Genomic DNA, 115,343 nt, shown 5'->3' with positions numbered 1-115,343 from the left:
CTACGTGAAGTAAAAAAGAAGCTTCTCAGCTATCGCGAAAAGCGAATAAGACCAGGCTTAGATCATAAACAGCTCACGTCGTGGAATGCGCTTTTTTTGAAGGGACTCGTTGACGCATACCGTGTATTTGATAAACAAACGTATCTTGATCTCGCCCTTCAAACTGCAAGTTTCATCAAAAAATATTGTTTTTCTGATAAGGATCGCTTACTCCATCAACCGGCGGACGACAACCGGCAGATATACGGCTTTTTGGATGATTATGCCTTTACCATTGATAGTTTTATAGCGTTATACGAGGCTACATTTGAAGAAAGCTGGCTGGATGAAGCCCGCGGTTTGGTTGAAAACGCTATCAATCTATTTTATCACGAAGAAAATAAGACATTCTTTTATACCGCACACGATGCAGAACAATTGATAGCTCGAAAGAGCGAAATTATGGATAATGTCATCCCTGCATCTTCATCTGCGATTGTACGTGCGCTCTATCGGTTAGGCGAGCTATTGGACAAAGAAAGCTATACGGCTATCGCTGACCAAGTATTTGCTAACGTTTTTCCGCATATCAAACAGTATGGATCGGCCTATTCCAACTGGGCTATCCAACTATTGGAGCACGTATATGGAAACAACGAAATTGCGTTTACAGGTACAGAGGCCCTTGCTTGGCGAAAACAGCTGGATAGGCACTATATTCCGAATAAAATCACCTTAGGGGGAACAAAAAGTAAACTACCGTTGTTAAAAGATAAAGCGGGTATGGAATCAAAATCCTACCTTTGTAAGAATAAAGCATGTAGTTTACCACAAAATTCCGTGGCAGAATTACTGGCATTAATAAATAGTAACAGGGATTCGTCCCCAAAAAATTAACAAAGATGGCAATAGAAAACAACAATGTCGTTGCATTGAATTACAAGCTTCACACGTTAGAAGCAGATGGAGAGAGAGCATTTGTAGAAGAGACCACAACTGAAAACCCCTTGACTTTTTTATATGGAGTGGGCATGATGTTGCCGAAATTTGAAGAAAACATCGCAGAACTGAATATCGGCGATAAGACTTCATTTACGTTAGAACCAAACGACGCCTACGGTGAAAAAGATGACCGCGCTGTTGCACAATTACCGGCTGATATGTTTAAGGAAACGGGGCTACCTCCAGTGGGTGAGGTATTACCTTTACAAGATAACGAAGGCAATCAGTTCCGTGCTGTGGTCGTTGAGGTTACGCCAGAAGCTGTAGTAGCCGACTTGAACCACCCTATGGCCGGCAAAACGTTAAACTTTGACGTAGAAATATTAGCCGTACGTCCCGCTACTGAAGAGGAATTGGCACATGGGCACGCACATGGCATTGACGGCGAGTCGGGTCATTAAAATTCAGGATAAGGATATTCTGAATATCCAAGTTATAAGTAGAGGGTTGATGTATTTCAACCCTTTTTCATTAGGCAGACAGATAGCTATCTTTTAATCATCATCAATTAATCATGATGTTTTAACAGCCCGCAACATCTCCCGTTTACCGGGAGCGCCCGGCACTTTCTCAATAGCAAAACCTAATGCTTTCATCGTGCGTTTTAAATTTCCGGTAATAGCATAAGTCACAAATACTCCTCCCGGCCGCAAAAAAGAACATACATGCGCCAATGTCTCCGCTGTCCACATTTCAGGCTGATGCACAGCCGCAAAAGCATCGAAATAGATAACGTCAAATTTTCGTGTGTCCCCGACTTGGAAATTTAACGCTTTTTCGTGCGCAATAAACAAGCTAACGGAATCCGTAACAGGAACTTCCTGTGTTTGCGCCTTTTGATAGTTGTGCTGAAAATTCGACCAGATTTTCTGCTGGACAAAGCGCTGATATCCCATTTTAAACATAATCTCTTCGCTAAGAGGATATGCCTCAATACCAACGTATTCCAAACTAACTTTGTGAATATCCGCGTAATCTGCTGTCAATAAAAAATTCAGTCCCGTACCAAAACCAACTTCCAATACCGCTGCATGGGAGGTCTTACTCTTATGTAGGAAAAACTCAAGCCCTGAACGTAGGAAAACATGCTGACTTTCTTGCAATGCACCATGTTTGGAATGATAATGTTCTCCGACCTCGGGATGATATAGTGTAGACGACCCGTCAGCTGTTGTTACAAACTGCATAATGACATATTTTTGCAAATTTATTATAAAAAGCGACATCGTTACGCATATGTTGTGTAGATTAATTCTAAATAACTTACAAAGTTTGGCAAATTCCTATCTTGCAAAAGCATTTCGTAATTTTGTATTTTATTTAGAGATAGTGCGATATGAAACTACGATGTAAATACAAAAATAAGACAATGGCTATTTACATCGAACTCTCATCAGCCATTTAAAGAAATAATTAGATGAAAAAAAGCTCAATTATCTTAATTGTTATCATCGCTATAGCGATTGCGATGATTGTTGTTATTTATACGGATTCGAGTACGTATGCCACTTTTAGCGAAGCGAAGGAGAAAAACACGGAACTTTACGTTGTTGGCGTGCTGAATAAAGAAAAAGATTTATATTACGATCCTGTCAAGGACGCCAACCACTTTTCCTTCTACATGTACGATAACGATAGTACAGAATGCGAGGTTGTATTCAGAGGATCTAAGCCTCAAGATATCGAACGGTCTGAGCAGATCGTACTGACCGGTAGAATGCAAGGTGATATATTTCATGCAAGTAAAATATTGATGAAATGCCCGTCTAAATACAACGAAGATGAGGTTGAGGTCATCGAAACAACCGTGGCACGTGCAACGACATTTTTGGATGGGAAATAATGCCATTTGGCTGTAGAACAGGCCGTTTTAAAAGGTCCCTCCATTTGAGAGAGGGACATCTGTAATAATTTTTACTTTAATTAGAATAATGGACGTTAATTACGTTGGAGAACATCTTTTACCGGGAAAAATCGGCCAGCTTTTTGTGATTCTATCCTTTGGCGCTGCTCTTTTTTCACTAATCTGCTATTTCTTCGCAACACGGGAGCCGGAGGTTAAATCTTGGAAAACACTTGCTCGAATTGGGTTTTGGACTAATTTGGTATCGGTTGTGGCGATTGGCACGATTCTATTCTATCTAATCTACAACCATTATTTCGAGTACCATTATGTTTGGGCACATTCGTCAAAGTCACTTCCAACGCATTATATTATTTCTTCTTTTTGGGAAGGACAGGAAGGAAGTTTTTGGCTCTGGATGTTTTGGCAAGTAGTATTAGGCGTCGTTATTATATTCAATGCTAAGAGCTGGGAAGCACCGGTCATGACTTTCGTTATGCTCTGCCAAGTGTTTTTAGGTTCTATGTTGATTGGCGTCGAAATATTTGGTTCTCGCATCGGTAGTTCACCCTTTATTTTATTACGGGACGCTATCCAAGGCCCTATTTTTAGCCGGCCTGACTATTTAAGTATGATTACGGATGGACGCGGATTAAATCCTTTATTGCAGAACTATTGGATGGTAATCCATCCTCCTACTCTATTTCTCGGCTTTGCATCCATGATCGTTCCTTTTAGCTATGCAGCAGCAGGTCTTTGGCTCAAGCGTTACAAGGAATGGATGAAACCTGGATTACCCTGGGCGCTTTTTGCGGTAATGATTTTGGGAGCAGGGATTATCATGGGATCTTTCTGGGCATATGAAGCACTGAATTTCGGGGGGTTTTGGGCTTGGGATCCGGTAGAAAACGTATCAATTATTCCTTGGTTTACACTTATCGCGGCTGTTCATGTAATAATCGCCTATCGCAATTCCGGTCATGGTTTCTTTACCGCCACACTTTTGACGATGGTCAGTTTTGTGCTTGTCATATACGCTTCTTATCTCACCAGAAGCGGGATACTAGGAGAAACCTCTGTCCACTCGTTCACAAGCTTAGGAATGTCGGGGCAACTCATCATCTTCAATATCACTTTCTTTATACTGATGATTGTGATGCTCTTGTGGAGAAATAAAGAAATGCCATCTTCCAAACAGGAAGAGGACGTTTACTCACGTGAATTTTGGATGTTTATTGGTGGTTTGGTTCTTACAGTCGCTTGTATTCAGATGATAGCAACTACATCTATTCCAGTATTTAATGCTTTGTTTGGAACGAAGGTGGCTCCTCCTGTAGACCCAATTCCGCATTACAATAAATGGCAAGGTGCATTCGCCGTGGTTATTATGCTTGTAACGGCTTTCACCCAATTTCTGAAATACAAAAGAACAGACTCCAAAAAATTTTGGATATCCACCCTAGCATCTTTTCTATTCGCCGTTATACTTAGCGCTATAATCGTTTATTTCACGAAGACATACACGAATGTAATGTATGTCTTGCTGACCCTAACTTGTGTATTCTGCCTGTTGGCAAATATGCGTGTTCTAGGAGACGCTTTGAAAGGTAAATGGCGACTAGCAGGATCTGCTGTTGCACATATCGGGTTTGCGCTTTTACTTCTGGGAGCCCTTATTGCAGCAGCTACCAACGAAGTTATTTCCGTTAACGAAAGCCGTTATATCCAAGTTCAAAATTTCGGTCAAGACGGAGACAAATTTTCTGATCCTGGTGAAAACTTATTTCTAACCGAGGGGGAACCCGAACAGATGGGCGACTATAGAATTACCTATATCGGAGATAGCGTCGCTCCACCGAATGTGTATTATAAGATATTATATGAGCGCATTGACGAAGAGACAGGAAATGTAAGGGAATCTTTTGTACTTCGACCGTTTGCACAACATAACCCAGAGATGGGCGGGTTAATCGGAACTCCGGATACAAGGCACTATCTTACACATGATATTTATACGCTGATTACAGCGGCAGCAGCGGAATCGCAAGTACAGGCAGAAAACATTCCTGCTGAGGAACAAACAGGATATGAAGATTACGATGAACCCGCAACTTACCAGGTCAGCATTGGTGATACCCTGCGCTATCGAAATGGATTTTATATCATTGAAGGAATCAATAGGGACGCTACCTTAAATAATATTCCTAAAGCGAAAGATGATATTATTGTCGGACTAAAGATTAAAGTCGTTGCGGCTGATGATAAGGAATATAACGTAGAACCCATTTTCTTGATTAAGGATGGCCATAGCTACGATTTCAATAAGGATGTTAGCGATCAGGGGCTGCGTTTCCGTTTCACTAACATCTTACCGAAGGAGGATAAACTGGAAATCATGCTGTACCAAAAGCCGCTACCTGAGAAAAAATGGATCGTTTTTAAAGCCATTAAGTTCCCTTACATCAATTTCTTTTGGGCTGGTACGATTATTATGACTATTGGTTTTATCATGGCTATCTATCGCCGTTTAAGGGATACAAAAATTGCCAAACGAAAACCTGCGTAATGAATATTGTTATCTTAGGTAGCGGGAATATTGCCTCCCATATGGGGAAAGCACTGCATACACTTGGACATCAAATTTTACAGGTTTACAGCAGAAATTGGGCCAATGCACACGTATTGGCCTCGGTTTTAAACGCCGACGCGGTAGATACAGTCGAAGAGATAACAGACAGAGCCGATTTTTATTTTATTGCTGTCGCCGACCAGGCCATACAACAGGTAGCAGACCAGCTACCACAACCCGTTAACGGGATTGTGGTGCATTGCTCCGGAGCGACAGATATTAATATTTTAGCCCGTTTTCCTTTGCATGGAGTCATCTATCCGGCGCAAAGCCTTCGCAAAGATATTGCCACTTCCTTACGCGACATACCTTTCGGCATAGAAGGTAGTGATCGAGACATTGCAAACAGCCTCCTGCGGTTAATACAGACCATTTCCGTCAAGCCGTTTCTATGTGATACGAAACAACGCTTGGCATTACACTTAGCCGCGGTGTTCGCTAATAATTTCAGTAATGTGCTTTTCCAGATCGCGTATGAAATCCTTAAAGAACAAAATTTAACCTTTGACCTGCTAAAACCTATTATCTTAGAAACTGCACAGAAAGTACAAAAGCAAATCCCGGAAGATGTACAGACGGGTCCTGCTAAGCGAGGGGATACGGAAACTATTCAAAAGCATTTACAGTTTCTTATGAAAAACCCTCATTGGCTTAAAATATATCAAGAACTGACGGGAGAAATCACCAGAAAAGAGCATTAAGCGCCCAAACATTATCAAACAGACAAATCTTTTGTGAAACGGCTTCTTTTTTCGCTTTCATCCAACAACTTCCTAATTTTGCACAAACCATGAAGTCATGGCGCGCAGTTTGCTTGTCATTGGTGGTACGCAACGTAAAAATATATTATATAAAACTATGGCCGTTAGAAAACTAATCCTGTTAGCGATAATTGTTGTCAATATCGTCATCCTCTCATTTGGAGTCGTCTTTACGCCACGTTGGTTCTGGTTACTCATAATCCCGTTCCCGCTGATGATGTTGGCTTTCTATAATAGTTATCAAAGCAAACACGCGATTTTACGTAATTACCCTATTCTAGGCTATTTTAGATTTTTCTTTGAAAGTATCCGCCCCGAAATGCGACAATATTTCTGGGAATCAGACACAGACGGACGCCCGTTTAATCGGAGGCAACGCTCTATTGTTTATCAACGTGCTAAAAATGAACGAGAAACTGTAGCATTCGGGATGCAGTCAGATCCGCAGGCCGTAGGAAACGAATGGGTCGCTCATTCCGTGTTTCCCTGTCATATCGAAAATCACGACCTTCGAACGACCGTTGGTAACGATCTTTGCAAACAACCGTATAGTCTTAGTGTATTTAACATTTCTGCTATGAGTTATGGCGCACTCAGTAAAACAGCTATCACGGCACTCAATAGAGGCGCAGCATTACAGAATTTCGCCCATAATACAGGAGAAGGGGGTATCAGCCCTTATCATATCAATGGGGCGGATTTGATTTGGCAAATCGGTACAGGATACTTTGGTTGCCGCAACGAAATGGGAATGTTTGACCCTGAGCTATTCTCGGAAAAGGCGACACGCCCCTATGTGAAGATGATCGAGTTAAAATTATCACAGGGTGCGAAACCCGGACATGGAGGTATATTGCCGGCAGCTAAAAACACCCCCGAAGTTGCTGCTATTCGTCATGTCGTCCCTGGAACCGATGTGATGTCTCCACCTGCGCATAGCGCTTTCAATTCCCCTGAGGGTATGATACATTTTATCCAGCGGTTACGCGAGCTATCTGGATACAAACCGGTAGGTTTCAAATTGTGTGTAGGAGATAAACAAGAGTTTGTTGATATTTGTCATGCTATGTTGACGACACAGCTGTTTCCTGACTTTATAGCGATTGACGGTTCAGAAGGGGGTACGGGCGCCGCACCCTTGGAATTTACTGACAATTTAGGTATGCCTTTATACGATGCACTATCGTTTGTGACAACGACGCTCATCAAATTCGGTTTAAAGAAGCATATAAAAGTGATCGTTTCCGGCCGAATTGTCACAGGTTTCGATTTATTAAAAGTAATTGCATTGGGTGCAGATGCTTGTTACAGCGCAAGAGGAATGATGTTTGCCTTAGGTTGCATTCAAGCGTTGAAATGTAACGAAGATGTATGTCCCGTTGGCGTTGCTACCCAGCGACCGCACTTATATAAAGCACTGGACGTAGAAGATAAATATATAAGAGTGGCACAGTTTCACCGCAACACCCTGCGCGCTACGGCAGAGATCATGGAAGCCTGTGGATTTAAAACCTTAGACGACGTTTCAGCGGATAAGTTTTTTCGCAAAGTCGACAGTGTAACCACATTGAGTTTTCAGGAAATTTACTTTAGAGATACCGGTAAATTAGTTAATAGCCATAGCGCGTTTGAAACGCAGGAGTTATAGGTCTTGATTCGCCCTATCAATTGTCAAGAAGGTCAATCACGACAAGTTGCTGTACAATACATCTAGTGTATTACGTGCTTTTATCATATCTTCCCTACTAACACCTTCTAATGCTTGATTGATAGTTCGCTTCGCTTGGCGCAAACAGGCTTCTTTCATTTGTCTGCCTTGCTTTGTCAAAAAAATGAGATTTGTGCGCTTATCCTCTTTGTCGGTCACACGGATTACCAACTTAAGCCTTTCTAGATTATTGATTAAACGAGATACGCTCGGTTTATCACGAAAAGTCAAACAAGCAAGTTCTTGTTGGGTTCGCCCTTCTTCGATCCACAAATAATAGAGGACCGACCACTGTTCTGAGGTAATCTTTATTCCCTCTTCTTTTAGATTTCGTTGTAGCCGCCTCCCTAGTGCTGCGTAGGCTTTTCCGGTTAAAAAAGAAAAAAATTCGTCCGTATCTTCAAAATTGTCGTTCATATCGGATAATATTGGGTTAGAATAATTGTATATACAAACAAACCAAAAAACTAAATACTATGCAAGTAAAATTTAATATTTCATCATTTTCTTCTAAATTTTGACTAGATTTACCCTTATGGAGAACTTTCTGCCTGCATTATTGATTATCGGCGCCGTGATTTACAAGATCTATTCTGAATATCAGAAAGAACAAGAGAAAGCACGCCGACGTTTGCCGAAGGTACCGCCGCCGACACCTCCCGTAATATCCGACGCCGAGCAAAAAATGCACCGTAGGGTTACTGAATCTACGAACCCCGCTGCTATTCCAATCCCCGCTAAAAAAACAGAACGCTCGTTGGATATACCAGAAGTCGTCAGAAAGACAAGGGAAGAAAGGTCAGCAGAAGCAAAGCTCCTTAAGAAAATCCCGTCAAAAGTCGTACCCGAAATAGAGGAAAAAGACGAGGTGCTGTCTTTCAACTTACGCGAAGCTATTATACAATCAGCTATATTGAATAGGCCTTATCAATGATTTTTTATTGAAAAATCGTCAGCATCCGCTAGAAATGGAAATTGCTCTCGGGCTTTAACCAAATCAGCAGGATTTAGGGTAAATGTGTACAAATCTTCATCCTCAGGTTTATAATATACAACATCACCTACTGGCGAAATACACATCGACCCACCTGAATAATAAATTTCATTACCATCATATCCTACACGGTTCACACCTATTACATACGCTTGATTTTCAATAGCCCGAGCAGGGATGAGTGCTCGCCAATGTGCGGAACGTTTGTCTGGCCAACAAGCAGTGTAAACTAATAAATCATAAGCGTTTCTTAAATTCCGAGACCAAACAGGGAACCGTAGATCGTAACACACCATAGGACAAACTCGCCAACCTTTGAGATTTAAAACAATACGGGAATTCCCCGGCGTAAAAACTTCATTTTCTCCCGCCATTCCAAATAGATGACGCTTGTCGTAATGTACAAAACTACCATCAGAAGACATCCATATAAATCGGTTATAATAGCGCCCTTCTTCTTCAATGATTAGCGTTCCTGCAATTACACAATTATAAGCTTTGGCGTGTTCATACATCCAATGCATTGTTGCGCCATCCATCTTTTCTGCACATTTTTCGACATTGGTCGTAAAGCCGGTATTAAACATTTCAGGCAATAGAATTAAATCCGTTTTCTCTTTCAATGCGGATAACCGCAACGATAGGTTATTTAAATTTTTTTCTACGTTTTCCCAAAATAAATATGCTTGGAATATCGTTATTTTTACCGGTTCCATATCTGTCATGCGCAATTTTTATTTTTGTTTATGTTGATGTTTTGACAATTTACCAAAAAACTAGCGTTTTATCAATTTTTAACAACAAAACACTATTGTATTCTATGCATCAGTGCATTCGCAAGAGAAAAAAGAGCCTCCTTTTGGTCTGCCTCCACTTGAATTTCCGTTAGTTTTTCGTAAGCAATAGTCGTGAATTTTTCTTTCTGATATATAGCTAACGTCTGAATATCATATTTAGCATACAAGTCCATCATTTTCTCTACTTTTTTTGGTTCGACATCAACAGACTGCATAAGTAAACAATCCAATTCTTCTCGATCTGTCGGAGAAATAAGCTCTTGTAGCTTTACGAAAAGAATCGTCTTTTTATTTGACAGGATATCACCGCCTACCTGCTTACCAAAACTATTCGGATTTCCATATACGTCTAATATATCGTCTTGCAACTGATAAGCGATTCCCAGATTTACACCAAAGTCGTAAAGCAAAGTTTGCGACCGCTCATCTGCTCCAGCAATAATAGCTCCCATTTGCAGGGCGCAACCGAGCAATACCGAAGTTTTCAGCCGTATCATGTCTATATATTCCGTTTCGCTTACTTGTGTCCGCACTTCAAAATCCATATCATACTGTTGTCCTTCGCATACTTCCAACGAAGTAACGTTGAAGAGGTGCAATAAAGACGGAATCTTCTCGCCAGGACATTTCGCTAGTTCTTGATAAGCTTTGATAAGCAGCGCATCACCCGACAATATCGCTACATTGTCATTCCACTTTCGATGCACAGTGGGCTTTCCCCGACGCAAGGGCGCGACATCCATAATATCGTCATGAATTAAAGAGAAATTGTGAAAAAATTCAATTGCCGCACTTGCCGGCAATGCTTGTTCTACAACGGATTTATCAAAAAGCTCCGCACCCATTAATACCAATAGCGGGCGTATTCGTTTACCAGACAAGGATAATATATAACGAATCGGGTCATACAGATATTGAGGGGTCTGCGGGAAATGGGCTTTTTCTAAATAATTCTGAAATGCTTTCGCGTGTACTAACTCTTGGAACATAGCTAAAAAATGATACGCGAAGATAAGGATAAAATGGGAAATACTATCTTTGTAGAAACCCAGTGGCATATGCGCATCCTTGTTATTCATAATTTCTATCAACATGCCGGCGGAGAAGACACCGTGTTCCGGCAAGAAGTCGAGGAATTAAAAAAAAAGCATACTGTTAAAACGATAACCTTTAACAACAAAAAAGGTTGGCGAGGCGCACTACAATTTCTAGCTTACCCTTGTAATATCTACGCAACTCGAAAAGTTAATAAGTTTATCAAGAGGTTTGCACCGGACATTGTCCATATTCATAACCTATACTACGCTGCAGGCCCTGCTGTTATTAGAGCTGTGAAAAAACAGGATATTCCGGTGGTCATAACCTTGCACAACTTTAGACTGCTCTGCCCATCAGCGACGCTATTTTTCCAAGGTAAGCGATACGTAGATAGCATCTCGAAAAGCTTTCCATGGAAAGGAATAAGATTGGGGGTGTTGGACCATTCTCCTGTAAAAACATTTTGGATAGTGCTGACTCATTTTCTACATTGGAGATTAGGCACATGGCAATCTGTAGACCGCTTCATAACGCTTACGGATTTCGCTAAACAACTCTTTCTTTCTGCTGGCAAAAATTTTGCTCCCGAACAGTTTATTGTTAAACCCAATTTTGTTGACCTTTCGATAGATGGTCTACACACAGGTAACTACTACTTATTTGTCGGCAGGTTATCTTCGGAAAAAGGAATCATACCGCTGATTGAATCGTTAAAAGGAAGCGATAAGATACTAAAGATAGTTGGCGAAGGCCCTCTTACAGACAAGGTGCGAACCATGGTCAAAACTTGCGATAACATAGCGCTGTTAGGACCGAAAAACAAACAGGAAACGATGCAGTTATTAGTAAATAGTAAAGCACTTATAGTACCATCGGTATGTTACGAGGGAGCTGTTCCTTTAACAATATTGGAAGGAATGGCTACCCATACGCCCGTTCTAGCAAGTAATGTGGGGGCCATTCCTAGTGCAGTCATACCTGACAAAACCGGTTGGCTATTTGACCCCTATCAGTCAGAAAGCGTACTATTTGCCATTCAGAAATTTGAAAATTCGGATAAAAAAGACGACATTGTTAAAAACGCATATATATTATATAAGGAAAACTTCACAAAGACCGCTGTCATGAACCAACTGACAGATCTTTATGAAAAAACAATAAAAACATGAGCAACATTATTATCATGGACAAGCTAAATCTCGCGACTGAGATACGGCAACAACTAGAAACAGTATATGATCCCGAACTCAAGCCTGCAAATATCATTGATTTAGGGCTGGTATACGAGATTATCACCAAAGAAGATGGCACAGCAAAGATTGTCATGACATTGACTGCTCCGGGGTGTCCTGTTGCAGGTGATATTATGGAAGAGGTACAAAGAAAAGTAGCAGGTGTTCCGGGTATTAAAGAGGCCCTCGTAGAGCTTACCTTCGATCCGCCTTGGACCAAGGACATGATGAGTGAAGAAGCTAAACTGGAGCTGGGGTTTCTATAGATCGAACCTCGCTGCTATTGCTACCTTTAGGTTATATGGATTTAATCGATACCATAAAAGAACGTGTTGAGGCACATTTTAATGAGACTGTGCTTAGAAGACAGGAGCTGCATCAACATCCAGAACTGTCGTTTCAGGAATATCAAACAGCTGCTTACATTAAAACTGTCTTGGATAAACTATCTATCCCGTATTTACCCGTTGCCGAAACAGGTGTAGCGGCGTGGATAACGGGAAAAAAAAGTCTATCCGATGATGTCATCGTTTTGCGGGCAGATATTGACGCCCTACCCATCCAAGAACTAAACGAGATTTCGTATAAATCCAATCACGACGGCGTGATGCATGCCTGTGGGCATGACTTTCACACGAGTAACTTATTGGGGGTCGCGACGGTGTTGCAAGAACTGGAGCATTCGTTTTCAGGCCGGGTATTATTGCTTTTCCAGCCCGCAGAAGAGCGTATTCCCGGAGGAGCCCAGGAAATATTGCGTTCAGGAGTCTTTGATGAATATGAAAGCCGCATAAAGGCTGTCTTGGGATTACATGTGAGTCCTCAGCTTGGTGTCGGGGAAGTGGGGGTTTGCCCTGGAAAATTTATGGCATCGAGCGACGAGTTTTATGTTCGTATCAAAGGCAAGGGCGGACATGCAGCAGAACCGCATCGTGCTATTGATCCGGTGTATATTGGTGCGCAATTGGTTTCCTCTCTGCAACACGTTATCAGCCGGCGTGCAAATCCGGCAATTCCCTCTGTTCTTACATTTGGCCGCTTTATCGGGAATGGTGCGGTCAATGTCATTCCAGACGAAGTATATATGGAAGGTACTTTTCGAACTATGGACGAGCAGTGGCGGAAAGAGGCGCTTGAGCAAATTGAATATTTAATCCGGGAGCTACCGCAATCGTTTGGTGCGGAAGTCGAGTTAACCTTAAAAAATGGCTATCCCTTTTTATATAACGATCCGTCCTTGTCGCAAGATATAAGTACCTATATGGCAGAAATATTATCCAAAGAAAATGTGAAAGATATCGGCATATGGATGGCGGCAGAAGATTTCGCCTATTATTCGCATCGTTTTCCATCCTTGTTTTTTTTAGTGGGTATCCGGAATGCGCAACGTGAACCCCAATACGGATTGCATAATGCAAAATTTAATCTGGACGAGGATTCGTTTAGAACTTCCATGCAGGCAATGGTGTACGCCAGCATCCGCTTACTAACATCTTGAAGCGCCAACAAAGTAGGACGTAAGGTCAACGTGCCACCTGTTCTCTACGACGCCCCAGCTGATTCTTCTAATTGTTCTAACGTTTTTTTGGGCTGTACGGGAGGGGTATCCTTTCCAAACAGCGCAGCCCATAACGTACGTGACTCTTTTGTCAGCAACGGCGATACGATAGATAAGATAAGTACGTATACGACAACAAAAGACTGGAGAATCGGGAGCAAGCCTCCTGCTTTTCCAATATTTGCCATAATTATGGAAAATTCTCCCCTAGCAGAAAGCGTAAACCCAATATCAAACGAAGCTTTGGGTTTTCGACCTGAAAATCTGGCGGCAAAATAGCCCGACGCCACATTACCCATGACAGTAATAAACGCTGCCAAAGCAGCCCATCCTACAGCTCCCCCTAAAGTGTACATATCAATGGATAGTCCGAAACTAAAAAAGAACATGGCTCCGAAGAAATCACGATAGGGCAGCACAACGCCCTCGATTTTTTTAATATAACGAGAGTCCGCAAAGACCAACCCCGCCATCAAAGCTCCGATAGCCTCTGCAACGTGTATCGTCTCTGAAAAGCCTGCTATAATAAAAAGAAGACTGAATATGATTAAAATAAAAAGCTCCGGAGATTTGTCCTGCAAAAGTCGATCTATAGCCGGGACCAGCTTCCTTCCCAATATCAAAAAAGTCAAAATGAAACCCAAGGCGAGCAAGGATGTTCCGAGGACGGACCAGAAGGAAGACCCTCCCGTTAGAATCAAACCCGACAGGAATGAGATATGCATAGCGATAAAGAGATCGTCAAACATAATCATCCCCATAATAATTTCCGTTTCCGGGTTCGCCGTCCGTTTTAGATCGGTTAATACTTTAGCAACAATTGCTGTAGATGAACTTGTCATCACACCGCATAGCACCATCATTTCCTTAAAAGGAAGGTCCATTAGCCAACCTATCAGAATACCCGATATAAAATTGAGAAACACATAGATTGTCCCTCCTGTAATAATTGATTTTCCGGACTGCATTAATCGCCCTACGGAAAATTCCAGTCCTAAATAGAACAACAAAAAAAGGACGCCCAAACGCCCCATGAAATCTATAAAGGGCTTACTCTCCGTAAATGTAAGATCAATATACCCAAATTGAGGAGCATGTTGACCAACTACCATACCAATTATGATGAAAAATGGTATCACCGAAAACCGCAACTTGTTGGCTAGCAAGCCCACAATGGCAACAAGCAATACAGCAATACCAACTTCTAATACCAAGGTATGTGACAACATAGGGTTAAGTTAGGATGTTAGGATTTCTTTTAATAGTTTAATGTTCGCTTTCTTTCCGGCAACGACCAACGTCATTCCAGATGTTATCACGTAATCTGGGCCAGGATTAATAATTGTGTCCTCTTCTTTGATAGCCGCGATAATTGATGCTCCAGTACGTTGTCGCACGCCTAACTCTCCAATAGTCTTATTAACACCATCGCTAGGAGCGTCTACTTTATACCATTCAATCCGTAAATCATCCAATGCCAGCTCCATGGTTTCCAACGCCTTGGGCTTATAAGATAATCCTCCAATAATACCCGCTACCTGTCGCGATTCCTCATCCGAAAGAGTCATAACACAGTGCGTTTCACTATCATCTCCCTCTGAGCGGTAAAGTTCGCGTTTACCGTCATCGTGAATAACGACAACCATATTGTCGCCTGCTTCCGTCTCGATTTGATATTTCTTACCTATTCCGATCAGGTCGCTTTCTCTAACTATTGACATAGCAAAAAAAATTAAATACAACGTTCGTATTCTTCTTAGAACACTTGTCTCAAGCAAAACTAACAAAAAAAACAGGAAGTTAGCAAGCAACAAAATTATCCTCCTAATACCTTAACGCACAACATATTCCCTTTACTCGTATTACAGCGGTTAGGTAAACCCGTTTACAAAATGTATATTTACACGTTAATACAACGGCAACGATATGCAAAAAAGATGGGTGGTTAAGCCAAAAAACGATGTTCGAAAAACCAACAGCTTGTGTGACGAGTTGGGTATAAGCGCTGTAATAGCCGAACTACTTCTCCATCGTGGCATCGAAACCTATCAGCAGGCCAAGCATTTTTTCCGTCCAAGCTTTGACTTGTTGCACGATCCATTTTTGATGAAAGATATGGATAAAGCTATATCCCGAATCGAAAGAGCAATCGGCAACAAAGAGAAGATACTCATATATGGAGATTATGATGTCGACGGGACGACGGCTGTCTCCGTTGTCTATAGCTTTTTTCGTGATTTCCATTCTGGTTTAGCATTTTATATTCCCGACCGATACTTAGAGGGATACGGCATTTCTTTCAAAGGAATTGACTATGCCGCAGAACACGGCTTCACACTGATTATTGCCTTGGATTGTGGTATTAAAGCCATTGAGAAAGTCAATTATGCGAAAGCGAAAGGTATTGATTTCATCATTGGAGATCATCACCTCCCCGGCCATACCATACCAGACGCGGTTGCTGTATTAGACCCGAAGCGTCACGATTGCCCCTATCCGTATAAAGAACTATCGGGATGTGGCATAGGCTTTAAATTAATCCAAGCGTTTGTTCAGAAAAACGATATGGACATGCAACTTGCCTACCAGTATCTTGATTTAGTAGCAGTAAGCATCGCATCAGACATTGTACCGATTACAGGCGAAAATCGGGTGCTCACGCATTTTGGGCTAAAAAAACTAAACACTAACCCAAGTTGCGGGCTGCAAGCACTGATTAATCTTTCTTCCAATAAAACCGGACATTTTTCTGTAGGAGATATTGTTTTTCAGATTGGCCCCCGCATCAATGCTGCTGGACGTATTGAACACGCCAAGGATGCGGTTAACCTATTGACTTCAAAATCATTAGCAGAAGCTAAAGTTTATTCAACTACAGTTGATGATCAAAATACCGTACGCAAGGGTTTTGATCTTAAGATAACCGAGGAAGCATTGGACATCTTGGACAAGGATGAGGTGTTGAAACAACGCAAGTCTACCGTGCTTTTTAAGGCAGATTGGCACAAAGGCGTAATCGGGATTGTCGCTTCGCGTCTAACGGAGAAATACTATCGACCCACTGTTATACTCACACAAACCAATGGACATATTGCCGGTTCGGCACGGTCGGTACTGGGTTTTGATCTTTATGAGGCATTGAGCGAATGTGCCGATTTGCTAGATCAATACGGCGGGCATAAATATGCTGCAGGCCTCACCATGCGCGTGGAGAATGTACCTGCCTTCCAAGAAAAATTTGAGGCAGTAGTGCAGAACAGCATTAAGCCTGAAATGCTTCAGCAGGAAGTGCTCATCGAAACGGAACTGAATCTTAAAGACATCGACAACAAGTTTTGCCGTCTGCTCAAACAGTTTGAACCCTTCGGACCACAGAACGAAGCCCCGATCCTTCTCACGCGTAAAGTACAGGGGTCTGCATATATCGTAGGTACAAATCACATCAAAATATCGTTAAAACAGGAAGATTCGACATCGTTCGATTGTATAGGATTTGGCCTAGCGCAGCACGTAGACCACATTAATGCGGGGCATGAATTTGATATTTGCTATACTATCGAAGAGAATAACTGGCGAGGTAAAAAGAATTTACAATTAAATATCAAAGCAATACGATATTAAAATATATTTGTGTATAAAACGGCTAAGTAGTAGATGATTTTAAAGGCAGAACATTTAATCAAAAAATATAAGCAACGAACAGTTGTTAATGATGTGTCTTTTCATGTCGAACAAGGCGAAATTGTCGGATTGTTGGGCCCAAATGGTGCTGGAAAAACAACTTCGTTTTACATGATTGTGGGGTTGATAAAACCAAACGATGGTCATGTTTTTCTCGACGACCAGGAAATTACACAAGATGCTATGTTTCAGCGTGCGCAAAAAGGAATCGGGTATCTAGCGCAAGAAGCATCAGTATTCCGAAAGCTATCCGTGGAAAATAACATCCTTGCCGTCTTAGAAATACATTATAAGAATAAAGAAGAACGTTTGGAGAAACTGGAAGAGCTATTAACAGAATTTAGTTTACACAGAGTCCGTAAGAACCGGGGTGACCTTCTATCAGGAGGAGAAAGACGCCGGACAGAAATTGCGCGGGCATTAGCAGCGAATCCACATTTTATCCTGTTGGATGAACCTTTTGCCGGTGTAGACCCAATCGCGGTAGAAGAGATCCAAACAATCGTCTCAAAACTCAAACGGAAAAACATTGGTGTACTGATTACCGACCACAATGTACAAGAGACATTATCTATCACCGATAGAGCTTATCTGTTGACCGAGGGAAAAATTATGTTGACGGGTACTCCCGAAGAAATCGCGGATAATGAATTAGCTCGTAAATTTTATTTAGGGCGTCATTTTGAGTTGAGAAGGAAAAAACTATAAACTAGCGAACAGGACCCTTTAAACATGGTATTATTGAATTCTCTCTTCACATGGATTATGAAAAAGCGCATTCATCAGATTGAGCTTTTCATGAAATATCCCCATGACGTACAGGAAGAGTGGTTTCAAAGTCTGATTTCGACGGCGGAAGCTACCGAGTGGGGAAAAAAATACGGTTACAACAGTATTCTAACACCAGAGGAATATAAAGAACGTGTTCCTATCCAAGACTACGATGATATTAAAGGTTACGTGGATCGCATGATCAAAGGAGAGCAAAATCTGGTGTGGCCTTCGGACATCAAATGGTTTGCCAAATCATCGGGTACGACATCGGATCGCTCTAAATTCATACCTGTAAGTATGGAAGCTCTAGAAGACTGCCATTATCAGGGAGGGAAAGACATGCTCTCTATTTATTGCCACAATAAACCAGAAAATAAAGTATTTACAGGTAAATCTGTCGTTATCGGAGGTTCCTCCCAAATCAATAATTTCAGTCCGGATTCTTATTACGGCGATTTGTCTTCCATTCTTATTCGCAATCTCCCATTCTGGGCAGAGTTTAAACGCACACCCAATTTGGAAGTGACCCTAAATCCAAATTTTGAAGAAAAGATCGAACAAATTGCGCAAATCACCATTAAGGAAAATGTCACCAGCCTAGCGGGCGTTCCAACTTGGAATATTGTCATGGCAAAACGAATCTTGGAAATTACTGGAAAAAGCAACCTTTTGGAAGTATGGCCTAACCTAGAATTTTATGGACATGGAGGGGTAAGCTTCAAGCCGTATCGTGATCTATTTAAGCAATTGATTCCATCGGATAGCATGTATTACCTCGAAAACTACAACGCTTCTGAGGGGTATTTCGGATTGCAGGACCAATCAGATTCCGAGGATCTCTTGCTCATGCTAGACTACGGTATCTATTATGAGTTCCTCCCGATGGAACATGTTCTTGAAGAGCACCCTAAAACCCTGCGCTTAGACGAAGTAGAAGTTGGAAAGAATTATGCGTTAATTATATCGACGAATGCAGGTCTATGGCGTTATAAGATTGGAGATACGATCAAATTTACCTCTTTGTCACCCTACCGCTTTCAAATATCCGGACGCACAAAACACTATATTAATACCTTTGGAGAAGAACTTATTGTAGATAATGCGGAACACGCACTGCAAATGGCTTGTCGAGCAACGGATGCTATTATCCGAGACTATACCGCGGGTCCTGTTTATTTCAGCGACGGGGAGGCCGGTGCGCATGAATGGATTATCGAATTTGAGAAACAGCCGGCCGATTTTCAAAAGTTCTGCTATACATTAGATGGTACGCTACGGGAAATCAATTCCGACTACGACGCCAAGCGCTTCAACGATTTAGCATTAGCCTGTCCTATTGTTCACCGCGCGGAAAAAGACACTTTTTATAAATGGATGAAAAGCCGTGGAAAACTTGGTGGCCAAAATAAGGTTCCGCGCCTCGCTAATGAAAGAACCTATCTGGATGCCTTATTGAAAATAATGAATGCTTAATTATATTCATACTTTTTTCCTAAATTGCACGCATTAAAATTTTAATGTGATGAGCGATACGAATACCTATTCCATTCGCGTAGAGCCGACAAAAGAATCAAGACTCTCGCAAGTAGATTTCAGTAATTTGAAGTTTGGTGCTATCATGTCTGACCACATGCTAGTTGCTACGTATGATGACGGAGCGTGGCAAGATGTGGCTGTCGTCCCCTATGGAGACTTTACGGTCAATCCGTCGATGTCGGCCTTGCATTACGGTCAAGCTATTTTTGAAGGAATTAAGGGTTATAAATTTGCCGACGGAACAGTGAGCATATTCCGTCCGGATAAAAATTGGGAACGCTTCAACAAATCTGCAAAACGTCTTCAAATGCCCGAAGTTCCGGAAGAAATTTTTATGGACGGTCTGGAAACGTTATTGGATGTAGATCGTGAGTGGGTACCATCTCTTGAAGGTACATCGCTATATATCCGTCCGTTCATGTTTGCAACGGAAGCGGCATTAGGTGTTCACCCTTCCAAGTCCTATACTTTTGCCGTTATTACCTGTCCAGTGGGCGCCTATTACAGCAAGCCTATTAGTTTAAAGGTCGAAACGCATTATACACGTGCGGCAGAAGGTGGAGTTGGGTTTTCGAAAAATGCGGGAAATTATGCACTCTCCTTGTACCCTACCCAATTGGCAAACGACGAAGGCTATGACCAAATCATGTGGACTGATGCCAATGAGCATAAATACGTGGAAGAAGCTGGTACAGCCAATTTGATTTTTCGTATCGGTAATACAATAATTACGCCACACGGTGATACGATCTTACACGGTGTTACCCGTCGCACGATTATGGAGCTTGCCGAAAAATGGGGCTACAAAGCAGAGCAGCGTAAGGTCTCCGTACAAGAATTAGTTGAGGGCATCAAAGAAGGGAAAGTCTCCGAAGCTTTCGCAGCTGGAACCGCCGCAACAGTCACCCATATTTCCAAAATTGGTTACGAAGGACAAGATTACGAATTACCACCTGTAGAGGGGCGAGAGTTTTCCAATAAAGTATTGGATTATCTAAATCAACTTCGTTACGGTAAAATCGACGATCCGTTTGGATGGAATTTTATTGTATAATTGTCTTTTTTGGCGTAGGGGCTACGCTCCTACGCTAAAAAAGATAAAATTCCTTTCAAGTCTTCCGAATCAAACCACACAGTATCTCCGTATTTTTTGAACCAGGTAATCTGTCTTTTTGCATAACGTCGGGAGTTCTGCTTAATGCGGTGAATCGCTTCTTCCAGTGTAATTTTCCCATCAATAAAATCAAATACCTCCGCGTAGCCAACCGTCAACAACGCTGGCTTGTTCCGATGGGATAATAACGAGCGTACTTCATTCACCAACCCCTTTTCTATCATCATGTCCACACGTAAGTTTATACGGTCGTATAGTTTTTGCCGTTCCATATTTAACCCGATAGTTACAATCTCAAACGGACGCAATGCTACTTCTCGCACACGATAGGATGAAAAGGGTCGACCCGTCGCTTCGTACACTTCCAATGCACGGATAACGCGTTGCGGGTTTTGTATATCCGCATGGTAATAATAATCGGGGTCGACTTCTTTAAGTTTTTGCTGCAATGATTCTAGCCCCTTCCGTTCAAAAAGATCGTTCAAACGTTCACGTATAACAGCGGGGGCTTTGGGTAGATTATCCAAACCTTCACACACCGCACGCACAAAGAGCCCCGATCCGCCTACCATCACGACAACATCATGCTTTTCAAACAAGGAATTCAGTAGGTATAAAGCATCTCGTTCGAAATCACCCGCTGAATATTCTTCCTCAATCGTATGTGAATCAATAAAGTGATGCTTTACTGTAGCGAGCTCAGTTGCATCAGGCTTGGCCGTTCCGATGGACATTTCTTTATAAAACTGTCTGGAATCCGCCGAGACGACCTCCGTTTTGAAATGTTTTGCCAACGCAATGCCCATAGCAGTTTTTCCCACCGCAGTAGGCCCAACCACTACAATTAATCGCTTTTTATTACTTTTCATCTCATAAAAAAAGAATACCCTAAGCGTGCACTTAAGGTATCCAAGCTATCTAAATGTTATAAAACCTAATATCCGTCTTCAACTCCACCAGTCCCTTTTTCTTCTTCTCCTTCTTCTTCACCGTCAAATAAGTCAAAATCTTCATCTTCGTCAACTCCATATTCCGTTTCATCTGCCGGTACGTCCTCTTCCTCGTCGTCCTCGTCTTCTACTCCTGGTACCGGGAAATTCGCAGCGGCAACTTGCTTAGGCACTGTTCCAACTGCTTTGAATATGAGCGGATATTCTTTACCATCCTCCTCTTTTAAAATTTTAATAAGCTCGACATGAAAGTCATAAGGGCGGTCAAAATTATAAATATAATAAAATTTTTGGTGCGGATCATCGATAAACTTACTCAGGCGAATACCTTCCATTGCCAGCACGCCGTTACTTCGCTTTCTTTCCGTAGGAAGAAAAGCAATCTCCGTACCCTTCTTCCATTGGTCATTACTAACATAAAAGGAAGAAGAAACATCTGGATTGTAGCCGGTGGCGTTATGGATAGCATGATGCAATTCTAAAAATGTAGCTTTCGAAGGCATATCTATTTCTCGATATACGTCCTCATAGTCCTCAAAAGTTACCCGAAATCTGTAAATAGCCATTCTTGATCGTATCGTTTAGTTTATCGTTTCTATACAAAGGTTAAAATTACAATAATTTTTAAAAAATTAAAGAACCGTATTCGTTTTGCCTGATAAACCCATCTGCTTTCCTTTTTTTATGATGAAAGCTAATGCTTCCTCACGAGAATTAGGAATTTCCCCTTCCAAGATAGCCTCTCTCATGGCATTTTTGATTGTACCAACGACACGTCCCGGACCAATTCCAAAAAGTGCCATTATATCCTCTCCAGATACAGGAGGTTGCCAATTCCGAATCCTATCTCGCTCTTCTACGTCCTTTAGTTTCTGCTTTACCAGTTCAAAATTATTTCGGTATTTTTTTTTCTTAAACTCGTTCTTCGTTGTCACGTCAGCATGGCACAAAAGCATCAACGCATCAATATCATCCCCTGCTTCATACAGCAGCCGACGCACTGCAGAGTCCGTTACAATATCTTGTGCCAGCACAATGGGCCGCAGGTGTAATTGTACCAGTTTTTGGACGAACTTCATTTTATCATGGAGCGGGAGTTTTAATTCCGCAAAAAGCTTCGGCACCATCCTGGCACCACGATCTTCATGGCCATGAAAGGTCCACCCTATCCTTTTATCATATCGTTTCGTCGCGGGCTTTGCTATATCATGCATAATCGCCGCCCAGCGCAGCCATAAATCGGCTGACATGGCTGCAACATTGTCAAGCACCTCCAATGTGTGGTAAAAGTTGTCTTTATGTCCACGTCCATCTATTATATCGACTCCATATAAATTATACATAGCAGGAAAAATAATCTTCAACAACCCTGTATCGAATAGATATCGGAAACCGACAGACGGTTTAGCTGCCATAACGATTTTATTGAGTTCATCTATAATCCGCTCTTTGGAGATAATTTTAATACGCTCCACATTTTCTGCTATAGCTTGAATTGCTTTCACATCAATTTTAAAATTAAGCTGTGTGGCGAAACGAATAGCGCGCATCATCCGCAAAGGATCATCAGAAAACGTAATGTTTGGATCGAGTGGAGTCCGAATAATACGGTTTTGAATATCTTCGACTCCTCCAAATGGATCTACAAGCTCGCCAAAACGGTCAGCGTTCAAACAATATGCCATAGCATTAATTGTAAAATCCCTGCGGTTCTGATCATCTTCAAGTGTACCGTCCTCCACAACGGGTTTTCTGGAATTGGAACGATAAGATTCTTTACGAGCACCTACGAACTCTAAATTGACACCGTCATGCACCAGCATCGCTGTTCCAAAACTCTTGTAGACCGCAACCTTAGTATGCAAAACGTCACCAAGCTTAGAAGCAAAGTCGATCCCACTTCCGATTACAACCAAATCCACGTCGTTTTTAAAAGATCGTTTCATGATACAATCACGGACATATCCGCCTACCACATAGCATTCGACTTGTTCTGTATCCGCTAAATCTCTGATTATTTGAAAAATAGGATGTTGTAAATTTTCTCGCATAGCTTCTTCTCTAGGCTCAACGCCTACAGACGGCAAAAATACAGATTATTTCGTACAAACTGCCCTTGCTAATCCCTATCTTTTGATAGGCGACGGAACGGCAGCGGATTGGCAGCAAGCTCTTCTTGCTCCCGACGACGTTTCACGATATGGACGGCAGAAAAAATGGCTTCCAAGAATGATTCATGTGACGCCAAGTTTTTTCCGGCGATATCATAGCCTGTTCCATGATCTGGAGATGTTCGGACGATAGGTAATCCTGCCGTATAATTTACGCCTTTACGAGAAGCAATATGTTTAAACGGTATCAAGCCCTGGTCATGATACATGGCTAAAACACCATCATATTTGGTATACGTATCGCTTGCAAAAAAACCGTCAGCAGGATAAGGTCCGAAACAGAAAATACCTTCTTCCTTCGCTTTTTGGATAGTCGGCGCAATAATCTCTTCATCTTCCGTACCGATTAATCCATTATCTCCCGCGTGGGGATTTAGTCCCAATACTGCTATTTTAGGTTTTTCAATCCAAAAGTCCTTCTTAAGGCTTTCGTTCATCATACGTAGTTTCTGTAAGATAGCATCTGCTGTTATTACACCCGCGATCTCCTTGACAGGAATATGTCCGGTGACAACCCCTATACGAAGCTCATCAGCAATCATAAACATTAAGACATCAGATGCCTCTACCTTAGATTGAAGATATTCGGTATGTCCCGGAAAATGAAAGCCATCTTGTTGTATATTGTGTTTATTGATAGGAGCAGTAACCAAAGCGTCCAGTTTACCATTACGGAGATCATCTGCAGCTCTCTCCAAAGAAAGAAAAGCATACCGCCCTCCGATTTCGTTCTGCTCGCCGAGTGTAATCTTTACGTCTTCCTGCCAACAGTTAATCATATTGGCGCGCTTAGGATTTGCCTGATCTGGGTGATGGATTACATTGAAACTGAAATCCTGGATGCCAATCGCTTTTCGGTGAAATGAAGCAACTTTGGTATTCCCGTACACAACCGGTGTAAAGTACTCCAACACCCGATTATCCATCAACGATTTTATAATCACTTCTAATCCGATGCCGTTTACATCACCTATGGTAATACCTATTTTTAGTTTTTCACTCATTGTCCGAAAGCTTTGAATCAAAATTACAAAATTCGGCGTAAATAAAAAGCTTTCTTGCCGTTGTTTTGAGCCACAATGAAAATTGCATAATAATGTTTAGTTTTGCTGTCTAACATCCCACACAACAAATGAATACCGTACGTGCAAAGAAACACTTAGGACAACACTTTCTAAACGACAAGAACGCTGCACAGAAGATTGTGGAAGCCCTTGAACCTGCATTGGGATTTAAGCAAGTGTTGGAAGTCGGGCCCGGTATGGGCGTGCTATCCGATTTTTTACTTCAAAAAGAGGACTACGAAACCTGGCTGATTGATGTAGACGATGAATCCATCACGTTTCTTGCGGACAACTATCCGCAATTAGACAACAGGCTTATTCACGGTGATTTTCTCACACTAGATTTCAGTCAATATTTCGAAAATAAGCTGGCAGTTATTGGTAATTTCCCTTATAATATCTCTTCACAGATTCTATTTAAGATTTTAGAAGAGCGCGGGCGTGTGGTACAAATGGTCGGGATGTTTCAAAAAGAGGTCGCTGAACGTTGCGTGGCAAAACCGGGGAGTAAAGCATACGGCATCCTCAGTGTGTTCCTGCAGGCATATTATGATGTGGAATATCTCTTTACGGTTAAAGCTGGGGCGTTTAATCCGCCTCCCAAAGTACTTTCTGGCGTTATTAAAATAACAAGGAACGCCTGTGATACGCTTGATTGTGACGAAAAATTATTTTGGCGTGTCGTAAAAGCTGCTTTCAACCAGAGGCGCAAAACATTACGAAACGCCTTATCTGCCGTTGTTCCAAAAGACAGGATGAGCGACAATCCCTTGTATGAGCTCCGGGCGGAGCGGTTGTCGGTCGAAGATTTTGTCGTTTTAACAGATGAAATTGCCAATGCGATACACCAAAACGATAAATAGTGAGTTTGCTATCGTCGGCGGTGGTATTGCGGGGCTGGCAATGGCTATAGCTTTTCAACAAATCAACAAAGACTTCGTGCTTTTCGAGCAAGCAAAAGAACTAAAAGGAATAGGCGCAGGATTTGGTCTAGCAGCAAACGCTATGCGTGCTTTAGATTTACTTGGCCTGAGAAATGAAATAGAACAAATAGGTTATTATCTAGACAGCTACAATATTTTAGATGATAAAGGTCGGCTTTTGGTATCTCCCCACACCCATACTATTAGTGAAAGATATAAACAACGAAATTTTGCCATTCATCGTGCGGATTTGCACTTTTTCCTGCTATCTAAGATCAAAAATCAAAAACTACAACTGAGTAAAAAAGCTATCCGATTAGAGCAACATGCAGATGCTGTTACCCTATTTTTTGAAGACGGCACGCAGCATACATCTCGGTTCTTAATTATAGCTGACGGTGTGAAGTCCCCACTTCGCCAACAACTCATACCATCATCCAAGCCTCGTTATTCGGGATATACCTGCTGGCGCGCGACCATTGACAATACCGAGATAATATTAGATAAGGGAACAGAAACGTGGGGGAAATTAGGGAGATTTGGAATGACTCCTTTAACCAATAACCGCATCTATTGGTATGCATGTATAAATACTACGCCTAATAATCCAATCTATAGAGGTTATAAAGTCAACGATTTATTAAGGCGTTTCCAGTCCTACCACGAGCCTATTCCTGCTATTTTAGCACAGACCAAAGATAGTGAACTGATTTGGAATGACATTACGGATATCAAACCACTTAAACATCTGACTTATGATAATATCCTCTTTATTGGCGATGCGGGGCACGCTACTACACCCAATATGGGACAAGGAGCCTGTCAGGCTTTAGAGGACGTTGCTGTCCTATTAGATGAATTAAAACTGGAAAAGAATATAAGGGAAGCTTTCTCTTCGTTTGAAAAAAGGAGATTGTCTCGGACAAAATACATCACGGATACTTCCAAGCGAATTGGTGAAATAGCGCAGTGGGATAGTCCCGTGTTCATCACGATACGTAATGTGCTGATGAAATTTATGCCTGCCAGATTAGCTCAAAAGAACCTGAACAAATTATTATCTGTAGATTTTATGAAATATCCATAGCTCATCGAAGATAATCTGGATATCCCATATGGTCTTTAAAGATCAATTTATTTACATATGAAACATTAGCCAAATGAACATTCTTATTGTAGACGACATACATCACATACTATTAGAGAAACTGGATCGAGCAGGAATCGCATACGATTACCAGCCGAGTTTCGACAAAGCGGACGCCGAAGCTGTCATTGAACAATTTGCTGGACTGATCATTCGTTCCAAATTTCAAGTCGACGAATCTTTTCTTAACCTCGCCGCCAACCTACAGTTTATTGCCCGTCCGGGAGCGGGGATGGACAATATCGACGAAGACTATGCCACCTCTAAAGGTATTTGTCTCTTTTCGGCGAATGAAGGAAATAAGGACGCCCTCGGTGAACACATGATCGGCATGCTGTTAAGCTTAATGAATAACCTACACCGTGGTCACCGGGAGGTATGTACCGGACAGTGGTGCCGAGAAGAAAATCGAGGATATGAACTAAAAGGACGAACCGTAGCATTGATCGGATATGGTCATAATGGACAAGCAATGGCGAAAAAACTTTCGGGTTTCGAGGTTAACATAATTGCCTATGATAAATACAAAACTGGCTTTTCCGATGCCTATGCCATAGAAGTTTCCATGGAAGAAGTTGTGCGCCAAGCGGATGTGTTGAGTTTTCATATTCCACTGACACGTGAAACCAGAGGCATGGTAGACGATGAATACCTTTTTCATTTCCGCAAACCCATCTTTTTTCTGATGGGCGCTAGGGGAGCTATAGCCAACATCCCCTCGGTCTTAAAATACCTGGATAAGGGCAGAATTTTAGGGGCGGCATTTGATGTATTGCCTACCGAAAAATTTCCGGCGCTCAGCGAAACAGATTGGTATGCCGACCTTGCTTCCCGAGACAACGTACTGTTAAGTCCACATGTAGCCGGATGGACATTTGAAAGTTACTATAAACTGTCAGATATTATCGCGGATAAAATTATAGGATTTTATACAAGTAAATAAACAATTAAAAACTGTGCTATTAACGCAAAGTCCAACAAGAAGGCATAATGATAGCGGTTCGCATTTTGAAACACAACCTGTTTGAGGACCACTGCAATTAATAGATTCGTTATCAATATTCCGATTTGTACGTTCAATTGGATAGCTGATAATAGCACAATAATGCTATGGGTAATTAAAAGAGCATAACACAATAGAATGGCCCTATTTGCACCGAGCATATTGGGAATCGTTTTTAAATGGTAATAGGAATCTTGTTGAATATCCCTGATATCAAAAGGTAACGTGCAAACAAGCAAGAAAAGAAACTTCAGCACAAAAAGCCGCTGGAATAGATGCAGATCAACCGTGAGTCCATCGAGATGCATTTCCAAAGCAGGCAAACAGACAGAGCTTAATGTCCAGATCAACGCAATATGAAATATCTTCATCCCGGGTAACTGACGAAACCCTACCCATTCCCCATTATATCGTACTATCGGAACAGAATATGCGACGCTCATACCCCCTATCCCCACCAAGAAGAGTAAACTATATAAATGAATATGACAAGCAGCATATATCAGTATAATCAATCCTATTACGCTATTTAACCATAATAACCATTCATTTCTGAATAGCCAGCGTGTACGTCTATATACTGATTTTTGCGGATTCTGGGGTTTAGACAACAACATACTAAAATTATATAAAAGTAAGGTTGCAGCCCCCTCTATCATCATGATCGGATAATCAAATAGCGCTTCAAAGAACAAATAGGTAAGCGCAGATTGTGCTATTGCCGCACCCGCGATAAGCAGGTTAGTGTAGATCAGGAAATAATATACGCGCTTTAATAGCCTCATCGCACATAAAAATACGAATACTTGGCGGTAAAAAAATTGATATTAATGGCAAAAAAAGCTAAATTAGTGTTTGCATATCCAATACAGACAGTTTTCAATAAATAAATGTCTGCATCGGATAAAAGTTAATCATTAAATTTTGCATCTAAGAATATGAACCTACAAATTAAGAGTTTTGAGGAGTACGAAGAGGCGTATAAACATAGCGTCGAAAACCCGGAAGCATTTTGGGGAGAAATTGCAGAAAACTTCTTTTGGAAGCGGAAATGGACAAATGTATTAAACTGGAACTTTACGGAGCCTAACATAAAATGGTTTGAAGGCGGGAAACTGAACATTACCGAAAACTGCTTAGATCGGCATATTTATAAACTAGGGGACAAACCCGCCATCATATGGGAGCCTAACGATCCGAACGAGGCGCATCGTATCCTGACCTATAAACAACTTTTAGCAAAGGTAGAAACTTTCGCTAACGTACTGAAGAATAACAACGTTGTCAAAGGCGACCGCGTATGCATATACCTGCCGATGGTTCCTGAGCTGGTGATCGCCGTATTAGCCTGTGCTCGCATCGGCGCCATCCATTCGGTTGTATTTGGAGGCTTCTCAGCACGTTCCATCGCAGACCGTATTAACGATGCAGCTTGTAAATTAGTCGTTACTTCAGATGGCGGGTTTCGCGCAGGAAAAGTGCTAGAGTTAAAATCTATTGTAGATGATGCGCTTATGCAATGTGATTCTGTGGAACGGGTCATTGTGTTGACACGCACACGTACGCCGATTTCCATGATAAAAGGTCGTGATGTATGGTGGGAAGACGAAATTAAAAAAGTGGAAACCCAAGGAAACCCTCCATGTCCTGCCGAAGAAATGGATGCGGAAGACCCCCTATTTGTACTCTACACATCGGGCTCGACCGGCAAGCCCAAGGGTGTGGTACATACGACAGGCGGATATATGGTTTATACCGGATATACTTTCTCTAATGTATTTCAATACCAACCAGACGAAGTGTATTTCTGTACAGCCGACATCGGATGGATTACAGGACACAGCTATATTGTATATGGCCCATTAACACAAGGCGCTACGTCGCTAATGTTCGAAGGAACACCGACCTACCCTGACGCCGGTCGTCTTTGGGACATTGTAGATAAGTATAAGGTGAACATTCTATACACCGCCCCTACAGCAATACGTTCGCTAATGGCGTTTGGAGACGAGTACCTGAAGGGTAAAGATTTAAGCAGTATTAAAAAATTGGGATCTGTAGGAGAGCCTATTAACGAAGAAGCATGGCACTGGTTCAATAAAAAAATTGGAAAAGAGAAAGCACCTATTACAGACACTTGGTGGCAAACAGAAAACGGTGGTATCTTGATCGCTCCGATAGCAGGTATATCACCAACTGTTCCGGGATACGCCATGCTACCGCTACCCGGTGTGCAACCTTGTTTGATGGATGAAGATGGTAAAGAGATAGAGGGCAATGACGTATCCGGTAACCTCTGTATTAAGTTTCCTTGGCCAGGCATGCTGCGTACGACTTGGGGCGATCACGAGCGCTGTCGTCAGACCTATTTTTCTACGTACGAAAACAAATATTTCACGGGTGACGGTTGTTACAGAAGTCCTGAAGGGTATTATAAAATTACGGGACGTGTGGATGATGTATTAAACGTTTCTGGACATCGTATCGGCACCGCGGAGGTGGAGAATGCCATTAACATGCACGCTGACGTCGTGGAATCCGCTATTGTTGGTTATCCACATCCGGTTAAAGGACAAGGTATCTATGCGTATGTCATTGTTGCAAACCATCATATCGATGCCGAAAGTACGCGTAAGGATATTTTACAAACCATTACACGTTTGATCGGCGCGATTGCAAAACCGGATATTATTCAGTTTGTAGTGGATCTACCGAAAACACGTTCGGGAAAAATTATGCGCCGTATTTTACGCAAAATTGCGGAAGGCGAAATCGATAATTTGGGCGACACTTCTACCCTTCAAGATCCCACAGTGGTTGAGGCGATCATCAAAGGAGCAGAAGAAATGAAGAAATAGCGTGACAGCAAATAAGTATTATTAATTAAAAAGCCTCTCGAAAGAACGAGGGGCTTTCTTCTTTATCCTGATAATGGATGTTTAGACGCTAATATCAAAAAACAACGCTGCAAATTGCGAATTTTTTGTAATTTTATAACGTTCCAACATTGTTTAAACAAAAGACTGCATGCTATTTACTGTTTTAACAGGGTTAATAACATCGAGCCTTCTCGTTCCTTTCGGCAAGCTTATTAAAACGAAATGGAGTATTGTACTCCCGTTTATACCCGTAATACTCTTTCTATTCTATTTATGGCATGTGCCTGTCATAGCAAATGGGACGAACGTCATCCAGCATCTTACTTGGGTTCCCAGCTTAGGCGTGAACTTCGACTTCCGTTTAGATGGATTATCGTTGCTTTTTGCATTATTGATTACAGGCATTGGAGCGGGCATCTTCTTTTATGCCCGCAGCTACCTAAAAGGGCATATCTACTTCGATCGTTTTTTCGCTTATTTGCTCTTATTCATGAGCGCAATGCTAGGCGTTGTATTATCAGATAATATCCTAACATTATTTGTTTTCTGGGAACTGACCAGTATCAGTTCGTTTTTTCTTATTGGTTTCAATAATGACAGCAAAGCATCCCGAAACAGCGCGTTGATGGCATTGAGTATTACCGGAATGGGGGGGTTCTTCTTGTTAGCGGGTTTGATATTAGTCGGTAACATTGCAGGGACATTCGTTATCAGCGAGTTATTTGCATACCACGATCAACTGGTTAGTCATCCGCTATACCCCCTAATTGTCGGGCTCATATGCATAGGTGCCTTTACTAAGTCGGCGCAATTTCCATTTCATTTTTGGCTACCCGGTGCCATGAAAGCGCCGACGCCGGTATCCGCCTACCTCCATTCGGCAACGATGGTAAAAGCGGGAATTTACTTGCTGGCGCGTTTCACCCCGATACTTGGTGACACCGAATTATGGAAGATCACACTCATGGTCGTTGGAGGTTTTACGATGATTTTCGCTGCTGTCCATTCCCTATTCCGAACGGATCTAAAGGGAATTCTGGCCTATTCCACGGTTTCTGCGTTAGGCATCTTAACTTTTTTGCTAGGTATTGGTACAACGGACGCAATCATTGCCGTCAGCGTCTTTATTTTAGTACATGCACTATACAAAGCCACGCTGTTCATGGTGACGGGGATAATTGATCATGAAACACACACGCGCGATATCACCAAACTGAAAGGGCTGCGTAAGGTGATGATGCCTGTTTTTATAGCGGCCTTATTGGCGGCACTATCCAGCGCGGGAGTACCGTCCACTTTCGGCTTCATTGGAAAGGACTTGATCTACGAAGCAACGTTAAACTTTAGAGAAAGTTGGACTATCTGGTTAACCGCCCTTGCTGTTCTTACGAATATAGGATTGGTAACAGCTGGTTTCCGGGCGGGTATAAAACCCTTTTCTGGAAAATTACCGGAAATGTTTCAGGAAGCCAGCCTTCCGAACCACTCTATGTGGATTCCGCCACTTATCTTGGCGGTTTTGGGCATATTGTTCGGCCTGTTTCCAGGCGTCGTCGGCAATTACGTCACCCACCAAACGGCAGACGCAATTGCTGGTGGAGAAACAGATATGCACCTCCAATTATGGCATGGGTTTAACACCGTTCTTACCTTAAGCGGCGCTACGCTAGCTGCAGGAATTGCTTTATATTTTGCCAACAACCCTACTGAAGAAAAATTACTTGCCCTGGAACGCTTTAATATCATTTCGTCGCAACACCTTTTCCGTCAACTTGGGAAGGGGATCCGACGAGCGTCCAGTTGGTATACGAACAAGATCCACAATGGCTATCTCCGCTCCTATCACTTCAAGATAATCCTTTTTGCGGAACTTTTATTAGGATATAAACTCTGGCTAGGCGGACCTATCCAAATTGACTATGCCAATTTAACCCCCTTGTCCTGGTATGAGTTTGGTATTGTAGCCATCTTAATGGGTGCGTTGTATATTATCGTGACCACGAAATCCCGCTTGACCGCCGTTGTCTCCACGAGCGTTATCGGATATTGCCTCTGTTTAATGTTTGTCTTCTATAGCGCCCCCGACCTCGCGATGACGCAGTTTACGATTGATACGTTAACGACGGTATTGTTCGTACTCGTTTTGTATAAGCTCCCTCCCTTCATCAATTTCATGAACCGGGGCGTGGTTATCCGGGATGCAGTCGTAGCGCTGGGCTTCGGCATCATCATTTCTATGATTGTGCTACGCGTACTTTACGAGCCTGTCACGACCGACATCAGTGATTTTTACGGTGAGAATGCATATATATTGGCGAAGGGTAAAAATGTCGTCAACGTGATATTAGTAGATTTTCGAGGGCTAGACACCATGTTTGAGACCGTTGTGTTAGCGGTCGCGGCATTGGGGGTTTATAGTTTAATCAAGTTACGTTTAAAATCCTCGGAGAAAGAGTAGGAGGCCCCGAGTTAAGAGATTTAATACGGCACTCCGGGTGCTTAGGTTATAAAATAGGAGAAAAAAAATGAAGAGTATAATATTACAAACAGCTACGCGGTATTTACTACCCATCCTATTGTTGTTTTCGTTTTTCTTACTCCTCCGTGGTCATTATTACCCCGGAGGCGGTTTTGTAGGTGGATTAGTCGCATCCATTGCATTTGTCTTGCACAGCTTCGCCAATGGCACAGAGAGTACGATGAAAATCCTTGGATACAAACCACTTTCATTGATCCCAATCGGATTAGCAACCTCGACGGTAAGCGTTACGGTTCCCTTATTGTTTGGCCTTCCGCCTATGACTGGACTATGGTTTGAAGAACCTATACCAGTTATTGGGATGATTGGTTCCGCGCTGTTCTTCGATATCGGGGTATATTTGGTGGTCATAGGCGTCGTATTAACTATTCTGTTTACCATTGCTCTAAACGATTGACATGGAATTATTATTGGTTTTGGTATTAGGTCTACTGTATGCTGCGGGTATATATCTTGTTCTTCGTAGGAGTATGGTGAGGTTATTATTAGGCATTATGTTGTTAAGTAACGGGGCTAATGTTTTAATTTTCGTGATCGGAAATATTACGAAAGGGAGCCCCCCGGTAATCGGTAGTATGGAAAAAGTTTTTCAGGAGGTATACGCCGATCCTATTCCACAAGCATTAATACTCACCGCCATTGTGATTAGTTTTGGTTTAACTTCTTTTGCTATTGTGCTGTTAAAGCGCGTTTACGCATTAGTAGATTCAGACGATCTGGACGATTTAAATACACCTGAAGAAGAAGACATATGATAGACAACCATATTTTAGCACCTATTTTTGTACAGCTGTTTACAGCAATCATTCAGCTCATATGCTGGCGAAAGACGGTCACCCAACGTTACCTCAGCGTGGGAGGAAGTTTGATCGGGCTTATGGTTGCCTTTCGTCTTTTTGGACGCGTGCAGGAAAGTGGCATACTCACCATGAACGCGGCAAACTGGGACGCTCCCTTCGGGATTGTTTTTGTGGCCGATATGCTAAGCGTGACCTTGGTCCTGCTTACATCAATCGCTTGCTTCGCGGTATCCCTTTTTTCGTCGGTTGGGCTTAGCAGACAACGGATGCTTTATGGTTATTTCCCCATTTTTCATTTTCTTATCATGGGACTGCACGGTGCATTTCTGACAGGGGATATCTTCAACTTATATGTATATTTTGAGGTCATTATTATATCTTCCTTTGTGTTAATGACCCTAGGGGGTAGAAAAGCGCAGTTAGAAGGAGCAGTTAAATACATGGCGATGAATATTCTGGCGTCCATGTTCTTTCTAACCGGAATCGGCATGCTGTATGGGATTACCGGGTCGCTCAATATGGCAGATCTGTCTATTAGAATCCAGGAAGTACAAAATAAGGCACTAATAGGCATCACATCCTGCTTTTTCCTAATTGGTTTTGGCATTAAGTCTGCAGTATTTCCATTGTATTATTGGCTTCCCTCCTCCTATCATACTCCCCCCTCTGCTGTTGCTGCAACTTTTGGGGGACTGTTGACAAAAGTGGGAATTTATGCTATGCTGCGTGTATTTAGCCTGATCTTCGTCCCCGACGATTTCATCCGAACATTATTGATGGTCATCGCCGTATTCACTATTTTGACCGGAGCGCTCGGAGCATTGATCAAAACGAATATACGTCGCTTTTTCTCTTATCTTATTGTCTGCCATATAGGCTTTATGATGGGCGGCATCGCTATGTTCAGCAAGGTCGCCTTGATGGGCGCGGTATTCTATCTGATACACGACATAATGGTCAAAACCAATATGTTTTTAGTAGCCGGACTTATTCGTCAGCTTGGAGGCACAATGGATATGAGCAAACTGGGCGGATTATACCGCAACTATCCAAAAATATCACTTCTCATTGCCATCGTCTTATTCTCTTTGGTAGGCATACCGCCATTATCGGGATTCTGGCCAAAAGTATTTCTCTTCCAGGAAGCCTTCGCTCAGCATCAATATTTTTACGTGGCTGCGTTGATCATCGGAAGTTTTATAACGCTGTATGTTATTGCCAACATGTGGGTACAAGTATTTTGGAAAAATATCCCTCCGTCAGCGGAGACGGAGAATCTGTTTGCTCCTATGCCTCCCTACAAAAAAATCCTGATGGTACTGCCTATCGGACTAATGGCTCTTGTAACACTCTATATAGGATTAAATGCGGAAGCTATCGTAAAAATAGCAGATATAATATCGACACAGTTAATAGACCCCTCGGCATATATTGATGCTGTTTTGGGAAATAAAACGGATTAAGATATGATTAAGAATTTTTTAATGAACCTGCTGCTTGCCGGAATATGGATAGCACTTACCGGTTCACTGTTTTACACCAACTTTATATTTGGTTTTATGATCGGGTTCTTTATCCTCTGGGTTATGAACCGCAACGAAACGGATCAGCGGTATTTCTATCGGGTTCCGAAGATTATCGGTTTTGTTTTCTACTTTCTATACGGAATCCTGAAAGCGAACGTCCAAGTTGCATTTGATGTGATTACGCCGAAATATTTCTTCAAGCCGGGCATTGTCAGGTATCCAATGAGTGCCAAGACAGACTTCGAGATCAGCCTGCTCACGACCATGATTTCCCTTACGCCTGGCACACTCATCGTCGATATCAGTGATGACAAAAAGACAATTTATATCCATGTAATGTATCTAACAGACCCAGAAGCATTTGTCAGACAGACACAATCGGGTTTAGAGAGAAGACTATTAGCGATTTTAAGATGATTACACTAGAAGCCTATTTCGATTACGTTATCCTCCCGATATTATCTATCTCTGTCATGCTGGTATTTGTCCGGCTGTTCAGGGGTCCATCTTTGGTCGATCGTGTGATTGCGCTTGACTTGATCATCACAATCGGTATCGGGATTATAACCGTATATAGCATCCGTTCTAACCAGGAGGTTTTTTTGGATGTCGCTATTATTCTTGCCCTGATTGCCTTCTTAGGCACAGTGGCCTTCGCTTACTATATAGAAAAACAAAAAAAATGATTGATATTATATTAGCGTTCATAAGCACTGTTGGTGTACTTTCCATCCTATTCGCATCGATTGGAATAATGCGTATGCCAGACTTCTATTTGCGTCTGTCAGTAACAGTCAAAGCCTCTACTTTAGGAGTAGGCTTGCTGCTCATCTGTGCAGCAATCATGTTCCCCGATATGTCTGTAACGACCAAAGCCATTGCTATTATTTTCTTTCTGATTATTACCGCTCCAATTGGTGCTCACATGATCGGCAGAGCGGCTTATTTTACCGGAACACCACTTTGGAAAGGTACGATCATTGATGAGCTCGCCGGCAAGTACAACAAAGAAACACACGAACTGGAAAGCGATGGGAATGACACCGAAGGTGATAATAAAGATCAAGCACCTAACGTCGCTAAGACCGATGAAGAAACGGAATAGGGGTTAGGCCTTCGTTTCTGTATTAAAAAACAATACAAACGGGCGTTGATACTTCAATCTGTTTGCCTGTGTCCTTTAGCTCTCCAGTTTCTTGACTACGTTCAAAAATCGTAATATTATTTGTTTGCTGATTTGCAACGAGCAAAAAACGCCCATCAGGAGAAATATTGAAGTTCCGAGGTCCCTCCCCCCCTGTTGCATATACTTTTTTCCGTTCCAGCTTGCCCGAATTGTCTATTGCGAATAGCGTAATGGTATTAGCATCACCACGATTAGATGCATAGAGAAACTTTCCGTCAGCTGAACGCTTAATTTCCGCCGCGCCATTATCTCCCTCGAAACCATCTTCATTAATAGAAACGGTATCGACTAACGCCCAGTTTCCGTCAACATTTTCATAATGAGCAATCTTGGCTGCCATTTCCAATAGAACATACATGTTTTGTCCGTTCTCGTCAAATACCAAATGACGCGGTCCTCCTCCTGCCGGGGTTGATAGGTAACTTTCTTCCACCAGCCTATAATCATCATTCGTTTTATCTAACCGATAGATGGTGACCTTATCCGTACCGAGATTTTGTACATATACACGATGCTCATCCGGGCTAAAGAAAGCAGAGTGCACATGTGAGGCTTCTTGCCTTTCTTTGTTCGGCCCGGCTCCTTCTTGTTGGATATGCTGTATCTGCTCAATACCACCATTTTTATCGAGTCGGTATACCGACAAGGAACCTCCACCATAATTCGACACAACAGCAAGAGGGTGGCGCTTACTAACGGCAACGTGACACGGAGAAGCTCCGTCGGTAGGGATAGCGTCAACAAAAGACAAGGCATCCCCGTCAAAGGTAAAAGAGGACAGCGAGGCCGTAGTATCTCCTATCTCGTTAACAGCATATAACATATCTCCCTTTGCTGACCTCGCTAAAAAGGAAGGATGCTCACTAGCCGTCGACGAGTACATCGTTGCATCTCCGGTGTTCATGTCAAACATATACAGATAGATACCTTGACTGCCTGCATGGGTGTATGTACCGATAAACATGGGAATCTCCTGTGCTATCGAACATTGGACTAAACAACTTAACATAAATATCATTGCTGCTCTCATTATTATTGTGTTAATGAAGTATATCGCTAAATTACACATTTTAGCACGTGAAATACCCCCCTTTCATTTTTTAACATTTTTAACAAATTAACGAGCAAAGTTTTAGTACTTTTGACAACAAAGTATTTTACCAAGATTAGCCGAGAAGAAAATCGATACAAACTCGCTATTTATGGTAATTTTGTACTGCACAGAGGCAACGTTTATGATGAAGAAATATATAAGTTTACTGGGTATAGCAATCGCAACCATCTTTGGTTTGCAATCGGTGTATGGTCAAGGGAGATTAGTAGACCGTGTAGTCGCTACTGTGGGTTCCAGCATTATCCTGCAATCCGATGTAGAAATGCAGTATGCGCAAAACCTTGCTCAAGGAATGAAGCCGGATGACGATTTCAAATGCTATATACTCCAACAATTAGTTACACAAAAGCTGTTGTCCCAACAAGCTGCGATCGACTCTATCGAAGTGGCCGAAGCAGAGGTGGACGATAACCTGAACAGACGGATGCAGATGATGGTGAGACAAGCAGGCGGAAAAGAGCGGTTGGAGGAGTTTTTGAATCGTTCACTTCTGCAATATAAGGAAGAGATGCGTCCCAATATTGCCGAACAGCTTAAGGCACAAAGAATGCAACAGACCATCGTTTCTAAAATCGCCGTTACGCCCGCAGAAGTAAAACAATATTTTGAAAGCCTAGATCAGGATAGCCTTCCTTATTTTAACACGGAAGTGGAGATTGGTGAGATTGTTATCAAACCCGAATTAACAAAAGAAGAAAAAGAGCAATTTAGAAATAAAGCCGAGGGGTATAGGCAACAAGTTTTAAACGGCTCGGACTTTGGAACGGTGGCGCGCTTGTATTCGGAAGATGGTTCCGCTCCGTATGGTGGAGAGCTAGGTTTTGCCACTCGTGACAGCTATGTTAAAGAGTTTTCAGCGATGGCTTTCAAACTTAAAGAGGGAGAAGTTTCGCCTGTTTTCGAAACACAATTTGGCTTTCATTTCTTACAGGTCTTACAGCGGCGCGGCGAGGAAGTGAATGTACGTCATGTCCTTATAAAAAAGAAACCTACATCAGCCAGCTTGCAGCGCGCCAAGGCAAAAATCGACAGCATTTACGATAACGTAACCGAAGGGAAACTAACATTTCATTCGGCAGCAGTCCTGCATTCAGACAACAACGAGACTAAATTTTCTGGAGGGATGATTACCAATCAGGAAGACGGTTCTCCCCTAATCCAAATAGATCGACTGGACAAAGAGACATTTACCGCGATTGACCCATTGGGAGTGGGGCAATATTCTAAATCTTTCCTTTCTGCAGACCAGACAGGTGAACAGGTATATAAATTCATCTATCTCAAATCACGTATAGCACCGCATAAAGCAAATTTAGAGCAAGATTTTGCTAAGATACAAGAAGCAGCCAGTCAAGATAAAGTCAACAGAACACTTAGCGAATGGTTCGAACAACGCAAGGTGGGCACCTTTATTGACATCAAAGAAGATTTCCTAACATGTGACGAGCTGAAACTTTGGTTGAATAATACAGACGGCGTTATCGCTCAAACATCATTTCCATTATAACCCGCCACTGATAATCGTCTTTTAATTGCCAAACGCGGATATAGTTAAATTTAACGACTTTTTCTTTAGACCTCACGGTCGCTGTTCCAGAAGTGTAAGCATATTCTCCGCTATAAGCACGGCCAACACCAGATGGATCTGTTGTAATTTCGATTCTCTTTTTCTTTAGAAAAGCAAGTACATTTTTCTTACCTTCTATCTCTGTCGTCCATGGGTAGTAATAACGTACGTCATCTGCTAGAAATTCATTGAAGGCCGTTTCATTATTTGCTTTCAAAATCGTGGAAAACAATTCGTCACTTTGTGTTACTACTTCTTCTCTTTGTTGCAAACGAACCTTCGAGCGATGTTTTAGGTACCAGGAATCGTCAGGTTCGTAGTATACCAAATCCGATTTCGGCCCTTTTCCAAAATTCTCGACTTCCGCTCTTATGTGCACTTTCCAATTCCCCCTCTTATCACGACGCCACACCGTAAGATACTGTCCATATCTTTTAATCGCACCTACCTTTTGAAACTCCATCGGTCCAGATGTAATCCCCCAATCCAAACTTTTCGAAACCGACGCAAAATTTGGCTCCCAGGACATGATATCCGGAATATTCGGCCGATTATTCAAGTAATTTAATGCGTTTACCGGTGATGGAACATACAAGGTAGATTCTTTGTCCACGATAGACATAAACGCTTTGTGCGGATTCTCTCTTTTCGCAATACTAGAGGCCGTCCGGTCAGCCGTAATCAAGCTTCCCACTTTATCAGGTAACTGTGCTTGGCCATCAACGAATGCCATGCTGAATACTAACGTAACTATTAATGAGTAGATTTTTGTCAAGTTCATTTACACAATTTTGCCGTTTTACAATCAAATCTTATTCCAAAGCGTTCCATCCTTACTATCTTTTAGTTGAACGCCAATAGACTGGAGATCTTCACGGATGCGATCTGATGTCGTAAAATCCTTATTTTTCTTTGCTTCATCGCGCAGATTGATGATAATCTGCATCAAACCTTCTGTATCGTCGGTGTCGCCCGCTAGCGCATCATTCCTCAGCCCCAATATATCTACTACGAACACCTGCATAAACGATTTAAGCTCGTCCAGCGTCACTTGATCCATCGCCATCTTACCGTCGTATGCCGCATTGATAAAGCGGACTGCTTCAAACAATTCGGCGATGAGTACCGGTGTATTAAAATCGTCGTCCATCGCCTTATAGCATCGCTTTTTCAATAAGGAGAGATCAAATCCGCCGTTATTTTTATTCGATGGCTTTATCTTTTCTAACAATGTAATCGCACTCATCAAACGCTTATATCCCTTATCTGCAGCATCCAATGCCTCATTGGAAAAATCCAATGTGCTACGGTAATGTGCCTGCATCATGAAAAAACGAACGGACATAGGTGAATATCCTCGATCTAATAGGGGGTGATTGCCTGTAAACAGTTCATGAGGCAAAAAGCCATTTCCGGCAGATTTCGACATCCGTGCACCGTTCACGGTCAGCATGTTCGTATGCATCCAATATTTTGCAGGCTGGACGTGATGGCAGGCTTCCGATTGAGCTATTTCATTGGTGTGGTGTGTAGCGGCGAGATCCATTCCGCCACCGTGGATATCGAACTGAGCACCGAGATACTTGCTGCTCATTGCCGAACATTCGATGTGCCAGCCTGGGAAACCGACACTCCAAGGGGCCGGCCAACGCATAATATGTTCTGGTTTCGCCTTAATCCATAGGGCAAAATCCAAACGTCCGTTCTTTTCGTCCTGTCCACCCAATTCCCGTGTATTGTTTAGAAGGTCTTCCAGCTTCCGGTTAGTTAAAATCGTATAGTCATGTTCTTTTACATATTTCTCTACATCGAAATACACCGTACCGTTGACCTCATAAGCATAACCATTGTCGATAATGCGTTGCACCATCTCAATTTGCTCCAGGATATGTCCGGTTGCCGTCGGCTCGATGCTAGGTGGTAAGGTATTAAAAAGACGTAACACCTCGTGAAAACCTAGCGTATACTTCTGCACAATTTCCATAGGCTCCAACTGTTCCAATTTTGCCTTTTTGGAAAATTTATCATCTCCTTCATCCCTGTCACCTTCTAGATGCCCCGCATCCGTGATATTTCTTACGTATCTTACCTTATATCCTTGGTGTAGCAAGTAACGAAAGATCATGTCAAAAGACACAAATGTGCGGCAATTTCCTAAATGCACATCGCTATACACCGTCGGACCGCAAACATACATGCCTACGAAAGGCGGGTTAAGGGGTTCAAATTTTTCTTTTTTTCGGGTAAGGGTGTTATAAAGAACAAGATTAGGTTCCATAAAAATCTATAATCAGCTTACTTTTGTCTAAAATATATTTGAATAGGTACTCCAGTAAAATCAAAATGTTCGCGCAATTTATTCTCGATAAACCGCTTATACGGCTCTTTGATATATTGCGGTAGGTTACAGAAAAACGCGAACATCGGCGAGCGCCCAGGTAGTTGCGTTATATATTTGACTTTGATATACTTTCCTTTGATAGCTGGCGGCGGGTAGTGCTGAATTATCTCCAACATAACATCATTTAGCTTCGAGGTCGCTATTTTTTTTGTTTTATTGGCGTATACCTCCATAGCTTTTTCAACGACCTTATAAATACGCTGTTTTTCCGTTACCGAAGTAAAAATAATCGGCACGTCGGTAAATGGAGATATTTTCTCCCGAATACGGGTCTCAAATTCTTTTGTAGTCTTGTGATCTTTTTCGATGGTATCCCATTTATTGACCACGATAAGGACACCCTTTTTGTTTTTTTCCGCCAAGTGGAAGATGTTAATATCTTGCGATTCAATGCCATCATTGGCATCCAGCATCAGAATAATAACATCGGAATCCTCCAGTGCTTTAATAGTCCGCATAACGGAGTAGAACTCGATATCTTCATTCACTTTATTCTTTCTCCGGAGCCCAGCCGTATCGATAAGCAAAAACTCGTTACCAAATTGGTTATAATGGATACGGATAGAGTCCCGGGTAGTACCCGCAATATCGGTCACAATATTTCTCTCCTTACCTAACAACGCATTCGTCAACGAAGATTTTCCTACATTCGGACGACCGACAATAGCTAACTTCGGCAAGGCGACATCTTCCTCCTCTTCCTCTTCCGGAAAATGAGACACCACGGCATCCAACAACTCTCCGGTACCCGACCCTGTTATAGAAGATATATTATAAATTTCACCCAACCCGAACGCATAAAATTCTGCTGATTCATGGGTTCTTCTAGCATGATCTACTTTATTGGCGACTACGTAAACTGGCTTCGACGCACGACGGAGTAAATCAGCAATTTCATCGTCTAGATCCGTAATACCGGTGGTCACATCCACCATAAAAAGGACAACGGATGCTTCCTCGATAGCGATATGCACCTGTTCACGAATAGCCTCTTCAAAAACATCGTCCGAGCCCTGAACAAATCCGCCCGTATCAATAACCGTAAATTTCTTCCCTATCCATTCCGCCATTTCATAATGGCGATCACGCGTAACACCGCTGAAATCATCAACGATTGCCTTTCTACTTTCTGTTAAACGGTTAAATAACGTCGATTTCCCCACGTTAGGGCGACCAACAATTGCCACAATATTTGCCATATTTATTTTATACAAGCGGTGCTCAAGATTGATATACTCGCTTAAGCACCGTCACGTTTCTATCTTTTTGTAAGGTTACAAAGTTACATAAAATAGATGGCATTATAATGCTACCCTTAACTAAGGCAAACTATCAAAATCGATATCCGGTGCCTCCTTTGGTGGATTAATCGAAAAACTACTATTTGGAGCAACGACTTCGGAGAAAAAGGCGCCATTTTGCAAATAGAAATGATCATTTTCAACCCCGCCTATCGCGTCTATACGCTGTTGAGCCTTATAGGTCGCGTCGACAGTAAATTTAGCCGATTGGATGGGCAGCCAATTGCCTGCCGCGGTTCTTACCCATCGGTTAGCAAATAAAACACGTCGGCCAAGATGTCCGTTATCGGGATTAAAATTTTCCAGAAAGCTATGAAAACCTGTTAAATATTTTGAAATCTCAGGTCGCTTCCAACTGGCGATTAGGTTCCAACCGCCTCTATCTTCCAAATAAATCCAAGCTGTAAAATCGGTTGAACCGGCATTATCCGGCTGTCCTTTAAGCAAAAATTTATACGGTTCTCCTGCTTTCCAATTATATTTCAGATAGCTCTGGCCGCCCGAACCTTCATTGCCAAACTCACCGGTATAAACCCCATCGCCTTTCTTGTTTAGGCCGATACGTAGATGTGGTGGAATTTCTTCCGGATTATCGGTATTATACGGACTCCAAACAGAAAATAACACTCTCCTTTCGGTGGCAGAGTTAACCTGTATACCGAAGTATCCCTCGCTAAAGCCATTGCTCATAAAATAGGAACCTATGGCATCTTCACCAGTAGGTACAGTCAGTTCACCATAATAATATTCGACAGGATCGGTTGTCGGAATCGTGTAGGCCATGTGACAAGAAGGCCCTCGTCTTGCCCAATAGTAATAGTCTGGGTCATTAGCGTATAAAATAGCGGTGGTCGACTCGCCTCCCACTAATATATGCGATAAGTCAGCAAAATATTCGCCTGTCTTCGTTAATCCCTGCAAATCTACCTTAACATAACCCGAATCTACATCGAAATAGCCTACATGGTAGGTTTCGTAGTCGGCACTGGACAGCGTTACCTTTTTAGAAACGTCGTTAACCGATACACGTACGGTACTGGAATTCTCTGCTGGAGCAACTTTAGCACGCAATTTCATATAGAGGCGACCAGCCTGTCCTACACGAAAATAAACACTGGAGATAGTCTCGGCGTTTGTCCAGTTTGCCAATCCATTCGCTGTTATCATTTCAGTGGCACGCTCAGGCTTATTGGTAAGAAAAGCGTTTCCCGCTAAGGGCACCTCAAACAGCGTTGAGTCAGCTAATTCCACTTTATCATTTATCGCGTCCTCTTTTGTCTTAGAACAAAAAGATAGTAAAACCACACACAAACTCAGTAATGTAAAGGTTTTAATCGTTCTTATTATCTGCATACTATTCTCTTTTACAGTAAACATAATCAGTTTCTTTCAGAAGAAAGCAGCGGCGAGCACATCAAACGTTTGCACAATATGACATCGCATAAAAACAAAAAAGGGAATCTTCACGGATTCCCTTTTTTAACTTGATAATATATCTTATCCATTTGATAACGCTGCTGCACCAGAGACAATCTCTGTCAACTCGGTTGTAATAGCAGCTTGCCTTGCCTGGTTGTAAGACAACTTTAACGCTTTAAGTAACTCACCTGCATTTTCAGTTGCTTTATCCATAGCTGTCATACGCGCGCCGTGTTCAGATGCGTTAGAATCTAAAACCGCTTTATATAGTTGCGTTTTGATGGCTTTGGGGATGAGCTCTTCAATAATTCTTTCTTTGGACGGCTCTATAATATAGTCCGTTTCGGCAGTTACCTCGGTTTCCGGTTTGTCCTGAGGTACTAACGGTAACAGTTGTTCGGTGGTCAGCACCTGAACAGCCGCGTTGCGAAACTCGTTATACACGACTTCTACCCGATCAATGTTTCCAGCTTTGAACTCCTGCATAGCATATTCCGTCACCTGGGACACATTCAAAAAGTTAAGGTCGCTATACAATTCATTATAATTACCAATAACGTTAAACCCGCGCTTTTGAAAAAAATCGTGTCCTCGCTTACCGATGGCTATAATGCTTAGGTTACCTCGGGCATGTTGTTCAGCATATTTACCGAAAATCAGGCTATTAGCTGTTTTGATCGCGTTTGCGTTAAATGCTCCCGCCAAACCCCTATTGGAAGTCAACACAATAACCAATACCTTTGTGGGTATACGATCTTGTGTATAGGGTGAATCATTCCCTTCAACAGAAGCAGAAACTTGTGCCAGAATATCCCTTAATTTGTTGGCATAAGGGCGTAACTGTACGATAGCGTTGGTGGCACGCTTCAATTTCGCCGCAGCCACCATTTTCATGGCTTTGGTAATCTGTTGCGTTGATGTTACCGAACTAATCCGGCTTCTTACTTCTTTTAAATTTGCCATTCTTTTTTTAGTAGTTAGGCGTTAGAAATTAGAAGTTAGATTTCTATATAGTTCCTAACTCCTAATTCCTAGCTCCTAAGAATCTAATACTTTGACGCTAATTCCTTAGCTACTTTTTCCAAAACATCTGTTAACTCATCCGTAAGTTTGCCGGCTTTGAAAGCTGCTAAAACTTCTGGATGACGTTGCTCCAATTGTGTCAAGAACTCTGCTTCAAACTGACGAACTTTATCTACTGGAACAGCACGAAGCAATCCTTTTGTACCGGCATAGATAATGGCGACTTGTTTCTCTACCGAAACAGGCGAATATTGGCCTTGTTTCAAGATTTCAACGTTACGGATACCTTTATCCAATACCGCTTTAGTCGCCGCATCTAAGTCGGAACCGAACTTAGCGAAAGCTTCCAATTCACGGAACTGCGCTTGATCGAGCTTCAACGTTCCAGATACTTTTTTCATTGGTTTAATCTGCGCGTTACCACCTACACGTGAAACGGAGATACCTACGTTAATCGCCGGACGTATACCTGCATTGAACAAGTTCGATTCCAAGAAAATCTGACCATCGGTGATAGAGATAACGTTTGTAGGAATATACGCCGAAACGTCACCGGCCTGTGTTTCAATAATCGGAAGTGCTGTCAATGAACCGCCACCTTTAACCAAGTGTTTGATAGATTCAGGCAAATCGTTCATATTGCGCGCTATATCGTCTGATGCATTGATTTTCGCTGCTCTCTCCAATAGACGGGAGTGCAGATAGAACACGTCACCAGGATAAGCCTCACGACCCGGTGGACGACGCAATAACAATGATACTTCACGGTACGCTACCGCCTGTTTCGACAAATCATCATACACGATCAACGCTGGGCGACCCGTATCGCGGAAAAACTCACCAATTGCAGCACCAGCCATTGGCGCGTAAAACTGCATCGGAGCTGGATCTGCGGCTGAAGCAGCAACGACAACGGTGTAAGCCATCGCTCCGTTTTCCTCCAACACACGTACGATGTTCGCTACCGTTGAATTTTTCTGCCCTACGGCAACATATATACAGAATACAGGTTCACCTGCATCGTAAAACTCCTTTTGATTCAAGATCGTATCGATACAAACCGCTGTTTTACCTGTCTGACGGTCACCGATAACCAACTCACGCTGACCACGACCCACTGGAATCATCGCATCGATCGCCTTGATACCAGTTTGTAACGGTTCAGTCACAGGCTGACGGTAGATAACACCCGGTGCTTTACGCTCAATTGGCATTTCGTACGTCTCGCCTGCTATAGGTCCTTTACCATCCATAGGTTGACCCAATGTATTTACAACACGACCTAACATGCCTTCACCTACTTTAATAGATGCGATCCGTTTGGTCCGTTTAGCGGTATCTCCCTCTTTAATCTCGTCCGAAGAACCCAAAAGAACGACACCCACGTTGTCTTCTTCCAAGTTTAATACAATACCTTCTAATCCATTATCAAATTCAACCAATTCACCGGACTGAACTTTAGTTAAGCCGTATATACGAGCAATACCGTCACCAATGGTAAGTACGGTACCCACTTCCTCTAGTTCGGCTTCTGATTTAAAGCCCGACAATTGCTCTCTAAGAATTGCCGAAACTTCATCTGGTCTTACCTCTATCATTGTTATTATTATAAGGGGTTTTTGATTCTATTTCAATTTAATACCAAGGATTATACACCTTGTGCTGCAAAATGCTTTTCTAATTTACTCAGCTTACCAGCAATACTTGAATCGACTTGCCTGTCTCCTACACGTACTGTAAAGCCGCCGATCAACGATGGATCTACGACATTTTTAAGAATAACCGTTGCATTGATTTCCGCTGCGATTATCTCTTGAAGCGCCGCCAGATTTACTTCGGAAAGAGCCGTCGCCGACGTCACCGAGGCATTCACTATCCCTTTTGCTTCGTTATATTCACGAACAAACTCTTGCGCAATATCCAATAAGATAGCTGCACGTCCTTTGTTCACCAATAGGTAAAAGAAAGAAAGTATGGTAGAATTGATTTTCCCGTCGAAAATCGCTGCTAGGATGGCACGTTTCTTATCACCTTTAATAATCGGATTTTTAAGGACAGCCAACAGCTCGGAATTAGACTTCAACACCGAAATCACACTTTCCATATCCTCCTTCACGGCATCTAATTGTCCTTGTTCCTGCGCTAAGTCTAATAAGGATTTAGCGTATCTGGATGCAACTGTAAAAATTGACATATTTTTAGTTTAAAATCTGAACAACCAGTTAGTTTAACTTCACATCTTTCAGTAAGTCACTTACAAAAGCGTCTTGTTTACCCTGATCTTCAAATTCTTTTGTTAAAACTTTACGGGCGATATCCAAAGATAAAGAAGAAACTTGATTTTTAACCTCAGCCAAGGCCTTGTTTTTCTGCTCTTCGATTTCTCTTTTTGCTTGCTCCAATATCTTTTTGCCAGAAGCTTGTGCTTCATCTTTCGCATCAGCGACAATCTTATCTTTCAGTTCTTTCGCCTCTTTTAAGATATTATCCCGCTCAACACGTGCTTCTTTTAATAACTGTTCATTCTCATTGGTTAGACGAGCCATCTCCAGTTTCGCCTTTTCTGCCGAATCTAGCGCGTTTTGGATGTTTTCTTCTCTTTCTTTAATTGCTTTTAGCACGGGCTTCCAAGCAAATTTACCCAACAAGAATAACAGGATCAAGAAGCTAATGGTGTGCCAAAAAATCAGACCAATTTCGGGAATTAATAAATCCATATTATAATGCTATATATGACGTTTAAAGTTTTTCTTTTTTAACTATTGATTTCCTCTATGCATATCCCTTACTGGATGAAGAGAAAAGTAAACTTATGTAAGTTTGGATAAATAAAAGAACCCGAAGTGGCAACCCCAAAACAGGTTCTTTTAGTCCTTTACGTTTCTTGAGGCTATTATGAAGCGATCAAAGAAACAACTACTGCAAATAGAGCAACCGCCTCGATAAAGGCAGCAGCGATCAACATGGCAGTTTGGATTTTTGAAGCAGCTTCAGGTTGGCGCGCGATAGATTCCATTGCAGAACCACCGATTTTACCAATTCCTAATCCAGCTCCGATAGCAGCTAAACCTGCTCCAATTGCGGCTAATGTACCAGTCATAGTTTTAAAATATATATTAGTTGAAAAATTATTCCGTTAATCTATTATTAATGTTCGTGATGTTCTTCGATAGCCATACCGATGAACAACGCAGAAAGAATCGTAAAGATAAACGCCTGTATAAAAGCAACTAACAATTCGATCAAGCTGATAAAGATAGTAAATATAACCGAGCCTCCGGCTACAGCACTTGCGTTAAAAATAAACGGTAAACACAATAGAGATAACACCAAAATGTGCCCCGCAGTGATGTTTGCAAACAAACGAATCATTAACGCAAAAGGCTTCGTAAACACACCAATAATCTCCACAGGGATCATAAGAGGCTTCAACCACCAAGGTACCGGTGGATTAAAGATATGTCCCCAGTAATATTTGTTCCCGTTAAATAAAATAATCAATAGCGTAATGACTGCAAGCACCATCGTCACGGCAATATTTCCTGTTACGTTGGCAGAACCAGGAAAGAACGGCACTAACCCCAACATATTCATAAACCATATAAAAAAGAATACGGTTAATAAATAAGGCATAAAGCGCTCATATCGATGTCCTAGATTTGGAATGGCAATTTCATCCCGCACAAAAAGGATAATCGGTTCCATAAAAGACTGTATGCCTTTTGGTGCTTTTCCCGCATTTTTCTTATATCCCCTCGCAACCGAAAAGAATACCAGAATCAAGACGATGAATCCTAAAAAGATACTGAATACGTTTTTTGTAATAGAAAAATCTAATGGACGTTTATTTGTAGCATGATGTTCTTCATCATATACAATATAAGAACCGTGATCATTTGCTTGATCCGCCGCATAGTAAATCTTACCGTGATATTTTACGAATTGCTGTCCTTTTTTCTCAACGATACGGGTACCATCGTCATTCCGCGCAAATTCACTAGAGCAAAACGTTACCAACCCATTTTCTGTATATAATATAACAGGCAAGTAAATACCTACCCACTTTGATTTACCTTCTGGATCACCGCCAAAAAAGGTAAACTCGTGCGAATCACCTATGTGATGGAAAATAAAAGCTGTAATGTCAAAACCCTTCTTCTCGTGTGCATGGTCATCCGCTGTTTCGGCATGCTGTTCCGGTGCAGATGTGGTATTTAAAGAGGAGGCAAACGAAGAGAAAGAAGCTAGAAAAACGCACAAAATCATCAAAGTTCTGATTTTGGCTGAAGTTAAAAAGTGGCTTATTTCCATCTATACAATATTTTTAGCTATTTTATTTTGCGCCGCAAGTTACGCAACAAAATGATAACTTCAAAGCAGGACATTAATAAATATATACAAAAAAAATTCAGTCCTAACAACACCTTATTTTCGACTTTAACTCCATATAGAAAAACCATAAAAATACCCAGCGATACCAGCATTTTTATCATGACACCACCGAGAATGGCATACACGCCAAGTTCCGGATTACTATGTATTCCAAGGTACGAGACGGCATACGCAAATACCGTAACCAAATACAACAATATACAAAGTGGCACAAAAGTGCTATCTAAAAAACGGAGATCTAACGACTGCTGCATTATATACGCACAGCCAAACACGAATGCGCTTCCTAACAATAGCTTCCAGGCAAACTGCCCCGTGGCTTTTAATATTTCCAATGTCTTATTAATTTATCTTCCGTTCTTCCCCATACGTTGCACCTGCACAATAAGCTGATATAAGGAAATCAACACCTCGAACAAGGTCAGCCCTATTGTCCACCAGTTTTTTTCTACCGTATACTTTTCATCCAGCCAGCTTCCGAGCCAGTAACCCGCAAAGATAGTCGCTAACATCTGGAAGGGCACACCGATCCATGTAGCCATCTTCCTGCGATTTGATTTTTCCATTGTAAAAGATCAACATTCAACTATCTACTTTTAAATGTTCCACTTCCAACACTTTTTGCCCCAACTTTATATCCGGATACGAATAGTCGTCACCGAGTATCATCTTTATCTCCGAAGAAGACTTCCCTTCATTTTTACGCAATACATCCAATAGGACCTCCAGTTTAGGACCATCTATTAAATCTTCCGCTTCCACCTCATTCCCCACAAAATGGATAAGATGCCCATATATCGTGCCCACGACCATATTACGTTTCTGTGCTATGTCCTCCACCGACAAACCGTCCAGAAATAAATCTAAAGAAATAGTCTTTGTATCTTTTTCCGAACCTTCTTCTGCTGTTTCCTTGATTTCACTATCTTTTGTTTTCTCCTGTTGGCTGAACGTCTGCACTTGCTGCGAAAGGTCGCCTTCATGTGTCAATATATCTGCAATCGTAAGACAATGTGCCAACTGCTCCTTCTTACGTCTAAAATCCAACAGTATAGAGCGTAGTTCCTGCACGTATTTTTTAGTGCGCTTCTTCATCTGCCAGGCTTCGATATGCTCCTGCATAGTTAGCAATATCTCTTCGTCGAGTCGAGGTAAGAACCAAGCTACCGCAGCTTTTGTTCGCTCACAGATCTTGCCATAATCCAGTGCCTCCTTATCGCGTAACATCGTATATAATAAGGTCACGAACTTATTCGCTACCTTTTCTTGCTCTTTCAGTATGGAAGAAATATCCGTTAGATAAGCTAAAGCAGCATCTTTACCGTCAATATTTCGGTTTTCCAACGATTCTTTTAGCTCCTCGACACTTTCGACCAGCGTCCCCCAGCGAAAACTCTGCAGTACAATCTGACCCAAATAGTTACGTTGGCACGACTCCAGTATCTTAGCCACCTCTGCACGCGCGATCATCTGTTGCATAAAGTCGACCACTTGGGCGTCTGTCCGGATGGAATGCATCGGAATTTTGGATTTCAACACCAGCCCTTCCAATCCAGTCAGCCTACTTAATGCGACATACACCTGCCCTGCTGCAAACGAGGTGCCGGCATCGATGACGGCCTTATTAAAGGTAAGCCCTTGACTTTTATGGATGGTAATTGCCCATGCGAGTCGCAAGGGGAATTGGGAAAATGTCCCCATGACTTCTTCCTCTATCTTATCTTCGCCTTTATTATACTTATAGCGAATATTTTCCCAAGTTTCACGTCGTACCACGACGTCATCCGAACCATCATTGAACCCCACAATCACTTGGTGACGATCTAAGTTCAGTTCCTTAACCGATCCTATTTTTCCGTTAAAAAATTTCCTATCTTCTCCACTATCATTTTTAATGAACATCACCTGTGCACCTATTTTTAACGGGAGCATTTCATCGGCGGGAAAAGAAGCCTGCTGAAACTCGTCTTTCACGACAGCCCGCACATTATGCATCGTCCCTTTCAATCGCGCCAGTTCCTCCTGGTTAATCGCTTCCGCCAATTTATTATGCGAGGTTAATGTGATATATTGTTCTCCTTCGGCCGGCGAAAAATCGGGTCGGTAGTGCTCATTCAATTTCGCCAAATCCTCTGACGAGCATTTATTATTTCGGATATTATTTAATAAATCAATAAAATAATCATCGTTTTGCCGATATATCTTGCTAAGCTCTAAAATAACGGGAGGATGTTCGCGCAATACTTTGGCGTCAAAAAAGAACGGACTGCGATAATGGTCACGCAGCACCTGCCATTCGTGCTCTCGGACAACAGGTGGCAACTGATAGAGATCGCCGATAAAAAGCATCTGTACACCACCGAACGGACGCATATCCCGACGTACCGACTTCAAGATAACATCAATAGCATCCAACGTATCGGCGCGTACCATAGAAACTTCATCAATAACCAACAGCTCGAGTTCCTGTAGAATAGCCCGTCGTTGCTTGGTGAGCTTAATGGTAGAAAAAAGTCGACTCTTATTATAGATATGGCTATCCTGTTCATTCCATTGTAAGGGAAAATCTTCGATAAATGTCCCGAACGGCAACCAAAAGAGAGCATGAAGCGTTGTTCCTCCAGCATTCATCGCTGCCACTCCGGTAGGGGCAGTAACCGCCATCTTCTTATGCGAGTTCTCCTTGATGTACTTTAAGAACGTGGTTTTACCGGTGCCTGCTTTACCCGTTAGGAACAAATGCTGATTCGTTTGATTCACAAAAGAAACTGCCTGTAAAAAAGCTTCATTTTGTTTATCAAATTTTAACTGTGTCATCGATTTTCTTTTTTGGATTGTCAAGCATGTTACCGAGATTCAAATGTAAGAAAAGTTACGGAGGTCTCGAACATGTATTGCGTAATTTCCAGAAAACTCATAACTTCACCAACAAAACATCACTTATCAACACGAAGCGATATGTCGGAAGAATACGTTAATAAAGGCGAATTATTTAGCCAGATAGAAGAAAAATTAAAAGAACAGGGGTTCACAATTGAACATATAGACCAAACCCGTCCCTGGGGAGGTTTCTTTGTGATCGCTGAGGAACAAGCGCAGCAATTTGCGAACACCTATTTTGATGGACTAGATGTCCAAAACCTCAAAATAGGGGGCAAATTAAGTCCGAAAATCTTAGTCGTTGCCCCCGAGAAACGTCTATCTTGGCAGTACCATCACCGCCGCGCTGAAATATGGCGCGTTACACAGGGCGAAGTTGGAATCATTACCAGTGCTACAGATGAGCAGAATCAACTCAAGAAATTAAAAGAAGGCGACGTTATTCGTCTCTCCCAAGGTGAACGACACCGTTTGATCGGTTTGAAAACTTATGGCGTGGTAGCAGAAATATGGCAGCACACGGATGCCAACAATCCATCTGATGAAAGTGACATCGTGCGGGTAGAGGATGATTTCGGAAGGTAAGTAGCGGCTCGCTACTTACCTCCAAACAATGCTTTAATCGTATCAAAAAAGCTCGGTTTGGCGATGGCTACACCTAATCCAAATGCGCTTTCTTTTCCTATTGCCGCATATTTATCGCGCAGGCTCGGAATATCTTCCACAGGCACTTCTACATTGGAAAGGGGGATGTATTCAATCACTGCCGTAGCGCCATACTTGTCTATTTTTTTCTTTAAACTATATTTGAACAGTTCATAATCTACCTCCATTTGCCGGTTCGTATAGTGATCCTGCACGTCTATCGGTTTATCGGAACGGATAGTAATCGAGTATCGTTCACTATCATACGAATGCCAGAAACTGACATCTTTCAGCACGTAGTCCTTCAAATGGTTTTTCAGGACGTTACCATCATAAAATTTCAGGTATTTACGTCCATCATTACCCAGGAAATATGGTTTATCAATCGTCGCCGTATACAGCGTTACAAAGACATTATTCACCTTATCGTCGTCCACTACGGTCAGTGATGCATCTTTAAATACCTGACGTTTATCATTTCCGTTTTCACTTTCGACAAAATCCATACAACTGAAAACAAAGTTGTTTGTATTGTCTATTACGGCTTTTTTATTCGTGGTCTTCACGTAGCGGCGCATCCCGTTTGCACGACCGTAACGGTACGTAGTTTTCATTGTAATCGTACCCACCTCATCTTTGACATCAAGTGTAATTTCGTCAAAAATCGAAAACTCGAAACTTTTATAAGCTTCGCGCTTCTTTAAGGAACTTTTCGGTTTGATTTCCAGGTAATTCAGAAAACTGATAAACGTGCGGTTCTCCAGCGTCCCGTATTCATCGCGGTAGGTCGCATCCACAAAATAATCTTTCTCTTTGTGGTTTACCTTGACGATGACGTGGTTAAAGTTAAACAACGACGGCAAATAGTATTTTAAATAATAGTCGGCATTGTAATTGACCAATGTAATTGATGAATGAACACCTAAATAATCAAGCACACATTTGAGCAGTACAGTTTTCGCTTTGCAATCCCCTTGTTTGAATGCATAGGTTACCCAAGGATCTTGCGGTTTATGTCCGTGCATTTCCTCTTCATTGTATATATAACGAACATGATTCTGTACGAACTCAATTGCCAACTGAATCTTTGCCTCGATATCGTCACCAAGTGCATCCAGCTTGGCTACCAGATCGGGGGCATATTCCGGTAGCGGTTTAGCTGTCAGCGCCTGTTCATAGTAAGGAACCACCAAATCCAGCAACTCCTCATATGTATACTGTGTGGCAAAGTCTATAAAAGGAAATAGCTCCCGGTTGACGTCTACTGGGTTGAGATAATGCTCATAGCGTAATGAAAACGTGTCTCCCGATCCTACCAACCCTTCTTCTGCAGGCAATAAATCCCCCTGTTCATCACGGAAAAACTGCTTTTTATAAGCAACCGGCTTTGAACGTTTATTTATAAAGTCAAATGCGTAACTTCCATACGCCCAGTATACATCCGGGCTTGACCATACATATTTCGTCAATTCCTTACGCAAGAAATCCTTGTCGGTATAGGTCAGCACACGGGTATCTTCAACGATGATAATGTCATAGAGCCGAACATCCTTAATGCTGATATTTACTTTCTTGGAACTGTTGATAACGCCATCCAGACTCTGCCCCTCGTTATCCAATACTTTGAATTTAGTATCGGGAAGCTTATCGATCAATACCCCATCGCGCACTATTGCAATACGATGGAAGATCATTTGCTCCGACGGATATAATACAAACTCATTAACAGCAGCAAACTCCAGTGTACCCGGTTGTTGCACACTATAGGCCATGCAGTTATATTCCGCATTTTGTGTATCGTCTGTATATTGGATTTTCCGCAGAAAATAGCAATAGTCTTTACCCTCATCATATTGCTGCTGAGAAAAGTCGCTTTCTACAATGTTGGACAACAATTCTTCTTCTGACAATGGAGTCACCCAAGCTGCTGGTTCTCCAATCTTGTATTTTTCTTCTAATTCTTGCTGCATAAAAACTATCGTTCCGGATAAACTTAGAAAAAATGTTCTACATTCACGAACCGAATTTTAAATGAGCTCATGCATGCCTTTAAAAATAAGCAAAAATGCATAATGACTAAATGTAAAAAATCACCAGGAGTACTTCGTTGTTATTAATCACTCCCCATATGTTTTCAGTCGGTACAATCCTTCCAAATAATAATAATCCGCATAGATTAACGGTACATCAACTTCGGAATTGTGCGGCAGGCTCCCGACACAATGCTGCAATAAAAATCCACCATTGGATCCTTTCTCTGCAAAATATGCCGGTCCAGACAAGATTGCCAACGTCTGTTTGGCGAAATCGATATATTTTTTGCCCTGCTCGCCATCGGTGAATTGTCCTAGCTCAAGAAGTGCTGAGGCTGTAATGGCTGCTGCAGAAGCATCTCGTGGGATATAATCTAACTCCCGGGAAGAAAAGTCGACCTCCGATTTATATCCCTCCTGTTTGGCATTGAAATCCCAATAAGGAATTTTATCTTCTGGAAGATTTGGATGGTTGATATAGAAATCCGCCGCGCGTTGTGCTGTCTGCAAAAAGCTAGGCTCCTTTGTTTCACGATACATCATGGTAAAACCATAAATAGCCCATGCTTGCCCTCTTGACCAAGTCGAATTATCCGCGTATCCCTGATTGGTTTGTAGATGGATAGCATGGCCAGCGCTATCGTAATCGACCACGTGGTAAGTGCTATAATCATCTCGAAAATGGTTTTCCATTGTCTTCGTAGCATGGTTGATGGCCACTTCCTTATATTTCGGGTTTCCGGTGAGATCTGATACATAACACAGCATCTCCAAGTTCATCATATTATCGATAATAACCGGATATTTCCACAACGTCTCGCCATCCCATGACGCTTTTTCATTCCATGATTTAATCACACCCACCTTGGGGTCATAGCGCTTCAATGCCGTTTCCGAAGAGTGAATCAGCAAATCCTGGTATTCCTTCCTCTTTTGTTTATCCTCCATGAAACGAATGGCATTGCCATATGCACAATACATCACAAATCCGATATCATGATGTTGATCAAGATCTTTAGCTGCTTCCAGTGCTTCCGTCCAACTTATGGCATCTTTCTTTATATCTCCATTTTGTGTGTGCTCATAGATATACCATAATGCTCCTGGAAAGAAGCCTCCTGTCCAATCCCATTCATCTGTACCAATCACATTACCGTCTCTATCCAAGGTGCGAGGAAAGGCTTGAATACGCTCTCCTGCGGTGCCCAGCACCTTATATTGCTCTTCTGCAACAGCAAAACTTTGTTCTACAAAATCCATTTTTCCGTCCTCATACTGACAACCGAAAAGAGATATTCCTAGTCCTAAGACCAGTGCTAACCGTTTGCTAACTTTATAGATGCCCTTTATTTTATTCATATATATGGTATTATATCAATGATCGTTATTTAATTTATAGTAAAGGTATAAATGCCCTTCTGTTGTATGTTTTTCGCTTTTAAGTTTATCCGATATAGGTATGAACCCCATATGTTGCCGAGACGTGGATCATCCTGTTCTATCGTATCAATGGAAGCGTCAAACGCATTAATATCAAAAACCAACGAATGCTGTCCGGCACCTAAAGATATTACTCCTTTTGAAATCACCGGCTTTTCCGCCACCATGAAATGAATGACATTGGCCGTATTCGCTTGTGGCAGATCGAAATCATCATAAATCACCAACTGACCATTTTTCAGCTTATAGGAACGGAACCATTTATTGACCTGTGCTTCCGCCGGATATGCTCCCGCGATATCCAATTTGAAAACACCCTTTTTCGGATCAAACGATACATCCCTTGATTTATAAGAGGCGCCGAAACGCTGATCATAACCATTAATCTGTGGAAGGTTATGATAGCCGCTCTGCATTGTCCAGATATCGTAACGTTCCTTACTGAAGGTCTTCTTAGTATACGTTCCTACACCCGCATCAATAAACAGGGGTTTCCCATCTTTGTACAAAATAAAACTACCAATATCGTTGTGGTTATGGCTTTCGTTATTGTATCCACCTTTCGCTGCGAAAAAAGTATCCGCATCTTTAAGGTAGAGAAACTCCGTCTCAGGGTACCATTTATACTTATTTTGAGGAAGTTGGGCCTGTTGTTTTTGAAGAGCCGGATAACACACAAAGTTCTCCAGCGTGCGGAAAACATCTCTTCCCTGTACCATATTAGAAAACGACGATTGCTGCTCCGTGAGGTATTTTGCAAACTGCATCATTTCCATACTATGCACGTCTTCGCCATATCGAAAAATCAATAGCGGATCTCCTCCACCTTTGGCTGACGCATCAGCGAAATTGACAACCCAACGGTCTCCCCCGATATATGATTGGGAAATATACTCCCCCATGTCTTTTATCATGGGATGTTCAAATACGGAAACTTTATTCTCTGTAGCGTACGCTAACAATTTAAGGTAATCATAAAGTTTACCGGCGGCGTGCCCCCAATAGGAAGGACCTTCTTCACAGGCGCCGTCAGCCTTCACATAATTGATAAATTGATCCACGGAAGTCATTGTTTTGTAGACGCCCTGCAACTTTCTGTCAGCATCATCTTCGACTAACAAAAGTGCCGTTAACACATTGAAGTTACACCAGGGATTCCAGTTGTTCACGAGCTGATCCTCATCTATTTCCAATGCCTGCCACCACATATCATTCCGTGACAGATAAGGCTCTATTAACCGTTCCTGGATATGGAGCTTGATACGTTGACTGATAATGGGCGTAATCTTATCGAACTCGGGCTGCAGGAAATAGTATATCCACGACATAAACGAGCCTATATCACCGGTCATCAGATCAAAGACATGTGTTCCTTGTTGCGGAAGCGTCCTCTTGGATGATTGAAATGCGGGTAAGTGAGCCGACAACGACCAGGTACTGATTTCGGTCATGTACCACGAGCCGTTGATAATTTGGTCCAAGTAGCGCCCCTTCCCCTCCGCTAACTCCGCTATAACTAAACCCATGAGCGCTTTAAGATTGTCGTTGAGCGGCTTTTCCATAATCACACGAGAGCCAGATCGTTCATATTCCAGATAATCGGTTGCTTTTACGACCTGCCACTCGTAATTCAGGTACTTGTCCCCCTCTTTCAGGAGTTGCTCGTAAAAAGGGCCCACCAATTCATTCCATGCTGTGCGATCAGTGTAGTCGGGATAAGCCACCCAGTCATTACCTGCCGCGAGGTATTTCCGGACATCTTCGCTAGCATAACTGCTAGTCAGCAGGTTAATATCTTGGGCCTGAATAAAACTCAGACCCAAGATATTAATCCATAAGATTATAATACATTTTTTTATCATTTCCATTCGTCATTTTGATCCAAAGCCGGATTAATTTCAATCTCCTGCCCCGGAATCGGCCATATTCTATGTCTAGTTTGATACTGCCTAGTGACCAGATTGTCCCCGACAATACTTTTCTCAATAAAGCCATTGGATACTACGCCTAACTGTTCCCAACGCTTTAGATCGAAATAACGCCAACCTTCTCCAGCGAGTTCGATCTTACGTTCATGGCTGATACGCTGGCGCATCTGTTCTTTGCCAGCTACCGCAAGATACGGATTCCCACTATTTAATCCTGGCATTTCCGAACGTTCCCGCACTTTGTTCAGCTCGACAATGGCCTGTTCCAGTTGGTTGTTCTCATTGTATGCTTCCGCAAGCATCAGTAACACGTCTGCGTAGCGGATTAAAGGAAAATTAATGGGTACATGTTCTCTATTGGTGATGGCACCTTTCATGTTTCCCTCAGGAACGAATTTACGCCATACATATGTCATCCACCCTCTGTTGTTACGGATTTGCCCAAAGTTTTCGTTTACGCCAGTAGCCAAAATAAGTTGCATTTCGCGTTCCGCATTGGCATTCCACCCGACATAACGGGAATAAGGAACAATCAGCGTCTGCATCATACGCGGGTCTCTATTCCGGTATATATCCAGTAGTTTTGCCGTGTCCGGAACATGCGTCAGCACGCCATTATTATGCGTAGAAACCATCGCCTCCCGCTTTACCGTATTATCCTCATTGTAGTTTGGAAAGTGATCGTTCCAATTAAATGGAGAACCATCTTTATTTTCGTAACTATCGCCAAAACGAGTACTTGGCATGCTGTTGTTCCAGCAGCTACCGAAGGTGGAGCGGGTTCCCATATATAAAGCCATCGGCATACCGTAATCAAAACCTGTTCCGCCCATATTCTGGATAGCAAAAATCATCTCTGGCTGATTGTCACCCTCCATGGTGAACAGGGAAGCATAATCCTCAGATAAAGAATAACCATAGTTGTTACTTCTATTCCGTACAATTTCTTCGAAATCCGATATCGCCGCCCCCCAATTTTTATTATAAAGTTCTACTTTCCCACGAAGTGCGTAGGCTGCCCCTTTTGTTACTCTTCCCAGGTTCGCTGCATCGTAGGAGACTGGCAGGTTAGCAATCGCAAATTGCAAGTCGTTCCGAATAAACGTCGTGACATCGGCTACCGACGAACGTGGTTTATTCAGTTCGGCGTAGTCCCGATTGATATCCACGTTTTCATCGTAAAGCGGTAATGCTCCATATAGATTCGTCAATTGGAAATACACAAGTGCCCGTAGAAATCTAGCCTCTCCGATAAATACGCTTTTCGTTTCTTCTTCGAGTTCCATTTGTTGTATCTGTGCAATCGCATGATTACAACGTTGGACCAAATCATATCCCGACTTCCAGCGATTCACTACACCCCCTGAGCGGTCTGTAAACGTGCCTGCAATGATATCTCCAAAACCAACGTCATCGTATCCCATCCCCACATCAGTGAGATTATCGTAAGCAAACTGGAGCCCGAATACATTGTTCTTCTTTAGCGCATTATAACATCCCAACACCCCAGCAAGGGCATGTTCCTTTGTTTGCCAAAACGTGGTTGAATTGACCCTGTCATAAGGCGCTGTATCCAGCTTATAACAGGAACTAAATGTTAAACATCCTAATAACAATATTGAAAATTTCTTCATCTCTAAACGATTAAAAAGTAAGACTTAAGCCAAACACCGCTTGTTTCATGGTTGGGTATTGCGTACCGTCAACTTCTGGATCAAACCCCATGTAATCGGTGAATGTCCAGAAATTTTCAAGCGATCCGAATATGCGCACGTTTTGTACGGCAAAACGCTCGGATATGTTATTCGGCAACGTATAACCAAGTTGGATATTCTTCACGCGCATGAATGATTTATTCTGCAACCAAAAATCACTGTTGCGGCTATTCCGTGTATCGGTATAGGGAAGCAGTCGGGGATATTGCGCATCGGTTTTTCCCTCGATCCATCTACCGTCGGCAATATCTTGGTTGATCTGATAACCCCATCGTACGTTTGGTGTAAAATAATTATCAGTCCATATCACTTTGTTACCGGCGTTGCCTTGCAACAACATCGCGAAATCAAACCCTTTGTAGTCAAACCCCATGTTGATACCGTAAGTTATACGAGGAGCTGTCCCGTTTCCCACTGCAACGCGGTCTTCATCGTTAATCACGCCGTCACCGTTGGAATCCCGGTAGAGTAAATCTCCTTTTTGGGGTGTACCATACGCTGCGAAAGGATTAACAGGATTACCGGTATCCGGATTAATAGGCGCGTTGTCTATCATCTGTTGTACCAACTGCATATCCGCATCGGTCTGGAGGATTCGGTCTGCCAGTAGAATATATTGCGTATTGATAGGATAGCCCTCCTGGATAAGATTAGCTCCGGATATCGATCTATCTTCTCCTTTGAATTTCACTACTTTATTATCAATAAAGGTGAAATTTCCCCCGATATTGTAGCGGAAATCGTCACGGATAGTTCCCTTATAATTCATCGTAAGCTCTACGCCGACATTTCGAACTTTTGCGGCGTTCGTGCGCGGAATGCTCGCATCACCCACAACCAGCGGAGCAGGCAGGTCAATCAAGATGTTATTGGTCGTTTTATTAAATACATCTACTGATCCCGATAGTTTATAATCGAACAAGTCAAAATCTACCCCTCCATTCAAGATGTAGGTGTTTTCCCACGTCAAGAGTGCATTGCTTAGGCCGGTCTGCGCAAACCCGACAAAGAGCTGATTGTTTAACACATAATTTGCGGCATTATATAACGTGAGGTATTCGTAGTTATTAATATTGGCATCATACCTAAACCGCGTGTCAATCGTTCCATTATTACCCAGCGCACCGTACGAGGCTCTTACTTTGAAACTAGGCATCCAGCTTACGTTATAAAAATCCTCTGAGGACACTTTCCATCCCGCAGATACCGATGGGAATGTGCCCCAGCGGCTCTTGCCCGTCATAAACCGAGACGAGCCGTCTGTTCTCAGATTAGCTTCCAATAGGTATTTATCGTCCCAAGCCAAATTTATCCTACCGAAAAAGGAGCGCATAGCCCAGTCCGTCAAGTTGCCGGCAGCTGCAGCATCCATGGTCGCTGCATTTAATACAGAAAGACTAGGATCGATGAGATCGAGTTTTGAAGCCCTGAACCAACCATCTTTATAATATTCCTGGCTAGCGCCGACCATAATCTCGTAACCCAACCGGTCATTGGCTGTCTTGTTTTCATAGCGTGCGATACCGTCCATATAATACCGGTATGTTTTGACCGATTCGTTGGTAACCGAGGTGCGTCCTGTTCCGGCCGAAGCCACCGCGTTAGACAAAAAGTTCCAGCGGTCATTAAACATCGGTTGGAAGTAGATAAAGTCATCATCATAGGTATAGGTATATGACCCTTCGATAGACAAACCCGCTATCGGTTTTAGTTTTGCAAAAAAACGGGACACCAACCTGTTTTTATTAATATCGCCTTTTCGGCCGTACAAACGATGCAACACGTTATTCGCCTGCGGATCGTCTTCTGGATTATTAACCGAACCGAAACGTCCATCAGGCGCACGCAGCACCATACCGGGTGTACTTGCGCCAGCATAGGTGAATACATCCCCAATAACATCCGTCCCGATATCCGTTTTCGAGACGACCCCATTAACGTTCGCACCAAGTGTTAGCCAAGGTTTAACATCTGCCTCTAAATTGATCCGTCCGCTATGTCTTTTATATGTTGCCTGTTCGATCACGCCCGGATTATCCAAGAGTCCATACGAACCAAAGAATTTTATCTTTTCACTTCCACCGCTAAAAGCCAAGTTGTGATTTTGGCTAAGTTTACGTTGGAACACTTCGTCGACCCAATCTGTATTCGGATACTTCAACGGATCTTGCCCTTCGTTTGCACGCCACAAATCAATCATGCCCTGTGAAAAAATAGGGTTTGCATTCGGATCGCCGTTTTTGTATCCTTCATTTATCAATTCCATGTAGTTGGCATAATTTGATACCGTGTTAATCGTATTAGATGGCTGTTGTGTCGAAAAATAGTTGTTATACACCACGCGGAACTGATCGGTCTTACCTCGTTTTGTCGTAATCAGGATGACACCATTTGCAGCACGTGATCCATAGATCGACGCAGATGCCGCATCTTTTAATACGGATATACTTTCTACATCTTGGGGATTGATCAGGTTCATGTCGCCAACCACCCCGTCAATAACCACCAGCGGATTGGCGTTATTCAGCGTTCCCTGCCCACGAACCCGTAGCGTACCGCCATCATTCCCGGGTCTGCCGGATCCCTGATTTACATATAGACCGGGAGCTTGACCCGCCAATCCTGCCGAAAGCGAGGTTATCGGACGGCTATCGACCACGTCCGACATGTTTACGGAAGCCACGGATCCAGTTAAGTTTTCTTTTCGCTGCGTACCAAAACCTACAACGACTACTTCATCGAGGTCACTGACAGCAGCTTTCAACGTAATCCGGACACCGCCACGGCTACCCACTATTTCGTCGTGTGGCTCGTACCCCACCAACGAAAAGTGTAACGTGACCTGTGCAGCTGACGTTCTCAGTTCAAATTCCCCCTCACCACTCGTCGATGTTGCATTCGAGGTACCTTTCTCTGCGACAGTAACGCCCGACAACGGTACACCTTCTTCATTTACTACAGTCCCTGTAATGACGCGTTGTTCCGATTCTGTCATCGTGCTACCCGTGCTTTGTCTTGCCGTTGTAAGCGATTTGCCCTTCTTCTTATTGCTAATGAGAATCGTTTTATCATCAATAGTATAGTTTAGTGGTAAATCTTTTAATACTACGTCTAGGAACCGGTTCAGTTGTGCATGCTGCACATTGACATGTATAGGTTCAATCGCTTTCAACTCGTTATAGTTGTAAAGCACAACGTAATTGGTTTTTTCTTCGATAAGCTTAAACACGTTTTCTAACTTAATCGATTTCGCTTTTAGCGAGAGCGTCTGAGAAAACGTTTCTGCGTGTAGCGATAAGCTACTCATTAAAAACAACGGAACGACCCGGCAGAGTACGACCAATCTCCGGCGTAAATCTGATAGCAGTCTCTTTCGGTTTGCAACAACCAAGCATGCTCCACTCTTTTGTTTATTCATCATAGTATACTGAATAAGGTTTATAGTTAATATAATAGCTCTTTTAGAATATATTCTCTTTTATGGGTAGTTTTTCGGTATTATATGAATAAGATTAAGGTGGACGGCGGGCTATCTTTATCATGACATCATTTTTTAAGGTTTATTTATTGTTTGCGGTTACGATCAATTTTCGGTCAGGGGTCACTTCACCATGAATATTAAAATTTGCTTCGAGAAAATCCAAAAACGTCGACAGCCGCACCCCTCTACTCATTTTACCCCCTAGCAGGACGGACGGAACTTTTTCCTTATAGACAATATCTAATTGGTACCACCTTGCGATAACGCGCATACATTCTTCCACGTCCATTCCATGGAAATCGAATATACCGTCTTTCCAAGCGACAATACTGGCTGCATTGACGTCGCGTGTCGTTATTTTTTTTTCATTGTTATCCAGAATCGCTTGTTGATTGGGCTTTAACACCAACTTTTGATCGCCGTTGGCTACCGCTAACGATCCCCGTTGAAGCGTCGTTTTGACGACAGGTTCTTCGGCATATGCACTGATGTTAAAAGCTGTTCCGAGCACTTCTACATGCTGTCCGTTAATTTCCACGGTAAAGGGGAGATCGCGGTTTTTCGTCACGTCAAAATAAGCTTCTCCCTCCAAGCGTAAAGCACGGTTATCTGTCCCGAATCCGGTATTGTAAGTCAATACACTTCCGGCATTTAGCCATACCTGTGAACCGTCTGCTAATATAAGTTGGTATTGTCCGCCCAGTGGTGTTTTTACTTGAACAGATTGTTGAATGCCGGTAGTTGTTAATAATTGTCCATCGCCATAAAAAAGGCTATCTGAACCCAATGTCAGCTCGCCTTGATTACTATCCAGCTCGAAATCTTGTCCGTTGACCGTAACCGTAGCCTTATTGCCTCCGGGCATAATGGTCGAAGCGATACCGTGATCTGTTTCGAGAAATACGTTTTGACGCTGTTGCCATAGGAAAGTAATAGCAAATACAATAGTCAACATGGCTGCTATACCTATAGCTAGATACATCTGGCGCCACTTTCTTTGCGACAACGGCGGTTGCACCGGAGCTATTTTAGCTAAAATTGTTCCTTGAAGGAGTTCTACACGTTCGTGTATAAAATCATGATCTTCGTGGGTGCTTTTTTCATCCAGAATGGCACGTATTGCTTTATTCAGCTGTTTCTCGTCTACCTGTTCCAACAGCACAAACAGTTCTTCCAACGCTGATTTTTCCAGTCGGTCGTTTATAAAAGCACGTAAAAGCGCATAGGTTCTATCATTCTTGTCCAAAGCCATCGATCGTGAGGTTTATCGCTTGTTTATATTCCTATACGAACGGCGGAACGAAATACACTATTGGGTATTCAATTTTTTTTAAAAAGCCAACACAGTAATAAAAACAAGATTGATGATATAGTCTTCACGGTAGTTTCTTACGATATACGCTTTGATATCCTTCATGGCGGACACCAATTGATTGCTCACCGTAGAGACAGAAATTCCCATCATCTCCGCTACCTCCTTATAACTTTTGTCCTCGAACTTACATTGGATCAGAATTTCTCTTCTTTTTGGAGAAAGGCTCTGAATAGCTTCCTGCACCATACGTGTTTTCTCTTTGTTAAACAGATGTTCCTCCGTAGATACACAAAAGCTAATAGAAGCTGCCCAAAGTTCCAGTTGCAACGCTTTGTCACGGCCAATCTTTCGGAACAAGTCAATCGCCATATTATCGACCATACGGTAAATAAAGGCTTTAAAACCTTTATCTGGTATAATTTCTTTCCGCTTGTTCCATAGCTTTAAAAATACATCCTGCAAAATCTCTTCAACGCTTTCGGGATTCTTTAGCAACCGCAACAGTCGTTGGTATAGCACTGGCGCATATTTGCTATATAATTGGTTAAATGCTGCACTACTGTCTTGCTTCATTTCTTCCAAAAGCTTAGCCTCATCGAAATATGCTTCTTCCTTCATATTGCCGCGCAGTAAAACCCGCTATCTTGCTTTCACGGTATATTCTCCCACTTTCTCCCCGTCGTCTCGAATCATGTCTAGATGCAGCTGTTGAGTATTAGCCGCAACATGCATGATTGTTCTGCTACCGTCTTTTGAGCCACCACCTATAACGATAGGGTAGGTATGATTGCTATCGGGCGGATGTACACCGTATCGATGTGTGTGGCCAGCTATTACTAGATCAACATTATTCGCTTCAAAGATCGGCGAAAACAACTTTTGACAATGCATCGGTCCGTGCCAGTCGCCACTATGGTGCGGAGGAATATGCATCAGGACTACCCTGTATTTTGCTTTTTTATAAGCTTTTGTTTCTACTACTTCTGCTAACCATTTTGCCTGACGTTCGCGCACCCCGTCAAAATCAACAATCCCTGCATAAACCGGATGGTCGTCGGGCTTATCTTCGCCTGTATCTAATACGACCCAAAAGATAGGACCTTGTTCAAAACTGAAATGGTACTTATCGTCAGGAAGCGCAAAATAGTTTTTGAATTCACGGCGAAACTTACCGCGCGTCTCGTGGTTACCGCGTATCATCAAAAACGGCTTTTGGCTGGCAAAGATGTTAGTACATGGCAATAAGAGATGGTCTACAATCTGCTGTTCGTCTGTCTGATAATGAAACGTATCGCCATTCAACGCGACAAATTCATACGGTCTGTCTTTTACCAAAGAAAGCAATTTACCAAAAGCTTCCGGACTGTCGTGTATATCGTTCAGCACAACGCAAGAAGCCTCCTGCGCATCGGTAGCGGGTGTATTAAACGTAAACCATGCAGTCCGTACCTCTTCTCCGTATTCCAACTTATAGGGTTCAAACAACGTGATAGGTTTCGAACAGACCCTATAGCGATAGGTTCTGCCCGGTTGCAGACCCGAGATGTAAATTTTATTCAGCTTTACGTATGCGTCATACAAGCCATCCTCTTCCATATGGGCCTTTTGCACCGCACCATTTTGCCCTTCGTACTCTATCCAACTGTACGACTTTACTGCGGTGATAAACATGACATATACAGACGTCGCGGTGAGGTTCTGCAAATAAGGCGGAACGGTAAGGCTATCGGCCCTAGCGGATTCCTGCCTACGATTTGCAATGGCGAAAACCGGTGTTGCAATATTCGTTGTAAAAGCCCCTACAGAAAGTAGGGAAGCTTGTTTTAGAAAATTTCTTCTGTTGTTCATATTATGGTTCGTCAAGGTTTTCACATAACGAGATGAAAATCAATATTACATATTATAAACGAAGGCTACAAAAAGAAGTTTTAAGCAATCGATTGCTTAAAAACAAGCACAAATCAGCCAATGTCAGCGAGACAAATTTTGTTTTGTCTGATTTGTGCTATAATCTATACCGAACTTCGGTACATAGATCAAAAATCGTATACTATGAAGCTACTATCCATTATCCTTATCACACTAGCGGGCAACTTCTACGGGGCCTGCGCGCAGCAATTGTCCTACGGCTACGACGTCGCAGGCAACCGGACCACCAGAACCATCGTAGTGGGTACTCAGGGATTTTCCGCTGATCGACAACAGGAGGTTTCGCAAACTTATAGGGATTCACTCGACGGGAAAGAGCTTGTCATCCGTATCGATAACAGCAATGCGACACTTGGCCTCTCTGCAAAAGAACACGATCGTTCATCCAAGCAAGAATACTCCCTTTTGGACGAGAAAGGTACATTAATCACCAAGAAAAAACTCTCCGGTAAGACCACATCAGTGAAACTGGATGATCTACCAAGTGGTGCTTACACCCTTCAGATCCATATAAACCACCGATCCTCCACATGGAACCTAGTTAAATTATAGACTAAACCTGCACGTTATGAAAGCGTTAATATCGATATTTCTCTTCCTGCTTCCAAGCACGGCTATGCTGTTTGCGCAGGAAAATACACAGGACACCATAAAAAGGAGTATCCCCGATCTTGAAAAATGGACGGAGGGGCAGATTGTCCAGTGGGAAGACTCTCTACAAAAAGCACTTTACCCCGAACCTACCATAGAATTTATACCGGAAGAGGGCGTACAGGCATTACAGGCCGCTCCGAAGGCCAAAGCCGCCCCCTTGGCATTCAACAATAACCATGTCCCCAATTCTTATCCTGTTGATACGATTAAAGATGTAGGTGAGATCCCAATGTCTTCATCCCCGACACCCACTGGGGCCAAGATGTACACTGTACCCATTGAAATTTCGCCCGGGAGGCAGGGCTTTCAGCCGCAACTTTCACTTGTGTATAATAGTCTGGGCGGAAACGGAACGATGGGCATGGGCTGGAGTATAGGCGGACTCTCGTCCATTACACGCTCTGTCCGCAGTAAGTACTACGATAGCCAGGCGCATGGCGTGAACCTCTCCAAAGCCGATGCTTTCGTACTGGACGGTATACGCCTGATCAAGCTTTCGGAAACATCAACCCAGATACGCTACGAGACAGAGCAGGGACTGATCAAGGTAACGGCTTTTTTAAGCGGCAGCGTTATCCAGTATTTTGAAGTCAGCTATCCGGACGGGAATAAAGCCGTTTTTGGAACTACCACCAATACTGTTAACCGGCTGAGCTATCCACTCACCAGCCTCACTGATCTTCGTGGAAATACGATTACTTACTCGTACGTTCTTTCAAACAACCACTACTATATAAACTCGATCACATATACAGGTGCGGAGATCAATTTTAGATATGCGACTACCCGGCCCGATCCGGTGGTGAATTATGAAGGCGGGCTGAAAGTGACGAACAGCAGGCTATTGCAAAAGATCGACTGCAAGTCGGGCGGTGGCATTTTCCGCTCATATGAACTCACCTACCAGACCCAGACGCGTCAGAATGTATCTACACTGACCCAAATCGGGAGTACGGCTTCCGGGAACTCTCTGAACCCCTTGCGGTTCTACTATGGTGAGGGTAATACAGCCACCGCATACACCAAAGCAGAAACACAGCTTCTGGAATGGTACAACTTTACCCAGCCGGGCGAATTGATCGTGAGCAAGGGCAAGTTCGACTACGGGACGGACGATGATGGCCTTATCTCACTTCCCAACAAAAACCCCTACTGGCAGCATTACCGTCATTCAACAGCATTTAGACGCTCACAAAACCGGTACGATAACCATTACAGTGGAACAGAGAAGATCTTTCTGTATGCGGGACTGAACAGCAGCTTCGCCTCACCGATGCCTAATCTGACGACAGAAACGGGCTTCACAGATATATTCTGCGCCAATATCGATGGGAAATACGAGGAAGAGGTCATCAAGGTCAATAATACTGTTTCTGGAAGCAACGATCGTCTGCAATTTAAGGTCTATTCGGTCAATCTCTATACCGGGCTAGCTCTCAAATACACCCGTGTATTCAATTTTCCGACCGTGCTGACCGATGCCGATGGCGGGAAGAGTATCCATCCGAAGTTGCACTTGACGGGTGATTTCAACGGCAATGGAAAAATAGAGGTGCTATCGGTGTCGAACCAGCACCCTTTTGGCTGGACCAATATAATCGGACGTTGCTATCTATTCGATCTCGAAACCGGCAGCAAGTTATATGATGGTGCACCGCTCGTTTTCTACAGAGAGTTCGTAGGCGTCCAGCAACCTGATCCGGTGGCGGCTGCACAGAATTCCGACCGGTTATTTGCTTTTGACTACGATGGCGATGGTAAAACTGACATATGTCTGATCACTAACACCGGCACTTATATATATACCTTCGATGTGAATGGCTCATCCTATTCTGTACGACATGTTGCCACTTATGCGGCATTGAAGAAATCGACCTTGGCCGGCAGGCAGCTGCTCCTTGGCGAATTCAACGGAGATGGAAAGCCCGATTTCCTGTTGACGCCCCAAACAAACGGATCGGACTGGGCCATCTACTACTCCATGGGCAACGGACAGTTTGAAAGAGTAGCCGTTTCGATAACAAATAAAGGCAGTACAGAGGAAATCTTGGTACAGGACGTGAACAGTGACGGACTGACCGATGTCATTAAAAAAACCGGATCATCGGGGTTTTTTACCTACCTGAACAAACCGGGGGTAGGCTTTTCAGTCGAAAACTATTCTTCATTTGTATATAGCGGTGCCGCGCTGGTTCCCACGAATATCAACAGCCGAAACTATTTCCACCAGCTGGTCGCGTTAAAGAACGGGAAGGTTACCCGGTTTTCTTTTCCCCGGAACGATACGAAAGAGAAGCAGCTCACCGGCGCAATCAACAGTTTTGGCGTGGTAGAGAAAAACTATTACCTGATGCTCAACGAGGCATACGACCATTACAGCATGGGCAGCGGAGCGGTATATCCGTTTGAAAACTTCAACGGGCCGTTCTCCGTGGTGGTGAACGACGAGCGGTATGTCAACGGGCAACGCGACGAACACCGGGGTTACTATTACGAAAACGCCGTTATCCATAAGGAAGGGCTTGGCTTCCGGGGTTTTGGTAGGATAACCACATCCGACTACCTCCGGGGACGTTCGTACCTACAGGAGTATGATCCCTATAACTTCGGTATCCTAAAAGTCGACGACTCGCCGGGAGGCAGGACGACAAACACCTGGTCGGTCAACGTACAGTCCAACAAAATTGCAAAGATAAGGCTGACCGGCAAGTCCGTCCTGAACAGACTGACCAACCAGACGGTAACCTCCACATACCTCCATGACACCTACGGTAACGTGACTAAGGCGACTGTGAACTATGGCGGTGGGCTTACCATGGTCACCGACCAGACGTATTACAATTCCAACTCGGGAAGCATTTACCTGATCGGCCAGCCGTTGGTCAAGACGGTCACCAACACGCGTGGCGGATCGTCCTGGATTGACAAGGAGACGTTCACATACAACACGGTGCGGCTCCCTGCGACCAGGCTTACACATACCGGAACTGCCGGCAACCAGAAGACCGGTGAGACCAGATGGACATACGACACTTATGGCAATGTGCTTTCTGAACTATCAGCACCCTACAATGTCACCGAGTTTTTAGGGGACACGTATACCTACGATGCCGCAGGACGGTATATCGCTACCGTAACCAACGCCTTGTCGCAGACGACGACTTATTCGAATTACGATCCTTACGGCAACCCGCGGACCGTCAGAAACTATAAGAACCAGGCTACGACCAGAACCTTTAACGTATGGGGCGGAGCAGCAACTGCGAGATATCCCGACGCGACGACCGACACAACAACGTTTGCCTGGGGAGGTGCCGGATTGTATGTCGTGAACAACAAGTCGACGGGAACACCTGCTACGGTGACTCAATACGATGCGCTGAACCGCGAGGTACGCACCGGTAACCAACGGTTTGACGGCCAGTGGCAATATACCGATACGGAATACGATACTTTTGGCCGTATCAACAGGACGTCGCTTCCTTTCCGGGGTGCATCGGCTGCGCATTGGAATACCTATGCGTATGATAATTACGACCGCCCTACAGTGATAACCGAAGCGTCGGGAAAAATGACGTCATGGAGTTACTCCGGTTTGAGCACCACCGAGACGAAAAACGGTATGGCTACTACCAGGACAACGGATGCTACAGGCGTTCTGGTAAGCGTAACCGACCCCGGCGGTACCATTACCTACCTGCCACGGCCGGACGGACAGCCGCTGTCAATCACCGCTCCGGGTGCTGTAACGACTTCATTTGAGTACGATGCCTTTGGGAGGCAGACAAAGTTGATCGATCCGAGTGCCGGACAACAGACATTCGCCTATGCCTATACGGCTGCTGGCGTACTGACTCAGACAGAAACAAATCCAAAGGGAAAAAATATATCTGTTTTTGATAAATATGGCCGCATCACCAGCCTGCAGCGTCATGGAGAATTTAACACAACATATACATATAATACCAACGGACAGTTAGCCAACGAGACCTCAACAAACGGTACATCGAAAACGTACACCTATGACACCTACGACCGGATCTTGACCGAAAGAGATACCGTTCCTGATAACAAATGGCTGCAAAAAAGATATACATATAGTGGCGGCAATGTATCTTCTATACAATACGTCGCGCAGAGCGGTACGATCGGCACGGAAAACTTTACATACGTCAACGGGCATAATACAGAGATAAAGCTAGGCTCGACGTCGGTCTGGAAACTGACCGAGGAGAATGCTTTAGGTCAGTTCACCAAAGGCATTACGGGTACTATGGAGCGCACCTACAGCTATACGACGTACGGGATGCCTACCGGCAGGACGGCGGGCAGTATACAGAGCTTTACCTACAGTTTTGACGCGCAGAAAGGTAACCTGTTGAGCAGGAAAGACAATAAGCACAACAAGACGGAGACGTTTGCCTATGACAACCTCAACCGCTTGACCAATGCTGCCGGTAAGGTGGTTACGTATGCTGCCAATGGTAATATTACGCGTATCCAGGGTGTCGGCACGATGAGCTATGGTAACACCGCAAAACCCTATCAGGTAACCATGCTCAGTCCGGAGGGAACGGCTGTTCCGCTACGCGAGCAGAGCGTGGAATACACCTCGTTCCAGCGCCCATCCAGTATTCAAGAGAACGGCGTGAGCGCCTCGTTCGTATATAATACAGACGGCGATAGGGTGAAGATGCACGTACTGAACGGTACCACACCCGTATTGACACGTTACTACATCGGCGGGCAATACGAGCTGGACGCAACGTCTAATATCGAAAGGCTGTATCTGGGGGGCGATGCCTATTCCGCTCCTGCTGTATATGTAAAGGAAGCCGGCAGCTGGAAAATTTATTATATTTGCAGGGACTACCTCGGTAGTATCACGCATATTGCGAATGCGGATGGTTCTTTGAAACAGGAGTTGAGCTATGACGCCTGGGGAAGGCTTAGGAATCCGGCTACGCAGGTGGCCTTTGCATCGGGAAGTGAACCGGCATTGTTCCTCGGTCGTGGCTACACGGGGCATGAACACCTAACCTGGTTTGGGCTGGTGAATATGAACGCCCGGCTGTACGACCCGGCACTCGGACGCTTCTTGAGCCCCGATCCTTATGTGCAGATGCCGGATTTCACCCAGAACTTCAACCGGTACAGTTATGCGCTGAACAATCCGCTGGTGTATGTGGACCCGGATGGGGAGTTTATCCATATCATCGTAGGGGCCATTATTGGAGGTGCAGTAAATTTGACCGTCAAGCTCGTTCAAGGAAAGGTTGATAATGTATGGGACGGTATAGCTGCGTTTGGTATTGGCGCCGGTGGTGGAGCGTTAACAGCAGCCACCGGAGGTGCTGCGCTGGCTGCTACGGGACTTTCTGCCACCAGCGTTCTAGGTGGAGCAATAACGGGAGTCACCGGCTTTGCTACGGGAGGCATCGTACAAAATGTCGGAAACCATGTTTACTTTGGTGATCCGTTGATGTCCGGTAAGGATTTTGCTATAGGTCTTGCGACAAGCGCCGTAGGAGGTGGGGTTATTGGAGGTGTCTCCAACAAGATATGGGGAAAAGGGACCAATTTTTGGACAGGAAAGCAAAACAGGCCATCCGTTTTTGTAGAGAATCCCGCCCAGACAAGCGTTCAAGGGCCCGATGGGAAAGTTCTTAAGTCTTCTGCACTTGATAGCAACCCTACCCCTAAAAATTCGGACTATGTCAGCAGTTCCCAAGGAGGAGGAGACGCCATTGAGGGTATATATGAGTTCAAAGCTGCTTCAGGTAAAACTTATATAGGACAATCAGAGAATATCCCAGCGAGACTTCAACAACATATTAAATCGGGTAAATTATTACCAAATACTGCGGTAAAGACCACCGAAATATTAGGGGGGAAAACGGCCAGAGAGATCGCCGAACAATTGAGAATTAATACATTAGGAGGAGTTAAAGTCCTGGAAAATGTGCGCAACCCTATCGGAGCGGCAAGACAATATTTACTATCTGAAATACCGAAATGATGGAAAAAAACAGAATTATATTCAACGAGGGGCTATTAGGAACAAAGGCGACTATAGAAGGCCCTTGGAAAAAAGAATATCTAGCGTTGTTGCTAGAAAAGAAAGTGCAGGAGTTGGAACTAAACGATGGAAAGGGATGGTATGGAGACAATGTACAGTTTCTTGAACAACTCCCGCATCTAAAATCGCTCATCATAATAGATTTAAATATTAAATCTATTGAACCTATCCACAGTCTCAACGGATTAACTAAGCTTGAAATAAATACGTACAGCAATGACCCTATAAATTTCACCGATTTCCCTCAACTTTTGGAATGTAGCTTCGAATGGATAGCGGGTTCAGAGACATTATTTGAATCATCGACCCTACAAAAATTGTTCATCAATGAATACACAAAGAAAGACAGTACCGTATTTTCCGGATTATTTAACCTGAAAGAATTATCCATCTTGAATAGTCCGATTGAAAATTTAGAAGGTTTATCCAAACTAAAGAGTTTGAACTATTTGAGGTTGGGGAATCTAAAAAACTTGAATTCTCTTCATGGGATTGGCAGTTTACAAGGAATAGAAGAGTTAGAAATTCAAAGATGTAAAGGAATTCTCGATGTATCCGAAGTGTTTAAATTAATTAAACTTAAACGATTGTTACTTATTGACCTAGGGGATATTACGAGTATCCACGGTATTGAGTACTTGACTGAGTTAAAAGACTTTCTATTTTATGAATCTACTAATATTTTGGACGGCGATTTATCTCCGCTAACACAACTAAAGAATCTAAAGACGGTTTCGTATCAAAATAGAAGACATTACTCCCACAAAAGAGAGGATTTTGGTGAACTGTATTTTGGATAGCAGCCAAAAAAATCACCCCTATATTGAAACTATTGCGGCTACCGATAACCTCATAAATGAGATACCGGTCAATGGCAAAAATGTGAGGTACTGAGTTTTACGCAACAGTTGGGGGAGGAAGGATAACGGGGAACGCGAAAACCTTTCCCGGATTGATCTCTTGACAGGGACTTGCGTGAGATTGTAACGAATACACTAGGTAAGACCAAAGTGGGACCAAGAATATATTAAGTAAGAATATATTGACAAATCGACATAAAATTATGATTAAAACATTACTCATTGCCATGTTAACAGCTTTAGCCTTGTACTGTCAGAGCCAAGTTACATCAAGTTCGGGGATGGATTATCCAGAAGGCATTTATCGTACAAAAGAAGATTTTCTAAAAAAGATCCCCACCGAAAAAAAAGAACTGGTCGCCAAAACGATATATGTGAGTGGCAGAAAGGTTATCGATACGATACCAGATCACTGCGCATTCTATTATAAAGAAAACGACAAAAAAGTAAAAAAGACATTTGCCATCTGTTACCGAGGAAATCTTTATTTCCAGGCAGGGTTCATATTGAAGCACAGGAATAAAGAAGACAAATCGCAGACAACAAATTTTCCAAACACCTTTTGCCGTGTACGCATTGCTGGACAAAACTTTCTTTATACCGAACTTGAGTTAGCAAACGCATGGAAGCAAAATCTAGGTCATGGCTTAGGAGGGGCTGTCGGTGGTGTGATTGCTTCGAACGCGATTCAGCCTAAAGGGATTGTTTGGGATTTTAAAAACGAAGAATTTAATATTTTTAGAAGTTGCAAGGATTATAACGATTTCATACAGGACAAGTATCCGGAAGGTGTACAGGAATGCGATAGCCGGGAACCAGATCTTTTGCAGGTCAGAGCCGCAATGGAAATAATCAAGTGATTTTTGGACAGTGAAATGGAGATGTTTGATGGTAAACGCGAACGTTTTAACATTATCAAAACATAATTATACCGGAAGAGGAGAAAAATCTGAAAAAATTTAAGGAGATGAAAGATAAAGGTAAAAAAATAACGACCCTCACGGCAGATATGTATTTTGAACAATAGAAACATATTACCGACTATATTATAAGGCCTAAATACACATTATATGAACAAATTCAAACTGATAGCCTGCGTATTCATGCTGAGCGCGGGACCATTAACTGCGCAGGTACAAACAGACAGTCTGCCCGCTCATTTTTCACAAGAAGAACACATGACAGACGATCCCTTCGCGCGGAAATGGGAATTATCTTTCCATGGCGGATGGAGCTATAGAATCGCAAAACTAAACGAACAGGTTCCACCCGATTTTGTTGACTACGCCAAAAGGTTACGCTCGGGATATCACATTGGTGCCGGCTTGGATTTTTTCTGGCGGGAAAACATGGGCGTGGGGCTGAGGTATTCGCGTTTCGGCTCTAGGGAACACGAAGAATACGTAACCTATACAGATATAGCAACGGGACAGGTTATAGGCGAGGGTGAGATGAGCGATGACATCGTGGTGAATTTTATCGCACCCGCCTTCAATTATCGGTATATTTTTCCTAACAGAAAAGCGGCGTTACAGATGCACTACGCCGTAGGATATCTGTCCTATACCAACAATCCGTTATTTAACGGCAGATACCCAGTAATCACCGCGCGTAGCTTTGGAGTATCCCTTGGAGCAGATCTTGTTGTGCCTTTGGGGCGACGTTTGGCATTTTCAGCTGGAGCAACGCTACTGGGGGGTAATTTTGGCACGCTCAAAGTTGAATACGCGGGGATGACAGAGATCATAAAAGCCAAAGATAATGACGAGCGTGAAAATGTTTCCCGCATAGACCTATCGGCTGGCCTGCGTTTTAAACTATAATCAACGGATACATGTTTTAGATCAGCGTCATCGCTCAATTGGGTTGGCAATGGCTCTTTTCTCATTTATGTTTAAAAACAAAAAAAAATTATTTATCTTTAAAGGAAACAAGGTGACAAATTATGAAAAGCCAGATTCTACTAACCAAAGGAGTAGACGCTAACAAGACGAATTTTACAGGTGCCGTTATGCGACCGCGCTATAATATCCCTTACGCTAAAACCGAAATCCTACCCTATCCCGAAGGGACACTTATCTATCAGCATTATAGTAGTTACCTGTACTATATGGAGTTGTTTGAACTGCGGTTGGAACACAAACTTACGCTGCCCTTCCGTATCCTCGATCAAGCTTTATTTCAAACGTATATGTTGCAAGGCGAGGTCACGTTCACAACACCGTACGAAAACCTGCTATACAGCGCATGGGCGGGCAGCTACTATGCCAGCATCAACAGCGAAGCTGACTGCCTAGCTCATTTCGATGCCGACACGCACATTATCGCCTGCATCACCCCGCGCTTAGATTGGATACGAAAACAGAAAAACCAATTTCCCTATTTTATCCATGGTATCGAGAAACACAGCACATACAATGAATCTTTCCTATTTATGGATAAACGTTACATCGATAAAGATACAGGTCGCAATCTAATGCATCTTTGGCAACTTTCCCCTAACGGCCGTACCAGTTTTGAAAAGGAAATGGATGACCAGATAAGACAGTTACTAAGTGGCTACCATGATACATTGCAATACAAGGATTATTTTCACCTACTTTCCAATACTGAAAAAATACCATTTATAACAGAATACCTAAAAGCGAACTTTCTGACATCCGACATTGCTAATAAATCTAACCTATGTGCTAGGTTTCACATGTCCGAACGGACGCTACAGCGTGCCTTCAAAAACCAACATCAAATTAATATCCATAAATATGTTGAAAACTTGAGATTAACACATGCATGCTCTTTATTGATGGAGACAGCCCTCCCCATTCATATCATAGCAAGTAGATCAAGTTTTCAAACCGCCAATTACTTTTGCCGGGCCTTCTCCAGGAAATACACTTGCAGCCCTACAGTCTTCCGCAAAAATAACCGTACACCCCTTCCATCGTAAAGACAACCCACTTTAAGCCGCATGACGTATATCCCGCATGACATCTTCCGCATCTCCCTCCTTAAACCTGGCATAGCAACCGAGAAGAAGCTGCCCAATCTACATTTGAATTTTCTGACAAAAGATGATATTAGCGTTTGGAACGGAAAGCAGTATATCGCGTCCAAACAACTACAAGGCCTCCAGGTCATTGAGGCTAAGGGAACATTCGAGACGGACTGGAACCTGGATTTGCTTTCCCCAGCATGCTTCTGGCTGCACTTTCAGTTCATGGGACGTTCTGAACGAGATTCCAAGTTACATACCGCTTTGTCCGACAATGAATACCGAGGCTTTTATAGTTTAAGCGAAGCACACAAAATAAAGGTGAAGACCGGAAGAACCTCGATGGTACTGCTGGGCATAAATATGAATAATACGGCCGCCCTTGCATCGGAGTGGCCACGGCTTGCAAAACCTAAAACAGCAGATCAACCCTATTTTTCCAGTATACATATCGGCTACCGCATCAAGCAAATCTTTGACAAAATCCAACAGTGTAAGGACACATCCTATTCTCTGCACCACAACATGCATTACCATTTCTGTCAGCTGATAGACGTATATCACCAGGACTTGAACGACAAAGATCGTTCGCTTCACAAGGAAGATATCGTGATCTACCATGAAGCCATCGACTATATCGTCGAACACTATATGGACCAGGATATCAACATTGACACCATTGCTGAACGTATCAATGTCAGTTCGCGCACACTATATCGGGCCTTCCAGGGTAAACACACCACCGTTCACAAAGCCATACAGACAATACGTTTACATAAAGGACGTGAAATGCTGCGGGAAACTGACATGTCTGTAGACGGCATCGCTTTCCAGCTAAACTTCTCAACAGCGCACTATTTCTACAAGCAATTCGTACAAAGCTTCGGACATTCTCCTTCCAAAGAACGGGAGTTGCATCAAAAACAAAAAAAGAAGAAAAAGCGTTGAACAACACAAAAACTTATCGATCGTTCAGCCTATTATAGCCTACATTTTTTATTTAGCTGGGCTACATTCAAAAAACTTAACGATATACTACCGTATTATATGTGTATTACACGAAAAAGGATGAGATGATTTTTGCGCAGTATCACTATTATTTCCCGTCGCATCCCTATTTTTTTGCTTAATACGACTCTCATTTTGTATAGTATTCATACAATATGATAAAGTATCCCTACAAATATGTATCCTATTCATAAGACGCAAGATATGATTGATATATTATCACATTATAGCCTTATTAAGAGCAAAAGGAGCGATAACCAATTCCGTAGTATCGATTTAAAAAGAGTTTGTATCGTGCTTTTGCAAAAAAAGAGTAATATTTTCTTCCATTGTAGCATTCTTTTTTTCCATTGTAACGCGTTTTTTATTTGTCATATTTCAACTTTTATTTTTAAAAAATCACTCCTTAGCACCATTTAGAAGCTGTTTTTAGGAGCAGAAATCAAATAAAACTGCGACTTTCATATGGTAAAATCCTGCCAAAAGTTTTTTAGGATCCCTCTGTTTTTGGCAGGATTTTACCATATCAGCGCCAAACCAATGTTCTATGTTTGTATCGTTGCAACAAGAATTAAATAATAATATGTTAAAATTCAAAAAAGTAAAACAATGAGTAAACCCACAACATTATCGCAAAGATTGAAGGATGACAATCTAATGCAGTATGTAGAGCAGATTATTACAAACATGAGAGCGGCGGCAACGATCTTTCCAGAGCCGGTACCGGGCCTGGATGTCGTTGAAGCAGCACTCATAGACTTTCGCCTGTCGGCTACGGAAGCAGCTTATCGGGATGCACGGGCAATCCGGATCAGGAAAGACAAGAAAAAGCAACTGGAATACCTGCTCAGCGAGCTCGCCAAGTATGTAGACACGATAGCCAATAAAGACGCCAACGTGGTTCTGGCCTCGGGCTTTTCCCTACCTAAAGAAGCGCAATCCTATGCTGGACCGGTCCCGAAGGCGACACACTTACGAGCCGAACCGCAACAAGTCGGGTCGCGGCGCATCAAAATGAAAGTTGACCGCTGGAAAGGTGCCCGTATGTATCAATTCCAGTTCCGTAAAAAAGGTGAAACCGAATGGATTACGCAATTCAGCAGTAAATCCACCTGCGTATTGGAAGGCTTGGAGATGTTTCAGGAGTATGAATTCCGTGCCACCTATGTAGGCATCAGCCCCGAGCCTAACTACAGTAACCTCGTAGCAAGCTACGTCGTCTAAAACCGTTCTTCGGAACAAGATTTTTTTGAGATAATTAAATGAACTTCTACAACATAGAAGTAAGAAAACAATATGCAGAAGCATCATAAACAAAAAGAAAGGCGCCGTTATCTCTGATCCTCATCACGAGAAAGAGATAACGGCGGCCATTTTCGCAAAAAACGTATATTGTAAAAACGTTTGCATCCCTAGACAGATGCCTTTACATTGACCGATATGAAAGAGATTGTAAAAGAACACCCCCTGCGCCCTATCATCCTCCAGTTTGACCCCAAAAAGAAAGCATTGGATTTCGAGGTAAAGGCGTTGGAAGCCTATTACCGCATGCACGACAAGTCCTGGAAAACCAAACAAAACCTCTTACAGCATAAAAATACGCTTACGGAGATTGATATGAACACAACCGAACTCGAATACCGACTGTCTTGGGTGAAGCAGCAGCTCGTTTTTCTGGAAGCGGCCTTTAAGCTGGAAGAAAACGTGGAACTCCCCGATATGGGCGAACGGTTCTCGATTGATATCGTCGATTTCTACACGGCGGTAGACAGCCATAACGAAGATCTCCGAACGCTGCATCAACAGATTATAGCTGAACTACGGTGGCTCAACGATTGGGCAGACTATATCTATGAAAACGAGGACTGGTTTGACGAGCAGGACGACGAAGGCGACAAACTGATACAGCAGATTTTCCGCCATTATGATGACGTTTCGGTAGATATCGTCTCGCTGGACCGGGATCAGCAGGAGTTTTTTGATGTAATTGCCGAGATACGTAGACTGCAACGGGAATATTTCGAATATGGTGAAGAGGTTTCTGAGCAATACACGCGCGTACAACATGAATCCGAAGAAGTTTACCAGCGAGCGTTGCGGATACAGCAATACGTCAATAAGCACTTTCCGTTGCCTCCTAACCAACCCTAGAAAGATTCCAAATAACAAATACAATTTCCGCAATAAAACCTCCGTTAATTACAAATACATCAACGTCGAATCATTTTTTTTAAAGAAATTATAATAAAAAACATTTTTTATTCGTATATTAGCAACCTAATATTTTGAGGAGAGAAATGACAAACGAAAGATTACCGGAACAAGGGCTGTATAATCCTGACTTTGAACATGATGCGTGTGGTGTTGGCTTCGTTGCCCATATCAAAGGAAAAAAATCGCATCAACAAGTAGAGGATGCGTTGACGATGTTGGAAAACATGGAACACCGGGGGGCATGTGGCTGTGACCCGGAAAGTGGTGACGGAGCAGGGATTATGATTCAGCTGCCCCATGAATTTTTGTGGGAGGAGTGTATTAAGCTCGGCATCCAATTGGAAGAGCCTGGTTATTATGGAACAGGCATGGTCTTTCTTCCGAAAGAGGAAGCATTAAACGAACTTTGCCGCAACACCATTATCGAGGCAACGGAAGCACGGGGTATGAAGTTTTTAGGCTTCCGTGACGTTCCGGTCAGCCGGGAGGGCATAGGCCCAACGGCATTGAGCGCAGAACCTGAGATTGTCCAGTTTTTTGTTTCCCGTCCAGACGGCGTCTCTACCACGGAAGATTTCGAGCGGAAGCTTTTCGTTCTCAGACGTCTCATCATTCAAAAAATAAAAGAACATCAAGCATATCCATTACCTTTATATATCGCTTCACTGTCTTGCAAAACGATTATATATAAAGGACAATTGACTACCTATCAAGTCGGCACGTACTTCGAAGATCTGAAAGACCCACGTGTCGTATCAGCGTTCGGATTGGTTCATTCGCGTTTTTCGACGAACACTTTTCCTTCGTGGTCGTTGGCGCAGCCGTTCCGCAATATTGCACACAACGGTGAAATCAACACCTTGACCGGAAACTTAAACTGGTTTTATGCTGGCGCGAGAGCACTTTCTTCTCCTTATTTTACGGAAGAAGAGATGCAAATACTGCTTCCGGTAGTAGATCGCGGACAATCGGATTCTGCTTGTTTAGATAACGTCGTAGAATTACTTTTACATAGCGGAAGAAGTTTGCCGCATGTCATGTTGATGCTCGTACCGGAGGCTTGGGATGGCAATACCCAAATGGATCCTCTCAAAAGAGCCTTCTACGAATACCATGCGACATTAATGGAGCCATGGGATGGTCCTGCGGCATTGTGTTTCACCGATGGCAACACCATTGGTGCAACATTGGACCGAAACGGGTTGAGACCACTACGCTTTGCCGTTACATCTGATGACCGCGTCGTCGTGGCTTCAGAAGCTGGTGCACTACCCGTGCCGGAGAACCTCATTATTAAAAAGGGTCGCCAGCAGCCCGGAAAAATTTTCGTCGTGGATATGGAAAAAGGTTGTATTCGTTCCGACGAGGAAGTCAAAGGCGAACTCATCCGTCAGCAACCTTATGGGGAATGGCTAGATAATTACAAAATCCGGATGGAGGAGCTAGAAAAACCACGTGTTACTTATACTTATCTCAAAAAAGAATCTGTATTCAAGTACCAGCAAGCCTTCGGTTATTCTCGTGAAGACTTGGAGAACATCGTCACGCCGATGGCCGTGACTGGTTATGAGCCGATCGGTTCCATGGGAACAGATGTCCCGTTGGCGATTCTATCAGACCAACCACAACATCTGTCCAGCTATTTCAAGCAGTTCTTTGCACAGGTTACCAATCCGCCTATTGATCCAATCCGGGAGCGTTTGGTGATGAGCTTAGCGACGTTCATCGGCAATGCGGGCAATATTTTAGTAGAAGACAAAAAATTCTGCCACAGCGTTAAATTGGAACATCCAATTTTGACCTCGAGTGAGTTAGAGAAACTTCGTTCGATCGATACCGGTATATTCCAAGCGAAAACATTGCAGACTTATTTCAAGGCTGATGGCAAATCAGGCTCTTTGGAAGCCGGTCTGGAAAGGTTATGTCGATACGCCGACGACGCGGTTCGTGACGGTTTTGAAGTCATCATTCTTTCCGACCGTGCTATTGACTCGCAGCATTGTGCGATTCCATCCATCTTGGCGGTATCTGCGGTGCATCACCATCTTATCAAAACAGGCAACAGAGGTGCTGTCGGGCTAGTAGTAGAAGCGGGCGATGTTTGGGAAGTACACCATTTTGCCTGTCTATTAGCATTTGGGGCAACGGCAGTCAATCCTTATATGGCTTTGGCCTCGATCCGTACCATGAAAGAATTAGGTCAGATCGAAACAGAACTGACTTGGGAAGAACTGCGGAAAAATTATGTAAAAGCCATCTGTGCCGGCCTATTAAAGATATTCTCGAAAATGGGCATCTCCACCTTGCAATCTTACCATGGCGCCCAAATATTTGAGGTGTTGGGTATAGAAAAATCGGTGGTAGACACCTATTTCTGTGGTTCAGTTTCCCGGATCGGCGGATTAACTTTAGACGATATTGCAACAGAAGCCCTGTCCAAACATTGGAGGGCTTTCGGACAAACACGTGTAGAACAGAAACTATTGCCAGAAGGTGGTATTTATCAGTGGAAGCGTCGTGGAGAACGTCACCTGTGGAATCCTGAAACGGTGCATCTTTTACAAAAAGCATGTCGTACAGGTGATTTCGAGTCTTACAAGAAGTACGCAGCTTTAATCAACAACCAAAAAGAACGGATGTATACGTTGCGTGGCTTGCTTGATTTTGCGAAACACAGAACACCGGTTCCATTGGAAGAGGTGGAACCTGCGGAAAACATCATGAAACGTTTTGCCACAGGAGCCATGTCCATGGGTTCCATTTCCACGGAAGCGCATAGTACGCTTGCCATTGCCATGAACCGTATTGGCGCGAAAAGCAATACAGGTGAGGGTGGTGAGGATGCCGTTCGTTTTAACCGATTGCCTAATGGTGATTCGATGCGCTCGGCCATTAAACAGGTAGCATCTGCACGTTTTGGTGTAACCTCACACTACCTGACGGAAGCAGACGAAATTCAGATCAAGATGGCACAAGGTGCAAAACCAGGTGAAGGTGGTCAGTTGCCGGGACATAAGGTAGATGAGTTTATTGCCCGTTTACGCCATGCAACCCCAGGTGTGGGATTGATCTCCCCTCCACCGCATCATGATATTTACTCTATTGAAGATCTTGCCCAATTGATTTTCGATTTGAAAAATGCAAATCGACACGCGAGGATCAATGTGAAACTGGTTTCAAAGGCTGGCGTAGGTACGATAGCTGCGGGGGTGGCAAAAGCACATGCTGATGTAATCCTAATCGCCGGATTTGATGGCGGTACGGGTGCATCGCCGTTGAGTTCTGTTAAACACGCGGGATTACCATGGGAATTGGGGCTGGCGGAAGCACATCAAACGCTTGTACAGAACAAACTGCGTAGCCGTGTGGTTTTACAGGCTGATGGACAGATGAAAACCGGACGCGACATTGTTATCGCCACCTTATTGGGTGCGGAAGAATGGGGTGTGGCTACAGCAGCCTTAATTGCGGGTGGTTGTATTATGATGCGCAAATGTCATCTGAACACCTGTCCTGTCGGCGTCGCTACACAAGATCCCGAATTACGGAAGTTATTCTCCGGAAAACCAGAAGACATCGTCAACTTATTCCGCTTCCTTGCAGAAGAAATACGGGAGACAATGGCGCAGCTTGGTTTCCGTACTATAAACGAGATGGTAGGCCGCGCGCAGTTCTTGAAGAAACGTGAAAATATCGACCACTGGAAAGCGGCGAAGATAGATTTCTCACAAATATTGCACGTTGCTCGAAATGAGCCATCTGAAAGCTTATACAATACACAGGAGCAGGATCACGGTATGAGTATGATTTTAGACTGGGGCTTACTCAACCAAGCGAAATCTGCCATCGAGACAAAGACACCTGTATTTGGTACGTTTAAGGTTAAAAATACAGACCGTACGATAGGTACATTGTTATCAAACGAAGTATCAAAAGCACATGGTGCGGATGGCCTTCCAGACAACACGATCAACTTCAAGTTTGAGGGCTCTGCTGGCCAATCGTTCGGTGCCTTTGCGGTGAAGGGGCTCTCTTTTGAACTGGAAGGTGAAGCGAACGATTATGTCGGGAAAGGACTTTCGGGAGCACAGCTTGCTATTTACCCAACCGATGATAGCCCGTTGGTGGCACACGAAAATATTATTATTGGCAACGTCGCCCTATACGGCGCAACATCTGGCTACCTTTTTATCAACGGTATGGCGGGTGAACGTTTTGCGGTAAGAAATTCCGGAGCTACAGCGGTTGTCGAAGGTATAGGTGACCATGGTTGTGAATATATGACCGGAGGCCGTGCGTTAATTCTAGGCGAAACAGGGCGTAACTTCGCTGCCGGAATGAGTGGTGGTATCGCCTGGATTTACGATATAGCAGGCAACTTCCGCGAAAATTGCAACCAGGAGATGGTCGATCTTGACCCGCTAGACACAGAAGATGAAAACGAAATCATCGCTTTGCTGAAGCGCCATATACATCTGACCAATAGCGAGCGGGCCAATTTCATCTTGCAAAACTGGGCAAGTGAAAAGAGCAAGTTTATCAAAGTATTTCCACGGGAATACAAGAATGTGTTACGAAAAAAATTAGTGGTAGCTTAATATAGCGGAGGAAATAGTAGTCATGGGAAAACCAACAGGATTTTTAGAATTTGAGAGAGCGCTTCCGCAGAAAGAATCTGTGGAGAGCAGAAAACAAAATTATCAGGAATTTGTACATAGCTACACGGATGACCAACTCAATCATCAAGCAGCACGTTGTATGGATTGCGGCATTCCTTTTTGCCATTCGGGATGTCCACTAGGGAATGTTATTCCCGAGTTCAACGATGCCGTATATGATGGTCGTTGGGAAGAAGCGTACAATATATTGGTATCAACCAACAACTTTCCCGAGTTTACGGGGAGAATTTGTCCGGCACCCTGCGAAGCAGCTTGTGTGCTTGGCATCAACAAACCGCCGGTTGCTATCGAAGAGATCGAGAAGCACATTATTGAAATTGCTTTCAAGAAAAACTACGTACAACCCAATAAAAGCTATATCAAAACCGGTAAACGCGTAGCCGTAGTAGGTTCTGGCCCTGCTGGTCTGGCTGCTGCTGCGCAGTTGAACAAAGCTGGGCATGACGTCGTTGTATATGAGCGTGATGATAAAGTAGGTGGCTTGCTTCGTTATGGCATCCCTGATTTTAAATTAGACAAGTCGGTCATCGACCGTCGTATTGACCTCATGGAGCAATCGGGCGTGGTATTTAAGACAAATGCAGAAGTGGGCGTCAACGTCCCCAGCAGTGAATTACAGGATTACGATGCGATTGTATTGGCCGGAGGTTCAACTATCCCGCGTAACCTGCCTATCCCGGGCCGTGAGCTGAAAGGTGTTCATTACGCGATGGAGTTCCTAAAACAACAGAACAAACGCGTAGGCAACTCTCCTATCGATGTTGAAGAAATCTTAGCGACGGATAAGAACGTATTGGTTATAGGTGGTGGTGATACAGGATCCGACTGTGTGGGAACATCCAATCGCCACGGAGCTAAAAGTGTGACGCAATTCGAGTTGATGCCGCAACCGCCGCAGGAGCGTACTTCTGCTATGCCTTGGCCCACTTATCCCATGCTGTTAAAGACAACCACCTCACATGAGGAAGGCTGTCAACGGTATTGGAGTGTTAGCACAAAAGCATTTTTGGGTGATGATAAAGGCCATGTTCGCGCAGCGCTAGTTGTCGATTTGGAATGGGAAACGGATACATTCGGCAGACCCACGAAATTCAAGGAAGTAGAAGGATCCGAACGCGAAATCCCATGCGAATTGGTCACATTGGCCATGGGATTCCTTCATCCGCAACACGAAGGTTTATTGCAGCAACTTGGTGTAAAGCTTGATGGACGAGGCAACGTGGAGGCAAGCGAAGGCGAATATAAAGCGTCTGCTGACAAGGTGTTTGTAGCAGGTGATATGCGTCGGGGTCAGTCCCTCGTGGTCTGGGCGATTTCTGAAGGCCGTGAATGCGCTAGAAAAGTCGATGAATTCCTAATGGGATATTCTGAATTGGAATGTAAAGATCAAACGGTTTCATACGCTTAAGTTTTACATATACAAAAGAGAAAAGCCGGGCGACACCCGGCTTTTTTTAATGCAACTTGCGATTAATTAATCTTTTTTCTCTATTCTCTATTTTGACTTTCACATAAGGATATAAGAACACGGCACCCAAAATAATGACCGCTCCTGTGTAAAAACCCAAACTCATGGTTTCCTGCTGTCCAAAAATGAGTATTGCCAGAATGATACCGTATATGGGTTCCATATTGGTTGTTAGCGCAACGGTAAAAGCACTTAGTTCCTTCATCACCGCAACGCCGAGTACGTAAGCTAGCGCCGTACACACAATCCCCAATAACAAAATATAGGCCCAATCAGCATCTTGTAACCACATTTTTTCATTGAAATCACCCGTACACAACATGATCACGGATACCCAGAAAAACGCGCCCAACATTTCATAAAACGTTATCACGGTTGGACTGGTCTCCTTCACCAGCCGGGCATTGAGAATAGAAAAAATACTGGCGCACAGAGCCGCTCCAAGCCCAAACACTATTCCCCACACGTACTGAAACTCGAACTTAAAGATAAGGTAAATACCCAGTATCATAATCAGGCCTATGCCCACATCAGCTTTGGATATTTTTCTTTTATTGATGATTGGCTCTAAGATAGACGTGAATAGTGTCAGTGATGATAACGTTACCAAGGTAACAGAAACGGTGGAAATCTTGATCGAATGAAAAAACAATACCCAATGCACGCCCACAATACCTCCTACCATTAAAAACTGGATCAGCTTCCCCTTAGCGACATGTATGGATTTACCCATAAAGATAAAATAAATAAAAAGGGAAAGCGCGGCGATCAGGACCCGATACCACACTAAATGAACTGCCGATATAGATAGCAAGCCTCCCAATACGCCGGTGAATCCCCAAATTAGCACGGTAAGATGCAGGATTAGGACATTTTTATTTTTCATCTGTATATAACTTGCTTTTTGATGGTGATGAAGCTATCAGATTTATTCATCCCCCTAAGTGGTTTGAATAAATCATGATGGTTTCACTACTTCGGTGCTTTATATTTCAGCCAGAGTGCCAGTACTAAAAACATTACATTCGGAATCAGGATAGCGACTAAGGGTGGCAGTCCGCCTTTTAAAGAAAACATCGTTGAGAACTGTACCAGAACAAGGAACGTAAAGCTCAAGGCTATACCGATTCCCAGGCTCAAACCAATGCCACCACGCACCTTTTTGGATGAAAGCGACACGCCCATTAGCGTTAAGATAAACGCTGAAAAAGGCCCGATATAGCGCTTATATTTCTCTAACAACAAATCGGTCATCATGCCCGTTCCGCGGGTTTCTTCCTTGGCAATGCGTTGGTTCAGCTCTTCGGTATCCATGGCGGTAAATACGTTGTCGTAGGTTTCGAAGTCCCTGGGCAACATATCTAACGTGGTATCACGGTCTATACCCTTCTCCATTGTTTCACGCAAGCCGTCAATAGTCCGTACGGTATAGTCTTTGATTTTCCATTTTGTAGCTACCGAATCCCATGTGATACTTTGTGCCATCAGCTTTTCCGTTAGTTGGTCACCATCAAATTTCTCCATGGAGAAATTATAACCTATATTTCGTTTCGTATCAAAATTGTCGATGTACACATACGTATTGGAGTCAATCTGCATATGCGTAGACATCGTGGATGTACTAATCTTATGCGGCTTCACATAGACGTTTTCGAAATTTACTTTGATCTTATTGGTATAGGGAATAATCCAGATATTCGATACAAGGGTAAATAAAAAGATAATACTCGCCGCGATCATATAGGGTCGCAAGAAACGATTAAAGCTCATTCCTCCGCTCAAAATAGGCACAACTTCCGTTTGATCTGCCATCTTGGAGGTGAAGAAGATCACGGCGATGAAATTGATGAGCGGTGTCAGCATATTGAGAAAAAAAGGGATGCTGCCCAGGGCATAGTATTCCAAGAATACCTTAGACATGGGGGCTTTATACTTTAAGAAATCATCTAGTTTCTCTGAAACATCAAAAACGACAATCACGACAATAAAAATACCGACCGTGAACACGAATGTACTCAGGTATTTTTTTATGATATAGCGGTCAATGATGTTCATGATCTACAATCTTTGCCCTAGAATTTTTACCATCTTTTCTTTCCAGTCGTAAAATGTACCCTCGATAATTTTCTCCCTGGCTTGTTTTACCAGCCATAAGTAGAAATGAAGGTTATGCAGCGATGCGATCTGCGCACCTAAAATCTCTTGCGACCTAATTAAATGACGAAGATAAGCTTTCGTATGTACTTGGTCGACCAACAAGTCGCTTTCTGCTTCAATGGGCGAAAAGTCGTCTTTCCATTTTTCATTTTTGATATTGATAATGCCATTCTGTGTGAACAGCATACCGTTGCGTGCATTCCGTGTCGGCATGACGCAATCGAACATATCGATACCTAATGCTATATTTTCGAGAATATTAATCGGTGTACCGACCCCCATGAGGTAGCGGGGTTTGTCCTGTGGCAGGATGTTGGTCACGACTTCTGTCATGGCATACATTTCCTCTGCAGGTTCGCCGACAGAAAGCCCGCCGATAGCATTACCATCCCGATTGAAAGACGCTATCACTTCTGCTGATTTTTCTCGTAAATCTTTATATACCGATCCCTGAACGATGGGGAAGAGCGTCTGTTCATAGCCATACAACGGTTCGGTACTGTCAAACTGATCGATACAACGTTTTAGCCAGCGATGGGTCATGTCCAACGATTTTCGAGCATAACTATATTCGCAAGGATAGGGTGTACATTCGTCAAACGCCATGATGATGTCAGCCCCGATGACACGTTGCGTATCCATCACATTTTCTGGTGTAAAAAGGTGCTTCGAGCCGTCGATATGTGAACGAAAAGTAACACCTTCTTCTCGAATCTTACGTACCTCAGTTAGTGAATACACTTGGTACCCGCCGGAATCCGTCAATATAGGTCCATTCCAATGGTTAAACTTATGAAGACCGCCTGCTTTATGCAAAACATCCAGACCAGGACGAAGATATAAGTGGTAGGTATTGCCCAAGATAATCTGTGCCTGGATATCCTGTACCAGTTCATGCTGATGAACGGCCTTGACTGTTCCTGCCGTTCCAACAGGCATAAAAATAGGTGTTTGAATATTTCCGTGTGCGGTCTCCAATACACCGGCACGTGCCTTAGATGCTATATCCTCTGCCTGAAGCGTAAATCTCATAAATAATATCCCTCGTGCCCTTTTGAGCAAAATCAATGCAAAAGTAAAATAAAAATTGCGAGGAAACGAGTGCGTACCAAAATCTTAATAAAACTTAACTTTTTCTCCCGGTTATCTTGGCGGAACACTGTATCTTTGCTGTTTTATATGACGATATTGGAACATTTTTTATCTTATCTTCCGTATGCACCGGTAGGGGTGTTGGGCATTTTGCTGCTTGTCCAACTCTATTATATCTGTTTTGTATACGGAAAATTAGCCTTTTATTCGACAAAATCATTTCGGGAGGTTTCTCTTCAACCTCCGGTAAGTGTTATTATATGTGCGCACAATGAGGAAGAAAACTTAAAATCATTTCTTCCGCCAATCTTAGAACAAGATTACCCCTTATTTGAAGTGGTGTTGGTCGATGATTGTTCGGATGACGAAACGAAATGGATACTCAAAGAATTCTCGTCCAAATATCCTGAGCGATTAAAGATTGTAGAAATCAAAGAACATATCCGTCTGAAACACACCAAAAAATTTGCGCTCACCATGGGCATTAAGGCGGCGAAACATGAGCACCTTGTTTTCACGGATGCCGACTGCGAACCCGCGAGTTCTTTTTGGCTCGCGGAAATGGCCAGCGCTTTCTCATCTGAAAAAGAAATTGTCTTGGGCTACTCCCCTTATTTCAAACAGAATGGGTTTTTGAATAAGTTAATTCGATTTGAGACAACTCATACGGCGATGAGCTATTTGTCGTACGCGTTAAAGGGAAATGCGTATATGGGCGTAGGTCGTAACTTGGCGTACACAAAATCTCTTTTTTACAAAGGCAAGGGCTTTAATAAGCATATGCATATCAAATCGGGTGATGACGATCTGTTTGTAAACCACAATGCAACGAACTCAAACGTTAATATCGTTATACACGCGGATGCGCATGTATTATCTGTTCCTAAAACAACGTGGAAAAGTTATTATAAACAGAAAGCGCGTCACGCTGGCGCTTCCACGCTATACAGAAGCAAGCACAAACGCATGCTTGCGACACAGTTGTTGTCGGCCGTATTGTTTTATTTGATGCTGACCGTATGCTTCGTGCTATATCCTAACCTATGGTACATTCCGTTGGGTATCTATGGTGTACGGCTTTTCAGCCAACTTGTAATTTTTAACCGTATTTATACTAAACTGGTCGTTCGGGACTTGCTTATTTGGCTTCCGCTGCTTGACGTTTTGTATTATTTTTATATTTGTATTAATGGCCTGTTTAACCGCGGCAAAAAACAAACATCATGGTGATGACTAACATGAACCCAACTGTCGATATCGTCTACAAGTACTTTCCAAACTTAACGGAAAAGCAAAAACAACAATTTGCCCAACTGGCTGAGGTATATCCATTCTGGAATGATCAGATTAACGTCGTTTCCAGAAAAGACATCGATGGCCTTTATTTGCGTCATGTATTACATTCACTCGGTATCGCCAAATTCATGACGGAGTTTACATCCGGCACGAGAATACTGGATGTTGGAACAGGAGGTGGATTTCCAGGCATACCTTTAGCCATCCTTTTTCCGGAGGTACAGTTCCACTTAGTCGATTCTATCGGGAAGAAAATTAAAGTGGTACGTGAAGTGGCCCAGGCGCTCGGCTTAGAAAACGTAGAGGCTGACCATATTCGTGCAGAGCAATTGGATTATAAATACGATTTTGTGGTATCGCGCGCTGTAACTCGTTTAGGTGAATTTGCTTCTTGGGTTCGTAATAAATTTGAAAAACAAGATCAAAATGGTGTTCCAAATGGCATTATATACCTCAAAGGAGGCGATCTTCGGGATGAAATTAAAGAATCGCGGCTCAAAGCGGAACTACATCCCCTATCATCCTACTTCAGCGAAGATTTTTTTGACACAAAATACGTGGTGTATGTACCAATGTGACGCTTATCTCTAGCTAATCACCCACCGCTGGTCTCCGAAATCTGCTGTCCAATAAGGTTCACTTCCTCATCCATCCCGAACATGGGTAATTCAGTTTCTGGATGTAGTTTTAACCAGGAGGTGTCGGTATCTTTTATAATCTTAACATATTCTTTTCCCTCCTTAAAAATAAGGTAAACGTCCTTTTCTTCCGGAAAAACAGCATATACGATGTCGCCGATCTCTATATCAAATGGTTCTTGAGCGCCTTGTAATTCCATTGTATTCTATTTTTTTAATCAAAGTTAGAACTTTTATATAAATTTTTTATCTTTAGGTCTCTGAATTATGACCATGCTCAAAAAAATAGCACTTACAAAGATTAAGGGCGTAGGCCCCAAAACGGCGCGCACCTTGCTAGCTTGCTGTGGTTCGATCGACAATATCTTCGATGCCAGCAAAAAGCAATTACTTTCTATTCCGGGTATCGGAAACACAACAGTGGAATCAATTCTCTCGAAGAACTATATGCACGACGCAGAACGAGAACTGGCTTTTGTCGAAAAGCACAATGTAGAAATACTTTGGGCTGAGGACGCAAACTATCCGCGCCGTTTGAAGCAGTGTGAAGATGCCCCACTCCTAATTTATTATAAAGGAACGGTGGATTTAAACCCCTCTTTATGCGTTAGTATTGTGGGCACCAGGAATGCAACAGCTTATGGAAAGCGTATTTGCGAAGAACTGATTTCAACACTACAGGGATATGATATGCAGATTATTAGCGGTTTAGCTTATGGGATAGATGTACAAGCACATCGCTTAGCGATCAAGCATCACATTCCCACCATTGGCGTACTGGGGCATGGGCTTGATCGGATATATCCATCTGCCCACCGGGATATTGCGTCCCGCATGTTGGAAAATGGTGGCCTACTTACGGAATATCCTTCCGAAACGATCCCCGACCGCAACAACTTTCCGGCAAGAAACCGTATCATCGCCGGGCTGGCTGACGTGACGATCGTTGTGGAAGCTGCAAAAAAAGGCGGGGCGCTAATTACCGCAGAAATTGCAAACAGCTATAACCGGGATGTGTGTGCTTTTCCAGGAGGTGTAGACCAAGAATATTCTGCAGGCTGTAATTATTTGATTAAAACACACCGTGCACACCTCATTCGGCATGCGGATGATCTGATCTACCTCATGGGTTGGGAACAACCAAAACCTAAACAAGAAGGAGTGCAACTACCATTATTAACAAATAATCTTAGCAAAAATGAACAACGGGTGTATGATTTCTTGCGAGAAAGACAACAGGCTTCCGTGGATGAAATTGCACTTCATCTGGGTTGGCCTACGAGCAAATTGGCGATAATACTTCTAGAAATGGAAATGAACAATATATTGCTCTCCCTACCGGGGAAAATTTACAGGATATGCTAAAGCGCTAGGGGAAAGCCATTATTTTTAACTGACAATCAAGGGTCTAAACAAAGTCAAATAAAAAGTTTTCCAGAGAACTATTTTTTTGCTACTTTTGTCGCAGGCAAGTCTCCTACGACCAGCTCCCTTTGACTCCCCCAGGTTGGGAACAAAGCAAGGGTATTAGGTTGAGCGGTGCGATAGGAGTAGCTTGCCTATTTTTTTTATTTTATATCCTACATTATTCTCCCACTCTTTTTTTACGTTATTTTTCACTAGCATAATTGATCTGTCTATACGTGTTCATTCGCTATTGTACAGACGAGTTCGTTACACGCGGCTTGTTTTTTCAGCGCAGTGAAGTGATCAGGTTTATTCATTCCTTGTGGCGTTTGCATAAATCACGATGGTTTCGTTTCTTTGTAGTCCGAATGATCGTGAACTTATGAGTTGGTTTAAAAGAAACAAGGCAGGTATTAATACCGCAACCGAGAATAAAAAAGAAGCGCCTGACGGCATGTGGAATAAATGTCCGAACTGTAAAAAGCCGCTATTGAACAGTGAACAAATTGAAAACCAATACGTTTGTCAGTATTGTGATTATCATATCCGCATCGGTTCTGCTGCCTACTTTTCCATCCTTTTCGATGATAACAACTACACTGAGTTATTTGAAAACTTAACGTCTGGTGATCCCCTTCAATTCGCCGATACCAAACCTTATCCTGTCCGACTGGCAGACAGCCAAGCCAAGACAGGATTAAAAGATGCCATTCGCTGTGCACATGGCAAAATGGAAGGTGAGGATATCGTAATTGCTTGTATGGATTTCACCTTCATTGGGGGTTCCATGGGCTCCGTTGTCGGAGAAAAGATCGCTCGCGCTATCGATTATTGTATCGCGCATAAAATTCCTTTTATGTTAATTTCCAAATCAGGCGGGGCACGTATGATGGAAGCCGCGTTCTCCTTGATGCAAATGGCAAAGACATCGGCAAAGTTGGCGCTTCTAGCACAAGCTAAAATCCCTTATGTTTGTCTATTAACCGATCCGACAACAGGTGGCGTAACCGCTTCCTATGCCATGCTGGGAGATATCAACATCGCTGAGCCGGGCGCATTAATCGGATTCGCAGGACCTAGGGTTATCAAAGAGACGATCAAGAAAGACCTGCCTAAAGGTTTCCAGACATCTGAATTTGTTTTGGAACACGGCTTTCTAGATTTTATCGTGGATCGCCGGAACCTTAAGAACAAAGTAGCAAGTTATTTACGGCTGGTGAAGTAAGAGACTGCTAAAAGTATCTACTAAAAGCCCACAACTTTCGCTTTTTTAGATAGTGTAAGTTTCGCTCATTTCGGTAGGCTTCCCGCTCAAAAGAGATATTAAGGTAAGCTTGTCGAAATTTTTTGTATTGCAAAAAACGTATCAAAAATTCGATAAAGTACCATATGTAGAAGGGAACAACCAACATTTCTGTGGCCTGTTTGATATGTATATTTTCGTGGTTTAATAAAAATTTATCCTCCTTATAACGTTGATCCAATAAAAAGATAAAGGGAAAAACAACAATTGCAATCGCCTTTCTTTCCGAAAAGATATTTGTCCAAAACTTACTTACAATGACTTTTCCTTTCATAACCTTTCTACAAGGAGGATTAGGCAAAGAGCTTGCCAAGATTATCTAATCTTTTTCCTATTTTTGTTAGCAAAGAAAACTTAGACAAACCGTATGACGACATATAACGAAGACAGTATACGTTCCTTGGACTGGAAAGAGCATATCCGTCTGCGTCCGGGTATGTATATAGGGAAATTGGGAGATGGCTCTGCTTATGACGATGGAATCTACGTCTTGTTAAAAGAGATTGTCGACAATTCCATAGATGAATTTGTAATGGGTGCCGGCAAGACGATCGACATCAACGTCCACGACAATCGAGTAGCCGTACGTGACTACGGCCGCGGAATCCCGATCGGATCCGTCGTGGATGTGGTTTCTAAAATCAATACCGGTGGTAAATACGACAGCAAAGCATTTCAAAAATCCGTAGGCTTAAACGGTGTGGGTACGAAGGCCGTCAATGCGCTATCCGACCAATTTATCGTACAGTCATATCGTCAGGGAGTGACCCGCATTGCACAGTTTCAGCGTGGTGAATTAGTCAGCGACGAACAAAAAGACACCACACAACGAAACGGTACAGCAACCAGCTTCTATCCGGACGAAACAATCTTCCGGAATTATAAATTCCGCATGGAGTTTGTAGAGAACATGATATGGAATTACGTGTTTCTTAACGCCGGCCTAACGATCAATTTCAATGGGCAAAAGTTTATTTCAGAGCATGGATTGAAAGATTTGCTTGAGCGCAATATTGACGCGGAATCTATGCGTTATCCGATTATCCATTTAAGAGGAGACGATATTGAAATAGCGCTGACCCACGGTCAGCAATATGGTGAAGAATATTATTCTTTTGTCAACGGGCAGCACACCACACAAGGGGGCACACACCAGGCGGCGTTCCGCGAAGCTCTTGTAAAAACTATTCGTGAATTTTATAAGAAAGAGTTCGATGCTGCTGACATTAGGGCCTCTATTATCGGGGCAATTGCCATCAAGGTACAAGAACCGGTGTTCGAGTCGCAAACAAAAACGAAACTGGGTTCACAGAGTATCGGCCCTGAAGGTCCAACTGTACGTACCTTTATCAACGATTTTGTTAAGAAAGCCCTGGACGACTACCTGCACAAAAACGCGACCACGGCTGATGCCCTGCTCAAACGCATCTTGCAATCAGAGCGGGAGCGGAAAGATATTGCTGGCATTAAGAAGCTCGCAAACGAGCGTGCTAAGAAGGCATCGTTACACAACCGAAAACTGCGTGACTGCAAGATCCACTTCAGTGATAAAAACGAGCGCAACTTAGAGACGACACTGTTCATCACAGAGGGAGATTCAGCGAGTGGTTCCATCACCAAATCGCGCGATGTACAGACCCAAGCCGTATTCAGTTTAAAAGGTAAACCGCTAAACTCCTACGGTATGTCGAAGAAAATTGTTTACGAAAATGAGGAGTTTAACTTATTGCAACATGCCCTCAATATCGAAGACGGACTCGACGGACTACGTTACAACAACATCGTCATTGCCACAGATGCGGACGTAGATGGTATGCACATCCGTTTGCTGTTGCTTACTTTCTTTTTACAATTTTTTCCCGACTTGGTGAAGGCCGGGCATGTGTCTATCTTACAAACGCCGTTGTTCCGCGTCCGGAACAAAAAGGATACGATCTATTGTTATTCGGATGAAGAACGCCAACGAGCTATTGCCAAATTAGGAGGTAAACCAGAGATCACCCGTTTCAAAGGTCTAGGAGAAATATCACCCTCTGAATTTGGACTTTTCATTGGTAAAGATATGCGTTTAGATCCTGTTATTCTTTCTAAAGAGAACAAACTACCTCAGTTGTTGGAATATTATATGGGTAAGAATACGCCCGACAGGCAAAAGCATATCGTGGAAAACCTACGTATTGAAATCGATTTAGAAGAAGAACTTGCTAAAGCTGCCGTTGCCTCCTAAAAGGCGACGGCATTTATTACAACGTAAATAATGAACAACCAAACCTTAATTCTTATCCAGTGCCATGATGCGGTGGGCCTGGTTGCCAATGTCGCCCATGTTATCGCTAAACATCATTTGAATATCGTAACCATGCGGGAGTTTGTGGACGAAGAAAACCGAAAATTTTTTGTCCGTGTGGTATGTAGTGGTGTTCCAGCGGCTACTCCGCTATTGCAAAAGGATTTAGAAGACAATTTACCTCCCCAGGCACAGGTATCCATTAATCCTGCTCGTGAAAAAAAGCTTGTTATTTTGGTAACGAAAGAACATCATTGCCTTGCGGATATCCTCGTACGTCATTTTTTCCAAACGCTTAATGCTTCTGTAAGAGCGGTGGTCGGCAACTACGAAGTACTGAAGGCGTTTACGGAGAAGTTTGATATTCCTTATCATTTCGTCTCGCATGAGAATAAAAGCAAGGAGGATTTTGAACAGGAACTAGCAGAAACTATTGCTCCGTACCAACCCGATTATATCGTGTTGGCCAAGTTCATGCGTATCCTCTCTCCTTCCTTCGTGGCAAGATTCGAAAACAAGCTTATCAATATCCATCATTCTTTCCTTCCTGCGTTCATCGGTGCAAATCCCTATCGGCAAGCTTACAAACGAGGTGTAAAGATTATCGGCGCAACAGCGCATTATGTTACGAATGATTTAGATGAAGGTCCGATCATCGTGCAACGTACCAAATCCATCAACCATAGTTACGACGTTCCCAATCTGGTTACAGCAGGAAAAGAAATCGAAAAGGCGGTATTAAGTCAAGCTATCCATTTGCTAACAGAAGACCGGGTGATGTTGCAAGGCAATAAGACAATTGTTTTTGAGTAGCGGCTGACCGTTCTGGCATTTGTTTTGCAGTTTTGATGATTTACATAATATAATTTAGCATGAGAACAGTATTATTTTCAGGTATAGCGGCTTTGGCGCTGCTAAGCGCCTGTGAAAGCGATGATGACGGTAAAACAGGTACGACGCCCATATCCGTGAAAATAACGGATGCGCCGGGACGATATGATGCGGTACTACTGAATATTGATAAGATCGAGATATTGACTAGTAACGGGCGTACCACACTTGATGTTGATGACAATGAACCTTTCGATATCTTGGAATTCTCGATGGGTAAAGACACCTTGTTAGCAAATGAAACAATAGCTTCTGGACGCCTACAAGAAGTGCGGTTAATACTCGACGATGAGGGTAACGAAATCATTGTTGACGGCCAACCTCACGCATTGACAACGCCAAGCGGACAATCTTCGGGCGTCAAGATCAAGGTTCAGGATGAATTGATTCCGAACGTAGCGTATACCCTTTTATTAGACTTTGACGTAGCTAGTTCGATTGTACAGCAAGGTAATGGTGGATATAGTCTAAAACCTGTGATTCGTGCGATACCAGAAGCGGTTTCCGGTGTTATTCACGGCGTCGTGCTCCCTTTGGAGGCCGCCCCGAAAATTTATATCGAGATCGGAGATGAGCGTATTGGTGCCATAACGAATGCAGAGGGCAGGTTCTATTTTCCCGGTATTGAAGATGGAACGTACACGATTATTATCGAGCCTGAAAACGACGCATATGGAAACAGAACCATCGACGGGGTTACCGTCGAAACAGGCATTGCAAAAGATATAGGCACGATTACACTCGATGTAGCTTCTTGATAAACTCCCGAAATAGCATTCGGCCGCTGTTCTTCGGATAGTGGCCCGGATGCCGTTTTTATCTTTCTCCGCCGTTATACCCCCTTCTTGTTAAAAATGAGCTAAATCATTTTTTCAGCGCACTTCCGTTACTTTATACTTGCGTGAAATTGTCGTATTTCGTACCGACATTCGATGTTATATGAAACACAATTTCCACATTCCCGTATTAGGGTTAGCTTTTTCCATTGACACGCCGTTAAAAGTTGCAAAATTCGGTATCTCTTCGGTGATGTCTATTGTAGACGACGAGCTGATCGAGCGTATACGAGCTTTTCATGCCCGAGAAAACGAACTTCATTATGTTCCTATCAAGAAGACGGAAGCCGATTATCGCGCTAAGCGAATTACGGCTTACCTCAACTTAGTACAACAGATTGTTGATATGCAGATTTTCCGTATCAAGAACGGTGAGTTCTCGCCAAATACCGACTTAACAAAATATTTTGAGCTTTTGCCTGATACAGACTGGAGCAAACGACGTTATACTAAAATGCTAGAAGCCACTGATCTCCATCTGAAAGTCGCTCTAGCGGAAGAATTAAAAGCCATGGTGGTTCCGGGGGAAATCGATGTCAACATTATGGCAAAAGTCGATAAACTCAATACTGACGCAGGAGGTAAAGCATTAGACGAAACATATTCCGATGCTTCTGCCGCACTCCGAGGTTTCGCTCGATCCGACTTAAGGTCATCCGTTGTCCTTTCAGCCGGTATGAATCCCCGTTTATACAATTATCTTACCGAGCTACCCTCTTTTTTCCCAAATCAACACGGTGTATTGGAGAAGCGGATTATCTTGAAGGTATCAGACTATCGCTCTGCCTATATTCAAGCAAAATATTTGGCAAAAAAGGGGTTGTGGGTTTCAGAATTCCGTATCGAGTCGGGCTTGAATTGTGGAGGGCATGCTTTTGCAACAGACGGCTATTTGTTAGGACCAATTCTGGAAGAATTTAAACACCAGAAAGAAGGCCTCGTTCAGGATCTTTCCTGCATTTATCGGGCAGCCCTCCTCGAAAAGGGCGTACTCAACGTCCACACCCTTCCTATCAGATTCAGTGTGCAAGGAGGAATAGGAACGGCGGAAGAACAGCTGTTCCTCCTCAGCCACTACGGTTTTGATAGCGTCGGCTGGGGCTCACCATTTTTATTGGTACCCGAAGCAACTACGGTCGATAATGGCACATTAACGAAATTGGTGCAGGCGAATAAGGAAGATTTCTATTTAAGCGACTCGTCCCCACTTGGTGTTCCTTTTAATAATTTCAAAGGAAGTACAGCAGAGCAAAAACGGATCGAACGTATCGTTAAGGGTATTCCTGGAAGCCCTTGTACAAAGAAATACCTGGTGTCTAATACGGAATTTTCAGATGAACCCGTATGTACGGCTTCCCGTGTTTATCAACATGCTAAAATCAGATCGTTAAAAAATCTCCAGCTTTCACAAACGGAATTTCAGGAACGGTTTGATAAAATTACAGCAAAAACCTGCTTGTGTGAAGGGCTTGCCGCTTCGGCCTATTTAAAATACAATATACAGAAAACTAAGGAGATTACGGCCGTTTCTATCTGCCCGGGACCCAATACGGCCTATTTCAAAGGACCATACACGCTACAGAAAATGGTAGATCATATATATGGTCGTCGAGCACTAGACTTGAAAAATAGGCCTCTCATGTTTCTGAACGAATTGCAGCTCTACGTCGACTATCTCAGAAACTTGGTTAGAAATAGTGCCGACGACGTAAAAAAGATGAAAGTTATTCAGAAATTTAAAAACCAACTCGCGCTTGGTATTGCGTATTATCGCACAATAACCGTCGAGCTGGAGAAGTTTGGTTTTAAAGAAATACCACGCTTTATAGCTGCCTTAGACAGTTACGAACAAGATTTGAAAAACATAACTTATACGAATGCACAGCACGCCCCTTAACACGCTCCATTATCTCAAATACCCGAAGTCGATTTCTGTGCACCTTTTTGTAAAAAGGACATAGAATAACTATTTTATTTTCTTAAATTTTCCAAAAACGCCTAAGGGTAGTTTACATCCCGCCGTTGCTTGTAAATAAAGTTCTCCTATTTCCAGATTTTCCACTTGCGGGAACGCCGTTCTTATTAGATTCTCCACGATGACCGAGGAAAATCCTAACGAGTAGGTGTTTAAAATAAGAAAATGTTCCTTCGGGTCGAGCAATTGTACCACATCACGCATCATCTCCATAATATGGTCTTCAAGCTTCCACTTTTCTCCTTTGGGACCATGCCCATAGGCCGGCGGATCTAATATAATGCCCTGGTATTTATTGCCACGCTTTAATTCTCTTTTTACAAATTTAAGCGCGTCCTCTACCACCCAGCGGATATTATCCAATTCAGATAATGCTTGATTTTCATTCGCCCAAGTAACAACCTGTTTGATCGAATCAACATGTGTTGTATCTGCCCCAGCCGCTTTCGCAATTAACGATGCGCCACCTGTATAGGCAAATAAATTTAATACTTTCGGATTGGGTGTCCTAAAAGACTTGACGGATTCCGATATATAATCCCAATTCACGGCTTGTTCTGGGAATATGCCGACGTGTTTGAACGAAGTTAACCCCAAACGGAATTTAATGGATGCGTCTTTGTTTTTATAACTGACATGCCAACGGTCCTGTGTTTGGGGATTTTTCTTTACCCAGTCTCCAGAAGTTGCTGACCGACCTTTAAAACGGATATGATGTTTCTGCGTCCACTCCGTTTCCGATAAGGATTTAGGCCATACGGCTTGTGGCTCGGGTCGAATTAAAATAACTTCGCCAAATCGTTCTAATTTTTCGAAATCACCGCAATCGATCAGCTCGTAATCATTCCAGTGCTGTGGCGTAAGAAGTTGTATGTTTGTTGTTGAACTCAATTTTAACTATTAGATGTCAGATATTAAAACGTCACAAAGATAAAGATTAGATATGAGATGTTGCACTACTTAATAGAATCCCTTGCTGCTTTCATTAATGGGCTTGCAAAGACAAAATCATTCAGTTCCTGTACATCCGAACGTAGCATCTCTTCATTAGATCCATCCCAGAACTTCTGTCCTTGATACAAAAACAGAATATAATCCCCTATTCCCATCACCGAGTTCATATCGTGTGTTACGACTAATGTCGTACACTGATATTCTTCCGTTAGCTCTTGAATCAGTTCATCTATCAATATGGCGGTCGCCGGATCGAGACCGGAGTTAGGTTCGTCACAGAACAAGTATTTAGGGCTCATGCTAATTGCTCTCGCAATCCCCACTCTCTTTTTCATTCCTCCAGAAAGTTCGGATGGATATAATTTATTGACATTCTTCAGGTTGACGCGATCAAGACAGAAATTGGCCCGTTCTATTTTCTCTGCTTGACTCATATCGGTAAACATGTTCAACGTGAAAATAATATTCTGTTCGACCGTCATGGAATCGAACAAAGCGGAGTTCTGAAACAGCATACCGAGATTCCGGCGGATGGGTATACGTTCTTCGAAGTCCATTTCCGTAAACTCCTGTTGATCGAAAAACACCTTGCCTTGGTCGGGATCATGCAGGCCGACAATGCATTTCAATAACGTACTTTTGCCGGAACCCGACCCTCCGATAATTAAATTCACTTTACCGGGTTCGAAAATGGCGTCAATTCCTTTTAGTACCTCGTTGTTACCGAATGATTTATATATATTCTGAATCTCAATCATAAATTTATTGTTGCACAGGGATTTTTTGGACCCTCGGGTTATAGCATCAACGCAGTAATGATGTAATCACAAACCAAAATTGCGATACAGCCAATAACTACTGCTTTTGTTCCAGCCTGCCCCACCTCTAATGCACCACCCCTGACATAAAAACCTTTGTACGCAGGAACAGATGTGATAATAAACCCATAAATGATAGCTTTTACTATTGCTACGGTCACAGTAAAACCATTAAAACCTTCTTGTATACCTTGTATATAGTCCGAGGGGGCGACGGCCCCGGATAAACTGCCTCCTATTAGCCCGCCGGTAATAGCACAGAAAATAGCAATGATGACCAATACAGGTACCATGATAACACCAGCGATAATCTTGGGCAAAATCAAGAACCCGGGTGCATTTATTCCCATGATCTCCAGCGCATCTATTTGTTCTGTCACACGCATCGAGCCTATTTGCGAAGAAATGGCCGAACCAACTTTCCCCATCAATACCAGCCCCGAAATGGTGGGGCCTAGTTCTAAAATATTAGAGTCTCGGTTGATCTGCCCGATGACAGCGGTTGGAATAAGATCCGACACCAGCTGAAAGGCGATCTGTAATGTCATAACCGCACCAATAAAGGTAGAAATAATTAAAATTAAGCTCAAGGAGCCTATGCCTATTTCGTTCATTTCATGAAAAATCTCTTTTAAATATATCTTCCATTTTTCAGGTTTTTTGAAGACCTTTCTCAACAACAGGATATAGGAGCCAAAATGATGAAATATCATAGAATAATCGACCTTTCGTTAAATACTATTGCAATATACACAATTGCGTGGAAGAAATTTCACCGATAGAACGGTTTATTTCACCGAACCTATTAACAATATAACCTAAAAGTAGTTTAGTAAAAAAATCGTAACTTGTAGTTTTGAGCTGTTATATTTACAGAAGTATGGAGAATAAGATTACATCCGGCATTTGGTTTGTCTTTATAGGACTGGTTCTGCTATTGCATAACCTAGACATTCTACATTTTAACTTTTGGGCTACAATTAAATATTGGCCTTTACTTATTATTATTGTTGGAATCAACTTAATCGCTCAAAATAAGGCATTTGGAAACTATATTAAAATCGGTTGCAATGTCCTGTTTTTAGGATGGATTTTCTATGTTGGCCTAACTGCTCCTAAAACAGACTGGTCAGAACAACTCTTTAACGGAAAAAACATCAGCATAGACAACGTCAATGACGATGAACCTTTATTGAACGCTGTGCATACGCCATTTGATCCGACAGTGAAAGAGTCAACCTTGGAATTTAACGGCGGAGCTGGAAAATTTGAAATGACGGTAGAAACGGGCACTAATCTGGTTTCGGCCAGAGCAAAGACAGACGACATGGGCATGAACATCAAAACAAAGCAGGAAGGAGATAAACAAACTGTTGTTATCAATGCCAAGCCGATCACTTCTAAGAATAAGAATAAAACGAATAATGTCCTGATTGGGTTGAATCCCGAAGTAAATTGGCATTTGATTTTAAATTATGGTGCGGCAAATTTTAAAGGTGATTTATCCTCGTTGCGGTTTAAAACGTTGGAAGTAAACACGGGAGCAAGCACCATGGATCTCACGTTAGGCGAACCAACAATCGGCATATCTAAAATTGATGTTGCTACCGGCGCGTCAAAAATCCATTTCCGCATCCCAAAGGACGCTGCCGTTAAAGTTGAATATACTTCTATTTTATCGAAAAATTCTTTTGAGGGCTTTGAAACCAGCGAAAACGGTATCGCAAAAACGGCAAATTATGAGAACGCAGAAAACAAATTTGATATCGAATTGGAAGGAGCCGCGAATAATTTCACTATAACTCGATACTAGAGACGGAATGGCGCATTTGCACAATCCCTCCCTTAACCTTCCAGGTCGCATACAAATTTTTGAGGTTGTAGAAACCCATCCTTAGTACTACCCCTTTCCTCAAAGATTTGAAGCGACGATTTTTATGAACAAGTGTTTGTTTTGGTGTCCATGAACTCACTTTGTTCGGTTTTGGTTCTTTTTTGAGGAAAAAAAGAACATAAAAGCATTAACTTTGTATCCAGGTATGGACACAACGAACACAATCATTTTACCCGGAGGATATTGTAATTCCAAAACAACTTATAGTCGGTTTTTGACACGAGAAGTAAGCGTGGGCGATGTTCCTATGGGAGGAAACCATCCTATTCGCATCCAAAGTATGACCACGGTCGACACCATGAATACATTGGGGTCTGTAGAACAGACTATCCGCATGGTAGATGCCGGTTGTGAATATGTACGAATTACAGCACCGAGCATCAAAGAGGCTGAAAACCTGGCCAACATTAAAAAAGAGCTGAAAATACGAGGCTATCGTGTCCCTTTGGTGGCGGATATTCATTTTACGCCCAATGCAGCAGAAGTAGCGGCGCGTATCGTGGAGAAAGTGCGTATCAACCCCGGTAATTATGCCGACAAAAAGAAATTTGACCAGTTAGAATATACCGATGCGGCCTACCAAGATGAATTGGAACGTATCTATAAAAAGTTTGCGCCTTTGGTTAAAATATGTCAAGAGTACGGTACTGCGCTGCGTATTGGCACTAACCACGGTTCGCTTTCTGACCGTATTATGGGTAGATACGGCGATACCCCTGAGGGTATGGTAGAATCTGCACTAGAATTTATACGTATTTGCGAAGACTTACGATATTACAACCTCGTCGTATCCATGAAATCCTCTAATCCGCAGGTAATGGTACGAGCCTATCGCTTGTTGGTCCAAAAAATGGTTGCCGAGAATATGAACTATCCGCTTCACTTAGGGGTTACAGAAGCTGGAGATGGTGAGGATGGGCGAATCAAATCTGCTGTAGGCATTGGAACATTATTGGAGGATGGGCTAGGTGATACCATACGGGTCTCGCTAACGGAAGAACCAGAAAACGAGATACCTGTTGCCCGAGCTTTAGTTAATCGTTATACGGACCGCAAAAAAAGACAGGCGTATTCCACTACACGCGAAATTATAAATCTGGCGGATCATACAAATGTCAGCCCTTATGAGGCAATGGAAGTCAACACATTTATCGGGGGCTCCTTGGTTCCACGTGTAGTTGTGGATATCTCCCGCGAGAATTTAAAAGACCCGTTCGTATTGACAGCTGTGGGTTATCGATACGACGCACTCAACGATAAATACCACATGGGTGATCAGTCGGTAGATTTTGTTTATCTCGGCTCCCAACTACCATCGTTTACGCTTCCGGGAAACCTCAAAGTACTATATGATTATGAAGTTTGGAAAAATTTAAAAGATAAAGCTAATAAACACCCTGTCTATTCATTGAAAGGCTATCAAGACGCTGTGGTGTTCGATTCTTCCTTAAATCTGATCACATTGACAAACGATGACCTCGACGGGACATATTTTGCAGATTTACAAATAGACAGCACCGTTGTCTTTATTTTAGAAACTAATCAGCCCCATGGAATGGCAGACCAACGGCAGTTCTTCAACAACCTGCAAGCAATCGGTGTCAATAATCCCGTGATCATCAAGCGGAGTTATCCCGTGGAGGAATTTTCTGGACCCGTCGGAGAGATTATGGATCCTGAAGAGCCGATCTCTAAGATTCAGCTATATACTGCTACGGATATGGGTGCTTTATTGATCGACGGGTTGGGGTCAGGAATCTGGATAGATTCGCCCGCTACTCCCTTGGATAAGCTGGCTTCACTATCCTTCGGAATTTTGCAAGCAACTCGTTCCCGCATTTCGAAAACGGAATATATATCTTGCCCAAGTTGTGGACGGACGCTCTTCGATTTACAAGAAACAACACAAATGATCAGAAGCCGTACCAACCATTTAAAAGGTTTGAAAATCGGTATTATGGGCTGTATTGTAAACGGCCCCGGCGAAATGGCCGACGCAGATTACGGCTATGTAGGGGCTGGGCCTGACAAGATAACGCTCTATAGAGGCAAGGAAGTCGTTAAGAGAAATGTGAGCGCGGCCAATGCTTTAGATGAGTTGATAGAGATTATCAAAAACGACGGGTTGTGGATAGATGAGGGTGAGTATAGCCTTTGATGTTATCTTACGGAAATACGTTTGACTACGGTTTCGGAACCAGAAGTTACCCGCACAAAATAGAAGCCAGTCGTGAGTTTTCCATCCGTATCGAAGGACAAACTTTGTAGGCCTGCATCCAATCGCCCATTCATTAAGTTCAAAACCTCGTTTCCTAAAGCATCCATTACTTTAATAACGACAGTATTTTGTTCACTGAGCGTAAAATTTAAGGTGATCTGTTCTGCAACAGGGTTATAAAAAACCTTTACATTATTGATCAGTTTCTCACTCTCCTGATCGATGGCATCCATGGAAAACTTAGATACAGCATAGGACGCTGTATGTGTTTTTCCTAAGACAGAATGGACGTTCATAGCGTTCCCTATGCTAAGCATCGCTATGCTTGCGAGAGTAAATAATGCTATTTTTTTCCTTAATCCTGTCATGTTAAATGTTCATCAGTAAGTAGTGTAAAGGTGATATATAACAAAGTTAATTTTTTTGACCTACAGTTCGATACTTTTTCTGTCTTTTTTTCGCCCTTTAACAATTTTTAACAAGATTATACGTTGTCGTTTCTTTCAGGTACCATTACAACTTGTTAGTCGCCAGAAAACAGCCCATAATACTCATAAATTTCGTACCTTTACATTTCAAATAAATTACATTTCATGTCGCATAAAGCAGGATTCGTCAGTATCATCGGAAAACCCAATGCGGGAAAATCCACCTTAATGAACGCGTTGGTAGGTGAAAAAATGTCTATCATTACACCTAAAGCACAAACGACGCGACATCGGATTATGGGGATTGTGAATGATGAAGATCACCAGATTATATTTTCGGACACGCCCGGGGTTATTAAGCCAAACTATTCTTTACAGGAATCCATGATGAATTCTGTACAGGGATCCTTGATCGATGCAGATGTAATTCTATTTGTGACAGATATTCATGAGCGGTTCGACGAAAGCGATGTAATCGAAAGATTGCATAAAACCAATTCTCCGGTGGCTGTGCTTATCAACAAGATTGATAAGTCATCAGAAGAAGAAGTCCGGAGCAAAATAGCATTCTGGCAGGAGAAACTAAATCCTGATGCTGTTTTTGCGGTTTCTGCTTTGCTCAATCATGGCGTAGCAGGAATCATGGAATATATTAAAGAGAAACTGCCGATCCACCCACCCTATTACGAAAAGGATGAGCTAACCGATAAAAGCCTTCGTTTCTTTGTCTCTGAAATGATCCGCGAAAAGATTTTTAAGCTATACGATAAGGAAATCCCGTACAGCACAGAAGTGATCGTGACGTCTTATAAAGAAGAAGAAAACATTACGCGAATTGCCGGTGAAATTATTGTAGAACGCGACTCTCAAAAAAACATCCTTATTGGAAAAGCCGGATCAATGATTAAAAAAGTAGGTACGTACGCCCGGCAGGATATCGAAGAGTTTATCGGCCAAAAGGTATTTTTGGAACTTTTTGTTAAAGTGATTCCCGATTGGCGCCGCAAAAAGAATTACCTTAAAAAATTTGGATATGATGACTAGGCATGAAAGTATTCGCGGAGCGCGATAACCTGTTTCCGGGTAAGCACCGTACTGAGTTCTTCATCAGACGCTTCTTTCACACGTTTGGCTGATTTAAAGGCCTTCAAAAGTTTTTCTACGGAAGTCTTCCCTATTCCAGGGATTCGTTCCAGCTCGGAAACAAATGTTTTTTTACTGCGCTGATTACGGTGAAAGGTAATCCCAAAACGATGCGCCTCGTCCCGTAAATGCTGAATGATTTTTAATGTTTCCGATTTCTTATCGAGATACAGTGGATATTGATCCCCGGGGTAATATATCTCTTCCAAACGCTTGGCAATACCGATGATGGTCACTTTATTCGCTATTCCTAACAGCTTCAAACTTTTCACAGCTGCCCCTAGCTGTCCTTTTCCGCCGTCAATCACGATCAACTGAGGGAGCTGTTGGTCTTCATCCAACAATCTTCTATAACGTCGAAAAACCGCTTCTTCCATCGTCGCAAAATCATTTGGTCCGACCACGGTCTTGACGTTGAAATGTCGATAGTCTTTTTTTGCGGGTTTCGCATCCTTGAAAACCACCACCGCTGATACAGGGAAGCTCCCCTGTATATTGGAGTTATCAAAACATTCGATATGCCTCGGAAGCACATTCAACCGTAAATCTTTTTGCATCTGCTTTAGAATGCGTTCTGTTTTCACTTCTGGATTCAACTTCTCGTATTGTAACATACGCTCCTTTTTGAAATAAGCGACATTTTTACGAGACAATTCCAACAGATTTTTCTTTTCCCCCGCCTTGGGTACTGTAAATTTCAGGGCGATATCTCCTTCGATATGTATATCGAAGGGTACGATGATTTCTTTGGACGTGCTTTTAAAACGCTCTCTAAACTCTGGAATTGCCAACGTTAACAGTTCCTCCTCGGACTCGTCTAAACGCTTCTTCATCTCTAACGTTTGGGTTTGGATGACAACCCCATGTGCCACTTTTAGATAGTTTACAAAGGCGTAATTATCCTCCGATGCGATATTAAATACGTCTACATTGGTTATCGACGAGCTGACAACGGTAGATTTGCTTTGATAATTAGAAAGCTTTTCTAATTTCGTCTTGACCTTATGCGCAGCTTCAAAATCCAACGCCGTCACCGCATCGTTTATCTGCATTTTCAAACGATTTGTAACGACAGCGATCTTGCCGTTTAAAATATTTTTTATATCAGCAAGGTTCTGATCATAGTCTTCTTCAGATTGATACCCCTCACATGGACCCTTGCAGTTGCCTATCTGATATTCTAGACAAATTTTGTATTTGCCTTTTGCTATGTTTTCGGGAGACAAGTTTAGGTTACAGGTACGTAAAGGAAAAAGTTCACGAATCATATCCAAAATGATATGCATCATCCCGACCGAAGCGTACGGTCCATAATAACGTGATCCGTCTCGAATATACTTTCGTGTCCAAAAAACACGGGGAAAATGTTCGTTCTTAATAACAATCCATGGGTATGTTTTGTCATCCTTCAGCATCACATTGTAACGAGGTTTGTGCTTCTTAATGAGATTATTCTCCAGAAGCCACGCATCGATCTCGGTATCAACGATTGTAAATGCAATACGATTTATTTTCCGTACTAATACACGGGTTTTACTATTAAGTTGGTGTTCGTTTATGAAATAAGAACCTACTCGATTGCGTAAATCCTTAGCCTTCCCCACATAGATGAGTTCATTATTTTTATCAAAATACTGGTAAACACCTGGTTTATGGGGTATTTTCTTTAACTCTTCTTTGTAATCGAATACACTCATATCATAAAAAATGCCGGACAACAAATTTCGTTAAAATCCGCTGTTCGGCGTTTATAAATCTAAATAACCCGCGCGAAATATTTAGAATCCCAATCGATCGTCATCTAAAACGTCCTCGTTGGATGGGACCCCATAGAACTCTCGATATTGACTACAGTCAATTTCACGCGTCAATCCCCCCGGTGGAAGCGGGAAATCCTCTTGGGTGTAATGTAAATTCTTGTTTCCATAAACCTTCTTCATATACAATCCAAATATAGGAAGCGCGGCTTGTGCTCCTTGTCCAGATGCCATGCTATAAAAACGGATGCCACGATCTTCTGCACCAGTCCAAACGCCCGTCACCAGTTCTGGAGTGATACCGATAAACCAGGCATCGGAGTTATCATTTGTAGTACCCGTTTTACCTCCGATTGGATTTTTGAACCCACCGAACTCTGCTCGTCTTAGACGAGAACCTGTACCGCCGTCAACAACACCTTTCAACATATCTACCATAATGTAGGCCGATTCGCTGTTCAAAGCCTTAACTACTGTTGGCGTTTTTTCATAGATAGGTGTACCGTTTTGATCCTCGACACGTAAGATCATAGTAGGCTCGATCCACGTGCCGTGATTGACAAATGCAGCATAAGCGCCCACCATATCATACACAGACGCTTCATAAGCTCCTAATGCAATGGACGGATAATTCGGAACGTTAGCGGTAATGCCCATACGTTTAGTCAATGAAGCAACCGTCGCAGGAGTCACTTCGTTTATAACATAGGCAGAAGCAAAGTTCTGCGAATACTTTAACGCATTTTTTAAGGTTATCGGGTCGCCTCCTTGTACTGTTCCACGAGGTGTCCAGTTACCATAGGTACGGGAATGGTTGGGCACAGGAAAACAAGGCGAGTATCCGTTATCAATCGCAGCAGCATACGTAAATGGTTTCGCTGTTGAGCCTACTTGCCTTTGTGCTAGCTTTACATGATCAAATTTAAAATGTTCAAAACTAGTTCCCCCGACCCAAGCTTTGATGTGACCTGTTTTTGGCTCCATGGACATTACGGCGTTCCGCAAGAAAAGCTTATTGTACCGGATGGAATCCATCGGAGTCATAACCGTATCTACATTTCCCTTGTAGGTAAACAAAGTCATCGGCACTTTCTTGTCGAACTCTTTCCGAATTTCCTCTTCCGACATACCTGTCTCTTTCAATACACGATAACGGTCGGAACGACGCATACCCGATATTAACAGCTGGGCATTTGTTCCCTTGAACGGGTCGGAATTCCGAAATTGTCTATCAAAATCCCGTTGTAATTTCTCCATCCATTCGCGTTGCGCTTCTTCTGCATATCGCTGCATGGTATAGTTGATCGGCGTATAAACTTTCAGTCCGTCACGGTCCAGATCATAAGGAGTCCCATCTGGCTTAGTAATGGACAAACGTTTAAATTCCTTTTTTAATTCCTGTTTTAATACAGCGCGGAAATAAGGAGCCATACCCTCTCCATAATTAGCTATACGAAGTTTCAAATCCAATGGTTGTTCTTTGGCTTGCTGCCCTTCCTCCCTTGTCAGAAAATTCTGATCGATCATATTATTCAACACGGTATTCCGCCGGTTCATGGAATTCTCCGGAAATCGTACTGGCGAATAGATATAGGTTCCTTTCAACATTCCGACTAATGTCGCCGCTTGTTCAGGGGTCAACTGATCAGGGGTCGTATCAAAGTACGTTCTAGCCGCCGATTTAATACCGAATGTATTGTAAGCTCCAAAATCGACGGTATTGAAATACATCGTAATAATTTCTTCTTTGGTATAACTCCTTTCCAAACGAACAGCGGTAATCCACTCTTGGAATTTCTGCATGATACGCTTGAAGGTATTACGCTCTCTCCGCTCAGAGAAAAGATTTAGAGCTAATTGTTGGGTAATCGTACTCCCCCCTTGTTTTCTATTTAGTAGTGTCGTGTAGATTGCCGAGGTTACCGTCCGGGAATAATCGATACCGGAATGGTCGTAAAAACGTTTGTCTTCTGTCGAGACCAAAGCGTGGACCAAGTGAGGAGACAACTCGCTATATTTTACATTGGAGCGGTTGTGTTTGTAATATCTACCCAATACCTGGAGATCATCCGTCAATATTTCAGAAGCCAAATTGCTCTTTGGGTTTTCCAGTTCCTCAAAGGATGGTAATTTCCCGAATACTCCCAAACGCACACTTACGAGGAAAAGTGCTCCAAGAACAACTATACCACATAATATCGTCCAAAAATTTCTGGTATATCGTTTGATATCTATGTCTGTCAATTTCTGCTTTGATTCTCTCTTCATTGCACCTATGATACGGTTTTAGTACAAAGTTAACATTCTCGTCTTAATAAGTTTTAAAAAAGTTAGAACGACATCATATTAAACTTCGACATTTAGCCAAATTACTTATTTTATAACGGACGATTTTAGACTAGCTATATGATAGCGAGTTATACAACCTAGGATTTCTCGATAAGACAAACGGCGTAGGCGACAACGCCTTCTTGACGCCCTATAAAGCCCATCGTTTCATTGGTGGTGGCTTTGATAGAGACGTCGTCCACATCAATGCCTGCGGCTTGAGCGATATTCTCTTTCATGGCTGGGATATACGGCTTAATCTTCGGAGCTTCCAGACACAGCATACCATCAATATTACCTAAAGTATATCCCTTTTCTTTTAGAAGCTTTACGCATTTTTCCAACAGCAATAGGCTGCTGACGCCTCTCCATTTAGGATCCGTGTTCGGAAAGTGAAAGCCGATATCTTCTAGGTTTGCTGCTCCAAGAATGGCATCACAAATTGCGTGTACTAAGACGTCCGCATCTGAATGTCCAAATGCACCTGCATGGTGTTCCAATTGCACTCCTCCGATTACAAACGGATGCCCTTCTTTCATTTGATGGACATCAAAACCAAATCCTACCTTTATCTTCATCATAGTACGAAGTTACTCCTTTCTTTTCCCCGACGAAAAAAAAGAGCATACAAAAATTTATTTGCTACTTTTGACCTATCATCGGTTTGGCAAAAACTTTAAAATTTATAGGAAGCAACAGGTTACTATTTGAATAAAAAGGTATTAATAAGTGAGTAAGGAAAAAAGCGATATACAGATTGATTCCGAAATCATTAACGGCATCAGGGAAGGAGATAACCTTGCTATCCAGCAATTATATCAAATACATTTTCCGCCCATTGCCCATATGATCATAAACAATCGTGGCAGCAGAGAGGAAGCACAGGATATTTTCCAAGAAACAGTGATGGTGCTTTATAACAAAATTGTTGATAATGATTTTGTTTTGAGCAGCAAATTACAAACATTCTTGTATGCAGTTGCAAAACGGCTATGGCTAAAACACCTTACTCGTGGCGAAGCGAAATATCGTAAAGATTCGATAGACGACTATGGAGAATCGCTAACGGCTGAAGAAGCGATCGACGATCATGAGAGTAAAGAAGCCAATCTTGTCCAAATGGAAGATGCATTAAATGGATTAGGAGAACCGTGTAAAACGATCCTATACGATTTTTATATACAGGGACAATCAATGGCAGCTATTTGTGAGAAATTTGGTTACACGAACGCCGATAATGCGAAGACGCAAAAATATAAGTGTCTTCAACGTTTAAAAAAGATATTTTTCAAAAAGTAGTTACAATTAAATTGGCATGAAAGGCTTAAATCAACAGGAGTTTATAACGTGGGCGGATAACTATCTTCGGGGGGAGCTTTCCCGTGAAGATCAATTGCTGTTTGAGGCATATTGTGCGGAGAATCCTGGAAAGGCAGAACTTTTCGCACAACACAAAGCTTTTTTAACCACGATGGTGAAAGCGGAATCACGATCAAGTTTTAAGCGAAAATTACAACGTGTTGCACGAGATTACGACAAGGCGCATGCATCAAAACCGGCGACTAAGGTTATCAGTATATGGGATAGGTTAAAACTTAACGCGGCTGTGGCAGCTGCGATCGCCATTGTCTCGGTATTCTCTACGTTGTGGCTGACGGGGTATTATAAGAACCTAAAGAAAACAACGTCAGATTACAGTGCTCTACGAAGGGATATGAACACTGTAAAGCGTAATGTAAACGCACAGAATGCGGCTATTCGGAACATCCACAACAGCAAAGACGACGTTAAAGAAACGATGCATTACGGTGCGACAGGATTCATGATTACGAAAAATGGTTATGTGGTCACGAATTACCATGTTATCACCGGAGCTGACTCGGTACATCTACAAAACCATAAGGGGGAATCTTTTAAAGCAGACATTGTGTTTACCAATCCGGAAAAGGATCTGGCCATCTTGCATATTAACGACTCTACCTTTAAATCGACCAGGAGCATCCCCTATACTTTTAAAAGACAGGATGCTGATATCGGAGAAGACGTTTATACGATTGGTTTCCCTAGGGATGAAGCGGTATACGGACAGGGGTATCTCAGCTCTTCCACTGGATACGCCGGCGATACGCTTGCTTATCAGATATCAATCCCTGTAAATCCGGGTAACAGCGGTGGCCCTTTATTAGATAAAGAGGGGAATGTAATTGGGATTATCAGCGGAAAACAGAAGGGAATAGACGGTGCAGCTTTTGCAATCAAGACAAAAGCACTAATGGAAACGCTGAACAGCATCCCAGCCGACTCTCTTAAAGGTAAAAACGTGATTCTTAACAACAAAAACTTGTTATACAATTTGTCGCGAACCGACCAGATTAAAAAGTTACAGGATTACGTGTATATCGTGAAAGTCTACTAAAGAAAAGGAGGCTGTCTCAAAAGTAATTTTTGAGCAGCCTTTTTTTATTTTCTACTATTCTCCACATTATTTCTATTTTTTGTTGATATTTTATTCATCTATCCTGTTGTATATCAGCGTTCTGATCCCTATCT

General features: G+C 42.8%; 95 protein-coding genes and 1 other RNA gene (1 of these 96 running past the window's edge). 52 read left to right on the top strand and 44 right to left on the bottom strand.

Annotated elements, in window-relative coordinates:
• Together C5745_RS10810 and C5745_RS10805 are read left to right on the top strand one after the other, a co-directional pair.
• Positions 1–876, top strand: partial view of a thioredoxin domain-containing protein gene (locus C5745_RS10810; protein ID WP_105717019.1) — the 3' end only. The gene continues 1,155 nt to the left of window position 1, outside the view; only the last 876 of its 2,031 coding nucleotides appear in the window; its start codon lies beyond the left edge, outside the window; its stop codon occupies positions 874–876.
• Between the two features lie 5 nt (positions 877–881).
• Positions 882–1,382 carry an FKBP-type peptidyl-prolyl cis-trans isomerase gene (locus tag C5745_RS10805; protein ID WP_105717018.1) on the top strand — a complete coding sequence of 167 codons (501 nt, stop codon included), beginning with the start codon at positions 882–884 and terminating at the stop codon, positions 1,380–1,382.
• A 111-nt stretch (positions 1,383–1,493) separates the two neighbouring features.
• On the opposite strand, the gene mnmD is transcribed toward C5745_RS10805, so the two are convergent.
• Positions 1,494–2,168, bottom strand: a complete 675-nt coding sequence (gene mnmD, locus C5745_RS10800) for a tRNA (5-methylaminomethyl-2-thiouridine)(34)-methyltransferase MnmD (protein ID WP_105717126.1) — start codon at positions 2,166–2,168, stop codon at positions 1,494–1,496.
• A 230-nt stretch (positions 2,169–2,398) separates the two neighbouring features.
• On the opposite strand from mnmD, the gene C5745_RS10795 reads away from it, so the two are divergent.
• The 4 genes from C5745_RS10795 to C5745_RS10780 all read left to right on the top strand — a co-directional run bounded on the left by C5745_RS10795 (position 2,399) and on the right by C5745_RS10780 (position 7,862).
• Positions 2,399–2,824: a cytochrome c maturation protein CcmE domain-containing protein gene (locus C5745_RS10795; RefSeq protein WP_105717017.1), complete on the top strand. Its 426-nt coding sequence runs from the start codon at positions 2,399–2,401 to the stop codon at positions 2,822–2,824.
• A gap of 88 nt (positions 2,825–2,912) precedes the next feature.
• Positions 2,913–5,390, top strand: a complete 2,478-nt coding sequence (gene ccsA / locus C5745_RS10790) for a cytochrome c biogenesis protein CcsA (RefSeq protein WP_105717016.1) — start codon at positions 2,913–2,915, stop codon at positions 5,388–5,390.
• Entirely contained in the window at positions 5,390–6,154 is a 765-nt protein-coding gene (locus tag C5745_RS10785) for a Rossmann-like and DUF2520 domain-containing protein (protein ID WP_105717015.1), read from the top strand. Before ccsA ends, C5745_RS10785 begins: the two co-directional genes overlap by 1 nt.
• Positions 6,155–6,251: 97 nt before the next feature.
• On the top strand, positions 6,252–7,862 hold the full coding sequence (locus tag C5745_RS10780; protein ID WP_243403315.1) for an FMN-binding glutamate synthase family protein: 1,611 nt from the start codon (positions 6,252–6,254) through the stop codon (positions 7,860–7,862).
• 36 nt (positions 7,863–7,898) lie between these two features.
• On the opposite strand, the gene C5745_RS10775 is transcribed toward C5745_RS10780, so the two are convergent.
• The gene (locus C5745_RS10775; protein WP_105717014.1) at positions 7,899–8,339 is read right to left on the bottom strand and encodes a MarR family winged helix-turn-helix transcriptional regulator; all 441 of its coding nucleotides are present in this window, start codon (positions 8,337–8,339) and stop codon (positions 7,899–7,901) included.
• Positions 8,340–8,457: 118 nt separating this feature from the next.
• On the opposite strand from C5745_RS10775, the gene C5745_RS10770 reads away from it, so the two are divergent.
• Positions 8,458–8,856, top strand: a complete 399-nt coding sequence (locus tag C5745_RS10770) for a hypothetical protein (protein WP_105717013.1) — start codon at positions 8,458–8,460, stop codon at positions 8,854–8,856.
• Here C5745_RS10770 and C5745_RS10765 read toward each other — a convergent pair.
• Entirely contained in the window at positions 8,850–9,632 is a 783-nt protein-coding gene (locus tag C5745_RS10765; RefSeq protein WP_105717124.1) for an amidohydrolase, read from the bottom strand. The two genes, C5745_RS10770 and C5745_RS10765, sit on opposite strands and share 7 nt — an antisense overlap.
• 92 nt (positions 9,633–9,724) lie before the next feature.
• A complete protein-coding gene (locus C5745_RS10760; RefSeq protein WP_105717012.1) occupies positions 9,725–10,702 on the bottom strand; it encodes a polyprenyl synthetase family protein in 978 nt (325 codons plus the stop codon).
• A 9-nt stretch (positions 10,703–10,711) separates the two neighbouring features.
• Between C5745_RS10760 and C5745_RS10755 the strand changes: the two genes are divergently transcribed.
• The 3 genes from C5745_RS10755 to C5745_RS10745 are packed head-to-tail and all read left to right on the top strand — an operon-like array spanning position 10,712 to position 13,481.
• Positions 10,712–11,920: a glycosyltransferase family 4 protein gene (locus C5745_RS10755; protein ID WP_105717011.1), complete on the top strand. Its 1,209-nt coding sequence runs from the start codon at positions 10,712–10,714 to the stop codon at positions 11,918–11,920.
• Entirely contained in the window at positions 11,917–12,249 is a 333-nt protein-coding gene (locus C5745_RS10750) for a metal-sulfur cluster assembly factor (protein ID WP_243403314.1), read from the top strand. Before C5745_RS10755 ends, C5745_RS10750 begins: the two co-directional genes overlap by 4 nt.
• Positions 12,250–12,284: 35 nt before the next feature.
• Entirely contained in the window at positions 12,285–13,481 is a 1,197-nt protein-coding gene (locus tag C5745_RS10745) for a M20 metallopeptidase family protein (RefSeq protein WP_105717010.1), read from the top strand.
• Positions 13,482–13,525: 44 nt separating this feature from the next.
• Here the strand turns inward: C5745_RS10745 and C5745_RS10740 are convergent, their stop codons facing one another.
• Both C5745_RS10740 and C5745_RS10735 read right to left on the bottom strand, forming a co-directional pair.
• Entirely contained in the window at positions 13,526–14,770 is a 1,245-nt protein-coding gene (locus C5745_RS10740) for a cation:proton antiporter (RefSeq protein ID WP_105717009.1), read from the bottom strand.
• Between the two features lie 9 nt (positions 14,771–14,779).
• Positions 14,780–15,262, bottom strand: a complete 483-nt coding sequence (locus C5745_RS10735; protein ID WP_105717008.1) for a cation:proton antiporter regulatory subunit — start codon at positions 15,260–15,262, stop codon at positions 14,780–14,782.
• A gap of 205 nt (positions 15,263–15,467) precedes the next feature.
• Between C5745_RS10735 and recJ the strand changes: the two genes are divergently transcribed.
• Genes recJ through C5745_RS10715 form a run of 4 tightly spaced genes read left to right on the top strand, consistent with a single transcriptional unit; the run spans position 15,468 to position 20,586 of the window.
• Positions 15,468–17,162, top strand: coding sequence for a single-stranded-DNA-specific exonuclease RecJ (gene recJ / locus C5745_RS10730; RefSeq protein ID WP_105717007.1), 1,695 nt, complete (start codon positions 15,468–15,470; stop codon positions 17,160–17,162).
• A 33-nt stretch (positions 17,163–17,195) separates the two neighbouring features.
• Positions 17,196–17,930: an LPS export ABC transporter ATP-binding protein gene (gene lptB / locus C5745_RS10725; protein ID WP_105717006.1), complete on the top strand. Its 735-nt coding sequence runs from the start codon at positions 17,196–17,198 to the stop codon at positions 17,928–17,930.
• Between the two features lie 24 nt (positions 17,931–17,954).
• Positions 17,955–19,469 carry a GH3 auxin-responsive promoter family protein gene (locus C5745_RS10720; RefSeq protein ID WP_105717005.1) on the top strand — a complete coding sequence of 505 codons (1,515 nt, stop codon included), beginning with the start codon at positions 17,955–17,957 and terminating at the stop codon, positions 19,467–19,469.
• Between the two features lie 49 nt (positions 19,470–19,518).
• Positions 19,519–20,586 (top strand): branched-chain amino acid aminotransferase, encoded by a 1,068-nt coding sequence (locus C5745_RS10715; RefSeq protein ID WP_105717004.1) that lies wholly within the window; start codon positions 19,519–19,521, stop codon positions 20,584–20,586.
• A 29-nt stretch (positions 20,587–20,615) separates the two neighbouring features.
• Here C5745_RS10715 and miaA read toward each other — a convergent pair whose 3' ends face one another.
• From miaA to pdxA, 4 genes are all read right to left on the bottom strand, one after another.
• Positions 20,616–21,515, bottom strand: a complete 900-nt coding sequence (miaA, locus tag C5745_RS10710; RefSeq protein ID WP_105717003.1) for a tRNA (adenosine(37)-N6)-dimethylallyltransferase MiaA — start codon at positions 21,513–21,515, stop codon at positions 20,616–20,618.
• Between the two features lie 65 nt (positions 21,516–21,580).
• Positions 21,581–22,162 (bottom strand): IS1096 element passenger TnpR family protein, encoded by a 582-nt coding sequence (locus C5745_RS10705; protein WP_105717002.1) that lies wholly within the window; start codon positions 22,160–22,162, stop codon positions 21,581–21,583.
• A gap of 66 nt (positions 22,163–22,228) precedes the next feature.
• The gene (locus tag C5745_RS10700) at positions 22,229–23,647 is read right to left on the bottom strand and encodes a CCA tRNA nucleotidyltransferase (RefSeq protein WP_105717001.1); all 1,419 of its coding nucleotides are present in this window, start codon (positions 23,645–23,647) and stop codon (positions 22,229–22,231) included.
• Positions 23,648–23,715: 68 nt separating this feature from the next.
• Positions 23,716–24,771 (bottom strand): 4-hydroxythreonine-4-phosphate dehydrogenase PdxA, encoded by a 1,056-nt coding sequence (gene pdxA / locus C5745_RS10695; protein WP_105717000.1) that lies wholly within the window; start codon positions 24,769–24,771, stop codon positions 23,716–23,718.
• A 128-nt stretch (positions 24,772–24,899) separates the two neighbouring features.
• On the opposite strand from pdxA, the gene rsmA reads away from it, so the two are divergent.
• The 3 genes from rsmA (at position 24,900) to C5745_RS10680 (ending at position 27,844) form a co-directional block, all read left to right on the top strand.
• Positions 24,900–25,694, top strand: coding sequence for a 16S rRNA (adenine(1518)-N(6)/adenine(1519)-N(6))-dimethyltransferase RsmA (rsmA, locus tag C5745_RS10690; RefSeq protein WP_105716999.1), 795 nt, complete (start codon positions 24,900–24,902; stop codon positions 25,692–25,694).
• Entirely contained in the window at positions 25,657–26,841 is a 1,185-nt protein-coding gene (locus tag C5745_RS10685; RefSeq protein WP_243403313.1) for an FAD-dependent monooxygenase, read from the top strand. Before rsmA ends, C5745_RS10685 begins: the two co-directional genes overlap by 38 nt.
• Before the next feature lie 73 nt (positions 26,842–26,914).
• Complete coding sequence (locus C5745_RS10680) at positions 26,915–27,844, top strand: NAD(P)-dependent oxidoreductase (protein WP_105716997.1); 930 nt, start codon at positions 26,915–26,917, stop codon at positions 27,842–27,844.
• Here the strand turns inward: C5745_RS10680 and C5745_RS10675 are convergent.
• The gene (locus tag C5745_RS10675; protein WP_105716996.1) at positions 27,829–28,689 is read right to left on the bottom strand and encodes a UbiA prenyltransferase family protein; all 861 of its coding nucleotides are present in this window, start codon (positions 28,687–28,689) and stop codon (positions 27,829–27,831) included. The genes C5745_RS10680 and C5745_RS10675 overlap by 16 nt on opposite strands.
• 153 nt (positions 28,690–28,842) lie before the next feature.
• Between C5745_RS10675 and acs the strand changes: the two genes are divergently transcribed.
• The 8 genes from acs to mnhG all read left to right on the top strand — a co-directional run bounded on the left by acs (position 28,843) and on the right by mnhG (position 36,753).
• Positions 28,843–30,762 carry an acetate--CoA ligase gene (gene acs / locus C5745_RS10670; RefSeq protein ID WP_105716995.1) on the top strand — a complete coding sequence of 640 codons (1,920 nt, stop codon included), beginning with the start codon at positions 28,843–28,845 and terminating at the stop codon, positions 30,760–30,762.
• A 169-nt stretch (positions 30,763–30,931) separates the two neighbouring features.
• Positions 30,932–33,241: a putative monovalent cation/H+ antiporter subunit A gene (locus C5745_RS10665; RefSeq protein WP_105716994.1), complete on the top strand. Its 2,310-nt coding sequence runs from the start codon at positions 30,932–30,934 to the stop codon at positions 33,239–33,241.
• A gap of 67 nt (positions 33,242–33,308) precedes the next feature.
• On the top strand, positions 33,309–33,719 hold the full coding sequence (locus tag C5745_RS10660) for a Na+/H+ antiporter subunit B (RefSeq protein WP_105716993.1): 411 nt from the start codon (positions 33,309–33,311) through the stop codon (positions 33,717–33,719).
• 1 nt (position 33,720) lies between these two features.
• A complete protein-coding gene (locus tag C5745_RS10655) occupies positions 33,721–34,077 on the top strand; it encodes a Na+/H+ antiporter subunit C (RefSeq protein ID WP_105716992.1) in 357 nt (118 codons plus the stop codon).
• A complete protein-coding gene (locus C5745_RS10650; protein ID WP_105716991.1) occupies positions 34,074–35,585 on the top strand; it encodes a proton-conducting transporter transmembrane domain-containing protein in 1,512 nt (503 codons plus the stop codon). The genes C5745_RS10655 and C5745_RS10650 overlap by 4 nt, the downstream gene beginning before the upstream one ends.
• Before the next feature lie 3 nt (positions 35,586–35,588).
• The gene (locus C5745_RS10645) at positions 35,589–36,065 is read left to right on the top strand and encodes a Na+/H+ antiporter subunit E (protein WP_105716990.1); all 477 of its coding nucleotides are present in this window, start codon (positions 35,589–35,591) and stop codon (positions 36,063–36,065) included.
• Positions 36,062–36,334, top strand: coding sequence for a monovalent cation/H+ antiporter complex subunit F (locus tag C5745_RS10640; RefSeq protein WP_105716989.1), 273 nt, complete (start codon positions 36,062–36,064; stop codon positions 36,332–36,334). The genes C5745_RS10645 and C5745_RS10640 overlap by 4 nt, the downstream gene beginning before the upstream one ends.
• The gene (gene mnhG, locus C5745_RS10635; RefSeq protein ID WP_105716988.1) at positions 36,331–36,753 is read left to right on the top strand and encodes a monovalent cation/H(+) antiporter subunit G; all 423 of its coding nucleotides are present in this window, start codon (positions 36,331–36,333) and stop codon (positions 36,751–36,753) included. The genes C5745_RS10640 and mnhG overlap by 4 nt, the downstream gene beginning before the upstream one ends.
• A 22-nt stretch (positions 36,754–36,775) precedes the next feature.
• Here the strand turns inward: mnhG and C5745_RS10630 are convergent, their stop codons facing one another.
• Positions 36,776–37,843: a lactonase family protein gene (locus tag C5745_RS10630; RefSeq protein ID WP_207795781.1), complete on the bottom strand. Its 1,068-nt coding sequence runs from the start codon at positions 37,841–37,843 to the stop codon at positions 36,776–36,778.
• A 226-nt stretch (positions 37,844–38,069) separates the two neighbouring features.
• On the opposite strand from C5745_RS10630, the gene C5745_RS10625 reads away from it, so the two are divergent.
• Positions 38,070–39,455 carry a peptidylprolyl isomerase gene (locus C5745_RS10625; protein ID WP_317046844.1) on the top strand — a complete coding sequence of 462 codons (1,386 nt, stop codon included), beginning with the start codon at positions 38,070–38,072 and terminating at the stop codon, positions 39,453–39,455.
• On the opposite strand, the gene C5745_RS10620 is transcribed toward C5745_RS10625, so the two are convergent.
• The 13 genes from C5745_RS10620 to C5745_RS10560 form a co-directional block, all read right to left on the bottom strand.
• The gene (locus C5745_RS10620) at positions 39,427–40,296 is read right to left on the bottom strand and encodes a DUF4440 domain-containing protein (protein WP_105716986.1); all 870 of its coding nucleotides are present in this window, start codon (positions 40,294–40,296) and stop codon (positions 39,427–39,429) included. The genes C5745_RS10625 and C5745_RS10620 overlap by 29 nt on opposite strands.
• 24 nt (positions 40,297–40,320) lie before the next feature.
• A complete protein-coding gene (gene cysS / locus C5745_RS10615) occupies positions 40,321–41,793 on the bottom strand; it encodes a cysteine--tRNA ligase (RefSeq protein WP_105716985.1) in 1,473 nt (490 codons plus the stop codon).
• 17 nt (positions 41,794–41,810) lie between these two features.
• Positions 41,811–43,115: a ribosome biogenesis GTPase Der gene (der, locus tag C5745_RS10610; RefSeq protein ID WP_105716984.1), complete on the bottom strand. Its 1,305-nt coding sequence runs from the start codon at positions 43,113–43,115 to the stop codon at positions 41,811–41,813.
• 120 nt (positions 43,116–43,235) lie between these two features.
• A complete protein-coding gene (locus C5745_RS10605; protein ID WP_105716983.1) occupies positions 43,236–44,570 on the bottom strand; it encodes a DUF3472 domain-containing protein in 1,335 nt (444 codons plus the stop codon).
• 144 nt (positions 44,571–44,714) lie between these two features.
• Positions 44,715–45,599: an ATP synthase F1 subunit gamma gene (gene atpG / locus C5745_RS10600; RefSeq protein ID WP_105716982.1), complete on the bottom strand. Its 885-nt coding sequence runs from the start codon at positions 45,597–45,599 to the stop codon at positions 44,715–44,717.
• Positions 45,600–45,682: 83 nt separating this feature from the next.
• Positions 45,683–47,257, bottom strand: coding sequence for a F0F1 ATP synthase subunit alpha (atpA, locus tag C5745_RS10595; RefSeq protein WP_105716981.1), 1,575 nt, complete (start codon positions 47,255–47,257; stop codon positions 45,683–45,685).
• 50 nt (positions 47,258–47,307) lie between these two features.
• On the bottom strand, positions 47,308–47,853 hold the full coding sequence (locus tag C5745_RS10590; protein WP_105716980.1) for a F0F1 ATP synthase subunit delta: 546 nt from the start codon (positions 47,851–47,853) through the stop codon (positions 47,308–47,310).
• Positions 47,854–47,881: 28 nt separating this feature from the next.
• Positions 47,882–48,376: a F0F1 ATP synthase subunit B gene (locus C5745_RS10585; protein WP_105716979.1), complete on the bottom strand. Its 495-nt coding sequence runs from the start codon at positions 48,374–48,376 to the stop codon at positions 47,882–47,884.
• Positions 48,377–48,552: 176 nt separating this feature from the next.
• The gene (gene atpE / locus C5745_RS10580; RefSeq protein ID WP_105716978.1) at positions 48,553–48,759 is read right to left on the bottom strand and encodes an ATP synthase F0 subunit C; all 207 of its coding nucleotides are present in this window, start codon (positions 48,757–48,759) and stop codon (positions 48,553–48,555) included.
• 47 nt (positions 48,760–48,806) lie between these two features.
• A complete protein-coding gene (gene atpB / locus C5745_RS10575) occupies positions 48,807–49,970 on the bottom strand; it encodes a F0F1 ATP synthase subunit A (protein WP_105716977.1) in 1,164 nt (387 codons plus the stop codon).
• A 17-nt stretch (positions 49,971–49,987) separates the two neighbouring features.
• Positions 49,988–50,386: a hypothetical protein gene (locus C5745_RS10570; protein WP_105716976.1), complete on the bottom strand. Its 399-nt coding sequence runs from the start codon at positions 50,384–50,386 to the stop codon at positions 49,988–49,990.
• Positions 50,387–50,398: 12 nt separating this feature from the next.
• Positions 50,399–50,593: an AtpZ/AtpI family protein gene (locus C5745_RS10565; RefSeq protein WP_207795780.1), complete on the bottom strand. Its 195-nt coding sequence runs from the start codon at positions 50,591–50,593 to the stop codon at positions 50,399–50,401.
• 40 nt (positions 50,594–50,633) lie between these two features.
• Complete coding sequence (locus tag C5745_RS10560) at positions 50,634–52,868, bottom strand: helix-turn-helix domain-containing protein (protein WP_105717121.1); 2,235 nt, start codon at positions 52,866–52,868, stop codon at positions 50,634–50,636.
• Between the two features lie 141 nt (positions 52,869–53,009).
• Here C5745_RS10560 and C5745_RS10555 point away from each other — a divergent pair, with 141 nt between their 5' ends.
• The gene (locus C5745_RS10555) at positions 53,010–53,516 is read left to right on the top strand and encodes a cupin domain-containing protein (protein ID WP_105716974.1); all 507 of its coding nucleotides are present in this window, start codon (positions 53,010–53,012) and stop codon (positions 53,514–53,516) included.
• 11 nt (positions 53,517–53,527) lie between these two features.
• On the opposite strand, the gene C5745_RS10550 is transcribed toward C5745_RS10555, so the two are convergent.
• The 8 genes from C5745_RS10550 to C5745_RS10515 form a co-directional block, all read right to left on the bottom strand.
• On the bottom strand, positions 53,528–55,546 hold the full coding sequence (locus C5745_RS10550) for a hypothetical protein (protein WP_105716973.1): 2,019 nt from the start codon (positions 55,544–55,546) through the stop codon (positions 53,528–53,530).
• Between the two features lie 147 nt (positions 55,547–55,693).
• Entirely contained in the window at positions 55,694–56,968 is a 1,275-nt protein-coding gene (locus C5745_RS10545; RefSeq protein ID WP_207795779.1) for a glycoside hydrolase family 88 protein, read from the bottom strand.
• Between the two features lie 29 nt (positions 56,969–56,997).
• Entirely contained in the window at positions 56,998–58,917 is a 1,920-nt protein-coding gene (locus tag C5745_RS10540; RefSeq protein ID WP_207795778.1) for a heparinase II/III domain-containing protein, read from the bottom strand.
• The gene (locus C5745_RS10535) at positions 58,908–60,611 is read right to left on the bottom strand and encodes a RagB/SusD family nutrient uptake outer membrane protein (protein ID WP_105716972.1); all 1,704 of its coding nucleotides are present in this window, start codon (positions 60,609–60,611) and stop codon (positions 58,908–58,910) included. The genes C5745_RS10540 and C5745_RS10535 overlap by 10 nt, the downstream gene beginning before the upstream one ends.
• A gap of 10 nt (positions 60,612–60,621) precedes the next feature.
• On the bottom strand, positions 60,622–64,113 hold the full coding sequence (locus C5745_RS10530) for a SusC/RagA family TonB-linked outer membrane protein (RefSeq protein WP_105716971.1): 3,492 nt from the start codon (positions 64,111–64,113) through the stop codon (positions 60,622–60,624).
• 139 nt (positions 64,114–64,252) lie between these two features.
• On the bottom strand, positions 64,253–65,425 hold the full coding sequence (locus C5745_RS10525; RefSeq protein WP_105716970.1) for a FecR family protein: 1,173 nt from the start codon (positions 65,423–65,425) through the stop codon (positions 64,253–64,255).
• A gap of 78 nt (positions 65,426–65,503) precedes the next feature.
• Positions 65,504–66,106, bottom strand: a complete 603-nt coding sequence (locus C5745_RS10520; protein ID WP_105716969.1) for an RNA polymerase sigma factor — start codon at positions 66,104–66,106, stop codon at positions 65,504–65,506.
• A gap of 21 nt (positions 66,107–66,127) precedes the next feature.
• On the bottom strand, positions 66,128–67,336 hold the full coding sequence (locus C5745_RS10515) for an FN3 domain-containing metallophosphoesterase family protein (protein ID WP_105716968.1): 1,209 nt from the start codon (positions 67,334–67,336) through the stop codon (positions 66,128–66,130).
• 204 nt (positions 67,337–67,540) lie between these two features.
• On the opposite strand from C5745_RS10515, the gene C5745_RS10510 reads away from it, so the two are divergent.
• The 11 genes from C5745_RS10510 to C5745_RS10460 all read left to right on the top strand — a co-directional run bounded on the left by C5745_RS10510 (position 67,541) and on the right by C5745_RS10460 (position 87,311).
• Entirely contained in the window at positions 67,541–67,969 is a 429-nt protein-coding gene (locus C5745_RS10510; RefSeq protein ID WP_133166339.1) for a hypothetical protein, read from the top strand.
• A 16-nt stretch (positions 67,970–67,985) separates the two neighbouring features.
• Positions 67,986–74,090, top strand: a complete 6,105-nt coding sequence (locus C5745_RS10505) for an RHS repeat-associated core domain-containing protein (RefSeq protein ID WP_105716966.1) — start codon at positions 67,986–67,988, stop codon at positions 74,088–74,090.
• On the top strand, positions 74,087–74,950 hold the full coding sequence (locus C5745_RS10500) for a leucine-rich repeat domain-containing protein (RefSeq protein ID WP_105716965.1): 864 nt from the start codon (positions 74,087–74,089) through the stop codon (positions 74,948–74,950). The genes C5745_RS10505 and C5745_RS10500 overlap by 4 nt, the downstream gene beginning before the upstream one ends.
• Before the next feature lie 263 nt (positions 74,951–75,213).
• Positions 75,214–75,870 (top strand): hypothetical protein, encoded by a 657-nt coding sequence (locus C5745_RS10495; RefSeq protein ID WP_133166338.1) that lies wholly within the window; start codon positions 75,214–75,216, stop codon positions 75,868–75,870.
• Positions 75,871–76,080: 210 nt separating this feature from the next.
• Positions 76,081–76,833: a hypothetical protein gene (locus C5745_RS10490; protein ID WP_105716963.1), complete on the top strand. Its 753-nt coding sequence runs from the start codon at positions 76,081–76,083 to the stop codon at positions 76,831–76,833.
• A gap of 122 nt (positions 76,834–76,955) precedes the next feature.
• Entirely contained in the window at positions 76,956–77,957 is a 1,002-nt protein-coding gene (locus C5745_RS10485) for a helix-turn-helix domain-containing protein (RefSeq protein WP_105716962.1), read from the top strand.
• A 21-nt stretch (positions 77,958–77,978) separates the two neighbouring features.
• Positions 77,979–78,950, top strand: coding sequence for a helix-turn-helix domain-containing protein (locus tag C5745_RS10480; protein ID WP_105716961.1), 972 nt, complete (start codon positions 77,979–77,981; stop codon positions 78,948–78,950).
• A gap of 669 nt (positions 78,951–79,619) precedes the next feature.
• The gene (locus C5745_RS10475) at positions 79,620–80,234 is read left to right on the top strand and encodes a hypothetical protein (RefSeq protein WP_133166337.1); all 615 of its coding nucleotides are present in this window, start codon (positions 79,620–79,622) and stop codon (positions 80,232–80,234) included.
• Positions 80,235–80,450: 216 nt separating this feature from the next.
• The gene (locus C5745_RS10470) at positions 80,451–81,161 is read left to right on the top strand and encodes a hypothetical protein (protein WP_105716959.1); all 711 of its coding nucleotides are present in this window, start codon (positions 80,451–80,453) and stop codon (positions 81,159–81,161) included.
• Between the two features lie 146 nt (positions 81,162–81,307).
• Positions 81,308–85,822 carry a glutamate synthase large subunit gene (gene gltB / locus C5745_RS10465; RefSeq protein WP_105716958.1) on the top strand — a complete coding sequence of 1,505 codons (4,515 nt, stop codon included), beginning with the start codon at positions 81,308–81,310 and terminating at the stop codon, positions 85,820–85,822.
• Between the two features lie 22 nt (positions 85,823–85,844).
• Positions 85,845–87,311, top strand: a complete 1,467-nt coding sequence (locus C5745_RS10460; protein WP_105716957.1) for a glutamate synthase subunit beta — start codon at positions 85,845–85,847, stop codon at positions 87,309–87,311.
• A 46-nt stretch (positions 87,312–87,357) separates the two neighbouring features.
• Here the strand turns inward: C5745_RS10460 and C5745_RS10455 are convergent, their stop codons facing one another.
• The 3 genes from C5745_RS10455 to tgt all read right to left on the bottom strand — a co-directional run bounded on the left by C5745_RS10455 (position 87,358) and on the right by tgt (position 90,560).
• Positions 87,358–88,257: a DMT family transporter gene (locus tag C5745_RS10455; RefSeq protein ID WP_105716956.1), complete on the bottom strand. Its 900-nt coding sequence runs from the start codon at positions 88,255–88,257 to the stop codon at positions 87,358–87,360.
• An 86-nt stretch (positions 88,258–88,343) separates the two neighbouring features.
• Complete coding sequence (locus C5745_RS10450; RefSeq protein ID WP_105716955.1) at positions 88,344–89,426, bottom strand: LptF/LptG family permease; 1,083 nt, start codon at positions 89,424–89,426, stop codon at positions 88,344–88,346.
• Positions 89,427–89,429: 3 nt separating this feature from the next.
• Positions 89,430–90,560, bottom strand: a complete 1,131-nt coding sequence (gene tgt, locus C5745_RS10445) for a tRNA guanosine(34) transglycosylase Tgt (RefSeq protein ID WP_105716954.1) — start codon at positions 90,558–90,560, stop codon at positions 89,430–89,432.
• Between the two features lie 147 nt (positions 90,561–90,707).
• On the opposite strand from tgt, the gene C5745_RS10440 reads away from it, so the two are divergent.
• Positions 90,708–91,850, top strand: a complete 1,143-nt coding sequence (locus C5745_RS10440; RefSeq protein WP_105716953.1) for a glycosyltransferase — start codon at positions 90,708–90,710, stop codon at positions 91,848–91,850.
• 8 nt (positions 91,851–91,858) lie between these two features.
• Complete coding sequence (rsmG, locus tag C5745_RS10435) at positions 91,859–92,494, top strand: 16S rRNA (guanine(527)-N(7))-methyltransferase RsmG (protein ID WP_105717118.1); 636 nt, start codon at positions 91,859–91,861, stop codon at positions 92,492–92,494.
• A gap of 17 nt (positions 92,495–92,511) precedes the next feature.
• Here the strand turns inward: rsmG and C5745_RS10430 are convergent, their stop codons facing one another.
• Positions 92,512–92,754, bottom strand: a complete 243-nt coding sequence (locus C5745_RS10430; RefSeq protein ID WP_105716952.1) for a hypothetical protein — start codon at positions 92,752–92,754, stop codon at positions 92,512–92,514.
• 67 nt (positions 92,755–92,821) lie between these two features.
• On the opposite strand from C5745_RS10430, the gene dprA reads away from it, so the two are divergent.
• The 7 genes from dprA to C5745_RS10390 all read left to right on the top strand — a co-directional run bounded on the left by dprA (position 92,822) and on the right by C5745_RS10390 (position 101,175).
• The gene (gene dprA / locus C5745_RS10425; RefSeq protein ID WP_105716951.1) at positions 92,822–93,919 is read left to right on the top strand and encodes a DNA-processing protein DprA; all 1,098 of its coding nucleotides are present in this window, start codon (positions 92,822–92,824) and stop codon (positions 93,917–93,919) included.
• A 101-nt stretch (positions 93,920–94,020) separates the two neighbouring features.
• An RNA gene (ffs, locus tag C5745_RS10420) (signal recognition particle sRNA small type) lies at positions 94,021–94,118 on the top strand.
• 225 nt (positions 94,119–94,343) lie between these two features.
• Positions 94,344–95,186, top strand: a complete 843-nt coding sequence (gene accD / locus C5745_RS10415) for an acetyl-CoA carboxylase, carboxyltransferase subunit beta (RefSeq protein ID WP_105716950.1) — start codon at positions 94,344–94,346, stop codon at positions 95,184–95,186.
• 445 nt (positions 95,187–95,631) lie between these two features.
• Positions 95,632–97,491 carry a DNA topoisomerase IV subunit B gene (locus C5745_RS10405; RefSeq protein ID WP_105716949.1) on the top strand — a complete coding sequence of 620 codons (1,860 nt, stop codon included), beginning with the start codon at positions 95,632–95,634 and terminating at the stop codon, positions 97,489–97,491.
• Between the two features lie 30 nt (positions 97,492–97,521).
• Positions 97,522–98,364 carry a formyltetrahydrofolate deformylase gene (purU, locus tag C5745_RS10400; protein ID WP_105716948.1) on the top strand — a complete coding sequence of 281 codons (843 nt, stop codon included), beginning with the start codon at positions 97,522–97,524 and terminating at the stop codon, positions 98,362–98,364.
• 59 nt (positions 98,365–98,423) lie between these two features.
• A complete protein-coding gene (locus C5745_RS10395; RefSeq protein ID WP_105716947.1) occupies positions 98,424–99,200 on the top strand; it encodes a DUF4382 domain-containing protein in 777 nt (258 codons plus the stop codon).
• A gap of 181 nt (positions 99,201–99,381) precedes the next feature.
• Positions 99,382–101,175 (top strand): hypothetical protein, encoded by a 1,794-nt coding sequence (locus C5745_RS10390; protein WP_105716946.1) that lies wholly within the window; start codon positions 99,382–99,384, stop codon positions 101,173–101,175.
• Positions 101,176–101,244: 69 nt separating this feature from the next.
• On the opposite strand, the gene C5745_RS10385 is transcribed toward C5745_RS10390, so the two are convergent.
• The 3 genes from C5745_RS10385 to C5745_RS10375 all read right to left on the bottom strand — a co-directional run bounded on the left by C5745_RS10385 (position 101,245) and on the right by C5745_RS10375 (position 103,738).
• Positions 101,245–102,144, bottom strand: coding sequence for a class I SAM-dependent methyltransferase (locus tag C5745_RS10385; RefSeq protein ID WP_105716945.1), 900 nt, complete (start codon positions 102,142–102,144; stop codon positions 101,245–101,247).
• A 65-nt stretch (positions 102,145–102,209) separates the two neighbouring features.
• Complete coding sequence (locus C5745_RS10380; RefSeq protein WP_105716944.1) at positions 102,210–102,965, bottom strand: ABC transporter ATP-binding protein; 756 nt, start codon at positions 102,963–102,965, stop codon at positions 102,210–102,212.
• 38 nt (positions 102,966–103,003) lie between these two features.
• Positions 103,004–103,738, bottom strand: coding sequence for an MlaE family ABC transporter permease (locus tag C5745_RS10375; RefSeq protein WP_105716943.1), 735 nt, complete (start codon positions 103,736–103,738; stop codon positions 103,004–103,006).
• A gap of 167 nt (positions 103,739–103,905) precedes the next feature.
• Between C5745_RS10375 and C5745_RS10370 the strand changes: the two genes are divergently transcribed.
• Together C5745_RS10370 and ispG are read left to right on the top strand one after the other, a co-directional pair.
• Entirely contained in the window at positions 103,906–104,838 is a 933-nt protein-coding gene (locus C5745_RS10370) for a LiaI-LiaF-like domain-containing protein (protein ID WP_105716942.1), read from the top strand.
• Between the two features lie 226 nt (positions 104,839–105,064).
• The gene (gene ispG / locus C5745_RS10365; RefSeq protein ID WP_105716941.1) at positions 105,065–107,077 is read left to right on the top strand and encodes a (E)-4-hydroxy-3-methylbut-2-enyl-diphosphate synthase; all 2,013 of its coding nucleotides are present in this window, start codon (positions 105,065–105,067) and stop codon (positions 107,075–107,077) included.
• Between the two features lie 2 nt (positions 107,078–107,079).
• Here the strand turns inward: ispG and C5745_RS10360 are convergent, their stop codons facing one another.
• Complete coding sequence (locus C5745_RS10360; RefSeq protein WP_105716940.1) at positions 107,080–107,505, bottom strand: T9SS type A sorting domain-containing protein; 426 nt, start codon at positions 107,503–107,505, stop codon at positions 107,080–107,082.
• Positions 107,506–107,730: 225 nt separating this feature from the next.
• Here C5745_RS10360 and era point away from each other — a divergent pair, with 225 nt between their 5' ends.
• The gene (era, locus tag C5745_RS10355) at positions 107,731–108,609 is read left to right on the top strand and encodes a GTPase Era (RefSeq protein ID WP_105716939.1); all 879 of its coding nucleotides are present in this window, start codon (positions 107,731–107,733) and stop codon (positions 108,607–108,609) included.
• On the opposite strand, the gene uvrC is transcribed toward era, so the two are convergent.
• The 3 genes from uvrC to ispF all read right to left on the bottom strand — a co-directional run bounded on the left by uvrC (position 108,606) and on the right by ispF (position 113,371).
• Positions 108,606–110,405 carry an excinuclease ABC subunit UvrC gene (gene uvrC, locus C5745_RS10350; protein ID WP_105716938.1) on the bottom strand — a complete coding sequence of 600 codons (1,800 nt, stop codon included), beginning with the start codon at positions 110,403–110,405 and terminating at the stop codon, positions 108,606–108,608. The two genes, era and uvrC, sit on opposite strands and share 4 nt — an antisense overlap.
• Before the next feature lie 81 nt (positions 110,406–110,486).
• Positions 110,487–112,733 carry a penicillin-binding protein 1A gene (locus C5745_RS10345; protein WP_105716937.1) on the bottom strand — a complete coding sequence of 749 codons (2,247 nt, stop codon included), beginning with the start codon at positions 112,731–112,733 and terminating at the stop codon, positions 110,487–110,489.
• A 158-nt stretch (positions 112,734–112,891) separates the two neighbouring features.
• A complete protein-coding gene (gene ispF, locus C5745_RS10340; RefSeq protein WP_105717116.1) occupies positions 112,892–113,371 on the bottom strand; it encodes a 2-C-methyl-D-erythritol 2,4-cyclodiphosphate synthase in 480 nt (159 codons plus the stop codon).
• A 151-nt stretch (positions 113,372–113,522) separates the two neighbouring features.
• On the opposite strand from ispF, the gene C5745_RS10335 reads away from it, so the two are divergent.
• Complete coding sequence (locus C5745_RS10335) at positions 113,523–114,092, top strand: RNA polymerase sigma factor (RefSeq protein ID WP_105716936.1); 570 nt, start codon at positions 113,523–113,525, stop codon at positions 114,090–114,092.
• Between the two features lie 16 nt (positions 114,093–114,108).
• Positions 114,109–115,209: a S1C family serine protease gene (locus C5745_RS10330; protein WP_105716935.1), complete on the top strand. Its 1,101-nt coding sequence runs from the start codon at positions 114,109–114,111 to the stop codon at positions 115,207–115,209.
• The last annotated feature ends 134 nt before the right edge of the window (positions 115,210–115,343 follow it).

This window comes from Sphingobacterium haloxyli, from assembly GCF_002980525.1.
In the GTDB taxonomy this organism is placed as follows: domain Bacteria; phylum Bacteroidota; class Bacteroidia; order Sphingobacteriales; family Sphingobacteriaceae; genus Sphingobacterium; species Sphingobacterium haloxyli.
This window is presented reverse-complemented; position numbering and strand designations above follow the sequence as displayed.

What these genes read in the sequence shown, in the direction of transcription:
- C5745_RS10680 (WP_105716997.1), top strand. Translation starts at nt 26,915, where the DNA reads ATGAACATTCTTATTGTAGACGACATACATCACATACTATTAGAGAAA.
- lptB (WP_105717006.1), top strand. Translation starts at nt 17,196, where the DNA reads ATGATTTTAAAGGCAGAACATTTAATCAAAAAATATAAGCAACGAACA.
- atpG (WP_105716982.1), bottom strand. Translation starts at nt 45,599, where the DNA reads ATGGCAAATTTAAAAGAAGTAAGAAGCCGGATTAGTTCGGTAACATCA.
- C5745_RS10515 (WP_105716968.1), bottom strand. Translation starts at nt 67,336, where the DNA reads ATGAACAACAGAAGAAATTTTCTAAAACAAGCTTCCCTACTTTCTGTA.
- C5745_RS10720 (WP_105717005.1), top strand. Translation starts at nt 17,955, where the DNA reads ATGGTATTATTGAATTCTCTCTTCACATGGATTATGAAAAAGCGCATT.
- C5745_RS10455 (WP_105716956.1), bottom strand. Translation starts at nt 88,257, where the DNA reads ATGAAAAATAAAAATGTCCTAATCCTGCATCTTACCGTGCTAATTTGG.
- miaA (WP_105717003.1), bottom strand. Translation starts at nt 21,515, where the DNA reads ATGAAAAGTAATAAAAAGCGATTAATTGTAGTGGTTGGGCCTACTGCG.
- C5745_RS10620 (WP_105716986.1), bottom strand. Translation starts at nt 40,296, where the DNA reads ATGAACTTGACAAAAATCTACTCATTAATAGTTACGTTAGTATTCAGC.
- C5745_RS10685 (WP_243403313.1), top strand. Translation starts at nt 25,657, where the DNA reads ATGAAATTGCCAATGCGATACACCAAAACGATAAATAGTGAGTTTGCT.
- C5745_RS10650 (WP_105716991.1), top strand. Translation starts at nt 34,074, where the DNA reads ATGATAGACAACCATATTTTAGCACCTATTTTTGTACAGCTGTTTACA.
- C5745_RS10550 (WP_105716973.1), bottom strand. Translation starts at nt 55,546, where the DNA reads ATGCAGCAAGAATTAGAAGAAAAATACAAGATTGGAGAACCAGCAGCT.
- C5745_RS10475 (WP_133166337.1), top strand. Translation starts at nt 79,620, where the DNA reads ATGAGTAAACCCACAACATTATCGCAAAGATTGAAGGATGACAATCTA.
- C5745_RS10585 (WP_105716979.1), bottom strand. Translation starts at nt 48,376, where the DNA reads ATGGATTTATTAATTCCCGAAATTGGTCTGATTTTTTGGCACACCATT.
- C5745_RS10605 (WP_105716983.1), bottom strand. Translation starts at nt 44,570, where the DNA reads ATGCAGATAATAAGAACGATTAAAACCTTTACATTACTGAGTTTGTGT.
- C5745_RS10505 (WP_105716966.1), top strand. Translation starts at nt 67,986, where the DNA reads ATGAAAGCGTTAATATCGATATTTCTCTTCCTGCTTCCAAGCACGGCT.
- ispF (WP_105717116.1), bottom strand. Translation starts at nt 113,371, where the DNA reads ATGAAGATAAAGGTAGGATTTGGTTTTGATGTCCATCAAATGAAAGAA.
- C5745_RS10795 (WP_105717017.1), top strand. Translation starts at nt 2,399, where the DNA reads ATGAAAAAAAGCTCAATTATCTTAATTGTTATCATCGCTATAGCGATT.
- cysS (WP_105716985.1), bottom strand. Translation starts at nt 41,793, where the DNA reads ATGGAACCTAATCTTGTTCTTTATAACACCCTTACCCGAAAAAAAGAA.
- C5745_RS10480 (WP_105716961.1), top strand. Translation starts at nt 77,979, where the DNA reads ATGACGTATATCCCGCATGACATCTTCCGCATCTCCCTCCTTAAACCT.
- C5745_RS10490 (WP_105716963.1), top strand. Translation starts at nt 76,081, where the DNA reads ATGAACAAATTCAAACTGATAGCCTGCGTATTCATGCTGAGCGCGGGA.
- gltB (WP_105716958.1), top strand. Translation starts at nt 81,308, where the DNA reads ATGACAAACGAAAGATTACCGGAACAAGGGCTGTATAATCCTGACTTT.
- C5745_RS10660 (WP_105716993.1), top strand. Translation starts at nt 33,309, where the DNA reads ATGAAGAGTATAATATTACAAACAGCTACGCGGTATTTACTACCCATC.
- atpB (WP_105716977.1), bottom strand. Translation starts at nt 49,970, where the DNA reads ATGGAAATAAGCCACTTTTTAACTTCAGCCAAAATCAGAACTTTGATG.
- C5745_RS10530 (WP_105716971.1), bottom strand. Translation starts at nt 64,113, where the DNA reads ATGATGAATAAACAAAAGAGTGGAGCATGCTTGGTTGTTGCAAACCGA.
- purU (WP_105716948.1), top strand. Translation starts at nt 97,522, where the DNA reads ATGAACAACCAAACCTTAATTCTTATCCAGTGCCATGATGCGGTGGGC.
- C5745_RS10630 (WP_207795781.1), bottom strand. Translation starts at nt 37,843, where the DNA reads ATGTTAAGTTGTTTAGTCCAATGTTCGATAGCACAGGAGATTCCCATG.
- C5745_RS10665 (WP_105716994.1), top strand. Translation starts at nt 30,932, where the DNA reads ATGCTATTTACTGTTTTAACAGGGTTAATAACATCGAGCCTTCTCGTT.
- C5745_RS10485 (WP_105716962.1), top strand. Translation starts at nt 76,956, where the DNA reads ATGAAAAGCCAGATTCTACTAACCAAAGGAGTAGACGCTAACAAGACG.
- C5745_RS10540 (WP_207795778.1), bottom strand. Translation starts at nt 58,917, where the DNA reads ATGGAAATGATAAAAAAATGTATTATAATCTTATGGATTAATATCTTG.
- C5745_RS10345 (WP_105716937.1), bottom strand. Translation starts at nt 112,733, where the DNA reads ATGAAGAGAGAATCAAAGCAGAAATTGACAGACATAGATATCAAACGA.
- C5745_RS10535 (WP_105716972.1), bottom strand. Translation starts at nt 60,611, where the DNA reads ATGAAGAAATTTTCAATATTGTTATTAGGATGTTTAACATTTAGTTCC.
- uvrC (WP_105716938.1), bottom strand. Translation starts at nt 110,405, where the DNA reads ATGAGTGTATTCGATTACAAAGAAGAGTTAAAGAAAATACCCCATAAA.
- rsmA (WP_105716999.1), top strand. Translation starts at nt 24,900, where the DNA reads ATGAATACCGTACGTGCAAAGAAACACTTAGGACAACACTTTCTAAAC.
- C5745_RS10375 (WP_105716943.1), bottom strand. Translation starts at nt 103,738, where the DNA reads ATGATATTTCATCATTTTGGCTCCTATATCCTGTTGTTGAGAAAGGTC.
- C5745_RS10805 (WP_105717018.1), top strand. Translation starts at nt 882, where the DNA reads ATGGCAATAGAAAACAACAATGTCGTTGCATTGAATTACAAGCTTCAC.
- C5745_RS10390 (WP_105716946.1), top strand. Translation starts at nt 99,382, where the DNA reads ATGAAACACAATTTCCACATTCCCGTATTAGGGTTAGCTTTTTCCATT.
- C5745_RS10780 (WP_243403315.1), top strand. Translation starts at nt 6,252, where the DNA reads ATGGCGCGCAGTTTGCTTGTCATTGGTGGTACGCAACGTAAAAATATA.
- C5745_RS10740 (WP_105717009.1), bottom strand. Translation starts at nt 14,770, where the DNA reads ATGTTGTCACATACCTTGGTATTAGAAGTTGGTATTGCTGTATTGCTT.
- C5745_RS10470 (WP_105716959.1), top strand. Translation starts at nt 80,451, where the DNA reads ATGAAAGAGATTGTAAAAGAACACCCCCTGCGCCCTATCATCCTCCAG.
- recJ (WP_105717007.1), top strand. Translation starts at nt 15,468, where the DNA reads ATGCAAAAAAGATGGGTGGTTAAGCCAAAAAACGATGTTCGAAAAACC.
- der (WP_105716984.1), bottom strand. Translation starts at nt 43,115, where the DNA reads ATGGCAAATATTGTGGCAATTGTTGGTCGCCCTAACGTGGGGAAATCG.
- rsmG (WP_105717118.1), top strand. Translation starts at nt 91,859, where the DNA reads ATGAACCCAACTGTCGATATCGTCTACAAGTACTTTCCAAACTTAACG.
- C5745_RS10545 (WP_207795779.1), bottom strand. Translation starts at nt 56,968, where the DNA reads ATGAATAAAATAAAGGGCATCTATAAAGTTAGCAAACGGTTAGCACTG.
- C5745_RS10655 (WP_105716992.1), top strand. Translation starts at nt 33,721, where the DNA reads ATGGAATTATTATTGGTTTTGGTATTAGGTCTACTGTATGCTGCGGGT.
- C5745_RS10735 (WP_105717008.1), bottom strand. Translation starts at nt 15,262, where the DNA reads ATGTCAATAGTTAGAGAAAGCGACCTGATCGGAATAGGTAAGAAATAT.
- tgt (WP_105716954.1), bottom strand. Translation starts at nt 90,560, where the DNA reads ATGAGATTTACGCTTCAGGCAGAGGATATAGCATCTAAGGCACGTGCC.
- C5745_RS10380 (WP_105716944.1), bottom strand. Translation starts at nt 102,965, where the DNA reads ATGATTGAGATTCAGAATATATATAAATCATTCGGTAACAACGAGGTA.
- C5745_RS10565 (WP_207795780.1), bottom strand. Translation starts at nt 50,593, where the DNA reads ATGGCTACATGGATCGGTGTGCCCTTCCAGATGTTAGCGACTATCTTT.
- C5745_RS10760 (WP_105717012.1), bottom strand. Translation starts at nt 10,702, where the DNA reads ATGTTCCAAGAGTTAGTACACGCGAAAGCATTTCAGAATTATTTAGAA.
- ispG (WP_105716941.1), top strand. Translation starts at nt 105,065, where the DNA reads ATGGACACAACGAACACAATCATTTTACCCGGAGGATATTGTAATTCC.
- C5745_RS10330 (WP_105716935.1), top strand. Translation starts at nt 114,109, where the DNA reads ATGAAAGGCTTAAATCAACAGGAGTTTATAACGTGGGCGGATAACTAT.
- C5745_RS10590 (WP_105716980.1), bottom strand. Translation starts at nt 47,853, where the DNA reads ATGTCAATTTTTACAGTTGCATCCAGATACGCTAAATCCTTATTAGAC.
- C5745_RS10785 (WP_105717015.1), top strand. Translation starts at nt 5,390, where the DNA reads ATGAATATTGTTATCTTAGGTAGCGGGAATATTGCCTCCCATATGGGG.
- C5745_RS10705 (WP_105717002.1), bottom strand. Translation starts at nt 22,162, where the DNA reads ATGGCTATTTACAGATTTCGGGTAACTTTTGAGGACTATGAGGACGTA.
- ccsA (WP_105717016.1), top strand. Translation starts at nt 2,913, where the DNA reads ATGGACGTTAATTACGTTGGAGAACATCTTTTACCGGGAAAAATCGGC.
- C5745_RS10750 (WP_243403314.1), top strand. Translation starts at nt 11,917, where the DNA reads ATGAGCAACATTATTATCATGGACAAGCTAAATCTCGCGACTGAGATA.
- C5745_RS10715 (WP_105717004.1), top strand. Translation starts at nt 19,519, where the DNA reads ATGAGCGATACGAATACCTATTCCATTCGCGTAGAGCCGACAAAAGAA.
- C5745_RS10640 (WP_105716989.1), top strand. Translation starts at nt 36,062, where the DNA reads ATGATTACACTAGAAGCCTATTTCGATTACGTTATCCTCCCGATATTA.
- atpA (WP_105716981.1), bottom strand. Translation starts at nt 47,257, where the DNA reads ATGATAGAGGTAAGACCAGATGAAGTTTCGGCAATTCTTAGAGAGCAA.
- mnhG (WP_105716988.1), top strand. Translation starts at nt 36,331, where the DNA reads ATGATTGATATTATATTAGCGTTCATAAGCACTGTTGGTGTACTTTCC.
- C5745_RS10405 (WP_105716949.1), top strand. Translation starts at nt 95,632, where the DNA reads ATGACGACATATAACGAAGACAGTATACGTTCCTTGGACTGGAAAGAG.
- C5745_RS10755 (WP_105717011.1), top strand. Translation starts at nt 10,712, where the DNA reads ATGATACGCGAAGATAAGGATAAAATGGGAAATACTATCTTTGTAGAA.
- C5745_RS10770 (WP_105717013.1), top strand. Translation starts at nt 8,458, where the DNA reads ATGGAGAACTTTCTGCCTGCATTATTGATTATCGGCGCCGTGATTTAC.
- acs (WP_105716995.1), top strand. Translation starts at nt 28,843, where the DNA reads ATGAACCTACAAATTAAGAGTTTTGAGGAGTACGAAGAGGCGTATAAA.
- C5745_RS10370 (WP_105716942.1), top strand. Translation starts at nt 103,906, where the DNA reads ATGGAGAATAAGATTACATCCGGCATTTGGTTTGTCTTTATAGGACTG.
- C5745_RS10700 (WP_105717001.1), bottom strand. Translation starts at nt 23,647, where the DNA reads ATGCGAGAAAATTTACAACATCCTATTTTTCAAATAATCAGAGATTTA.
- pdxA (WP_105717000.1), bottom strand. Translation starts at nt 24,771, where the DNA reads ATGAGTGAAAAACTAAAAATAGGTATTACCATAGGTGATGTAAACGGC.
- C5745_RS10625 (WP_317046844.1), top strand. Translation starts at nt 38,070, where the DNA reads ATGATGAAGAAATATATAAGTTTACTGGGTATAGCAATCGCAACCATC.
- C5745_RS10520 (WP_105716969.1), bottom strand. Translation starts at nt 66,106, where the DNA reads ATGAAGGAAGAAGCATATTTCGATGAGGCTAAGCTTTTGGAAGAAATG.
- era (WP_105716939.1), top strand. Translation starts at nt 107,731, where the DNA reads ATGTCGCATAAAGCAGGATTCGTCAGTATCATCGGAAAACCCAATGCG.
- dprA (WP_105716951.1), top strand. Translation starts at nt 92,822, where the DNA reads ATGACCATGCTCAAAAAAATAGCACTTACAAAGATTAAGGGCGTAGGC.
- C5745_RS10495 (WP_133166338.1), top strand. Translation starts at nt 75,214, where the DNA reads ATGATTAAAACATTACTCATTGCCATGTTAACAGCTTTAGCCTTGTAC.
- C5745_RS10440 (WP_105716953.1), top strand. Translation starts at nt 90,708, where the DNA reads ATGACGATATTGGAACATTTTTTATCTTATCTTCCGTATGCACCGGTA.
- C5745_RS10360 (WP_105716940.1), bottom strand. Translation starts at nt 107,505, where the DNA reads ATGACAGGATTAAGGAAAAAAATAGCATTATTTACTCTCGCAAGCATA.
- C5745_RS10525 (WP_105716970.1), bottom strand. Translation starts at nt 65,425, where the DNA reads ATGGCTTTGGACAAGAATGATAGAACCTATGCGCTTTTACGTGCTTTT.
- C5745_RS10450 (WP_105716955.1), bottom strand. Translation starts at nt 89,426, where the DNA reads ATGAACATCATTGACCGCTATATCATAAAAAAATACCTGAGTACATTC.
- C5745_RS10500 (WP_105716965.1), top strand. Translation starts at nt 74,087, where the DNA reads ATGATGGAAAAAAACAGAATTATATTCAACGAGGGGCTATTAGGAACA.
- C5745_RS10765 (WP_105717124.1), bottom strand. Translation starts at nt 9,632, where the DNA reads ATGGAACCGGTAAAAATAACGATATTCCAAGCATATTTATTTTGGGAA.
- C5745_RS10645 (WP_105716990.1), top strand. Translation starts at nt 35,589, where the DNA reads ATGATTAAGAATTTTTTAATGAACCTGCTGCTTGCCGGAATATGGATA.
- mnmD (WP_105717126.1), bottom strand. Translation starts at nt 2,168, where the DNA reads ATGCAGTTTGTAACAACAGCTGACGGGTCGTCTACACTATATCATCCC.
- atpE (WP_105716978.1), bottom strand. Translation starts at nt 48,759, where the DNA reads ATGACTGGTACATTAGCCGCAATTGGAGCAGGTTTAGCTGCTATCGGA.
- C5745_RS10460 (WP_105716957.1), top strand. Translation starts at nt 85,845, where the DNA reads ATGGGAAAACCAACAGGATTTTTAGAATTTGAGAGAGCGCTTCCGCAG.
- C5745_RS10430 (WP_105716952.1), bottom strand. Translation starts at nt 92,754, where the DNA reads ATGGAATTACAAGGCGCTCAAGAACCATTTGATATAGAGATCGGCGAC.
- C5745_RS10395 (WP_105716947.1), top strand. Translation starts at nt 98,424, where the DNA reads ATGAGAACAGTATTATTTTCAGGTATAGCGGCTTTGGCGCTGCTAAGC.
- C5745_RS10510 (WP_133166339.1), top strand. Translation starts at nt 67,541, where the DNA reads ATGAAGCTACTATCCATTATCCTTATCACACTAGCGGGCAACTTCTAC.
- C5745_RS10675 (WP_105716996.1), bottom strand. Translation starts at nt 28,689, where the DNA reads ATGAGGCTATTAAAGCGCGTATATTATTTCCTGATCTACACTAACCTG.
- C5745_RS10555 (WP_105716974.1), top strand. Translation starts at nt 53,010, where the DNA reads ATGTCGGAAGAATACGTTAATAAAGGCGAATTATTTAGCCAGATAGAA.
- C5745_RS10745 (WP_105717010.1), top strand. Translation starts at nt 12,285, where the DNA reads ATGGATTTAATCGATACCATAAAAGAACGTGTTGAGGCACATTTTAAT.
- C5745_RS10775 (WP_105717014.1), bottom strand. Translation starts at nt 8,339, where the DNA reads ATGAACGACAATTTTGAAGATACGGACGAATTTTTTTCTTTTTTAACC.
- accD (WP_105716950.1), top strand. Translation starts at nt 94,344, where the DNA reads ATGAGTTGGTTTAAAAGAAACAAGGCAGGTATTAATACCGCAACCGAG.
- C5745_RS10560 (WP_105717121.1), bottom strand. Translation starts at nt 52,868, where the DNA reads ATGACACAGTTAAAATTTGATAAACAAAATGAAGCTTTTTTACAGGCA.